This is a genomic window from Streptomyces sp. NPDC002623 (assembly GCF_053592635.1).
This window is the reverse complement of sequence record NZ_JBSFWB010000015.1, coordinates 114,420-228,474: the sequence shown is the minus strand read 5'-3', so window position 1 is coordinate 228,474 and position 114,055 is coordinate 114,420. Positions and strand designations below refer to the sequence as shown.

Below are 114,055 nucleotides of genomic sequence, written 5' to 3'. Positions count from 1 at the left end.
GCCGTGGAGGCGCGGGCCGCCCGGGCGCCGGAGTCGCTAGCCGGCGCCACCCGGTCCGGAGCCGGCGGTCTGCCCCAGCCAGTGGGCGACCCGGCGCAGAGTGGTCTCGTCGACATGGTCGACCAGGGCCTGGACGGCCGCCTCGTCGTCCGGGGTGAGGTCGTAGAGGCCTGCCTTGCCCAGGCCCGCCATGAGGACCTGCTGGCGGCGGTCCTCCATGCGTTCCGCGAGCTTGGCGTGGCCCTGGGCGGCGCTCGGGGAGGCGCTCTGGAGGGCGGAGTCGGCGGCGGGTGGCGGCGGGGGTGCGGTCTCCGGCCCTGAGACGGCCTCCGAAACGGCCGGGTCGAAGCGCTCCCACTCCCCTCCCTTCCCGGCCTCCCCGTCTTTCCCAGCCTCCCCGGCCTCGCCGCCCTTCGGGCCCCACAGGGTGACGATCGCCTCGTCGCCCCGGGCCCGTTTGACCTGGGTCATCTCGCCGATCGCGTACAGCACCGGTGTGCGGTCCGGGGAATCGGCGGCCTGCCGCCAGGACGCCGAGGGCGGGTCGTAGAACATCGCCACCCAGCGGGGAGCCCCCGGCGGCTGCGGACTCGGAGAAGGACGGGTCGAACCGGTCGAACGGGTCTCCATGGCGCTCACCCCTTCTGCGTCGGTGCCACCGACGATATCTGACGGACCGTCAGCTATCCAGGGGCGGTGTGCCCGCAACAACCCGCAACAACCCGCAACGAGGGATCGGCGGTCTACTTGGCCGCCGCCGCGATCGCCGCACGCGCCCGGGCCCGGAAGGCCTCCAGCTTGTCCACCGGCTCGATCAGCTGCCGGCTGCGCGGCCGGATGCCGACGTCGTGCCCCGCGGCGGCCCTGCGCAGTGCGCCCACCGTGGCCTGGTCCCTGGGGACATGGCTGAAGGGGTCGAAGGAGTACCAGCGCATCGCGTTCTCGTGGCTCATCTTCGCGATGTCCGAGTCCGGGACGGCGCAGTCCACCAGCACCTCGTGGAGCTGCTCCGGGGCGTCCGGCCACAGGGAGTCGCTGTGCGGGTAGTCGCCCTCCCAGGCGATGTTGTCGATCCCGATGTCGTGCCGGAGCCGGACGCCCAGCTTGTCGGTGATGAAGCAGGTCAGGAAGTGCTCGCGGAAGACCTCGGAGGGCAGCTTGCCGCCGAAGTCCTGGAGGGTCCAGGCCGCGTGCATCTCGAAGGTGCGGTCCACGCGCTCGAGGAAGTACGGGATCCAGCCGGTGCCGCCCTCCGACAGGGCGATCTTCAGATCCGGGAACTCCTTGAGCGTGCGGGACCACAGCAGGTCGGCCGCGGCCTGGACGAGATTGATCGGCTGCAGCGTGATCATGACGTCGGGCGGCGAGTCGACGGCCGGGATGGCCAGGCGGCCCGAGGAACCGATGTGCACGGACAGCACGGTGCCGGTGTCACAGGCCGCCTGCCACACCGGGTTCCAGTACGGGTCGTGGAAGCTCGGGTAGCCGAGCACCGCCGGGTTCTCCGGGAACGTCATCGAGTGGCAGCCCTTGGCGGCGACCCGCCGCATCTCGCCCGCGCACAGTTCGGCGTCCCAGATGGCGGGCAGGGCCATCGGGATGAAGCGCCCGGGGTAGGCACCGCACCACTCGTCGATGTGCCAGTCGTTGTAGGCGCGCACGAGGGCGAGCGAGAAGTCGGAGTCCTCGGTGGCGAACAGCCTGGCCGAGAAGCCGGGGAAGGACGGGAAGTTCATCTGGGCGAGGATCCCGCCGGCGTTCATGTCCTTGACGCGCTCGTGGACGTCGTAGCAGCCGGGCCGGATCTCGTCCATGCCCTGGGGGTCGAGGCCGTACTCCTCCTTGGGCCGCCCGGCCACGGCGTTGAGCGCGGCGTTGCCCACCGTGCTGTCGCGGAACTGCCATACGTCGCTGCCGTCCTCGCGGTGCACGAGGCGCGGGGCGTCGTCGCGGTACCGCTTCGGGAGGTGGTTCACGAAGATGTCCGGCGGCTCGATGATGTGGTCGTCCACGCTGATCAGGATCAGGTCGTCCCGTTCCATGCCGGTTCCTTTCGAGCGTTCGGAGCAATCGAGCAGGAGCCTCTCTGTAAACGTAAATTACATTCTCACCAGAGGAGACTCAACCTCCGGAACGTGACCAACCCTGAGAGAAAAAGGGGTTCAGACGCCGCCGGCGCCGTCGCGGGCGAGCGCCGCTTCCCGGTGGTCGTTGCACACCGGGAGGGGGGCGTCGCCGGCGACCGGGTACCGCTGATGGGCCTGGAGGGCGGCGCTGACCAGCGTCATGAGCAGGTCGATGTCCGTCTCGCACTCCAGATGGACGGTCACCCACGGCGAGCCGGGCAGCAGCCGGATGGCGCTGGAGTGCCGCAGATCCTTCTCGAACCGACGGATCGCCTTGGCGGTGAGATGCAGGTCGACACTCCGGTCGGAGTGGAAGTGCGCGATCTCGACCCCGCCCGAGCGCAACGCCCGACCGGTGCCGCAGCTGGGCCGGCCCTCTGCGAGGTCCGGCCAGATCGCCAGTCGTGTCAAGGCACGCGAGGCCGCCGTCATGACCCCATCATGGGCCGATCACCGCCCGGCCACCAGAGGTTGAGGAAGGCTTAACCGGGCTGTATCGCGGAGAGTTCCCCCCTAGTTGTTCCACGACTCGTCGTAAGGGTCACGGGGTGTCTTGGTCGGTCTGGCCTCGGTGACCTTGATGAAGGGGATCGGGCCGTCGTTGACCGGGTCGCGGGAGGTGCGCGGGGTGTACGTGCCGGTCACGGTCAGCCAGGTGTCCGGTTGGAGGACCGGGGGAATCGCGCCGGTCAGGCCGATCTTGACCGGCTGGGCGTCGGCGGCGCAGCAGTTGAGGGCCATGCGGATCAGGTACGGGGTGCCGTCGTGGTCCAGCGCCACGAATCCGGTGAGTTCGACCTCGCGCCCGGTGATCGTGCGGCCGTGGTCGTACACGGCCCGGCCCGCGTAGTCGACGACGCTGAGGGGCAGCGGGTCCGTGGCGGGGAGGGCGGGGTAGGCGAGGGGCTCCTGCAGGGCCGTGCCGGTGCGGGTCGCGCTGTACGAGCCCAGGGCCGGCGGGGCGACCAGGATCAGCGCCAGGAGGGGGAGGATCAGCAGCCAGGAGACCCGGGGTTCGGGGTGCGGGGCGTGGTCCGGGGCATGCCCCTGACCGTGGTGCGGGGCATGCCCCTGACCGTGGTGCGGGGCATGCCCCTGGTCGTCCGCCTGCCGCTGCTCGCGCTGTGATCTCCTGCGTTCGTACCATGCCGTCGCCAGCGCCGTCAGGATCAGGATCGCGCCCGCCGCCAGCAGCAGGGGGCGCAGGCCCGCCTTGACGTAGCGGAGGTAGAGGTCGGTGGTGCCGGCGTGCAGAAGGGCCGCGCCGAGGAGGAAGAGCACGGCCGCCTGGGACTGTCGGTTCACAGGAGTATCCATCCCGTCAGCAGCGCCGACGTGATCGCCAGCGCGAAGGTCGCCGGGGCGAAGCGCAGGGCGAAGCCCCGGCCGAACGTGCCCGCCTGCATCGCGAACAGCTTGAGGTCGATCATCGGGCCGACCACCAGGAAGGCGAGCCGGGCCGTGAGGGAGAACTGGGTCAGGGAGGCGGCGACGAACGCGTCCGCCTCCGAGCAGATGGAGAGGATCACCGCGAGGACCGCGAGGGTCAGCACGGCGACCGCCGGGTTGTCCGCCGCCGTGCGCAGCCAGCTCTCCGGGGCGACGGCCTTCAGGGTCGCCGCCGCCATCGCGCCCACGACGAGGAAGCCGCCCGCGTGCATCACGTCGTGCCGGACGGAGTCCCAGAACGCGGCCCCCTTCGTCTCGCCCTCGTGCGGCGCGTGCTCCGGCAGCCGCAGCCAGTCCGTGCGGCCCAGCCGTTGCCACAGCCAGCCCATCGCGCACGCCGCGAGCAGGCTGGCCACGAAGCGGGCCAGCACCATCTCCGGGTTGCGGGGGAAGGCGACGGCCGTCGCGGTCAGCACGATCGGGTTGATCGCCGGCGCGGAGAGGAGGAAGGCGAGGGCCGCGGCCGGGGTGACGCCCCGGCGGACCAGGGCGCCGGCCACCGGGACCGACGCGCATTCGCAGCCGGGCAGCACCGCGCCGGCCATCCCCGCGACCGGCACCGCGAGCGCCGGACGGGAGGGGAGCGCGCGGGCGAAGAAGGAGGGGGGCACGTAGACGGCTATCGCCGCCGACAGCAGGACGCCGAGGACGAGGAACGGCAGGGCCTGGACCACCACCGCCACGAACACCGTCGTCCAGCTCTGCATCACCGGGGCGGACAGCGAGCGGCGGATCGGGCCCTGGAACAGCACCAGGAGGAGCAGGACGATGGTCAGGACCAGGGGGGAGGTGAGGCGTCGGGGCTCCTCCGGCGTCCGCCCCTCCGGCGGGGTCCGCCCCTCCGGCGGGGTCCGCCCCTCCGGCGTCCGCTCCCCCGACGGGCGCAACTCCGTCGTGCGCGGGGCCGGCGTGCGCGGGGCCGGCGTGCGCGGGGTCGGCTCGGTGATGGCCACGGGTCGCTCCCTGTCGCCTGTTGATCGCATTCGCTCCCTTTCATACGGAAGTTCCGCGCGGGCTGTTCACATCCTCCGCGTCCTCCACGGTCATCCGTGGAACCTTCCGTCCCGGTGAGGCAGTCTTCTCCCTCGTGGGGAGCGTTCCGAATCAGGGTCAGCCGCCGGGCGCCGCCGGCGCGCACATGGTGGTGTGCGGCGACGACGGCCTGGCGCACCGCCTCGCCGCCGAACTGCGCGGCGTCTACGAGGAACAGGTCACCCTCGTCGTGCCGCCCACCGAGCGAACGGTACGGCCGCCGGTCGTCGGGCGGGCCAGGGCCGTGTCGGCGGCGCTGCTCGACCGCGTGGTGAGCGCCGCCGTCAGCCGGGCCGCGGGCACCGGCACGCCCGTCGCCCCGAGCGAACCCGTCGGCGGACAGCGGACGTTGGAGGCCGTCGAGGCCACCGAGGCCGTGCTCGCCGAGGCGGGCGTGGAGCGGGCCGCCGCGCTGGCGCTGGTGTACGACGACGACGAGACCAACATCCGCGCCGCCCTCACCGCCCGCCGGCTCAACCCCCGGCTGCGGCTCGTCCTGCGGCTGTACAACCGGCGGTTGGGTCAGCACATCGAGGAACTCCTCGACCAGGCCGCCGCGTTGGTCGACGCCGGGTACTCCGGCGGCGAGGCCTCGACCACCGTCCTGTCCGACGCCGACACCGCCGCTCCCGCGCTGGCCGCGACCGCCCTCGCCGGCACCACCAGGGTCGTCCAGACGGACGGGCTGCTGCTGCGCGCCGTCGAACGGCCGCCGCCCGGGCCCGGGGAGACCGGGGAGCCGGGGCGCGCCACGCTCGCGCTGCTGTCCGCGACCGGCAGCGACCCGGCGTTCGCGGACGGTTCCGAGGCCAGCGGCGAGCAGGGGCCGCTGCTGCTGCCCGACGCGGCGGCGGTGCGGGAGGCGGCCGCTTCCGGCAGACGCGGTTCCGTCGTCCTGGAGCAGGTCGCCTACTCCGCCGGGCCCGCGTTGCCCGCCGGGCGGGGGGTCGGGGTCGTCGCGCCGTTCGTCTCGCTGTTCTCGCGGCGGCTGCGGTGGTCGCTGGCCGGGTTGGTGGGCTGTGTGTTCGCGCTGGCGGTGGCGTTGTGGCTGGCGACCGGGATCCATCCGCTGGGGGCGCTGTATCTGACCCTGCTGGATCTGTTCGCCATCAACGACCCGGCGGTCGGGGCCACCACCGAACGGCAGGTCCTTCAACTTCTCTCCGGGCTGGTCGGGTTGCTGCTGCTGCCGGTGCTGCTGGCGGCGGTCCTGGAGGCCCTCGGGACGTTCCGCGGGGCCGGGGCGTTGCGTCGGCCGCCCCGGGGGCTCGGCGGGCATGTGGTGCTGCTCGGGCTGGGGAAGATCGGCACGCGGGTGCTGACCCGGCTGCGTGAGCTGAACATCCCGGTGGTGTGCGTCGAGGCCGGGCCCGAGGCGCGCGGGGTCGCGGTGGCACGGCGTCTGCGGGTGCCGGTGGTGCTGGGGGACGTCACACAGGAGGGGGTGCTGGAGGCCGCGAAGATCCACCGCGCGCACGCGCTGCTCGCGGTGACCAGCTCCGACACGACGAATCTGGAGGCCGCGTTGTACGCGCGGTCGCTGCGGCCCGATCTACGGGTGGTGCTGCGGCTGTACGACGACGACTTCGCGACCGCCGTGTACCGCACCCTGCGGGCCGCGCATCCGCAGGCGCTGACCCGCAGCCGGAGCGTGTCGCATCTCGCGGCGCCGTCGTTCGCCGGGGCGATGATGGGGCGGCAGATCCTGGGGGCGATCCCGGTGGAGCGGCGGGTGCTGCTGTTCGCCGCGCTGGAGGTCGGGGGGCATGCGCAGTTGGAGGGGAAGACGGTCGGGGAGGCGTTCCGGGCGGGGTACTGGCGGGTGTTGGCGCTCGACGCGGGCACCGTCCGGCGCAGGGGCGGCGAGGAGACACCCGGGGAGTCGGGACTCGTGTGGGATCTGCCCGACACGTATGTCCTGCGGGGCGAGGACCGGGTGGTGCTGGCCGCGACCCGGCGGGGGCTGGCGGAGCTGTTGCGGCGTCGGCGGCGCGGGGGTTCGGGAGTCTGGGCCGGACACGGCCCAGGCTCCTGAACCCTCGTTCCTCGGACGGAAGCCGGAGGGGCTACGGCTTGAGGTGGCGTTCCGCGAACTCCAGTTCCAGGCGTACCTGCTTGATCCTCTCGTCCACCACCAGCGAGCCGTGGCCCGCGTCGTACCGGTACACCTCGTGCACCGCGCGCCGCTCCTCCAGGCGCTCCACGTAGTTGTCGATCTGGCGGATCGGGCAACGGGGGTCGTTGACCCCGGCCGAGATGTAGACGGGGGCCCGCACCTTGTCGACGTACGTCAGCGGGGACGAGGCCTCGAAGCGGTCCGGGACCTCCTCGGGGGTGCCGCCGAGGAGCGTGCGGTCCATCGCCTTCAGGGCCTCCATCTCGTCGTGGTAGGCCGTGACGTAGTCGGCGACGGGGACGGCCGCGATGCCCACGGTCCACGCGTCGGGCTGGACGCCGAGGCCGAGGAGGGTGAGGTAGCCGCCCCAGGAGCCGCCGGTGAGGATCAGCCGGGAGGGGTCCGAGAGGCCCGAGCTCACCGCCCATTCCCGTACCGCCTCGATGTCCTCCAGCTCGATGAGGCCCACCCGGTGCTTCAGGGCGTCCGTCCAGGCGCGGCCGTAGCCCGTGGAGCCGCGGTAGTTGACGCGGACCACCGCGTACCCGTGGTCCACCCAGGCGGCCGGGGCGGCGGCGAAGGAGTCGCTGTCGTGCCAGGTCGGGCCGCCGTGGATGTCGAAGACGGTGGGGAGCGGGCCGGTGGCGCCCGCGGGCTTCTGCACCAGGGCGTGGATGCGGCCGCCCGGGCCCTCGACCCACACGTCCTGCACCGGGACCGAGCCCGGGGACTTCATGCCGGGCGGGTCCAGGACCACCTCACCGGTCGTCGAGCGGACCGCCGGCGGCTGCTCCGAGGACGACCACAGGTACTCCACGCTGCCGTCCGGCCGGGCCGTCGCCCCGGAGACCGTGCCCGGCGGGGTCGGGATGCTCTCCAGCTTCCCGCTCGCCAGGTCGTAGCGGAACAGTTCGCTGCGCGCCTCGAAGCTGTGCACGACGAGCAGGCCCGAGCCGTCCGGGTACCACTCGGCGCTGACGTCGCCCGGCAGGTCCAGCAACAGGTCCGTCTGCGAGCCCGTGACCACGTCCCACACCAGGGGCTCCCAGCGGCCGCGGCGCTGGTGGCCGATGAGCAGCCGGGCGTCGCCGTCGACCGGGGCGAAGCCGAGCACCTCCAGTCCCAGTTCCTTCGTGCCGCCCAGGGTGTCGTCCAGCTCGGCGACCGTGGTGCCGTCCGGGCGCAGGACACGCAGCGCGGAGTGCATCGCGTCGCCGTGCTCGGTGTGTTCGACGGCGATCAGCGAGCCGTCGTGGGAGAGGTCGCCCACGCCCGCCGACTCGCGGTGCCGGTACAGCTCGAAGGGGGGTTCGCCGGCCCGCGCCACATGGATCGTGGTGCCCTCGTCGTCCGTCGAGCGGCCGACCACCGCCGTGCGGCCGTCGCGGCCGAGGGCCAGGCCGGCCGGGTAGGAGGGGTCGAGGCCGGGGGTGGCCGGCTCGTTCTCGCCGCCGTCGAAGGGCTGGCGGCGCCAGATGCCGAACTCGTCGCCGTCCTTGTCGTCGAACCACCAGATCCATGCGCCGTCCGGGGAGAGCACGCCGTCCGTCGTGCCGTTGGCCCGGTCGGTCGCCTGGCGCCGGACGCCCGTGGAGCGGTCCCAGGCGTACAGCTCGTACGTTCCCGTCGCGTTGGACACGAACAGGGAGCGGTCCGGCGCGTCCTCCGCCCAGTCGGGCAGCGACACCCTCGGCGCCCGGAAGCGCTTCTCCCAGTCCGGCATGTCCTCGTACTGCTCGGGTGCGGCCGACCCGTTGCTCTCAGTCATGACCCCATACTGCCCGCCCACGCCCCCATTGGGACGCCAAGGCCCCCAGGCTGTGGATAACTTCCCACCACCTTCGCACCGACTTCCCACCGATGAGCCGCACGACCGCCGGCGTCCGGTGCCTCACCCCGCGGGTCGGCGGCCGCCGCCCGCCCCGTACCGTGGGGGGCGTGTACCGGTTCCTGCTGACGCCCCGCTGGTGGGGGATCAACGTCTTCGTGCTGCTGGCCATCCCCTTCTGCCTGTTCATGGGGTCCTGGCAGCTGAGCCGGTTCGAGTCGCGGGTGGACGACCATCGCTACGCGAAGGAACAGGCCGAGTCCGCCCGTACCGACCCCGCGCGACCGCTGGCCGAGCTGCTGCCCGTGGACAAGGCGACCTCCGGCAAGCAGGCCGTCGCCACCGGGCGCTACGGCAAGCAGCTGCTCGTGCCGGACCGGGAGATCGACGGCCGGGACGGCTACTACGTGCTGACCCTGCTGCGCACGGACGGCGGCAAGGCGCTGCCCGTCGTGCGCGGCTGGCTGCCCGGCGCCGCCGACTCCGCGAAGGCCCCGGCGCCGCCCGCCGGCGAGGTCACCGTCACCGGCGCGCTCCAGGCCTCCGAGCAGCCCGGCGACAACGGGGTGAGCGCCCAGGGCGGCCTGCCGACCGGACAGACCGCGGCGATCAGCGCCGCGTCGCTGGTCAACCTGGTGCCGGACGACCTCTACGACGCCTGGGTCACGCTCGACACCGCCGACTCGGGAATGACGACGGTGCCCGCGAAGGCCGCGGCCGACACCGGCCTCGACCTGAAGGCGTTCCAGAACCTGGGCTACACCGGCGAGTGGTTCGTCTTCGCCGGGTTCGTGGTGTTCATGTGGTTCCGGCTGCTGCGCCGCGAGGTGGAGTTCGCGCGCGACGCGGAGCTCGGCATCCTCCCGGAAGCGGACGACGAGAGCGCCGTGGTGGCTCAGGACGAGGCCAGCACGCCCGTCCGGTAGATCGTTCCCGCGCACGCGTCGGACACCGTCGCGCTCTCCGTCGGGGAGCCGCCGTCGGCCGTGTACGTCACCACGACGCTGCCGTCGGCCGTGCCGTCCTCGGTGACCAGCTGGGTCGAGGTGCCGGAGGTGGTCTCGCCGGAGGCGCCGGACTGATCGGTCGGGGTCGGCGAGGGGGAGGCCGTACCGCCGCTGTCGCCGCCGGTGCCGCCGGTGGCGGTGCAGCCCTCGGGCGAGGGCACCCAGGCGAACTTCACCTCGTAGGCGGAGCCCGGGGCGAGCAGGTGCTGGGAGACGTAGAGGGACGGGTCGGGCAGGCCGGCCGCCGCGTCCCCCGAGACGTGTTCCAGCACGGTGATCTTCGTGGCGTCGGCCGCGCCCTGCGCGTCGTACGTCACGGAGGCGGCGCCGCCGACGGTACAGGTGGCGCTGGAGGAGTTCTGGACGCGGAAGGCGCCGTAGACGATGCCCGCCGAGTCGGCGACGTCGACCGTGGGGTCGCCGGCGGTGAGCTGGGCCGCCAGGCAGGCGGCGGCGCTCGCCGCGGACGCGGAGGTGGGGCCGGCGCCGCTGGAGGCGGTACCCGCGGACTCCTTGTCCTGGCCGGGGTCGGTGGCGCCGCCCTTGCCCTGGTCACCGGTCTTGCCGGAGGAGTCGCCGACCTTGCCCGAGGAGCCGCCGTCGGGGTTCTTGCCCTGATCCACGCCTCCCTGCGCCTGTGAGGCCTGGCCGGCGATGGAAGGGTTGGCTTCGGAGCCGCCCGCGTTCGAGACATGGAGCACGGCGGGGACGGCGGTGCCGAGGAAGAGGGCCGCGGCCGCCATGCCGACGGCCGCCTGCCGCTTGCGGGCCCGCCGGACGGGGACGGCCCGGCGCAGATGGTCCAGCGTGCCGTCGCGCGGCTCCATCTCCTGGACGACGTCGTGCAGCATCCGGCGCAGTGCCAGCTCGTCCGAGTCGAGCCCTTCGGGGCCCTGGTCGTCGAGGTGGTGGTTCACGGTTGAGTTCCCAGCGTGCGATTCGTGACTGTCGTGGCTCCGGCTGGAGCCCTGCCCGGCTTCTTCGCTCACGCCTGCGCCTCCATGGCTATGCGCAGGGCGGCGATGCCGCGTGAGCCGTACGCCTTGACCGAGCCCAGCGAGACGCCGAGGGTCTCGGCGACCTGGGCCTCGGTCATGTCCGCGAAGTAGCGCAGCACGAGCACCTCGCGCTGACGGCGCTGCAGGCCCTTCATCGCCTTGATGAGGGAGTCCCGCTCGAGCTGGTCGTAGGCGCCCTCCTCCGCGCTGGCCATGTCCGGCATCGGCTTGGAGAGCAGCTTCAGGCCGAGGATGCGGCGGCGCAGCGCGGAACGGGAGAGGTTGACGACCGTCTGGCGCAGATAGGCCAGGGTCTTCTCCGGGTCGCGGACGCGCTTGCGGGCGGAGTGGACGCGGATGAACGCCTCCTGGACGACGTCCTCGCAGGAGGCGGTGTCGTCGAGGAGGAGGGCGGCGAGGCCGAGGAGCGAGCGGTAGTGGGCCCGGTAGGTCTCGGTGAGGTGATCGACGGTGGTTCCGGCCGCCACGGCTTCTTCGACGCCGTCACGCTGACTGGGGATGCGGGCGGGCCGCGCTGCAGGCATCGGCGCAATCACCGGCATGCCGCCGGACGCGCCGGCCGCACGGGGCCGGAGGGTGCCGCGCGGCGGCCGGAGAGCCGCGCCGCGGGGCGCCACAGTGAGTTCGAGTACCTCTGCCACGCCAGTTGGACACACTTCCCCCCGTGGGGGTTGTACGCGTCCGGCAGCACTTTTGCGTCGACCAAGGTCACGCGCACCCGTCTCATGTGTCCCGCTCTTCCCCTGTATCCCATATGAAGGGCGTCCCCACGCCCCCACACGTCTGCGGTCACCCCCGAGGGGTGACAGCAAAGACGCTCCCCGCCCTGCGCACGGTTGCGTAGAGCGGGGAGGAAAATCTTCGGATGCCAAAGGTGTCCGATACAAGTGTTTCGGACCGTCGACCGGCTCACATTGCTCAGATAATTCTACTGGCCTGCCACGCTCTGGCCAGCACTTTTTCCTGTGGAAGACCCTGTGGAAGACCCTGGGAAGACCCTGGGAAGACGCCGAAGAGCCTTCAGTGCGACAGCTCCGCCGCCACCAGCTCCGCGATCTGGGCCGTGTTCAGCGCGGCCCCCTTGCGCAGATTGTCCCCGCACACGAACAGTTCGAGCGCCGTCGGGTCGTCCAGGGCCCGCCGTACCCGGCCCACCCAGGTCGGGTCGGTGCCGACCACGTCGGCGGGCGTGGGGAACTCCCCCGCCGCCGGATTGTCGAAGAGGACGACCCCGGGCGCCGTCGCGAGGATCTCGCGGGCGCCGTCGACGGTGACCACGTCCTGGAAGCGGGCGTGGACGGTGAGGGAGTGCGTGGTGACCACCGGGACCCGTACGCAGGTCACGGCCACCGGCAGCTTGGGCAGCCCGAGGATCTTGCGGGACTCGTCCCGCACCTTCATCTCCTCCGACGACCAGCCGTCCTCGCGCAGCGACCCGGCCCACGGGACGACGTTCAGCGCGACCGGCTCCGGGAACGGCCCGGTGTTGTCGCCGACGGCCCGCCGCACATCACCCGGGCTGGTGCCCAGCTCGGTGCCGGCGACCAGCGCGATCTGCTGCCGCAGCGTCTCCACCCCGGCCCGCCCGGCCCCGCTCACCGCCTGGTACGAGGAGACCACCAGCTCGCGCAGCCCGTACTCGGCGTGCAGCGCGCCCAGGGCGACGATCATCGACAGGGTCGTGCAGTTGGGGTTGGCGACGATGCCGCGCGGCCGGGTCCGCACCGCGTGCGCATTGACCTCGGGGACGACCAGCGGCACCTGCGGGTCCATCCGGAAGGCGCCGGAGTTGTCCACGACGACCACGCCCTTGGCGGCGGCGATCGGCGCCCACTGCGCGGCGACCTCGTCGGGCACGTCGAACATCGCGACGTCGACCCCGTCGAAGGCCTCCTCCGACAGGGCGACGACCTCGACCTCCTCGCCGCGCACGGCCAGCTTGCGGCCGGCCGAGCGCGCCGAGGCGACAAGCCGTATCTCGCCCCAGACGTCGGCCCGCTGGGACAGGATCCGCAGCATGACCGTGCCGACCGCCCCGGTCGCTCCCACGACCGCGAGCGTCGGTCGGCGCGTCCCCGAGATCAACGCCCGGTGCCCCCGTAGACGACCGCTTCGTCGCTGTCGGAGTCCAGCCCGAAGGCGCTGTGCACGGCGCGCACGGCCTCGTTGACGTCGTCGGCGCGGGTCACGACCGAGATGCGGATCTCGGAGGTCGAGATGAGCTCGATGTTGACGCCCGCGTCGGCCAGGGCCTTGAAGAAGTCGGCCGTGACGCCCGGGTTGGTCTTCATCCCGGCGCCGACCAGGGAGATCTTGCCGATCTGGTCGTCGTAGCGCAGCGAGTCGAAGCCGATGCCGGACTTGTTCTTCTCCAGGGCGTCGATGGCCTTGCGGCCCTCGGCCTTGGGGAGGGTGAAGGAGATGTCCGTCAGACCGGTGGACGCGGCGGACACGTTCTGCACGATCATGTCGATGTTGATCTCGGCGTCGGCGATCGTGCGGAAGATCACGGCGGCCTCGCCCGGCTTGTCCGGCACGCCGACGACCGTGACCTTGGCCTCGGAGGTGTCGTGCGCGACACCGGAGATGATGGCCTGCTCCACCGGCTTGTCCCCTTGCTGAATCTGTCGGGTCGGCTCACTGCTGACCCAGGTGCCCTGGAGCCCGCTGAAGCTGGACCGGACATGGATCGGGATGTTGTAGCGGCGGGCGTACTCCACACAGCGGTGGAGCAGGACCTTGGAGCCGGAGGCCGCGAGCTCCAGCATGTCCTCGAAGGAGATCCAGTCGATCTTCTTCGCCTTCTTCACCACGCGCGGGTCGGCGGTGAACACGCCGTCCACGTCGGTGTAGATCTCGCAGACCTCGGCGTCGAGCGCGGCGGCCAGGGCGACGGCCGTCGTGTCCGATCCGCCGCGGCCCAGCGTGGTGATGTCCTTCTTGTCCTGGCTGACACCCTGGAACCCGGCGACGATGGCGATGTTGCCCTCGTCCAGCGCGGTCCGGATGCGGCCCGGCGTGACATCGATGATCCGCGCTTTGTTGTGGACCGAGTCGGTGATGACGCCTGCCTGGCTGCCGGTGAACGACTGGGCGCTGTGGCCCAGGTTCTTGATCGCCATCGCCAGCAGGGCCATGGAGATCCGCTCCCCGGCGGTCAGCAGCATGTCGAATTCCCGGCCGCTGGGCATCGGTGACACCTGCTCGGCGAGATCGATCAGCTCGTCCGTCGTGTCGCCCATCGCGGAAACGACGACGACCACCTGGTGGCCGTTCTTCTTCGCTTCCACGATCCGCTTGGCGACGCGCTTGATGCCCTCGGCATCGGCTACGGAGGAACCTCCGTACTTCTGCACGACAAGGCCCACGTGCGCTCCTCGCTCAGTTTGTCTCTTTCCGCACATACGCCCTTGTACTGCGGTCGGCTCAGTCTAACGAGCGCCCGCATTCCACCCCCCGAGTACCGCATCGTGAGATGTGCTGGACGCCCGCTCGGGATCTCCCTTCCCACTGAACCGGAAGTGATAGCTGTGAATTAAGTTTCAAGCACTATCGTGCGCTTGTGCACGTACTCCTGGTGGAAGACGACGAGCCGGTCGCCGAGTCGCTGAGGCGCGGACTGAAGCGCTACGGCTTCGAGGTCGACTGGGTCACCACGGGGGCCGCCGCCCTCGCCCACGCAGACCCCTACGACGTCGTGCTCCTGGACCTCGGCCTGCCCGACACCGACGGCCTCGACGTCTGCAAGGCCCTGCGCGAGCGCGGCAGCGTGCCGATCATCGTGATCAGCGCCCGCAGCGACGAGACGGACCGGGTGGTCGGCCTGGAGCTGGGCGCCGACGACTACGTGTCCAAGCCGTTCGGGGTGCGGGAGGTCATCGCCCGGATACGGGCCGTGATGCGGCGCGTGCAGCCGCCGCTCGCCGCCGCGGAGAGCGGCGCGGACCGCTACGGGACCCGGCTGACCATCGACCGCAAGGCCGCCCGCGTCCACGTCGACGGCCAGGAGATCGCGCTCGCGCCCAAGGAGTACGACCTGCTGTCGTTCCTCACCGAGGAGCCGGGCGCGCTGATGTCGCGCGAACAGATCATGGAAGCGGTCTGGGACGCGAACTGGTTCGGGCCGACCAAGACGCTGGACGTGCACGTCGCGGCGCTGCGCCGGAAGTTCGCCGGCGTGATCACGATCGAGGCGGTGCGGGGCGTCGGCTTCCGCCTGGAGATCGTCAAACGGGCCGAGCCCACATGAACCGGCAGCTCATCCAGAGCTACATCCTGCTCGTCGCCGTCGCCATCCTGCTGTTCACCGTGCCGGTGGCCTTCACGCTCACCAAGCAGCTGCGGGACGACACCGAGCTGTCCGTCCAGCGCGAGGCCAACACCATGGCGCTGCTGCTGGGCAACGGCGACGCCATCTCGTGCGAGGCGCTGACCGAGGTGGCCAAGGCGTACGGCGACCGCAACCCCGGCGAAGTGCAGGTGACCCCCACCGACCGCTGCGTCCCGGACCTGCCGAGGCCCACCGCCGACGCGGCGCTGACCCGGGCCGTGCAGCGCAACGACCCGACGACCGACTGGGGCTCGGACTTCATCTGGGGCGAGCGTCTGACGATCACCGTGCCCGCCCAGGGGGACGCGGCCGTACGGATCGTCTACTCGACCTCGGACATGACCAGACGGCTGTGGCAGATCTGGGGCTTCCGGGCCGGGCTCGCCGTGTTCGTCCTGGCGGCGGCGGCCGCGATCGGCGCGGTCGTCGCCCGCCGCATCACCCGCCCGCTGCGCCAGCTCAACGACATGGCGACCAAGTTCAGCGACGGCGACCTGACCGCCCGCACCCCGGTGACGGGCCCCCCGGAGACCCAGACCCTGGCCCGCACCCTCAACGCGGCGGGCGAGCGCCTCGACACCCTGATCGCCTCGCAGCGCATCTTCGTCGCGGACGCCTCCCACCAACTGCGCACCCCGCTCACGGCGCTGCGCCTCTCCCTGGACAACATCGCGGACGGCGTCGACGACGAGTTCGTCCGGGAGGACGTGGAGCAGGCGACCGCCGAGGTGGTGCGGATGAGCCGCCTGGTCAACGGGCTGCTCGTGCTGGCGCGGGCCGAGGCCAAGGTCACCGCGGCGGAGCCGTTGTCGCTGTACGACATCGTGGCCGAACGCCTCTCGGTGTGGAGACCGGCCGCCGACGAGCGCGGAGTCACCATCGCGCTCAGGGGGAGTGCCGACGACCGGCCGTCCGTGCTGGCCAGCCCCGGTCATCTGGACCAGGTGCTGGACAACGTGCTCTCGAACGCCCTGGAGGTGTCACCGGACGGCGCGACGATCACCGTCCGGGCGGTGTCGAAGGGCGACAAGGTGGTGCTGTCGGTCCTCGACGAGGGTCCGGGCATGTCGGACGCGGAGAAGTCCCGCGCCTTCGACCGCTTCTGGCGCGGTCAGGGCCTCACCGGGCGCTCCGGTTCCGGTCTCGGCCTCGCCGTCGTCAAACAGCTGGTGACGGACGACGGCGGGACGGTGACCCTCACGGACGCTCCCGGGGGCGGGCTGTGCGTGGCGATCAGCCTTCGGGCATCACCGAGGAGTGGTGGTTGACGATCTTCCACTCGCCGTTCCGCTTCTCCCACTCGTAGGTGTAGCGGGCCTTGACGACGCTCTTCTTGCCGGTGTCGTGGTCGGTCAGCGTGAACTGGTAGAGGCCGGCGTCCAGCACCGAGTCGGAGTCCAGGACGTTGATGTGGGTCTCGATCTTCTTGCCGACCGGCTTGTTCGCCAGGAAGTGCTCGAAGTAGTCGATCAGACCGGCGCGGTCGGTGCGCGGCTTGTTGGACAGGGTGGGCAGCAGGACCGAGTCGTCGGCGTAGAGGTCGGCGACCTTCTCCGGGTCACCGGTCCGGATCGCCGCGTTCCAGGTGTCGAAGAGGGCGGCGACCTGCTTCTTGGAGGGCTTCGAGGGCTTGCCGTCGCCTGCCGCACTGACCCCGACCGTCACCGTGGCGGCGGTGACGACGGCGGTGGCGGTGACGAGGGCGGCGCGTATGCGGGTCTTGCGGGTCATCGCAACTCCTGTGCGGCTTGTGCCTGTTGGGATGACTCAAGACTCGCGTCCGGCCGGTTAGGGCCCGTGCAGCCGCCGTACAGGGGACGTACAACGCCCCTCCAATTCCTCCGGCGGACCCTCAGGCGGACGGCTGCCTGCCCCGGTCCCGGACCAGGCTGACGCCGGCCCCGAGGGAGACGACCCCCATGCCGACGGCCGTCAGCACGCCCTGCGATCCGTCGACCACGAAGGGGGCGGCGGCGGCGACCACGAGGTTGAAGAGGAAGAGGAACCACAGAACGGGGCGGGAGGAGAGCAGGGACTTCATGGCGTCGCGTTCCTTAGCGTCGGAAAGTTTCGGCGGGTTTCGCCGGCGAGATCAACGATCCCGTCTCCGACCTGCGCAAACGAGGGAGCGCACTCCCGATCCGAGGGTGTAGACAGGTACACCATGACGTTGCTGGCGGGGATCGTGCTGCTGGGCTCGTGCGTGCAGTGGCTGACCGGGATGGGCTTCGCGCTGGTGGCCGTGCCGGCGCTGATCCTGCTGCTGGGCCCCTCCGAGGGCGTCGTGCTGGCGAACTGCGCGGCGGGCGCGATCAGCGTGGTGGGCCTGGCGGGCGGCTGGCGCCGGGTGCGCCCGGCCGCGATGGTCCCGCTGTGCGCGGCGGCCGCCTGCACGGTCCCCGCCGGAACCTGGGTGACCCGCCGACTCCCCGAGCCCGCCCTGCTGTTGGGCATGGGCCTACTGGTGACCGCTGCGGTCCTGCTGATCATGCGGGGCGCCCGCGTCCCCGCGCTGCGCGGCACCCGGGGCGCGCTCGTGGCCGGCGCCGCGGGCGGCTTCATGAACTCGGCGGCGGGCGTCGGCGGCCCCCCGGTCTCCCTGTACGCCGTCAACGCGGGTTGGACGGTACGGGAGTTCGTGCCGAACGCGCAGTTCTACGGCGTCGTCGTGAACGCCTTCTCGGTGGCCGCGAACGGGGTGCCGAGACTGGCCGCTCCCCAGTGGGCGTCGGTGGCGGTGGCGATGACCGCAGGCGCGCTGATCGGCCACGCGCTCGCGGGCCGGCTGCCCGAGAAGCGGGCCCGACTGCTGGTGCTGGGACTGGCGTTGGCGGGCGGGCTGACGGCGATGGCCAAGGGGCTCACCGCGATCGTGTGAGCGCCTTTGAGCGCCCTGCGCTACGGTCGCCGGATGGACGTTCTGCGCTATGTCGCCTTCTCCACCGACCCGGCCGGGGGCAACCCCGCGGGGGTGGTGCTCGACGCCTCCGGCGTCGACGACGCGACCATGCTGGCCACCGCGGCGGAGCTCGGCTACTCGGAGACGGCGTTCGTGGTGCCGTCCGACGACGGTCTCGCCGTCCGGTACTTCAGCCCGCTCGCCGAGGTGCCGTTCTGCGGCCACGCGACGATCGCCACGGCCGTCGCCCACGCCGACCGGTACGGCGCCGGGGCGCTGAGCCTGCGCACCGGCGTGGGCGTCGTCCCCGTCACCACGGCGGTGACCGACGACGGGACCACGGTGGCGACCCTGGTGAGCGTCCCGCCGCGCACGGCGGCCCTCCCGGAGGCGGAGCTGGCCGAGCTGCTGTCGGCGCTGCGCTGGTCCGCCGACGAGCTCGACCCGGCGCTGCCGCCCCGCGCCGCCTACGCGGGCGCCTGGCATCCGGTGATCGCCGCGGCCGGCCGGGGCCGGCTGGCCGACCTCGACTACGACCTGCCCGCACTCACCGCGCTCATGGCCCGGCACGCCTGGACCACGGTCGACCTGGTCTGGCGGGAGTCCCCGACGGTCTTCCACGCCCGCAACCCGTTCCCGCCCGGCGGGGTCGTCGAGGACCCGGCCACCGGCGCGGCGGCCGCGGCCTTCGGCGGCTACCTCAGGGAACTCGAACTCGTCGCCGCCCCGGCGACCTTGACGATCCGCCAGGGCGAGGACATGGGCCGCCCGAGCGTCATCACGGTGACCGTGCCCGACGGGCGGGACACCGGCATCGCGGTCACGGGCGCGGCCGTGCCGATCTGACGCGGGGAGGGGCCGGGAGCGGGGAGCAGGCTCAGTTGGCCGGGCGTACGCCGAGGCGCTCGCCGATCTCCTCCGCCATCACCCGGCCCGCCTCGAACTCGAGGGTCTCGTCGCCGAGCGGGCTCTGGTCGGTGTCGAGGCCGTCCAGCTCCTCCAGGGGCTGGTTCAGGCGCACGTGCGCGAGCACCGAGTGCAGGGCGCGCAGGGTCGCCGAGGCCGTGGAGCCCCAGTTGGAGAAGTAGGAGAACTGCCACCACCACAGGGCCTCGGTGGTGCGGCCCGCGCGGTAGTGGACCATGCCGTGGCGCAGATCGGCGATGACGTCGGCGAGGTCGTCGGAGATCCGGGCCGGCACGGGCGCCTTGCGCGGCTCGTACGGGTCGAAGACCTCCGAGTAGACGTCCACCGGCTCCAGCAGGCGGGCCAGGTTCTCCCGGAGTTCGTCCGCGTCCGGCTCGAAGCCCGGGTCGGGCTCGTAGCGCTCGTCCGGGAGGATGTCCTCGTGGGCGCCCAGGCGGCCGCCGGCCAGGAGCAGCTGGGAGACCTCCAGGAGGAGGAAGGGGACCGCCGAGCCCGGCTCGTCGCCCTTCGCCACCTCCGTGACGGCTACCAGGAAGCTCTCGACCTGGTCCGCGATCTGGACCGCGAAGTCGTCCGGGCTCAGGCCGGTCGCGTGCAGCGTGGCGTCAGACATCTAGGAGTCGTCTCCCCTCGAAGGCGCGGCCGAGGGTGACCTCGTCCGCGTATTCCAGGTCGCCACCCACCGGGAGGCCGCTGGCCAGGCGGGTGACCTTCAGGCCCATGGGCTTGATCATGCGGGCGAGGTAGGTGGCGGTCGCCTCGCCCTCCAGGTTGGGATCGGTGGCCAGGATCAGCTCCGTGACCGAACCGTCGGCCAACCGCGCGAGAAGTTCTCGTATACGCAGGTCGTCGGGACCGACTCCCTCGATGGGGCTGATCGCGCCGCCGAGGACGTGGTACCGGCCGCGGAACTCGCGCGTGCGCTCGACCGCGACGACGTCCTTCGGCTCCTCCACGACGCAGATGACGGAAGGGTCCCGGCGGGCGTCACGGCAGATGCCGCACAGTTCCTCCTGCGCCACGTTGCCGCAGGTCGCACAGAAGCGGACCTTCGCCTTGACCTCCATCAGGCACTGCGCGAGCCGCCGTACGTCCGTCGGTTCCGCCTGCAGGATGTGGAAGGCGATCCGCTGCGCGCTCTTGGGACCGACGCCGGGCAGCCGCCCGAGCTCGTCGATGAGGTCCTGGACCACGCCTTCGTACAACGGACTGCCGTCCTTCCTGAGGGTTCCTTGCAGTACGTACGGTAGTTGGCCGGGGCCGGTCTTAGAAAGGCAGTCCCGGGATACCGCTGCCGCCGCCCAGGCCCTGGGCCAGCGGGCCGAGCTTCTGCTGCTGGAGCGTCTGCGCGTTCTCGTTGGCCGCGTGGACGGCCGCGACGATCAGGTCGGCCAGGGTCTCGGTGTCATCGGGGTCCACCGCCTTCGGGTCGATCTGCAGGGCGCGCAGTTCGCCGGATCCGGTCACCGTGGCCTTGACCAGGCCGCCGCCCGCCTGTCCGTCGACCTCCGTGTTCGCCAGCTCCTCCTGGGCACGGGCCAGGTCCTGCTGCATCTTCTGGGCCTGCTGAAGCAGCTGCTGCATATTGGGCTGGCCGCCACCGGGAATCACGAATCGGCTCCTGTCTGCCTTCTTGTCGCTGTCTGCCACTGAGCCTACGTGCTCCATGAGCCCGTCGCCCTGTCACTCTTTCGAGTGAGCCACTTCGCTGTCCTATACCTGATCAAGGCATCATTCCGGGCGGAAAAGCAGCGAAAGCTGCCTCTTCGCCACCCATTGGGCGGTAGTAAGGGTCCGGCACATCAGCATCACGCGTTACGCGGAGTGACCGAGTCAGTAGGGAGTGCGGGTGGGTCAGCAGCCGGAGATGCAGCCCGAGGGTCCGCCTCAGGACGGGCGGGGCGAGGGCGCGGCCGGGCTGCGGCCGGGCGACCTGACCGGGCGGGCGTTCCCGCTCGGGGACTGGGGCGAGCCCGCCGAGCGGCTCGACGAGCTGTACCGGTGGGTGGAGCGCGGGGCGCTGGAGACCGCCGCCTGGTACCTCGCCGACCGGGTGTGGAAGCGGCGCGGCGCGCGCGTGCTGCGCACCGGGGCGGCGGCGGGTGCGGTGTGCGCGGCCGCGCTGCCGTTGCTGGACCTCACCCGGGTGCTGGGCGGGGTGGCCCCCTGGGGGTATCTGGCGCTGCTGCTGGCGGTGGCCTGTGTGGCGGTGGACCGGTTCTTCGGGGTGACGTCCGGCTGGATAAGGGACGTGGCCACCGCGCAGGCCGTGCAGCGCCGGCTCCAGGTGCTCCAGTTCGACTGGGCGTCGGAGAGCGTCCGGGAGGTGCTGGGCCCGGCCGACGGCACGGCGAGCGAGGCGGCCGAGCGGTGCCTGGCGGTGCTGCGGCGGTTCTCGGAGGACGTCACCGACCTGGTGCGCACGGAGACGGCCGACTGGATGGTGGAGTTCCGGACCGGGCCCGCGCCCATGGGGATCCAGGCGGCGGTCGCCTCCGGCGGACGCTCGGACGGTTCCGGATCGGGCCGTTTCCCGATGCCCCCCGGAGTGAACGCCCGCCCGAACATGCCCAGGCAGCGGCCGCCGGAGCCCCGCTGACCCCCGCCGCCTGCGCCCACCCGTCACGAGCGCGCCTCGTCGGCGCACAGCCGTAGTCCCTCCGGCGTCCAGCACGGCACGTGGCCGTGGGTGCGGATCACGTCCTGGCCGTTGCCCCGGGTGAGATAGGTCAGGAAGCTGGAGGCCAGGGAGTCGGCCGGGGGGCGGCCGTAGGTGTAGGCGTACTCGATCTCGCGGTACGGGTAGGCGCTCGTGCCGTGTTCGATGGCGTCCACGGAGGGCGTCTCGCCGTCGAGGTCGACCGGGTGCAGTCCCTTGGCGTCGTCGGCCAGGTTGAGCTCGCTGTAGCCGATCGCGCCCGGGGTGGCGGCGACCGTCGACAGCACCTGGTCGGTGGAGTCGAGCTCGCAGCGCACGACGGGGGCCGTCGGGTCGTCCTTGTGGAGGCAGTCGACGGACGAGTTCGCGATCTCGCCGCGGCCGCCCAGCACCCGCCGCTGGAACACCTGCCGGGTCCCGGAGTTGGCGTCCCGGCTGACCAGGGTCACCGCCAGGTGCGGCCCTCCCACCTCGTCCCAGTTGGCGATCTCCCCGCGGTACAGCCGCCGCACGTCGGCCGTCGAGAGGTTCTTCAGCGTCACGTCGTCATGGACGACCAGCGCGAACACGGACACCGCGACGCGGTTCTCGCTCAGCTCGTCGACCCCGGCCGGCCTGGGGCCGTCGGAGAGGGCGACGACCGGCGGCGAGCCCTTCTTCTGCGCGGCGCCGGCGGCGACGAGTTCGCGGATGCCGGCCGTCGAGCCGTGCGGGTCCACGGTGAGGTGCGCGCCCTCGCAGTCGCGTTCGTACTTGGCCGCCGCCTCCCGGATCACCGGGGCGAACGCGGTCGAGCCGGTGACCGTGAGCGTGCCGCGCGCGCAGCCGATCGGCGGCGGGTCGTCCCGGACGACGACGATCGCCGCGAGGGTGACCACGCAGACGGTGAGCAGGATGGAGATCAGCCGGGACGCCCGGCTGAACAGGGGCGGGGTGTCGTCCGGGGTCGCGCTCCGGTTGGGGTGCACCTCGCCGTCGCGCAGCCCGCCGTAGAGCCGGATCCCGCGGCCCACATCGCCGCCGGACAGCAGCACCAGCAGCTTGAAGTGGTCGCGGGGGTTGAGCGGGACGCGCGGGATGCGCAGGGTGTCGCCGTCGTAGCCGAAGCCGCGCTCCGCGATGAAGTGGTCCATCAGGTGGCCGAACTCGGTCGGCTGGGTGACCGACACCCCGCGGATGGTGCGGTCGGTGAACACGGCGGTCAGGCCGTGGAGTTCGGGGCCGGTGTAGTCGTCGCGGGCGATGCCCTGCGAGCCGTCGTTCTCGATGCGCAGCAGGACGAGCGTCGCGTCCGACATGCCCGGCGCCTCGTCGAAGAGGCCGAGCCGGCGGTTGGGCCGGCCGGATCTGACGTCGTCGCCCACCGGGTTGTCCATCTGCACGCGGTAGCCGACCCGCTTGCGACGCGGTGTCCGGCGCTCGAACCAGACCATGATCCCGGACGCGACGATGCCGACGAAGGCCGTACCCACGGCCACGATGTTCTCGGCGTTCAGCCAGTCCACTGTGGGTGCCCCCGCAACTCCCGACAGTCGGTCGTGAGTTCACCGTACGGGCGTTCCGATGCGGAGATCGGCGAGGTCGTCGGACGTTCGCGGAACGTTCATCCGCGGCTGTACGTCAGCTTCTCCCCCGTGCCGGTGTTGACGCGTTGCAGTCGGCCGTCGGCGAGCAGGGTGACCTCCGAGGCTGCGCCGGGGCTGCACGAGGAGAGGGGCTCGCCGGCGGTGACCTTGGAGGGGCCGATCTTCAACGGGCCCTCGCCGCCGGGCCGCCCGGACAGGTCGGCGCTGAACTCGCAGTGGTAGGCGTCCCCGTCGGCCACGAGCACGAGCACCGCGTCGCCGACCTGGCCCTGCGAGATGGTCAGCCGACGGGTGTTCGTACCGCTCTCGTTCTCGATGGTGGTCGTCCAGGCGCCGAGGTAGCGCGCCGGGACCACACCGTCCGTCGGGGAGGCGGAGGCGGACGTGGAGGGCGAGGCGGACGCGGACCCGGACCCGCCCGGGGTGGGCAGCTCCGAGGCCTTCGGCGAGGAGGACGTCGAGGCGCCGGACGCCGGGTTCGCGGTGGTGTCGTCGTCGCCGTTCATGAACGCGTACACCGAGCCGCCGGCGGCGATCGCGACCACCAGGGCGACCAGGACCAGCAGGGCGGTCGCCCGGCCGCTGCGGCGCTGCGGCTCCTCGGGGTCGACCGGACCGGCGGGTCCGGCGGGCCCCCCGTACGGGTCGTAGGGCGGGGTGGCGCCCGCCGCGTACGGGTTGTAGGGCGGCGGCCCGCCCGACGGCTGGTGCGGGTAGCCGTAGCCCGGGGCCGGGGCCGCAACCGGATGCGGCCGGGGGTGGCCGTACGCCGGGTGGGCCGGGCCGGCGTCCGCGCCCGGCCCGGGCGGCTGCGCCGGGATGCGGTCGAATCCGGCGACCAGCGTGGGGCGGTGGTCCGGCGCGAGCGCGTCGCCGCGCGGGCCGGAGTGCTCCGGCGCGGCCTCGTGGGAGGCCGCCGGGTACCCGGCGGGGTAGCGCTCCGCGCCCTCGGGGTCCTCCACCTCCAGCAGCCGCACGGCGTGCCGGCCGAGTTGGGCCACCAGGGTGCCGGGCAGCCAGGGGTCTCGGGAGCGGCCGTCGGAGACGGTGTCGTCGACGCCCGTCAGCTCCAGGACCCGGTCGAGGGAGGGGCGGGCGGCCGGGTCCTTGCGCAGGCATGCGCGGACCAGGTCGGCGATGCCCTCGGGGACGCCCGACAGCTCGGGCTCCTCCTCCGCGATGCGGAACATCAGGGCGTGCACCCCGCTGTCGGCGGAGCCGAAGGGCAGGGCGCCGGTGGCGGCGTAGGCGATGACCGAGCCGAGGCAGAAGACATCGCTGGCCGGGGTGACTCCGTCGCCGCGCAGCTGCTCGGGGGCCATGAAGCCGGGCGAGCCGACCACCGCGCCGGCCTGGGTCAGCGGTCCCTCGCCGGTGACGCTCTCCAGGGCCCGCGCGACGCCGAAGTCGATCACCCGGGGTCCCTCGATGGTGACCATCACATTGGACGGCTTGAGGTCGCGGTGGACGATCCCGGCCGCGTGGATGTTGGTGAGCGCGTGCGCGAGCCCGGCGGCGAGGATGCGCACCGACCGCTCGGGCAGCGGGCCGTGGTCCTGGCTCACCACCTGCTGGAGGCTCGGCCCGGCGACATATCCGGTGGCGACCCAGGGCACGGCGGCCTCGGTGTCGGCGTCCAGGACGGGCGCGGTCCAGAAACCGCCGACCCGCTGCGCGTTGCGCACCTCCTGCCGGAACCGCGCCCGGAACTCCTCGCGCGCGGCCAGCTCCCGCCGGACCAGCTTCACGGCGACCGTCCGCCCCCGGTCCGAGCGGGCGAGGTAGACCTGTCCCATGCCGCCCGCCCCCAGTCGCGCGAGCAGCCGGTAGCCGCCGATGCGCTGCGGGTCCTCCGGGCCCAGCTTCTCCATCGCAGCGCCGCCTTTCCCGCACATGTGTGATCGAGACATGTGCATTCCAGCCGAGAATAATCCGGCCGTTCGGGGAGTAGGGGCGCGCGGTGTCTACGGTTCCGTAACGGGCGCGTCCGCGGCGGGCGATTCCGGGACGGTCGATTCCGCGGCGGGCGATTCCGGGGCGGTCGATTCTGCGGCGGGAGCCGCCAGGCCGTCCAGGACCTTGGACAGGCGTTCCAGCAGGCGGACGGCCTCGGCGAGCTCCGCCTCGCCGAACTCCTGCGCGAGCCGTTCGGCGAAGGCCGTGTGCCCGGGGTCGATACGGGCGATCGCGGCCCGCCCCTGCGCCGTGGGCGCGAGCAGCTTGGCGCGCCGGTGGGCGGGGTTGGGCCGGTACTCGGCGAGACCGCGCTCCACCAGCAGATCGGCTATGCGCTGCACGCTCTGCCGGGTGATGCCCATGACGCGGGCGATGCCGGACACCGGCAGCGGGTCGCCCAGCACCGCGCCGAGCACCTGCCACCGGGCGGCGGTGAGCCCGGCGGGCCCGGCCAGCTCCTCCGCGACGGCGAGGAACTGGCCGTTCAGCCGGAAGACCCCGAGGGCGCTGCGGCTGAGCAGTTCCTGACGTTCCCGGCTCACTGGACCCCGGCCTTCGCCAGCACCGCGTACGCCTCGGCGTCGGAGTCGTGGAACAGCCGGTACCAGGCGTCCAGCACCTCGCCCTCGTACACGCCGAGGAGCCGGAGGATCTCGCGCGCGAAGGCGACCGGCTCGGTCGGGCCCGCGGTGATCAGGCCCCGGTCGATGACGGCGTCCGCGTCGACGTACCGGTCGCCGCCTCCGTAGCCGGTGGCGGCCAGGTAGAAGGAGACGGCACTGGTGTGGTCGCGGTCGTCCAGCAGGCCCTCGCGGGCGAGGCCGGCGGTGGCCCCGCAGATCGCGGCGACGGGCGTCCCGGCGGCGAGGAAGGCCCGTGCGGTGCGGGCGAAGGGGGCCAGGTCGTCGGAGGTGTCCCAGAGGTCCCCGCCCGGCAGGATCAGCAGCCGGGCGTCCTCGGGTCGGACGTCGGCCAGGGCCAGGTCGGGCTGGATGCGCAGGCCGCCGACGCTGACGACGGGCTCGCGGGTGGGTCCCACGGTCCGGATCTCGTGTCCGGCGCGGGCGAGGTACGCCGTGGCGTGGCCGGTCTCCCAGTCGGCGAGGGCGTCGTACACGGCCAGGTACACCGGTTCGCGATCGCCGTGGTCGCTGTGGTCGCTGTGGTCGCTGTTCATGGTTCCTCCTCGGCCGACAATCTCTAAGGTCTCTATGACAGGATGCTGTCACTTGGGCAGCATGCTGTCAATGCCCTTCCGTCTCCTCCCACGCCCGACAACCTGTCGCGGAATCGCCCCCGGCACGGCACAGGACGCCGATACCGCTTCCGCATCGCGGACTTCTAGGCTTGCGGGCATGACCCCTCAGACCGACCCCCGGACCGGCGCCGCCGTGAAGGCCGCGGACCGCGCGCATGTCTTCCACTCCTGGTCCGCCCAGGAGCTCATCGACCCGCTCGCCGTGGCCGGCGCGGAGGGGTCCTACTTCTGGGACTACGACGGCAACCGCTACCTCGACCTGACCAGCGGGCTCGTCTACGCGAACATCGGCTACCAGCACCCGAAGGTCGTCGCCGCGATCCAGGAGCAGGCGGCCCACCTGACCACCTTCGCGCCCGCCTTCGCGATCGAGGCCCGCGCGGAAGCGGCCCGGCTGATCGCCGAGCGGACCCCCGGCGACCTGGACAAGATCTTCTTCACCAACGGCGGGGCGGACGCCGTCGAGCACGCCGTGCGCATGGCCCGGCTGCACACCGGGCGCGCCAAGGTGCTCGCCGCCTACCGCTCGTACCACGGCGGCACCCAGCAGGCCGTGAACATCACCGGCGACCCGCGCCGCTGGGCCTCCGACACCGCGACGGCCGGGGTCGTGCACTTCTGGGCCCCGTACCTGTACCGCTCCCGTTTCTACGCGGAGACCGAGGAGCAGGAGTGCGCACGCGCGCTCGAGCACCTGGAGACGACGATCGCGTTCGAGGGCCCGGGGACGATCGCCGCGATCATCCTGGAGACCGTTCCGGGCACCGCCGGGATCATGGTCCCGCCGCCCGGCTACCTCGCCGGGGTCCGCGAGCTCTGCGACAAGCACGGCATCGTCTTCATCCTGGACGAGGTCATGGCCGGGTTCGGCCGCACCGGCGAGTGGTTCGCGGCCGACCTCTTCGACGTGACGCCCGACCTGATGACCTTCGCCAAGGGCGTGAACTCCGGATATGTGCCGCTGGGCGGCGTCGCGATCTCCGGCGCGATCGCGGACACCTTCGGCAAGCGGCCCTACCCGGGCGGTCTGACGTACTCCGGGCACCCGCTGGCCTGCGCGGCCGCCGTCGCGACGATCAACGTCATGGCCGAGGAGGGCATCGTCGACAACGCGAAGCACCTCGGCGCGTCCGTCGTCGGACCGGGGCTGCGGGAGCTGGCCGAGCGGCACGCATGCGTCGGCGAGGTGCGCGGGGTCGGCATGTTCTGGGCCCTCGAGCTGGTGAGGAACCGGGAGACGCGCGAGCCGCTGGTCCCCTACAACGCGGCCGGCGAGGCCAACGCGGCCATGGCCGCCTTCGGCGCGGCCGCCAAGCGGGCCGGGGTGTGGCCGTTCGTCAACATGAACCGCACCCACTTCGTGCCGCCGCTGAACGCCTCCGAGTCCGAGGTGAAGGAAGGCCTCGCGGCCCTGGACACGGCACTCTCGGCAGCCGACGCGTACACGGAGTAGCGGTACGTCAGGGACTGATCAGGGACAGATCAGGGACGAGTCCGGGCCGTTACGCGCATAAGGCCTTGATTTCGTCGAACGCGTAAGGTGGCGTGCTCGTACATACCGACGAGCACGCCATTTTTCTCGCCCCTGACGATGGAGACGCCCCGACGATGCCAGGCAGCACCGGCAACGGAGCCGTGACGCGCAGCACCCTGCGACAGCAGATAGCCGACGCGCTGCGCGACGAGGTGCTGGCGGGGCGGCTGCAACCGGGGCAGGAGTTCACGGTGAAGGAGATCGCCGAGCAGTACGGCGTCTCCGCGACCCCCGTCCGCGAGGCCCTCGTCGACCTCTCCGCCCAGGGCCTCCTGGAGGCCGACCAGCACCGGGGCTTCCGCGTCCACGAGTACTCCGTCGAGGACTACAAGGGCATGATCGAGGCGCGCAGCCTGATCATCGAGGGGATGTTCCTCGCCCTGGAGGACGGCCGCCATCAGCAACGCAACTTCTCGGAGCCGCGGACGGCGGCCGCCATCGCGGGGGTGCGCCGACGCGGCGACGAGGCGCAGCGGGCCGCGGCCGCCGGCGACCTCACCGTCCTGATCGGCTACGACCTGCGGTTCTGGCGCGAGCTGAGCGCCCTGTTCGGCAACCCCTATCTCGCCGACTTCCTGCACCGGCTGCGGGTGCAGTCCTGGGTGTGCACGGTGCAGCACCTGCGCCGGCTGACGGATCTGCGCGGCAGCCTGTGGTCCGGCCACAGCGAACTGGCCGACGCCCTGTACGCCCGCGACACCGTCACCGCCCGGGTGATCCTCGCCGCGTACAACGACGACTCCATAGCCCTGATCGAACGACTGGCGGCGGAATGAGGGCGGACGCCCCCAGCACACCTGTGGAACTGTCCGTCGTGATCCCCGCCTACAACGAGGAACGCCGGCTCGGCCCCACCCTGGACGCGGTCGGCCGCCACCTCGACGCGACCGGGAGCCACTGGGGGACCTGGGAGATCCTGGTCGCCGACGACGGCTCCACCGACGCCACCCGCGAACTCGTCACCGTCCGCCGCGACCCCCGCATCCGGCTCGTCACCGGTTCCGGCTCGGGCAACCGGGGCAAGGGCCACGCCCTGCGCCTGGGCGTCGCCGCCAGCCGGGGCCGCCACGTCCTGGTCATGGACGCCGATCTCGCCACCCCCGTCGAGGAGCTGGAGCACCTGGAGAAGGCGCTCGCCGACGGACACACGGCGGCGATCGGATCGCGGGCCGTGCCGGGCGCGACCCTCGGAAGCCGTCAGCACCGGATCCGCGAACTCCTCGGCACCGCAGGCAACTTACTGATACGCCGGACGACCCTGCGCGGGATACGCGACACCCAGTGCGGGTTCAAGCTGTTCGAAGGCGACAAGGCCCGCGCCGCGTTCGCCGCCTCCCGCCTCAACGGCTGGGCCATCGACGTCGAGGTGCTGCGCCACTTCCAGCGCGTCGGCTGGCCGGTCGCCGAGGTGCCCGTGCACTGGTCGCACCAGCCCGGCTCGAAGATCCGCCCGGGGGACTACCCACGGATGCTGCGCGATCTGGTCCGGTTGCGGATACCGGTGCCGAGACCCGCGGACGTCCTCGTCGTCGTCCTCTTCCTCGCGATGGCCGTGACCCTCTACTCCGGCCGCTTCTTCGACCCGGACCACCGCTACCTCACCGACTCCCTCCAGGACCAGAACCAGTGGGAGTGGTTCTTCGCGGTGACCGCCGACAACGTCGCCCATCTGCGCAATCCGCTGTTCACCGACCTCCAGGGCTTCCCCGACGGCGTGAACCTGATGGCCAACACGACGATGCTCGGCCTGTCGGTCCCGCTCACGCCGTTGACCCTGCTCCTCGGCCCGGCCCTCGTCCTCAGCCTGGTGATGACGCTCGGCCTGGCCGCCACGGCGGTCGCCTGGTACCGGCTGATCGTGCGGCGGCTGGTCCGGCAGCGCGGGGCCGCCTTCGCCGGGGCCGCGCTCGCCGCGTTCGCGCCGCCGATGGTCAGCCACGCCAACGCCCACCCGAACTTCGTCGTGCTGTTCATGATCCCGCCGATCATCGAGCGCGCCCTGCGGCTCACGACCGGCGCGCGGGTCACCCGGGACGCGGTCGTCCTCGGCCTGATGGCGGCCTACCAGTTCTTCCTCGGCGAGGAGCCGCTGCTGCTGGCCGCGATGGGCATGGTCCTGTTCGCCGTCGCCTACGCCGCCGTACGCCCCGACGTCGCGCGCACGGCGGCCCGCCCGCTGCTGAACGGGACGGCGATCGCCGCCGCCGTCTGTCTCCCGATCGTCGTCTACCCGCTGGCCTGGCAGTTCTCCGGCCCGCAGAGCTACACCGGCATCGACCACGGCACCGCGCCCGGCGTCGCCAACTCCCTGCGCGCGCTGTTCTCCTTCGCCGAGCGCTCGGCGATCGCGGGCGACGCCGACAGCGCCGACGCGCTCTCCCTCAACCCGACCGAACAGAACGCCTTCTACGGCTGGCCGCTGGCCCTGCTCGCCTTCGCGATCACGGTCCGGCTGTGGCGGCAGCCGGCGGTCAAGGCGCTGGCCTGCACGGCGGCGGCCGCCGCGGTGCTGTCCCTGGGCCCGCGCATCCCGCTCCCCCTCACCGGCACGACCTTCCCCGGCCCCTGGTCCCTGCTCGCCGACCTCCCGCTCTTCGAGTCGGTCATCGAGAGCCGGATCGCGCTGGTCTGCGCCCCGCCCCTGGGCATGCTGCTGGCCCTGGCGATCGGCGGGCTGGCGCAGGCCCGCCGGCTCCTGACCCAGTACGCCGGACTGCTGGCCGTCTGCCTGGGGCTCCTCCCCCTCCTCCCGGCCCCCCTGAAGTCCGAGCCGCGCGCCGCGCCGCCCGCCTTCTTCACCGACGACGTCTGGAAGACGTACGTGCGCGACGGCGAGACGCTGGTCCCGGTCCCCCTGGCCGAACCCGAGGACGCCGAGGCCCTGCACTGGCAGACGGCGACCGGCCTCGGCTTCCGGATGCCCGGCGGCTACTTCAACGGCCCCCTGGGCGAGGGCGACCGCACCGGCGTCTACGGCGTCCCGCTGCGCTTCACGGCCGGTCTGCTGCGGGACGTGCGGCAGACGGGCGTCGTCCCGGTCGTCGACGCCGCCGCCCGGGCCGAGGCCCGCGAGGACCTCGCGTACTGGCGGGCGGGCGTACTGGTACTGGCCCCGCAGCGGTACGACGACCGGCTGCGTGAGACCGTGGACAAGCTCGTGGGCCTACCGGGTAGGCGGGTGGCCGGAGTATGGGTATGGGACCTGCACCAGGGGACGCAGAAGGGGAGCTGACGTGAGCCACACCGATTACCCTTCCCCTTACCCTGCCCCACGGGACCGAGCAACGCGCTGAGTGAGGAGCTCTCTTTGGCCTGTGACCTGTGGCTGGTGCCGCTCGTCGACGTGTTGTGCCACACCCCCGACAACCCCTTCGCCGACGAACTCGCCCAGTACAACAAGGTGCTGGCCGAGGCGGGGCTCCCGCCCGTGCCGGTGTACCAGTACATGCCCGGACTGTCCGGCGAGGTCGCCCCGGTGGCGGGCTTCGACTACGACGCCCTGCATTTCCTGCGCCGGGCCTACCTGCTCCAGGTGTGCCAGCTGCCGGTGACTCCGGTGGACGAACTGGGCGGCGACTACGAGCAGCTCCTGGAGATGTTCGAGGCGACGGCCCAGCAGTCGCACCTGGTCTGGCACTACGACCACGCGGGTGCTTACGTCCCCGTGGACTTCCCGCAGCCGCTCTCCAACGACGACCTGCTGGCGGGCGGCGGACCGCTCGGCTCCTCCCAGTCCCTCCTGCGGGAACTGGAGTTCGTGGCCCCGTCCCTCGGCATCGATCCGGCCAATCCGCCGACGGCTCCGCAACCGCCCGCCGGTCCCACGGAGTTGGAGGAACCGGCCAATCCCGCGCCGTACGATCCCAGCCCCTTCGCACGCGAACGGCACGTCTGGCTCGGACTGCACGCGGCGGCGACGCGGAGCCTGGCGCAGGGGTCGATGATCGTGTTCAGCTAACGCCCGAGGCGGGACAGCCCCTTCTGGACGTCTTCCCTGTTCATCACGGGTGTGTAGCTGATGTCGGCACCCAGTTCGAGGAAGAACGGTTCGCTGATCACCGGCATGTCGGAGGGATCCGCCATGTCGAAGAATATGAAGGCGGTCCGTCGGCCGCCGTCCGCGGTGAAGTAGGCCGCCTCGGGCTTGATCTGCTCCATCGACTCCTGGATCAGCTTCCCGAGGGTCCCGTTCCGGATGAGCTCGTTGGCCCTCTCCGTGTCCATGGACGCCTTCAGCATCATGCGCATCGCGGTCACCTTCTTCGGATCGACGCACACAGCTAGACTTTTTCATGATATGCCCGTAATGCCGGGTAGGACGCGATGAGCGCCCTACCCGGCACCGGGGTTCTAGAACACCGCCGTGCCCGCCTGCGTCAGCTTCCAGTTGGCGGCCGCGAAGTCGGCCGGGTTCAGCGTGCCCTTGCCGACGACGTAGTCGATCATCAGCTGACGGATCTCGTTCGTCGAGCTGTACGCGATGTCGGCGGCGGCGATGTGCGGGTAGCCGCTGCCGCCGTTGGCGCGGTAGTTGTTCACCGCGACGACGAAGACCTGGTCGTCCGCCACCGCCGCGCCGCCGTAGGTGAGGTTCCTGATCCGGGACCCTTCCGCCTGCGCGATGTCGATCTCGTAGTCGACGCCCGCCGCCGTGTCGTACATGTAGTCCCAGAAGCTGTTGGCGTTGGTGAGGGTCGCGGTGTCGACGGCCGTCCCGCTCGGCACCTGGTGGTAGTACTTCGCCGCGTACTCCAGGTAGTCCTTGAGCTGGGCCCCGGTGAGCTTCTTGCCGTAGAGGGTGTTGTCGTAGATGTAGAGGCCGGCGATGTCCTTGATGGTGACGCTGCCCGCCGGGATGTCGGCGGTACGGCTGAAGGGCGCGGCGACCGAGATCAGCGGGAGGGCCGCGTCGGCGGTCGACAGACCCGCCTTGACCGTCTGCATCTGCACCTCGTGGATGAAGTCCATGATGGGGACGTCCTTCCAGCAGGACTCCGCCGCCGAGAGGTCGGCCGTGCAGGTGCCGACGGACGTGTTGACGTACTTCACGACGAGTTCGTGATCGGCTTCGAGGAGCTTCTTGATCTCCGGGTCCTCGTCCACGGTGTTGGGGTTGAGGGTCTGCGCCGTCTTGCCGACGACCTTCCAACGCCCGCGCTCCAGCTCGACCTCGAAGTCGAAGACGCTGAGCCGGTAGCCCCAGCAGTAGGGCTCGGACAGCAGCACCTCCTCCCCCGTCTCGGCGTTCTTCACGGTGTACGACGGCACTTCCACATGCGTGTGGCCGACGAGGATCGCGTCGATGCCGGGGACCTGCTCGGCGACGAGGTTGGACGCGTTCTCGACGTACGGCAGCTCGTCGCCGTACGAGGACGAGCCGTCCAGGCCGGAGTGGTCGGTGAGGAAGACGACGTCACAGCCCAGCGCGCGCAGCCGGGGCACGTACTTCTTCGCCTGCTCGACGAGCCCCGGGAAGACCATCTTCCCGCTGACGTTGTCCTTGTCCCAGAGCGCGATGCCGGGGTTGGTGAGGCCGAGGATGCCGACCTTGATGTCCGGGGCGCCGGGGACGCAGATCCTCTTCACGGTGTACGGCGGGAAGGCGGGCTTGAGCGTCTTCGCGTCCAGGGCGTTCGCGCCGAGCAGCGGAAAACGGCACTGCTGCTCGAACTTGCGCAGCACCTCGATGCCGTAGTTGAACTCGTGGTTGCCGAGGGCGGCGGCGTCGTAGCGCAGATGGTTCATGGCGACGGCCATCGGGTGCTTCACGCCGCCGGTGATGGGGTCGACCCGGGCAAAGTAGTAGGCCAGTGACGTGCCCTGGATGATGTCGCCGGCGTCGACGAGCAGGACGCGCTCCTCGCCCTTCGCCGCCCGCTGCTGCTTGATGAGCGTGGCGACCCGGGCGACCCCGACCGAGTTGCCCTTGCTGTCCTTGTAGGCGGCGTCGGTGTAGTAGTCCCAGTCGAAGACATGGCTGTGCAGGTCGGTGGTGCCGAGGATGGAGAACGACCAGGTGCGCGGCGTCTTCGCGGGCCTGCGGCCCGCGGCCTCGGCGGTACCGGAACCGACCGCTCCGGCGACGGCGACGGCCGCCCCGGTGACGGCCGAACGCTGCACGAAGTCACGGCGGTTCATGGGGTTGACGGGCATTCGGAACTCCCGGAACTGAGCGAACTGGCGAGGAAGGGAACGGCAACTACCCGCGTAGATGCTTGCCTTCGCCAGTTACGGGCGTAACCGTGAACAGCCCATGGGCCGGTCAAGGATGTCCAAGACCGGCCCAAGCCGACGTGCTGTCGGGCGACTTGCTCTGCCGGTACGGGCTGCTGTGCCGGTACCGGCTCGCTGTGTCCGTGCGGCTTACAGGAACGAGTTGATCTCGATCGTCTCGTCCCGGCCCGGGCCCACGCCGATCGCGGAGATCGGGGCGCCGGACATGTCCTCCAGGGCCTTCACATACGCCTGGGCGTTCTTCGGGAGGTCGGAGAACGACTTCGCCTTGGTGATGTCCTCGGACCAGCCGGGGAGGGTCTCGTAGACGGGCTTCGCGTGGTGGAAGTCCGACTGCGAGTACGGGAGTTCCTCGACGCGCTTGCCGTCGATCTCGTAGGCCACGCAGACCGGGATCTCCTCCCAGCCGGTCAGGACGTCCAGCTTGGTGAGGAAGAAGTCCGTGAGGCCGTTGACCCTGGTCGCGTAGCGCGCGATGACCGCGTCGAACCAGCCGCAGCGACGGTCGCGGCCGGTGGTGACGCCCCGCTCGCCGCCGATGCGGCGCAGCGCCTCGCCGTCCGCGTCGAAGAGTTCGGTCGGGAAGGGGCCCGAGCCGACCCGGGTCGTGTAGGCCTTCAGGATGCCGATGACCCGGCTGATCTTCGTCGGGCCCACGCCCGCACCCGTGCAGGCGCCGCCCGCGGTCGGGTTCGAGGAGGTGACGAAGGGGTACGTGCCGTGGTCGATGTCGAGGAGGGTGCCCTGACCGCCCTCGAAGAGGACGACCTTGTTCTCCTCCAGGGCCTGGTTGAGGACCAGGACGGTGTCGGTGACGTACGGAGCGAGCTTCTCCGCGTAGCCGAGCAGTTCCTCGACGACCTGGTCGACCGCGATCGCGCGGCGGTTGTACAGCTTGGTGAGCAGCTGGTTCTTGGCGTCGAGCGCCGCCTCGACCTTCTGGGTGAGGATCGACTCGTCGTAGAGATCCTGGACGCGGATGCCGACGCGGTTGATCTTGTCCGCATATGTCGGACCGATGCCCCGGCCGGTGGTGCCGATCTTGCGCTTTCCGAGGAAGCGTTCCGTCACCTTGTCGACAGTCACGTTGTAGGGCGTGATGATGTGCGCGTTGCCGCTGATCAGCAGCTTCGACGTATCGACGCCGCGCTCGTTCAGACCGCTCAGCTCGGAGAGCAGGACCGACGGGTCGACGACGACACCGTTACCGATGACCGGCGTACAGCCGGGGGACAGGATTCCGGAAGGGAGCAGGTGGAGTGCGTACTTCTGGTCGCCCACGACGACCGTGTGACCGGCGTTGTTGCCGCCCTGATAGCGCACTACGTAGTCCACCGAGCCACCGAGCAGGTCGGTGGCCTTTCCCTTGCCTTCGTCACCCCACTGAGCACCGAGCAGCACAAGTGCGGGCACGCGCGTACACCCCTTCCGGGTGGGGCATGTCCAAGGTCAGGGGCGTACACGGTGGCTCTTTCCACCGCGTGCACCACCGCACGCACCGCGACCGCCGTTGGTCGCCGCTTGTCGGACCCGGATGCCCCGGAATAGACCAAGCCCCTGGCGCAATAGCGCAAGGGGCTCTTGCACAAAGATGCTACCCGAGGAAGCGAGGCAGGACCGAGGTGGCGACTTCTCCGACGTCCGATCAGCTGCTGGTGATCATCGATCCGGTCGCCCTGCGCACGGACGGGGAGTCCGTGCGAATCGCGAAAGACGTGCTCAGCGCGGGTGCGGCGAGTACCAAGGTGTGTCTGCCGCAGGACCCGGAGGAATTCGCCCGGGTCCTGGCCCGGCGGGGCTCCCGGCGGCCGGTGGTGATCGGCGACGACCGTGCGCTGACCCGGGCGGTGGCCCTGCTGCACCGGCAGCGGGCCCTGGCCGAATGTGTGCTGTCGGTGGTGCCGGTGGGCTCCATGCTGGGCGTCGCACAGGCCCTGGGGGTGCCCACGGGGGCCGTGGCGGCGGCCCGTGCGGTCCTGGACGGCGCCGAGCGCCGGCTGGACGTCCTGGTGGACGACAGCGACGGGGTGGTGCTGGGCGCGCTCCGGATCCCGCCCGTGCCGCTCGCCCCGCAGGACCCGCAGGACGCGCGGGACGAGGCGAACGGGGTGGACGGGGCGGAGGCCGGCGGCCGGCTCTGGCTGCGGACGTGCCAGTCGCTGGTGCGGACCCTGGTGCCCGCGCGGCCGTCCCGGATCTCCCCCGTCCCCGCCCCGACCGGGCCCGCGCGGCTGCGGATCGAGGTCGACGGCGTGACGCTGATCGATCTCGACCAGCCGGTGGAGGCGGTGTCGGTGATCCCGGGCACGGGCGCGTCCGGCACCGCGGCCGTCGAGGTGCGGCCGCTGTCCCTGGGCGCGGAGGCGGCTCCCCTTCAGGCCCGGGGGCGGACGGTGACCGTCTCGGGCGCGGACTTCCGCTACCGGTCGGACACGGCGATCGCGGGGCCGGTGCGGCGGCGGACGTGGACGGTGCGGGAGGGGGCGCTGGGGCTGATGCTGCCGGGGCGGTGAGCGGAAATTCCGGCCTGTCAGGGGCACGTCCCGCATAGGCTGCCCGGCCGGTGATCGTCGTTCGGGGAGGGGCCGTCATGAGCCAGTACTACGAGGTGGACGGGGAGTCGGTGTGGAACCCGGCGACACGGGCGTCCGAGCTGTTCCTGGCGCATGTGCGCGTGTACGAGGAATGGGTGGGCGTTCCGTCGGGCTTCGGGCCGATGCGCAACGACGAGTGCCCGATCGACGTGCCCGTCTTCGAGGCGTTCGCGAACGCTCTGCTGGACCGGCACAACCACACCGGTCATGCGATCGTCAACGCGCTGGCCGACGGCTTCGTCGCGACGGTGCTGGCGCTCGCCGCGCGGATCGGCCTCGATGTGCGCCTGCCGGAGCGGCCCGCCTCGCTCGACGGGTTCATGGCCGTGCAGGTGCCGTCGTCCGTGGACCCGGGCCGGGCGGCCCGGCTGCGCGCACAGGTCCTGGAGCTGCAGCGCGCCATGCCTCGCTGAGCCGTTGCCGTAGCCGTAGCCGCTTGCGCTTCCGTGGCCGTGGCCGTGGCCGTCGCCGTCGCCGTCGCCCGGGCGTTCTAAAGGTCTGGTTGACAAATATTTAACCGGTCCGGCCCCTTGAACGACTCATTGGGGCTACAGCATCCTCCTGCATCAGGGCGTCGATCCGGCGCGCGCGGCGGCAACGGAAGGGGCCACCCGATGGCAGTGCAGGAGGACGTCGCCCCCGAGGCGAGGACCGGCGGCGACGAGACCGTTCACCGGCTCAAACCCAACGCCATCGGTTTGCTCGGCGTGGTCTTCATGGCCGTCGCGACGGCCGCGCCGATCACCGCGATGACGGGCAACGTGCCCTTCATGGTGTCGGCGGGCAACGGCATCGGGGCCCCGGCGAGCTACCTCGTCGCAATGGTCGTCCTGGCGATCTTTTCCGTCGGCTTCACCTCGATGGCGAAGCACATCACCTCGACGGGCGCCTTCTACGGCTTCATCTCCTACGGTCTCGGCCGGTCCGTCGGCCTCGCGTCGGGCCTGCTCGCGACCTTCGCGTACGTCGTGTTCGAGCCGGCGCTGATCGGCATCTTCTCGTCGTTCGCCACCACGACCCTCCAGGACCAGACCGGCCTGGACATCCCGTGGTGGGCGTTCGCGGTGCTGATGCTCGCCGTCAACGCGACGGGCACCTGGTTCGGTGTGTCCGTCGCCGAGAAGCTGCTGGTCGTGCTGCTCGCGACCGAGGTGACGGTCCTCGCGGCGATGGCGATCTCGGTCGCCATCCACGGCGGCGGCCCGGACGGCTTCAGCCTCGACCCGGTCAACCCGGTCAACGCGTTCAAGGGGACCAGCGCCGGACTCGGGCTGTTCTTCGCCTTCTGGTCGTGGGTCGGCTTCGAGTCGACGGCGATGTACGGCGAGGAGTCCCGCAACCCCAAGAAGATCATCCCCAAGGCGACGATGATCTCGGTCCTGGGCGTCGGCGTCTTCTACGTGTTCGTCTCCTGGATGGCCATCTCGGGCACCGGCCAGTCGGACGCCGTGAAGATCGCCACCGACGACCCGCTGGGCCTGTTCTTCGGCCCCACCGAGCGGTACGTCGGTCACTGGGCGGTCGACGTCATGCAGTGGCTGATGATCACCGGGTCGCTGGCCTGCGGCATGGCCTTCCACAACTGCGCCGCCCGCTACATGTACGCCCTGGGCCGCGAGGGCGTCCTGCCGTCCCTGAAGACCACCATCGGCCGCACCCACGCCCGGCACGGCTCCCCGCACATCGCGGGCCTGGTCCAGACGGTCATCTCGGCCGTCCTGATCGGCGCGTTCTGGGCGGCCGGCAAGGATCCGTACACCGGGACGTACGTGCTGCTGGCGATCCTCGGCACGATGGCGATCCTGGTGGTGCAGGCGGTGTGCTCGTTCGCGGTGCTGGTGTACTTCCGCTCCCACCACCCCGAGAGCCGGCACTGGTTCCGGACCTTCACCGCACCGCTCCTCGGCGGGGTCGCGATGCTCGCCGTGGTGGCGCTGCTGGTGTCCAACATGGCCGTCGCGGCGGGTCCGGAGTCGGGCTCGCTGGTCCTGAAGGCCACCCCGTGGCTCGTCGCACTGATCGCGGCGGCGGGCCTCGGCTACGCCCAGTACCTCAAGCGACGGTCACCGCAGCGGTATCTGCTGCTGGGGCGGACGGTGCTGGAGGAGACGAAGGAGCGCTGACCCGCGTCAGGGGCCGAAGGTCTTGTCGCGGTGCTCCCGCCAGCGTTCCATCAGCCGGTTCAGTTCGCCGTCGAAGAACTCGAAGAAGGCGAGCGTCTCGGCGAGCCGCCGGCCGCCGGGAGTCTCCGTGCCAAGGCTTTCGACGCCCTCTCGCAGGGTCAGGCCCCACCGCTTCAGGATGGCGTCCCGACTGGTCAGCGTCTCGTACCACTGATCGCTGTGCACCCGGTAGCGCTCGCGCCGCGAGCCGGGTGCACGCTCGCGCGAGACCATGTGCACCTGCGAGAGATAGCGCACCGCCCCGGAGACCGCGGCCGGGCTGACCTGGAGTTGTTCGCCGAGTTCGGCGGAGGTCATGGCCCCGGAGTCGGACGCGAGCAGCGCGGCGAACACGCGGGCCGCCATCCGCTGCATCCCGGCCTCCACGAGCTGCGCCGCGAACGCCTCGACAAACCTCGACAGGGCCTCGGCGTCGCGCCCTGCCTCCTCGGTGTCCCGGCCGACCTCGGGTGATTCCGTCATGCGTGCCATCCTATCTGAGCTTCATACGCTTCCTTAACTTCACAATTTCCTGAAAGAAGCGTACGTTCTGAAACATGACGAAGGCCATCACGGTGTCCGGACTGCACAAGTCCTTCGGCCGCACCCAAGCACTCGACGGCCTCGACCTGGAGGTCGAGACCGGTGAGGTGCACGGATTCCTCGGCCCCAACGGCGCCGGCAAGTCCACGACCATCCGCATCCTGCTCGGCCTGCAGCGCGCCGACTCGGGCGCCGCCCAGATCCTCGGCCGCGACCCGTGGACCGAAGCGGTCGAGGCCCACCGCCGCATCGCCTACGTACCGGGCGACGTGACCCTCTGGCGCAACCTCTCCGGCGGCGAGGTCATCGACCTGTACGGGCGACTGCGCGGCGGTCTGGACAAGGCCCGCCGGGCCGCGCTCATCGAACGCTTCGAGCTGGACCCGACGAACAAGGGCCGCACGTACTCCAAGGGCAACCGGCAGAAGGTCGCCCTGGTCGCCGCGTTCGCCTCGGACGTCGACCTCCTCATCCTCGACGAGCCGACCTCGGGCCTGGACCCCCTGATGGAGGAGGTCTTCCAGACCTGCGTGGAGGAGGAACGCGACAGGGGCCGGACAATCCTGCTGTCCTCCCACATCCTCAGCGAGGTCGAGGAACTGTGCGACCGCGTCAGCATCGTCCGCAACGGCCGCACCGTGGAGACGGGCTCGCTGGCCGACCTGCGCCACCTGACCCGGACCAGCGTCACGGCCGAACTGGCGAGCGCTCCCAACGGGTTGGCGCACCTGCCGGGCGTCCACGACCTCGACGTACGGGGCCGGCGCGTCCGGCTCCAGGTCGACACGGACAAACTCGACGCCGTGCTGCGGTCGTTGACCGGGTCGGGGGTGCGGTCGCTGACCTCGACGCCGCCCACGCTGGAGGAACTGTTCCTGCGCCACTACCAGGAGGCGTGATGATGACGTCCCTCGTGGGCACGGGAGTGCTGCTGCGCTTCAACCTCCGCCGCGACCGGGTCGCGACCCCGATGTGGGTGGCGGTGAACACCCTCATGGTGATCTCCATTCCGGGCACCCTCAAAGGCCTGTACAGCACCGAGGCCGAGCGCGCCGACCTGCTGCACCAGGTCGCCGCCAACTCCTCCTTCCGCGCCCTGATCGGGCCCGTCTTCGACGACTCCCTCGGCGCCCTCACCGCCTGGCGCGTCGGCGTCTACGCGGGCCTCCTCGCCGCCGTCACCGGCCTCCTGGTCGTCGTACGGCACACCCGGGACGAGGAGGAGAGCGGCCGCCACGAGCTGATCGTGTCCGGCATGGTCGGGCGCCGCGCCTCCCTCACGGCGGCCCTGCTGGCGGCCGGGGTCGCGAACGGCGTGCTGGCGCTGCTGGTCACGGCGGGCCTGGCGGGACAGGGGACGGCCGGGGCGCTGGCCCTGGGCCTCGGCCTCGCCGGGGTGGGAATGCTGTTCGCCACCATGGCGGCGGTCGTCGCACAGCTCACGGAGAGCGCACGGCTGGCCCGGGGTCTGACGGCCGCCGCGCTGGGAGCCGCGTTCGTGCTCCGGGCGGCGGGCGACTCGTCGAGCGACGGGGGCTCCTCCGTGCTGACCTGGCTGTCCCCGCTCGGCTGGCTGGAGAACCTGCGGCCGTACGCGGACGAACGATGGTGGGTGCTGCTGCTGTTCGCGGCGGCGATCACGGCGCAGGGCGCGCTGGCCTACGCGCTGACCGGCCGCCGGGATCTGGGGCTGAGCTTCCTGCCGACCCGGCCGGGACCGCCGACCGGCCGGCTGGGCAGCGCCTTCGCCCTGGCCTGGCGGCTGCAGCAGGGCAGCGTGCTGGGCTGGAGCATCGGCTTCTTCCTCGCGGGGGTCGTCTACGGCGGCCTCACGGCGGGCGCGGCCGACCTGGTCGGCGACAACGACCGGGCCCGCGAGATCTTCGAGCGGATGGGCGGCCAGACGGGTCTGACGGACGCGTTCCTCGCCTCGATGATCGGCATGCTCGGCCTGATCGCCGCGCTCTACGTCGTCGCCTCCGTCCTGCGGCTGCGCGGCGAGGAGGCCTCCGGGGGCGCGGAACCGGTGCTGGCGAACGCCGTGGGCCGACTGCGCTGGGCCGCCGGGCATCTGGCGATCGCCTTCGGCGGATCCGTGCTGATCATGCTGCTCGCCGGACTGGGTTTCGCCGTCGGCTACGGCCGGGAGGTCGGCCCGATCCTGGGCGCCTGTCTGGTGCAGGTGGCCGGCGTCTGGGTCGTCGGCGGGCTGACGGTGCTGCTGCACGGACTCGTCCCCCGGGCGGCGACGGCGGCCTGGGCGGTGGCCGGGGCCGTGCTGCTGATCGGCTGGATCGGCCCCGTGCTGAACGCTCCGCAGGCGGTCCTGGACCTCTCCCCCTTCGGCCACCTCCCGAAGCTGCCCGGCGGCGGGATGGAGTGGGGACCTGTGCTGGTCCTTCTGCTGGTGGCCACAGGGCTGGTGGGGGCGGGGCTGGCCGGGTTGCGACGGCGTGACGTGATGACGTGATGTGACGACGTGATGTGACGACGTGATGTGACGGGGGCGGGTGTGTGAGCGAACCGGGTGCGGGCGGGACTCGTCTCCCACAGCATGAACCGGAATCGGAATGCGGTGGCGTGCGGTGGCTGTGTGCTGTCGATGGCGGGCGCGTTGACGGCCACGTCCGTGTGGCTCGCCCGGAGGCCCACGCGGATCCGACTGGGCCGCGGCTTCGAGAACGAGGGCATGGACCTCACCGTCCTGTTCACCCAACTGCCGCTGGTGTTCCTCGCCGGAGCCGCCCTCCCGGCCCTCGCCTACGTATCCCTCGCCCGCCTGCTGGGCGGCAGACGGGCGAGGGACGACACATGACGCCTCGAACGACGCCTCAGGCGGTTCAGGCGGTTCAGGCGGTTCAAACTGTGACGCTGAGGCCCTCCAGCCCCCGGATCACGAAGTTCGGCTTCCGCCGGGGCTCGGCCGCCAACGCCAGGGTCGGGGCCTTCTCCAGCAGCGCCGTCATGGAGGCCGCCAGCTCGATCCGGGCCAGGGGCGCGCCGATGCAGTAGTGGATGCCCGCGCTGAAGGAGATGTGCGGGTTGTCCTGACGGGTCAGGTCGAGCCGCTCGGGGTCCCGGAAGACCTCCCCGTCGTGGTTGGCCGACCCGAAGAGCAGCGCGATCTCCGCCCCCCTCGGGATCGTCGTCCCGGCGATCTCGATCTCGTCCAGCACCCACCGCTCGAAGAGCTGGAGCGGGGTGTCGTAGCGCATCAGCTCCTCCACGGCGGACGGCACCAGCGTGCGGTCGGCGCGCAGCGCCGCCAGCTGGTCCGGGTTGCGGAACAGCGCCTGCCAGCCGTTGACCGTGGCGTTCACCGTCGCCTCGTGACCCGCGTTCAGCAGCAGCACACAGGTCGAGATCATCTCCTGCTCGGTGAGCCGGTCGCCCTCGTCGTGCGCGGCGATCAGACCCGAGATCAGGTCCTCCCCCGGCTCCTTGCGCCGCGCGGCGATCAGCTCCCGCAGATACTCCGAGAACTCCACCGACGCCCGCACCGCCCGCGCCGCCACCTCCTCGGCGGGGTTCAGCTCGTACATCCCGCAGATGTCCGCGGACCAGGGCCGCAGCGGCGCCCGGTCCGACTCCGGGATCCCCAGCATCTCCGCGATGACCGCGACGGGCAGCGGCTCGGCGACATCGCTCAGCAGATCGCCCCCGCCCGCCTCCACCAGCCCGTCCACCAGCTCCCCGGCCAGCCGCCGCACATACGGCTTCAGCTGCTCCACGGTGCGCGGGGTGAACGCCTTCGACACCAGCCGCCGGATCCGGGTGTGGTCCGGGGGCTCCAGGTCGAGCATCCCGTGATCGTTGAGCGTGTGGAACGGCTCCTGCTCGGCCGGCGGCGCAGTCCGCCCGAAGTCCTCGTGCGTGAACCGGTGCTGATACGTCCGCCCCAGCCGCCGCTCCCGCAACAGCGCCGAGACATCCGCATGCCGTGGCACGAGCCACTGGTCGGTCGGCTCGTAGTAGATCACCCGCCCCCGAGCCCGAAGCTCGGCGTACGCCGGGTACGGGTCCGACACGAACGCGGGATCCCAAGGATCGAAGGAGAGGTCGTCGACTACTGCCATGAACGGACGCTAGCCCGCCGCACGGGGTGCTGACCAGGGGGGTCCTGCGAACGCCTCGGCCGGCGGCCCCTGGACGGCGACATCGAGGCCGAGCAGCCCGACGGCCCGGTCACCATGCCGCTGCGCCACATGTGGACCCCACTCGCCGAAGACGCCGGTGGAGCCGCCGGCGGATCCGCCGGATGGCCACCCCACCCGAGACAGGGCTCAGAGGGTCGGGAAGATCAGCGCGAAGAACAGCCACAGCAGTACGGCCCAGAAGGTCGCCGCCGCGAGCGACACCAGCAGGGAGCTGCGCCACTTCAGCACCAGGAACGGGAAGAGCGCCAGAACCGCCCAGTGCCCGGCCACATCGATCGTCATGCCGGCCGCCTCGGTGAGGGTTCCCGCGCGCCCTGTGGCGATGCGCCGCAGCAGCCGCTGGGAGACGAACCCGTACAGGCCGAAGACGATCGGGAAGAACCACACCGGTGTGATCGTGACCAGCTCGGACTCCGAGAACTCGTCGAACATCACCAGGTAGACGAGCCCGGCACCCATGAGACCGCCGACCAGCGCGATCACATAGAGGGCGGTCAGCGCGACCGGATCCGCCGCACCGGCCGGCGCGGGGACGGGCGAGGCATACGGAACGTCGGGCGGCGGCACCCGGACCACCTGGTGGCAGTGCGGGCAACGGACGTCCTGACCGGCACGGTCTGCCGAAGCCGATATCAAGTGCCCGCACGAGGCGTGGAATTCCATCTGCTGAACCGGGTTCATGCCCTGCTCCTCCCTCTTCCGAGCCGGCGCCGCCCGACACTGACGGCACGTCGGCGGCCCGCATCGGATCCGATCAGAGACAAGGACGTGGCCGGAGAACAGTCGGTTTCCGCTTTCCGCCTTTCCGCCGACGACCCATTTCCGCCTTTCCGCCGACGACCCACGCGCAGGTCGGCCTGGCCGCGCTCGGCCGGGCGGGCGGATGGACGGGCAGTCGGACGGCCGGGCAGTCGGGCAGTCGGGCAGTCGGGCAGTCGGGGTCAGCCCGGGGTCACCAGCCGTGCCTCGTAGGCGAATACCGCTGCCTGGGTGCGGTCCCGCAGGCCCAGTTTCACCAGGATCCGGCTCACATGGGTCTTGATGGTCGACTCCGCCACCACCAGCCGCTCGGCTATCTCCGCGTTCGACAGGCCGTGGGCGATCAGGACCAGTACCTCCGTCTCCCGTTCGGTCAGGTCGCCGTAGGACGCCTGGGCGGCCGTGCGGGACAGGCTCGGGGTGTCCGTCAGCTTGGAGAACTCCGTGATCAGACGCTTTGTGACGGAAGGCGCCAACAGAGCCTCGCCCGCCGCCACCACGCGTACCCCGTCAGCCAGTTGGCGGGCCGAGGCGTCCTTCAGCAGGAACCCCGAGGCTCCCGCGCGCAGCGCCTGGTAGACGTATTCGTCCAGGTCGAACGTGGTGAGCACCAGCACCTTCGCCGTGCCGTCCGCCGCCACGATCTCCCTGGTCGCCTCGATGCCGTTCAGCTCCGGCATACGGATGTCCATCAGGACGACGTCGGGGGTCAGTTCGCGGACCCGGTTCACCGCCTCCCGGCCGTTGACCGCCTCGCCCACGACCTCGATGTCCGGCATCGCGTTCAGCAGGACCGAGAAGCCCTCGCGCACCATCATCTGGTCGTCGGCGATCAGTACCTTGATCGTCATGCCCCACCCTCTTCGGCAGCACGCACGGGAGCGGACGGGCTCGTGGAGGGCTCGGCGGCCATCGGGACCGGCAGGAACACCGTCACCTCGTAGCCCCCCTCCCGTGTCGGTTCCGCCGTCATCTCGCCGTTCAGCATCGTGACCCGTTCCCGCATTCCGGTGATGCCGTGGCCGGCGCCGGGTGAGGGCTTGATCAGGGTCGGGTTGGGCGGGGCGCCGTTGACTATGCGCAGGCCCAGACCGCCGAGGACGTACCCGATCTCCACTCGCGCGCTCGCCCCGGGCGCGTGGCGGAGCGTGTTGCTCAGCGCCTCCTGGACTATTCGGTAGGCCGACAGCTCCACGCCCTGCGGCAGTTCGCGCACCGCGCCGGTGACCCCCTTCTCCACGTCCAGGCCGGCCTCCCGCACGTTGGCGAGCAGCCCGTCCAGCTCGGCGAGCGTGGGCTGCGGGGCGTCCGGGACCTCGTAGTCCTCGGCACGGACCACGCCCAGGACCCGGCGCAGCTCCGTGAGGGCCGCCACCGCGTTCTCCCGGATGGTCGCGAAGGCCTTCTCCAGTTCCGGCGGCGGGTTCTCCACCCGGTAGGGGGCGGCCTCCGCCTGGATGGCGACCACCGACATGTGGTGCGCGACCACGTCGTGCAGCTCGCGGGCGATCGTGGTGCGCTCCTCCAGCAGGGTGCGTCGGGACCGCTCGTGCGCCGTCACCGTCTCCTGGGCCGTCACCTTCTCCTCGGCCTGCCGACGGATGTGCCAGACCGTGATGGTGAGCAGGATGATCGCGGAGAAGACGAGCATGGGCGCGGTGTTCGTGGCGTAGTGGTCCCACCCGAAGGCCGTCTCGGCGACGAAGCCGTAGGCCGCCGTCATCAGCCACATCCACGCCGCCGTGCGGGGACGGGTGCGTATCGCCACGACCGTCAGGACGATCAGATGGGAGGCGAAACTGCCCGGGAGCCAGGGCCAGTCGCCGTAGGTCGAACCGACCAGGGCCACCGCCGTGGTCGAGGCGAGGGACAGCCAGAACGCGCCGATCGGCCGCACCAACGTCATCAGCACCGGCACCAGGGCCAGCAGGCCGAGTACAGCGCCCAGACTCCCTCCGCCGTTGTCTGCCGAGGCGATCATCATCGCCAGGACGCCGCCCGCCCCGACCACCGCGTGCCGGTACCAGGTCGCGTACTCCCGCCTGCGGCCCTTCAGCCGGCCCAGGACGGGGCCGGTGGGCTCCTTGCGGGGCAGCGGGCGGTAGGCGAAGGCGTCGTGGATCAGGTCCTGTCGCAGGCCGCGCAGGGCTTCCACGGCCGCCCGGAACTCCGGGCTGCGCGGCCGATAGGCCTCGAAGGAGTCGTCCGGCTCATCCGGGTGTGCGGTGTGCGTCTGCGTCGTCTCGGTCACGTTCAAAACGGTAGGCGTAGCCGGGGGTCGCGGTCGTCACCAGTGAGAGGGGTTCCTGTCCGTCCCTCTCAAGTACTACGGGTTCGACAGGGGACCGCCGGAGCGGTGCAGCTCGGTACCGCGACCCTAGGTGCCCCGACCCTCGGTACCGCGCCCTTCAGTACCCGGCCGGTCTCACCAGCCCCGACTCGTAGGCGAACACCGCCGCCTGGGTGCGGTCCCGCAGGCCCAGTTTCACCAGGATGCGGCCCACATGCGTCTTCACGGTCTGCTCGGCGACGAAGAGGTGGCTCGCGATCTCCGTGTTGGACAGCCCCTGGGCGATGAGGGTGAGCACCTCCGTCTCGCGTTCCGTGAGGTCGCCGACCCGTTCCTTCAGCGGAGCTCTGGGCTTGCCGTCGAGACGGGAGAACTCGGCGATCAGCTTGCGGGTGATGCCGGGGGCGAGCAGGGCGTCGCCGGCCGCGACCACCCGGACCGCCTCGGCCAGCTGGTCCGCGGAGGCGTCCTTCAGCAGGAACCCGGACGCACCGGCCCGCAGCGCGTCGTACACGTACTCGTCGAGGTCGAAGGTGGTGAGCACCAGCACCTTGATGTGGGGGTGGTCGAGGGTGATGCGGTGCGTGGCGTCGATGCCGCCGAGCTCGGGCATGCGGATGTCCATCAGGACGACGTCCGGGGTGAGTTCGGCGACCTTCGCGATCGCGTCCCGGCCGTCCACCGCATCCCCGATCACCTCGATGCCGGGGTGGGCGTTGAGGAGCACGGTGAAGCCCTGCCGGACCATCTGCTGGTCGTCGGCGATCAGTACGCGGATGGTGCCGCCGGTCGTCATCGGTTTCCTTCGCGAGTCGGGGACGGCCGGGTCGGGTCGTCCGGGCCGTCGGGGCCGTGCGGATCTTCGGGGCCGTGCGGGCCACCGGGGCCGTCGGGGCCGTCCGGGAAGAGGAGTTCCAGGCCCTCCGGCGTTCCGAGGTCGTCGGAGTCGTCGGAGTCGTCGGGAAGCGGCGCCGTGCCGTCCCTCGGCAGGAACGCCGTGACGGCGAAGCCGCCGTGCAGGGTCGGGTACGCGTTGACGTGGCCGCCCAGCATCACCGCCCGCTCCCGCATGCCGAGCAGACCGTGTCCCGCTCCCGGGGAAGGCCGTACGGGCACGCTCGGGCGGGAGTTGATGACCTCCAGATGCAGACCCCGAGGGTCGTGGGTGACCTCGACGCGCACCCGGGAACCCGGCGCGTGCCGCAGGGCGTTGCTCAGCGCCTCCTGGACTATCCGGTACGCCGACAGCTGCACGCCCGGCGGGTACACGGGCGCCTCGCCCTCGACGACCGCGACCACGTCCAGTCCCGCGGCGCGGGTGTTCTCCATCAGGGCGTCGAGTCGGTCGAGCGTGGGCTGCGGGGCGTCCGGGGCGGTACCGGCGCCGGCCGCGCCGAGGCCGTAGGGGTCGTCGGGGTTCTCCGAGCGCAGGACACCGAGCACCCGGCGCAGTTCGGCGAGCGCGTCGAGGGCGTTCTGCCGGATGCCGGCGAGGTTCTCCTTGAGTTCCTCGGACGGGTTCTCCACCAGGTGCGGGGCGACCTGCGCCTGGATGGAGATCACCGACATGTGGTGGGCGACCACGTCGTGCAGCTCGCGGGCGATCCGGTTGCGCTCCTCCAGCACGGTGCGGCGGGCGCGTTCCTCCGCGGTGATCGTCTCCTGTTCGACGAGCTGGGTGCGGGCCTCGCCGAGGCCGCGGAAGGCCGTGCCCAGGAGGACGACGGCCCCGAAGATCGCGACTGCCGTGACCCCCGTGGAGGTGTACGTCGCGCCGCCGACGAGGCCCTGGATCACCCAGGTCGTCACGGCGGTGGCCGTCAGTGCCGCCAAGGAGACCCGGGTACGCACCCGCAGCGCCATGAGCAGGAGCACGAGGGTGTGGGCCAGGATCTGGGGAACGGTCCAGGGCCAGTCCGGTCCCGGCCACGGGTGACCCACCAGGGCCGGTCGCGCGGCCACCGCGGCGACGACGACTCCGGCCAGGGACAACGCCCACGCGGGCACCGGCCGCCGCAGCGCGAGGACGACGGCCACGCCTTGCGCGAATCCGGTCAGCACACCGAGTTCCACGCCCAGGCCGTAGCGATCCAGCTGGTCCGTGCCGGCCAGCGCGATACCGAGGGCGCTACAGCACACCACCACGTACCCGAGCACCCGCAGCCAGCGGCGTCCACGCCGGGCGAAGGCTTTGCGGCGGGCCGCGCCGCCGGTGGGGGCGAGCGCCGCGCCGTCGAGCGGGGTGCGGCCCTCAGCGGAGCTCTCCTCGCCGGTCACGGGCTCAACCCTAGGCACTGCGCGCCGCCTTCGTCTCCGGCCGGCCGGAACGGTGGTGGACGCGGATCACCCGGGACCCCCGGCCGTCGGCACGGCGTGCCCCCCGATCCTGCCCCCGCTCGTAGGAGTGGAACGCCGCCCAGCACACCCCCAGCACCAGCGCGAAGACCGGCAGCCACAGCAGCCTGACCGCCACCCAGTCCAGCCCGTCGGGGACGGTGTGCAGGCCGGGCAGCCGGCCGGCCAGGAGGCCCGTCGCGGTGGTCGCCATCATCGCCGTCTGATGCCAGAGGAACACGGTCATCGCGGAGAGGTTGACCAGCGCCACTCCCGCCCAGACCACAGGGCGGGCCATGGCCCGGCGCAGTCGGTCGCGCAGCAGCAGGGCCAGTCCGCACTGGGCGAGTCCGAAGGTGACGGCGGCCAGGGTCGGCGGGTTCAGGTTGGACACCGCCGCGCCGGGCACGCCCACCATCGACGCCGGGTAGCCGGCGAAGCCGACCAGCAGGGCCGTCATCGCCGCGCCGCCGACCAGCAGTGTCCGGCCCGCCCGAGGACGCTCCAGTTCGCCGCGGGTCCAGGCCGCGCCCAGGGTGTACGGCACCAGCCAGCCCGCCGCCAGGTTCACCCAGCCGAGCCCGTCCGGGCCGCCCAGGCCGAAGCGCACCACGTCCACGTGGAGGACGACGGCCAGCGGCCACAGTGGGTTGAGCCGGGCCAGCAGCGGGGTCGCCGCCGTCAACGCGGCGAAGACCAGCAGGAACCACAGCGGGGACAGCGCGAGCTTGACCACGGTGTGCAGGGTGACGAAGGACGCGCCGCCGAGCAGCAGCCCCAGCCCGGCCGCCGTCCACACCGCCAGGACGGCCATGACCGGCTTGAACAGCCGGGCCAGGCGTGCCCGTAGCCAGTCCCGGTAGGTTCCGCCGCGCGCGCGGGTCGAGGCGAGGCTCCGGGTCGCCACATGGCCGCCCACCATGAAGAACACGGCGAGGGTCTGGAACACCCAGGAGACCGGCGCCAGCCAGGGCATCGGACCGAGCGGGCTCGCGGCGCGCAGGGTGCCGCCGTCGGCGACCAGGGCGGTCACCAGCCAGTGGCCCAGCACCACGCCGAGGATCGCGAAGGCGCGCAGGGCGTCGACGGCGCGGTCGCGCTGCGGGGGCGTCGCGGCGTCGATGCGGGCCGCCGCCCGCCGTGTCCCGGGCAGTCGGCGTGCCTGATGTGTCTCACGCATCGGTGACCTCCGAGGTCTCGCCGAGGACGATCCGGGCGATGTTGGCCAGCGCGGCCGAGCCCGGCCGGAAGTAGTCGCTGTGGCCGCCGGCGCCCGCCGCGAAGACATGGGCGCCGAACGACGCGGACATCGGGTCGGCACCGAGGCCGACCGTCGTGCCGAACAGGTCGACGCTGACGTGCGGGACGTCCGCCACCCAGTCGTCGGCGCCCCGGGCCGCCCAGACCCGCGCGCGGGTGCGCAGGTCTGCCGCGGTGTCCACGCCCGTGCCGGGGCTGCCGAGCAGCACGAGGTCGGAGACGTCCAGGCCGGGGGCCGCCCGGCCGCACACGACCGTGCCGTACGAGTGGCAGAGGAGGGAGACCTGGGTGTCCGGGCCGGTGAGGGTGCGCAGCCCGCGCAGGAACTCCCGCAGCTCGGGGGCCGCTTCGTCGGCGCGGGCCGGCGTGATCACCGTCGCGCTGACCGTGCCCGGCGTGGTGTAGCCGAACCACGCGACAACGGCCGTGCGCGCACCCGAAGCCCGGCGCGTGCCCGACTCCTGGCCCGCACCTGACTCCCGAACCGTGCCCGACGCCCGACCCGTACCCGACTCCCGAACCGTGTCGGACTCCCCCCGCGCGCCCGACTCCTCCTCAAGTCGCTCGTACAGCGCGGCCGCTCCCGCTCTGAAGCGGGCGTAGGTGTCCAGTGAGGTGTCGGAGCCCGGTATCAGGATCGCGACGCGGTCGGCGTGGGTGAGGTCCCCGAACACCTCGGTCGCGCGCCCTTGGCCACGCGCGTCGAAGGCGAGCAGAGTGCGGGACGGGGACGCGAACCCCTCGTCGGCGGCGGCGCGGTGGCGGTCGCCGTGGGCGGCGGCCATCCGGGCGGCCAGTGCGGCGTTGGCCCGGTTGGCGGCGTACGCCTTCTCCAGCGTCGCGGCCGTCACCGGGGCGAGGTCGGCAGGCGCCGGGGCCGGGATCTGCGGACCGGCCGCGGCAGCCGTGAGCGGGACGACGACCGCGGCGGTGATGAGGACGGCCAGCAGAGCGCGGAACCAACGCCGTGCCGGGGACGTTCCCCCTCGGCCGCCCCGCTGCACGCGAATGCGCCGCGCCCGAGGCGTCGCCCCCTCGCCACCCCACCGCACGCGAAAGCGCCGTGCCCTGGACGTTCCCCCTCGGCCGCCCCGCTGCACGCGAATGCGCCACGCCCGAGGCGTTACCCCCTCGCCACCCCACCGCACGCGAAAGCGCCGTGCCCTGGACGTTCCCCCATCGCCGCGCCATCGCCCGCGAAAACGAAGCTCCGCCATCCCGCCACTCCCCCGCCCGTTCGCCCGGCCATCGGGCGTTTCTGGCTTGGAAGTTACGGATCGGCGCTCGTCGTTCGCGTCCCGCCTGGGAGCTCTTCTGCGACGTAGCTCTCAGGTATTACGGGTACGACAGGTCCGCACACCTACGGGAGGCACGGGCCCCCAGCAGGGGGCTACCCAATGACCAGCCTCACCACGCCAGCTGCGCAATCTCCTCGGCGACCACCGCGCACGCGTCCGCCGCCGGGTCGATCAGCGGGAAGTGGCCGACGTCCTCCAGGAGGGTCAGGCCCACCACCTCGCCCGCCTTGGCCGCCGCGTCCGCGTACGCCTCGGCGACGGCCTGCGGGACGACCAAGTCGCTGCGGCCCTGGACCAGCGTCGTCGCGATGCCGGTCGGCAGCAGGAGCGCGGGGTCGGCGTACGGCCGTCGCTCGTCGAACTGCTCCTCCCCGCCCAGGAGTTGGCGGGACGCCCCGCCGCACACGTCCAGCTTCTCGGCGACCGCGAAGTCGGCGATCGGGGCGAGCGCGACGACGCCCCGCAGCGGGACGGGACCGCCGGTGCGCCAGGGTGCGTCGGCGGGCAGTACATGCCGGGCCGCCGCCCACAGGGCCAGGTGGCCGCCGGCCGAGTGGCCGACGAGCACCGTGCGGCGCGCGTCGGCCTGCGGCACGGCCTCCCGGGCGAGGGCGGGAAGCGCGTCGAGGGCCGCGGCGACGTCGTCGAAGGTGTCGGGCCAGCGGCCCGCGACCGGGGACGTCCCCTCCGAGGCCGGGCTCTCGGCGCCGCGCCGGTACTCCACGTTGGCCACGGCGAACCCCCGCCCCGCCAGGTACTCCGCGAACGGCGTGACGTGCCGCCGGTCGTACGGCGCCCGCCAGGCCCCGCCGTGCAGCACGACCACGAGCGGGACGGGACCGCCCGGACCCACCTCCACTCGCGGAACGTAGAAGTCGATCACCTGGTCGGGGTGGTCTCCGTACGCCGCGGTGACGTCTGGGTCGACGGGCGGATGCCCGAAGGCCGACTCTTCCTCGGCGACGGCCCGGGCTGCGACAACGTCGTCCGGCATGCTCCAACCTCTCAGCGGCGAAACAGATTTGGCGGACCAGGAGAGAATCAGGCCGTTGGCCGGGACGGTATCAGGCCCGTGACGTGCGCGGACACGCGGATATCACGCTCGGTGAGGGGAAAAACGGTTCTGCCGGGTGAACTACCGGGCGAACCCGGCAGCCCCACACCTGCCCACACCTGCCCGCGACTGCCCTGCGACAGGCCGGCACCGGACCCTGAAACAGGCCGGCACCGGACCCTGACCCAGCCCCGCACCAGGCCCCGCACCGGACCCTGACCCAGCCCCCGCACCGGGCCCCGAACCAGGCCCGGCACGAGTCCCGCACCGGGTCCGCACCGCCAGGTCCTACGCCAGCACCTACGCCAGCACCTCCGCCAGTACCCGGGCCGCCCGCTCCACCTCCGCGAACCCGACGTACAGCGGGGTGAAGCCGAAGCGCAGGACGTCCGGGTGGCGGAAGTCACCGACGATCCCGCGCTCGATCAGCCGCTTCATGACGTCGCCGGCGTCCTCGCAGCGCAGCGCCACCTGGCTGCCGCGCTCCTCGTGACGCACCGGAGTCAGCGACTCGACCCGTCCCTCGGGGACGTACGCGCCCACGCACTCCAGGAAGAAGTCCGTAAGGGCCAACGACTTCGCCCGGACCGCCTCGACCGGGACGCCGTCCCAGACCTCGAGCGCCGCCTCCAGGGCGAGCATCGACAGGATGTCCGGGGTGCCGACCCGACCGCGCAGGGCGCCCCGCGCCGGCTCGTACGCCTCCCGCATGCCGAAGGGCTCGGCGTGCGAGTTCCAGCCGGGCAGCGGGGAGTCGAAGCGGTCCTGCAGCCCCTGGCGCACATACAGATACGCCGGTGAGCCCGGGCCGCCGTTCAGGTACTTGTAGGTGCAGCCGACCGCGAGGTCGACGCCGTGCTCGTCGAGGCCCACCGGCAGGGCGCCCGCGCTGTGGCACAGGTCCCAGACGGCGACCGCGCCCGCCGCGTGCACGGCGGCGGTGAGCGAGGGCAGGTCGTGCAGCCGCCCGGTGCGGTAGTCGACGTGGTTGAGCAGCACGGCGGCCGTCCGTTCCGACAGCGCGGCCGGCACCTCGCCGGGCGCCACCGGGCGCAGCGTGCAGCCGGTCAGCCGGGCCGCGGACCCGGCGATGTAGCCGTCCGTGGGGAAGGTCGTCGCGTCGACGAGGATCTCGTCCCGGCCGCCGCCACCGTCGCCGTCCGCGGCGATCCGCACCGCGCCCACGAGGGCCTTGAAGACGTTGACGCTGGTCGAGTCGCCGACCACGATCTGGCCGGCCGCCGCGCCCACCAGCGGGGCGATCCGGTCGCCGATCCGCTCGGGGGCGGTCCACCAGCCGCTCTCGTCCCAGGAGCGGATGCGCAGCTCGCCCCACTGGCGGCGGACGACGTCCGCCACCCGGTCGGGGACGGCGGCGGGCAGCGCGCCCAGCGAGTTGCCGTCGAGGTAGACGCCGTCGTCGAGCACGAACCGGGCCCGCAGGCCGGCCAGTTCGTCGGCGGCGTCCAGTTCCTTCGCCGCGGTGGCCTTGCCGGTGAGGTCGGTGAGGTCGGTGAGGTCAGACATGGGACCTCGCCGTCCACAGCTCGGGGAACACGTTCTTCTGCGCGCGCTTCTCCAGCCAGGCCACGCCGGCCGAGCCGCCCGTGCCCGCCTTGGCGCCCATCGCGCGGCGGGTGGCCACGAGGTGGTCGTTGCGCCAGCGCCAGACCAGTTCGGCGACGTCCGTCAACGCCTCGCCGAGGCGCGCGATGTCGTCGGAGGCGTCCGCCGAGTACACGGCCGTCCACACCGACTCGACGTCCGCCGAGGGCTCGTAGCGCTGCGAGACGTCGCGTTCCAGGACGGCGGCGGGGATCGGGTGGCCGCGGCGGGCCAGCAGGCCCAGCACCTCGTCGTACAGGCTCGGCTCGTGCAGCGCCTTCTCCAGCTCCGCGTGGACGCGGGGCGCGCCGCGGTGCGGGACCAGCATGGACGCGGACTTCTCGCCGAGCAGGAACTCCATGCGCCGGTACATCGCCGACTGGAAGCCGGAGCCCTCGCCGAGCGCGGAGCGGTAGGAGTTGAACTGGCCCGGGGTCAGCTGCCCGAGCGGCCTCCAGGAGGCGTTGAGCGCCTCCAGCTCGCGGACGGAACGCTTCAGCGCGTCGATCGCCACCGGGACCCGGTCCTCGCGCAGGGCCTGCGCGGCGGTCTCCCATTCGTGCACGATGACGGTGAACCACAGCTCCATGACCTGGGTCGTGACCAGGAAGACCATCTCTCCGGGGTCGTCGGAGAGGGTGTGCTGGAGGTGGGTGAGCACGTCTGCTCTGACGTAGTCCTCGTAAGGCGTCGTGCCGGCGAAGTCGAGATGCGGAGTCTCGGGCTCCGAAGCCTCGTGAGGCTGAGCCTGCTGGGACATCGCTGTCTCCTGTTATGTACTCCGGGTAGCGGTCCGCCCCTGCCGTTACCGACACGGGGGCCCCGGTCCCCACCGGCATCCTGCGCAATCGGACACCGAAAACGCAAGGCCCGTCCGGTCACACCAGGACCGGACGGGCCATCCGCACCACCCTTACGGGCCGACCCGGGTCTAGCCCAGGGTCTGGGCGGCCGTGGGCGAGGAGTCCTTCAGGAACTGCGTGCAGCGCTCGTACTCGGCCTGCTCGCCGATCGCCTGCGCGGCGCGGGCGAGGCCGTGCAGGGCGCGCAGGAAGCCGCGGTTCGGCTCGTGCTCCCAGGGCACCGGGCCGTGGCCCTTCCAGCCGCCCCGGCGCAGGCTGTCCAGGCCGCGGTGGTAGCCCGTACGGGCGTAGGCGTACGACTCCACCACGCTGCCCCGCTCGAACGCGTCGTCGGCGAGCTGGGCCCAGGCCAGGGAGGACGTCGGGTACTTCGCGGCGACGTCGGCGGGCGCGGTGCCGCTCGCCAGGAGCTCGCGCGGCTCGGGGTCGTCGGGGAGGTGGGTCGGGGGCGGGCCCCCGAGGAGGTTTTCGTGAATGGACATGGGTCCAGTCTGCGCCACCGCCCGCCCGCCGTTCCACGCGCGCCGGCCGACCGCCGGCAGCCCGGCGCACCCCACCCCACCGCCCGCCGTTCCACGCGCGCTAGCCCAGGCGCTTGTGCGCCTGTTCGCCCTCCAGCGGAGGCGCCAGCACACTGCCGTGCCGCAGGCACTCCGGATGCGTACAGTCCGGCGCCGGACGACGAACCGTCGCAAAGGCCACCACAGCACCGGCGGCCGGCAGCCCGGCGCACCTCACCCCAGCGCCCGCCGTTCCACGCGCGCTAGCCCAGGCGCTTGTGCGCCTGTTCGCCCTCCAGCGGAGGCGCCAGCACACTGCCGTGCCGCAGGCACTCCGGATGCGTACAGTCCGGCGCCGGACGACGAACCGTCGCAAAGGCCACCACGGCACCGACCACCAGCAGCCCGGCGCACCATCCCATCGCCTGCTGGAACGCGTCGTCGAAGGCGGTCGCCGAGCGGTACGCCTCCGGGCCCATGCCGGTGAGCAGCGGCAGCGCGGCCACCGCGACCAAGCCGGCCGCCCGCGCCGCCGCGTTGTTGATGCCGCTGGCCAGGCCGGCCCGGCCGACGTCCACCGAGGCCAGGACGGTCGCGGTCAGCGGGGCGACCAGGGTGACCAGGCCGAAGCCGAGGACCAGCACGGCGGGCAGCACATCGGCGAAGTAGGAGGCGTCGGGACCGACCCGCAGCATCAGCAGCATGCCGGCGGCGCACAGCAGCGGTCCGACGGTCAGCGGGATGCGCGGGCCGATGTGCTCCGCGAGCTCGCCGGAGCGGGCCGACAGCAGCAGCATCAGCACGGTCGTCGGCAGCAGCGCCGTGCCGGCGGCCAGCGCCGACCAGCCGGACACCACCTGGAGCTGGAGGGCCGCGAGGAAGAAGAACCCGCCGAGGGCCGCGTACACGCACAGCGTGACCAGGTTGACGGCCGTGAACTGGCGGGAGGCGAAGATGTCCGGCGGCATCATGGGGTCCGGCCGCCGCCGCTCCACCATCACGAAGGCCACCCCGGCCACGATCCCCGCGACGGCCGCGGGCGCGACCAGGACCGACCCGCCCGGGGCCTCGATCAGCGCGTAGGTGACGAGCGCGAGCGCCAGCGCGCCCAGCGCCGCGCCCAGGACGTCGAAGCGGCCGTGCGTCAGCTTGTCCCGCGACTCCGGGACGTGCCGCAGCGCGACCGGCACGCACACCGCCGCCAGCGGCACGTTCAGCAGGAACACCCACCGCCAGCCCGGCCCGTCCACCAGCCAGCCGCCGAGGAAGGGGCCGACCGCGGCTCCGATGCCGCCGAAACCCGACCACAGGCCGACGGCCCGCGAGCGGTCGTCGGGGTGGAAGGAGGCCTGGATCAGCGCCAACGAGCCGGGGGTCAGCAGCGCGCCCCCGATGCCCTGGAGGGCGCGGGCCGCGATCAGCACCCCCGCGTTCGGCGCGAGCCCGCACAGCAGGGAGGCGGCGGCGAACCACACCACGCCGATCACGAAGACCTTGCGGCGCCCGTAGCGGTCGCCGAGGGAGCCGCCGAGCAGGATCAGCCCGGCCAGCGTCAGCATGTACGCGTTGACCGTCCACTGGAGCACGGCCAGGTCCGCGTCCAGGTCACGGCCGATGCGCGGCAGCGCCACGTTGACGACCGTCGAGTCGAGCAGAACCATGCTGGAGCCGAGCACGGTGGTGAGCAGAATCCATCTGCCCTGGGCCGAGGCCATCCGGATGTCCGCCATGACCCCAGGTATACAGCGAGCCCGACGCCGTCGACAGACGGACGCCGGGCTCACCGCAAAAGCGACTACGGCACGACTACGGCACGACCACCGGGCTACTTGATCTTCTGGCCCGCCGAGCGCAGGTGCTGCGTGGCCTCGACGACGCGCGCGGCCATGCCCGCCTCGGCCAGCTTGCCCCAGGTCCGCGGGTCGTAGGTCTTCTTGGAGCCGACCTCGCCGTCGACCTTCAGGACGCCGTCGTAGTTCTTGAACATGTGGTCGGCGACGGGACGAGTGAAGGCGTACTGGGTGTCCGTGTCGAGGTTCATCTTGACGACGCCGTTGTCCAGCGCGGTCGCGATCTCCTCGGCCGTGGAGCCGGAGCCGCCGTGGAAGACGAAGTCGAACGGCTGCGAGCCGGCCGGCTTGCCGTACTTGGCGGCGATGCCCTCGTTGAGCTCCTTGAGGAGGTCGGGGCGCAGGACGACGTTGCCCGGCTTGTACACGCCGTGGACGTTGCCGAAGGACGCGGCCAGCAGGTAGCGGCCCTTCTCGCCGAGGCCGAGCGCCTCGACCGTGCGGATCGCGTCGTCGACCGTGGTGTAGAGGGAGTCGTTGATCTCGTGCGAGACGCCGTCCTCCTCGCCGCCGGTCGGGGTGATCTCCACCTCGAGGATGATCTTCGCGGCGACCGCGCGGGCGAGCAGCTCCTGCCCGATCGCGAGGTTGTCGGCGAGGGTCTCGGCGGAGCCGTCCCACATGTGCGACTGGAACAGCGGGTTGCGGCCGGCCTTCACGCGCTCCTCGGAGACCGCGAGCAGCGGACGCACATACCCGTCGAGCTTGTCCTTCGGGCAGTGGTCGGTGTGCAGGGCGACGGTGACCGGGTACTTCTCGGCGACGATGTGCGCGAACTCGGCGAGGGCCACGGAGCCCGTCACCATGTCCTTGCTGTACTGGCCGCCCAGGAACTCGGCGCCACCCGTGGAGATCTGGACGATACCGTCGCTCTCCGCCTCGGCGAAGCCGCGCAGAGCCGCGTGCAGGGTCTGGGTCGAGGTGACGTTGATGGCCGGGTAGGCGAACTTGCCTGCCTTCGCCCGGTCGAGCATCTCGTTGTAGACCTCGGGGGTTGCGATGGGCATCTGTCCGCTCCTTGGTATCTGCGGGTTGGCGATCTGGCGCGTGCTACGGCCCTGACCTAGACCTTGGGGTGCGACGTCATCGTCGTCCCCATCTTTCCAGACATGCGCCGTTACTCCACGCGCTGCCCAAGTCCAGGTCAAAGCGGCCGGTCAGTCCAGTCCCAGTTCATCCTTCGAGAAGGCGAACAGGTAGGGCACCCCCGCGCCCTCGCGGATCTTCTGGTCGGCGCCGGTGGCCCGGTCCACGATGGTCGCCACGGCCACCACCTCGGCGCCCGCCTCGCGCACGGCCTCGACGGCGGCCAGCGGCGAGCCGCCGGTGGTGGAGGTGTCCTCGACGACCAGCACCCGCCGGCCGGCGATCTCCGGACCCTCGACCCGGCGCTGCAGCCCGTGCGCCTTCGCCGCCTTGCGCACGACGAAGGCGTCCAGCCTGCGCCCGCGCGCGGCGGCCGCGTGCAGCATGCTCGCGGCGACCGGGTCGGCGCCCATGGTCAGCCCGCCGACGGCGTCGAACTCCAGGCCGTCGGTCAGGTCGAGCAGCACCTGCCCGACCAGCGGAGCGGCCTCCCCGTCGAGGGTGACGCGGCGGAGGTCGACGTAGTAGTCCGCCTCCAGACCCGACGACAGGGTCACCTTGCCGTGCACCACGGCCTTGTCCTTGATCTGCTGCAGCAGCGCGCCGCGTACATCCACGTCCGTCATGCCCCTCAGCTTAGAGGCGGGTCCAGGACCAGGTCGTGGTGGCCTCCAGCGGCTCCAGCATCGTGACCAGGCGCGGGAGGGTGTTCAGACCGTCCGGCGGGCCGGTCTGCGGCTCCACGCACACGGCCGCCTCCTGCTCGTCGTAGACGACGACCCACTCCTCGGGGCTGGTCACCTTCAGCGCGAGCTGCCCGGGCCAGGTGAGGGTGACGTCGACGCCGCCGGGCATGCCGAAGCAGTCGTCCCAGGGGCCGGGCTCGGGCCCGATGCGGTTGCCGGTCGGCAGATGGTCGTCGCCGCGCTCCTCCTGCCAGGCGGGGTCGAAGGCGACCCGCACGTCCTGGCCGTCCTGGCCGCCCAGGTTGCGGTTGAACCAGGGGTGCCAGCCGAGCTGCGCCGGGAAGGACGAGTCCCAGGTCTCGACCGCCAGCTGGATCGTCAGGGTGTCCTCGGTCAGCGCGATCTCCTGGGTGACGCGGCCGGCGTAGGGCCAGGGCTCCACCAGTTCGTACGTCAGCGCGACGCCGTCCGCCGTGCGCCGCGCGACCTTCCAGGCGCCGTCGCGGGCGGTGCCGTGGATGGCGTTCGGCGCGGCGTTGAGCGGCATCTGGTGGACGGCCCCGCCGTCCCGGAACCGGCCGTCGCGGATCCGCCCGCACCAGGGGACCATCGGGAAACAGCCGAACCGCTCGCCCTGGCGCAGCAGTTCGAGGCCGCCGACGCGCAGCCCACCCACCCGGCCGCCGTTGCCCGGCTGCACGGTCACCTCCGCGTCACCCGCGGTCAGCGTGATGTCTTCGTCACTCACGGGACGACCCTACTGGGGCGATCGGCGCGAGGCCGCCACAGCTGCGCTGCGGGGCCGCCGGACACGGCCTAGCCGCGTCGGCGCAGTGCCCTGCCCACCACGATCGCCGACGCCACGACCAGCGCGGCCGCCGGAGCCGCCCAGCGCAGTGCGCTGTTGGGGACGACGGTCTGCGGGGCGGGGACCGGTGCGTAGCGTCCGCGCGGCGGGGCGTGGTCCACCTCCTCCGCGCTGCGTCCGATCATCGTGCGGCGCGCGTGCGCGGCCTCGGCGGGCGGCTCCGAGGGGCCGGTGAGGTCCTCGAAGACGGTCTCGGGGACGGCGGGCAGATCAACCCCGTCGACCTCGTCGGCGTCATCGGCTCCGTCGACGTCATCGACGTCATCGACCGCGTCCTCCTCGGACTCGGACTCGGACGCGGATGCGGACTCGGACTCGAACTCCTCGGGTTCCTCGGGCGCGGGTTCCTCCGCGGCTCCCGTTCCCAGGTTGTCCGCGAAGCGGTTCAGCAGTCGGGCGATCGCCGAGCCGACCGCTTCCGGCGGCAGCTCCGCGACCCGGCCGTCCGCCGTCGCCGTCCCCTCGAAGCCGAGGGTCGTGCCGGCGTCGGCCTCGCGCAGCCGCAGGGTGAGGGCCAGTTTCACCGAGCCGCTGCCGCGGGCCTCGGTCGCGTCGCCCGTCAGGGCGTACGTGCCGTCCTCGCGCGGTGAGACGCGTACCGCGCCCCGGTAGGTGATGGTGTGGCCGCCGATCCGCACCTTCAGCCGCCCGGCGACGGGCTCGGTGCCGACGTCCTGCTGGAGCCCGGGGACCGCCCGGGCCACCTGCGCGGGGTCGGCGAGGGCCGCCCTCAGCCGATCGGCCGGAACCGGAACGAACACCTCTTGCTCCATGAGTGCGGAGCCTACCCAGCGAGTGCCGGAAAGCACCTGCCGAAACCGGGATTCGGGTCCCCCGGCCGCCGCCCGGTGGTACGGGCCGTCACCCCTCAGCACGGCGTCGGTATCGCCTCGCCACCGCCTCAGTACCGCGGATGCACCAGGGTGGAGGGCCGGACTCCGGTCACCCGGGTCTCCTCCGCCGCTCGGGCGTCCGCCGCCAGGGCCGCCTGGGTCAGGGTGTGCAGCCGGTGTTCATGGCGGTCGAGGCTCAGGAGCGGGCGGGTGCCGGCGGTGGCCAGGACGAAGCCCCAGTCGCGGGGCTCCCGGGCGGCGTCGGCGGTGCGGTCGGGGCCCGCGGTGAAGCCGGTCGCGCGGCCGTCCACGCGGTAGGGGGCGGTGTGCAGGCCCGCCGCGCGCATCGTCGCCTCGACCGTCCAGAACACGCACGGCCGGGTCGCGACCGGGCCGGCGTGCACGACCAGGCGGCCGCCGGGGGCGAGGGCGCGCCGGGCGAGGCCGTAGAACTCCTCGGAGTAGAGCTTGGTGCTCGCCGTGATGCCGGGGTCCGGCAGGTCCGCGACGACCACGTCGTACGTCGCCGCACGCGCCCCGCGCAGCCAGTGGAAGGCGTCCTCCGCGGTGACGTGGACGCTTCGGTCGCCGTAGGCGTGCTCGTTCAGCCGGGACAGGGCCGGGTCGGTGCGGGCCAGCCGGACCAGGCCGGGGTCGAGTTCGACGATGTCGACGCTATGGACGTCGGGGTGGGTGAGGACCTCGCGGGCGGCCAGGCCGTCGCCGCCGCCGAGGATCAGCACGCGCGTGTGCGGGCCGTTCATCGCGGGGTGGACGAGGGCCTCGTGGTAGCGCCGTTCGTCGCGGCCGCCGACGCGGAGGCGGCCGTCGAGGTAGAGGTCGAGGGGGCGGCCGTCGTCGCCGCCGGTGAGGACGATCTCCTGCACGCCGGTCTTCACCGCCACCCGCACGTCGTCGCCGTACACCGCCTGGCGCGCCGCCCGTTCGAAGTCGTCGACGAGGACGGCGGCGGAGGCGAGGACGCCGAGGACGGTGAGGTTGGCGACGAGCAGCAGGCAGCGGGCCCGGCAGGTGAGGTCGCGGCGGAAGAGGCCGAGCACCAGGGCGGCCCCGGCCACCACGTTGACCGCGCCGGTCAGCAGGGAGCTGGTGAGCTGGCCCAGGAACGGCAGCAGCAGGAAGGGGAAGGCGAGGCCGCCCACCAGTGCGCCCACGTAGTCCGCGGCGAAGAGGTCGGCCACCGCGCCGCCCGCGTCCTGGCGGCGGATGCGCTGGATGAGCTCCATGAGGAGGGGGACCTCGGCGCCGATGAGCAGGCCGATGGCGAGCGAGAACCCGACGAGCAGGACGCGGGAGCCGCCCGCCCACAGGCCGCCCCAGGCGCCCGTCCAGGCGAACATCGCGTAGAGCGCCATGGCGCTGCAGCCGCCGACCAGGGCGAGGGTCGCCTCCAGGGCGCCGAAGCCGGCCGCGGCGAACCGGCGCAGCCGTTTGGCGGCGAGGGAGCCGATGCCCATCGCGAAGACCATGACGGACAGCACGACGGAGGCCTGGGTGACGGAGTCGCCCATCAAGTAGGACGCGAGGGCGACGAGTTCCAGTTCGTAGACGAGACCGCAGGCGGCGCAGACGAACACGCAGGCGAGGACCAGGAGCCGCCCGGTGTCCGGGCGGACGGGCAGCCGCGCGGGCCCGCGCCAGGGCGGCTCCCCGTCCGGCCGGACACCGGGCGGGGCCGGCGCGTGCGGTTCGATCACGACTGCGACGTTACGTCACGGCCCTCACACGCTTCGTCACCCACACGTGTGGAACCTGGGCGTCAAACCCTTGACTCCGCGCCGGTTCGCGCGCGAACGCCGACCCGGGTTCTGGTCGCCACCAACTGGCCGTCCTGGGGGTAGGCGTGCCAGGTGCGCCAGCGCACCTGGCCCTCGTGGTGGTGGGCGAGGAGGGCGGTGAAGGCGTGCGGGCTGCCGGGGAAGACGCCGGCGAGGCCGTGCGGATGCTCGGAGACGAGGGCCAGGAGTTCCTGGGCGCGGCCCGCGAACTGGCCCGGCGAGAGCACCTCGACGCGCGCCGCGAACTCGTACTCCCAGTCGCCGACCCGCTTGGCGACGCCCAGCGGGAGCGGGGTGCTGCTGCCGGGGATGCAGGCCACCGTCTCCGAACAACAGCCCTGCTCCTCCTCCAGCAGCACCTGGTGCGATGCGCCGAGCAGTCTCAACTGCAGTTTGGCACCGGACAGTTCGAGGTCGAGGGTGGCGAGGGCGGGCAGCGGTTCGCGCCCCAGTGCCCAGGCGAGATCGGCCGCGCGCGTATCGGTGTAGGAGGTGTTCAGGGTCGTGAGCATGGGTCGGCTCCGCGGAGACGCAAAGAAAAGAGGTTAGGTACGGCGCACCCCGGTCGACACCGGGGAAACGGCCCCGGTCAGCCCGGTCTGGGAAGGTCGTCCGCTCGGGACGTCCGAAGGGGTCCGAGGGGCTGCGTTGATGTTTTAGAGGGAATCATGAACTGTGGTGCCGCCACAGCGTTTTTACCCAACTTCGTGGGGTTTCCATCCCTCGGGGGGCTCCACAGCTCAACTGTTCAACCACGGCGTGCGCCGGGCGGGCCGGCACGCCCCCTTCGCGCCCGCCACGTGCACATGCCGCGCGCATGGTGCGACCGCGGAGCCCGTGGTCGGTCGGGCCCCGCGGTCCGGATACGGCTCCCCCCGCGGGAGCTCAGCTGCCCCGTGTCAGCTGCCTCCGCCGCATCCGCCGCCTCCGCCGCAGGAAGACCCACCGCCGCAGGAGTGGCCTCCGCCGTGCCCGCCGCCGGAGTCGCCGGAGCCGCCGTCGCCCCCGCCGGTCCACCAGCTGCCGCCGTCGCTGCCGGTCGCACCGGCCGCGCCGCTGCTGCTGCTGCCGCTGCCGCGGCCGCGCGAGCGGCCGCCGCGGTAGGAGCTCGTGGCGCTGTGCCTGCGGACATTCGCGAACAAGGCCGCCACGAGCAGGATTCCGATCACCGCCAGGATGATGCCGAAGATCATGGCGTCACCCTCCTTCCGTGTCCCCCGAAGCGACCCCCCGTGGGCGCCTCGCGTGGTGCGTCGGCGCCCACGTGAACGGGGGATGCCCGCCCGTCTCGACTGCCAAAGCAGAGTTGAGGAAGTCCAGAGCTTCGGCGCAGGATGGCGGGCATGACCTCCACCGCACGCCCCTTCCTCAACCGCCGTCTCGCCGAGTTCGGGACGACGATCTTCGCCGAGATGTCCGCCCTCGCGCTGACGACCGGCTCGATCAACCTGGGCCAGGGCTTCCCCGACACGGACGGCCCCGAGGAGGTCCGCGAGGCGGCCGTGCGGGCGCTGCGCGACGGCCGCGGCAACCAGTACCCGCCGGGCCCGGGCGTGCCCGAGCTGCGCACGGCGATCGCCGATCACCAGCGCCGCCGTTACGGCCTCTCCTTCGACCCGGACACGGAGGTCCTGGTCACCGCGGGCGCCACGGAGGCCATCGCGGCCACCCTGCTGGCCCTGCTGGAGCCCGGTGACGAGGTCGTCGCCCTGGAGCCCTACTACGACTCCTACGCGGCCTGCATCGCGATGGCGGGCGCCACGCGCGTGCCGGTCACCCTGCGCCCGGACCCCGAGCACGCCCGGTTCCGCCTCGACCTGGACGAGCTGCGCGACGCGGTCACCGACCGCACCCGGCTGCTGCTCGTCAACACCCCGCACAACCCGACCGGGACGGTCCTCACCCGGGCGGAGCTGACGGCGATCGCCGAGCTGGCGGTGGAGCGGGACCTGCTGGTCGTCACCGACGAGGTGTACGAGCACCTGGTCTTCGACGAGGCCGAGCACGTGCCGCTGGCGACGCTGCCCGGCATGCGGGAGCGCACGGTCACGATCGGCTCGGCCGGCAAGACGTTCTCGTTCACCGGCTGGAAGGTCGGCTGGGTCACGGCGACGCCCGGTCTGGTCACGGCGGTGCGCTCGGCGAAGCAGTTCCTGACGTATGTGTCGTCCGGCCCGTTCCAGTACGCGGTCGCCGAGGCGCTCGCGCTGCCCGACAGCTACTTCGACGCCTTCCGCGCGGACATGCTGGCCAAGCGCGATCTGCTGGCCACGGGGCTCACGGAGGCCGGCTTCGCGGTCTTCCGGCCGGCCGGCACCTACTTCATCACCACCGACATCCGCCCCCTCGGCGAGAGCGACGGCTTCGCGTTCTGCCGCTCGCTGCCCGAGCGGGCGGGCGTGGTCGCCATCCCCAACGCCGTCTTCTACGACCACCGCGAGGCGGGCGCGCCGTTCGTGCGGTTCGCGTTCTGCAAGAAGGCGAGCGTGCTGGAGGAGGCGGTGACCCGGCTGAAGGCGCTGGCCGGCTGAGCCACGGCGGCAGAAAGCGGGCGCCCGTCCACAGGCTGTGGACGGGCGCCCGCTCTTTCGGCACTCGGGCCGGGTCGTGCGACCTACTCGTCGCCGTCCTCCGGCTGCTCGTCGGACTTCGCCTCGGCGTCGTCGACGTCCTTCTCCAGGCCCAGCTGCTCCACCAGCCACTTGTCGAACTCGATGGCCGCCCGCACCCAGCTCACCGTCGAGGAGACGAACAGCTCGATGTTGACACCGGCACCGATCAGCAGCTGCGCCTCGCCGATGAGGCGGACGGTGCCGTCGTCGTGGGTGTGGGTGTAGACCTTGGGCCACAGGGTGCGCCGGTTCCAGTCGTCGATCGACTCGAGGAGCTGCGCCTTGTCGTCGATCTGGTGGGGCCGGTCGTAGAACGTCCGCACCGAGTAGACCGACTGGTCACCCTCGCCGCGGAACATGAAGTACGTACGGAACTCCTCCCACGGCGCCGCGAGGTCACCCTCGTCGTCGACGACGTACTTCAGCTCCATCTGGTCGAGGAGCTGCTTCACGAGATCCTGATCCGGGACGACGGGGCCCGCCGGTCCACCCTGGGGCTGCGGCTCGGGCTGGCCCCCGAAGTTCGGAATCGAGGACGGGTCGATGCTCACCGTGTTTTTCCCTTCGTACGGATCCCGCCATCCTCCCCCATGCGGGGAGGGGGGTGGCAAGCCCGGCCGGGACCTGTCAGCCGTGAGCTGACATGATCCGGCCTGTTGCGCGAAGCTGCGGTGACAGGGGGAGGGGATTCACATGGCGAACGAGCGAAGCGGGGCCGGTGTGCCGCCGGCTTTGGAGCCGGTGCCGGAGCCGGTGCCGCGGGGGCGGACCAGGTGGGGCGTGGTGGCGGCGATCCTGGCCCTGCCGGTGCTGCTGGTGGCCGGCCTGGTGGTGCTGTTCGCGGTCTGGGTGCTGACCGACGACGAGGAGCTGGACGGGGCCCGGATCGAGAAGGTGCCCTGCGCCGAGGCGCTGGCGTTCGGCGGGGCGAAGCTGCCGACCGGTGCCAAGGACGCCGAGTGCACGAGGGAGTCCTGGCTGGACACGAACTACCAGGCGGACTTCCGGATGCCGCGCGCGGGCGTCGACGCCTGGCTGACGGACGCCTATCCGGAGGCCCCCGAGCCGGGCGGCCCGGGGACCGAGGCCTGCGCGCACGGCACGGACTACTGCTTCCAGCTCGACGTCACCGAGCACCCCGGGGCGGACGCGTACTACGTCAACGTGAACGTGACGTACGAGAACGCCGAGACCGCGCGGGTGCGGTACTCGGCGTTCACGACGTGACGTGACGGGACGGGGGCGGCGGCAGGGGCGCTACAGCGTCTTGCCGGTCGCCGGGCCCACGATCAGGCCCTCGCCGAAGGCGTCGACGCGGACCGTGTCGCCGTCCTTCACCTCGCCCGCCAGGATCTCCTTGGCCAGCCGGTCGCCGATGGCCGTCTGGACCAGGCGGCGCAGCGGTCGGGCGCCGTACGCCGGGTCGTTGCCCTCCTCGGCGAGCCAGGCCAGGGCCGCGTCGGTGACCTCCAGGGTGAGGCGGCGCTCGGCGAGCCGCTTGGCGAGGCGGTCGATCTGGAGGCGGGCGATCCGGCCGAGCTCCTCCTTGTTCAGGGCCGAGAAGACGACCAGGTCGTCGAGCCGGTTGAGGAACTCCGGCTTGAAGGACGCCCTCACCACCTCCAGGACCCGCTGCTTCTTCTCCGCCTCGGTGGGTACCGGGTCGACCAGGTACTGGCTGCCCAGGTTGGAGGTCAGCACCAGGATCGCGTTGCGGAAGTCGACCGTGCGGCCCTGGCCGTCGGTGAGCCGGACGTCGTCCAGGACCTGGAGCAGGACGTCGAAGACCTCCGGGTGCGCCTTCTCCACCTCGTCCAGCAGGACCACGGAGTACGGGCGCCTGCGGACCGCCTCGGTGAGCTGGCCGCCCTCCTCGTAGCCGACGTAGCCGGGGGGCGCGCCGACCAGGCGGGCGACGCTGTGCTTCTCGCCGTACTCCGACATGTCGATGCGGATCATGGCCCGCTCGTCGTCGAAGAGGAAGTCGGCGAGGGCCTTGGCCAGCTCGGTCTTGCCCACGCCCGTCGGGCCCAGGAAGAGGAAGGAGCCGGTGGGGCGGTCGGGGTCGGAGATGCCGGCGCGGGAGCGGCGCACGGCGTCCGAGACGGCCTGGACGGCCTCGCTCTGGCCGATCAGCCGGCGGCCCAGTTCGTCCTCCATGCGCAGCAGCTTCTGCGTCTCGCCCTCCAGCAGGCGGCCGGCCGGGATGCCGGTCCAGGAGGCGACGACGTCGGCGATGTCGTCGGAGCCGACCTCCTCCTTGACCATGGTGTCGCCGGCGGCCTCCTCCTCGGCCTCGGAGGCCTCCTCCAGGTCGCGTTCCACGGCCGGGATCTCGCCGTAGAGCAGCTTGCTGGCGGTGTCGAAGTCGCCGTCGCGCTGGGCGCGCTCGGCCTGGCCGCGCAGCTCGTCCAGCTTCTCCTTGAGCTCGCCGACCCGGTTGAGGGACTCCTTCTCCTTCTCCCAGCGGGCGTTGAGGCCGCGCAGCTCCTCCTCCTTGTCGGCGAGGTCGCGGCGCAGCTTCTCCAGACGCTCGCGGGAGGCGGCGTCGGTCTCCTTGCTGAGGGCCAGCTCCTCCATCTTCAGCCGGTCCACGGACCGCTGCAGCTCGTCGATCTCGACCGGGGACGAGTCGATCTCCATACGGAGGCGGGAGGCCGCCTCGTCGACGAGGTCGATGGCCTTGTCGGGCAGGAAGCGGGAGGTGATGTACCGGTCGGAGAGGGTCGCGGCGGCGACCAGGGCCGCGTCGGCGATCTGCACCTTGTGGTGGGCCTCGTAGCGGCCCTTCAGACCGCGCAGGATCGCGATGGAGTCCTCGACCGACGGCTCGGCCACCAGCACCTGCTGGAAGCGGCGCTCCAGCGCCGGGTCCTTCTCGATCCGCTCCCGGTACTCGTCGAGCGTGGTCGCGCCGACCATGCGCAGCTCGCCGCGCGCGAGCATCGGCTTGAGCATGTTGCCGGCGTCCATCGCGGAGTCGCCGCCGGCGCCCGCGCCGACGACCGTGTGCAGCTCGTCGATGAACGTGATGATCTGCCCGTCGGAGTCCTTGATCTCGGCGAGGACGGTCTTCAGCCGCTCCTCGAACTCGCCGCGGTACTTGGCGCCGGCGACCATCGCGCCCAGGTCGAGCGCGACGAGCCGCTTGTTCTTGAGGGACTCGGGCACATCGCCCTTGACGATCCGCTGCGCGAGCCCCTCGACGACGGCGGTCTTGCCGACGCCGGGCTCGCCGATCAGGACGGGGTTGTTCTTCGTACGGCGGGAGAGGACCTGGACGACCCGCCGGATCTCCTGGTCCCGCCCGATGACCGGGTCGAGCTTGCCCTCGCGGGCGGCTGCGGTGAAGTCGGTGCCGAACTTCTCCAGGGCCTTGTACTGCCCCTCGGGGTCGGCGCTGGTCACCCGGCGCGCGCCGCGGGCCTTCTGGAAGGCCTCCTGGAGCTTCCTGGCGGTGGCGCCCTGCTGGGTGAGCACCTCTCCGGCCGGTCCGCCCTTGGCGGCGATGCCGAGGAGCAGATGCTCGGTCGACAGGTACTCGTCCCCCAGCTCGCGGGCGCGGCTCTGCGCGTCGGCGACGACGGCCAGCAGCTCGCGGTTGGGCTGCGGGGGCGCGACGGTGGACCCGGTCACGCTGGGTAGCGAGCCGAGCACCTTCTCGGCCCCGGCGCGCACGGCGGCCTGGTCGGCGTCGACGGCGGCCAGAAGGTCGACGATGTTCTCGTTGTCCTGCCCCTGGAGCAGTGCGAGCAGCAGGTGGGCAGGGGTGAGGTCGGCGTGTCCCTGGGACACGGCTCTGCTGCTGGCCGCGTTGATCGCGTCCCGGCTCCGGTTGGTCAGCTCGGCGTCCACGTTCGCTGTTCTCCTCCTTGCGTCAGCGCTCTCCCGTACTACTTCAGTACTGACTCAGTCAGCGTACACAAAGTTGAGTCTATTCCGCTCAAGGTTCGCGAAGATCGTCGAGCGGCGCATGCGCCGGGCGTCCGCGAAGGACTAGGTTCCGAAGCATGGCCGTACATCCCCAGGATCCGGGCGCCCCGGACGATCCGTATCTCACCTTCTGGCGCGAACGACATCTGTGCACGCTGACCACACCACGCCCGGACGGCAGTCCGCACGTGGTTCCGGTCGGAGTGACGTACGACCCCGAGAGCCGCCTCGCCCGGGTCATCGCCCTCAAGACCAGCGCGAAGGTCGGCAACGTCCTGGCGGCGGGCCCGGCCGGCGCGCGGGTCGCGGTGTGCCAGGTGGACGGGAGGCGCTGGGCGACGCTGGAGGGCCGGGCACGCGTGCGTACGGAACCGGACCGGGTCGCTGACGCGGAGCGCCGGTACGCGCAGCGCTACGGGCGCACGCCGAGCCCCAACCCCGCGCGCGTGGTGATCGAGATCGAACTGACGCGGGCGATGGGACGCGGATGACGGGGCGGCGGGGCACGGGTGACGCGGGCGGCGGGGCGCGGGTGACACGGGCGCAGGGGCGCGGGCGACGCGGGCGCAGGGGCGCGGGCGAGAAGGGCGACGTGACCGGATCCGTCCCCGTCGATTTCCGGCCAAGGCTCAACCGGGCGCATAGCGGGAAATGTCCCCGGAAACTGCAGCGGCGTCACCGTGTTCAGGTCACGGTGACGCCGCTGCGGGGGGAAGTACCTGAGCGATCTGTTACGACGGGGGAATCGCGTCAGGCACTGCGGGGGGTGGCTGAGATGGTCTTCAGGGGCGGGACCTCGGGCTCGACGAGCCTGTGGTCCCGCTGGTCCAGGTTCACAAAGATCATTCCGTATCGAATGGCACACCGCACGGGCTGCGGCGCTCCCCGGGGCTTGCGCAGGCACCGGTAGGCCCGTACGTCCTCGTCCTCGTCGCGCGTCACGACCACCGGCTCGCCGAACACGGTCACCATCAACGAGTCACCACTGTGGGGGATGGCGGTGACCAGGTCGATGAAGTGCCAGCCGGAGCGGTAGGCGGTTGCCATTTCGCGGCGGAAGGAGCGGTCGTCGGGTGGCGTGGTCATGACTCGGCGGCCCACGTACTGTCGCCTTCGCCCGCGGGAGCGACCCAGGTGCTGTCGCCGAGGGCGTCGGACGCCGTCACGACCCACGTGCTGTCCGTGGGAGTGGACCACGTGCTGTCGAGCGCCGAGACGGTCCCGGTGCCCGGGCTCCACGTACTGTCTCGCGCCGTGTCACCCGTCGTCCCCGTCAGGCCGCTCAGCGCCGCGAAGGCCAGGGCGGCGGAGAAGGCGGCGGCAAGCGCCGAGCGAAGCATTCTCTTATGCATAGTCGGCTTCGTCCTCATTTGAAGGTCACCTCTCCCCCGTCGACTACGACGATGGCCCATTCGGGCACGTCATGGCCACACAATCGATGCATCATGTTCCTGCACGTTCAGGACCCTGGGGGGTGGAGATTTGACGAAAAATGAGACAAAGCAGACACATCCTCATGCGTCGACTGAGCTGTGCGAGGAAGGTCGCCGTCTCTATGGGAACGCTCTTCGGACGGGACGCATCGCCCGTGCGGACGTGGAGCCTGCTCCGTGTTTGATGGAGTTCGCCCTGCTTCATGCCGACCCGGACGACGCGAACTGGCTGCGCCCGGTGCCCCCGTCGATCGCGCTTTCCCAACTGCTCAACCCGATCGAACGCGAGATAACCCAGCGCAGACGGCTGTCGGTGGAGCTCGCCGACGCTTTCGAGCCGTTCATGACCCTCAGCGCCCAGCCGACGCCGACGACCCACTCGATCACGGTGCTGGAGGGCATCGACCGGATCAACGCGGCGCTCGATCTGGCCACGTCCCAGTGCCAGACCGAGATGCTCACCGTCCAGCCGAGCCGCCGCCGCCTGGAGCACACCCTCGCCCAAGGGCTCGAACGCGACCGGCCGCTGATCGAACGCGGCTGCCGCATCCGGACCCTCTACCAGCACACGGCCCGCTACAGCCCCGAGACCATCGCCTACGTCTCCCAGTTCACCGACGGCAAGGTGGAGTACCGCACCATCGACGAACTCGTGGAGCGGCTGATCATCTGCGACGAGACCGTGGCCTTCATCCCCACCCGCGACGACGGCCAGGTCGCCCTCGAACTCCGGCACCCGGGGCTCGTCCGCTACCTCATCAAGGTCTTCGAGTTCATGTGGGGCCGCGCGGTCCCGCTCGCCACCGGCGCCCCCTACGAGACCGCGCCCGACGGCATCACGGACATCCAGCACTCCATCGCCAAGCTCCTCGTCGAGGGGCACGTCGACGAGGCGATAGCCCGCCGGCTCGGCATGAACGTACGCACCTGCAGAGCCCACATCGCCAAACTCGCCACCGCCCTGGGCAGTGGCAGCCGCGCGCAACTCGGCTTCCTGATAGCCCAGTCGGGGATTCTCAAACAGGAGCCCTGAGCGCGGCCTTCCGCACGTCCTCGAAGATCCGCACATCGCGAAGGGGAGGGAGAACCGCAGTGAACGCGCCGCCGCACCCCCACCACGGCGTGGAGAACCTCTGCGCCGCGGGCACGAGACTCTATGAGCAGGCCCTGCGCTTCGGCCGCGTCAAGACCGAGGAGGCCGAGGCGACGGCCCCGTGCCTGCTCGCCCTGGGCCTCGTGCACCCGGCCGTGGACGACGCGGCCCAGCTCGAACCCGTCGCCCCGGCCCTCGCCCTGCACCGGCTGCTGCGCGCCTCGGGCACCCGCATCGCCGAGGAACGGCGGCGCGAGGAGCAGCTGACGACGCTGTTCGAACCCCTCATGCGGATCACCGGCGGCCGCACCGCCCCCACGGACCCCGCCTCCCTGCGGCTCCTCAGCGGCACCGACCGGATCAACGAGGCCATCACCGAGGCGACGGCCGAGGCGACGAGCGAAGTCCTCTGCGTCCAGCCCCACGTCCACTACAGCGGGCCGCGCGGCGAGACGGCCCAGGGCGTCGCCATGGCCCGCGACCAGGCCCTGCTCGACCGGGGCTGCCGCATCCGCACCCTCTACCAGCACACCCAGCGCCATATGCCGCTCGTCCTGGCCCGCTACGAGCAGCTCCGGGGCGACGCGGAGGCCCGCACCCTGGACGAGGTCACCGACCGCCTCATCGTCATCGACGGCGCGGTCGCCTTCATCCCCGCCGGCGAGGACGGCCGGCTCGCCCTGGAGGTGCGCCACCCCGCCCTGCTGACCTACTTCACGACCACCTTCGACCGGCTCTGGCGGCTGGCCACGCCGATGTACCCGCAGGCGGTCCAGCGGCTCTCCAGGGACGGCGTCACGCCCCGCCAGCAGGCCATCGCCGCCCTGCTCGTCGAGGGCTGCACCGATGCCGTCATCGCCGACCGCCTCGGCATGAACATCCGCACCGCGCGCGTGCACATCGCCAAACTCGCCACCACCCTCGGCAGCGAGAGCCGCGCCCAGCTCGGCTACCTCATCGGGCAGTCGGGGATCCTTGACCGGGAACAGCACCAGGGACAGCACCAGGAGCAGCGCCGGGCGCGGGGTCAGGAGCCTGAGCAGGGGCCAGGTCCGGGTCCGGGGCCAGGTCCGGGTCCGGGGCCAGGTCCGGGTCCGGGGCCGGAGCCGGCACGCTGACGGGCGCGGCCGCCGGGTCCGCCGTCTGCGTCTGCGTCTGCGCCTCCCCCGACGGGCGGTCGAGGCCGACCTGGGCTATCCGCACCCCCAGCTGGGTCCGGCTGGCCGCGCCCAGGGTCTCCGAGAGACGGGCGATGTGCGCGCGGCAGGTGCGGACGCTGATGCCCAGGCGCTCGGCGATCACCGCGTCCTGGTGGCCCTCCGCCAGCAGGGCGGCGATGGACTGCTCGCGGTGCGAGATGCCCTCGATCCGGGTGTCGGGGAGCGGCGCGGTGAGCGGGACCGCCAGCCGCCACAGCCGTTCGAAGACCGTCACCAGGTAGGAGATCAGGGCCGGGTGGCGCAGCTCCAGGGCCATCGTGCGGTCGGCGTTCGCCGGGATGAAGGCGACCGTGCGGTCGAAGAGGATCAGCCGGTCGATGACCTCGTCCAGGGTGCGGGCCTCCACCGCGTCGCCCATCAGCTCCAGATAGTTGAGCAGCCCCTGGCCGTGCCGGGCGACATGGTTGTAGAGGTCCCGCATGCGCACGCCCCGGCCGCGCAGCTCGAGCGCGCGGTGCAGGCCCTCCGACAGCTCGTGCTCGCGCCGGATGCCGCCGGGCTGCACGGTGAGGACCTCGGTCGTACACGCCTCGGTCGCCGCGTCCAGGGCGGCCTGGATGCGGGAGGGGCCGTCCAGGACCCGGATCGCCGCGCCCTCACCGGCCGTCGCGGCCCGTGTCGGACCGCCCAGTCCCGCGTACCACTCGAAGGCGGCGACCGCCGAGCCCATCCGCCGCTGGCTCGCGCTCACCTCTTCGTAGAGGCCGCGCAGCAGCCGGGTCATGACCTCCTGCGGGGAGGTCGGCACCAGCCAGTCCATGTCGTCGGGGTCAGGGTGCAGCAGCGCCAGTTCCAGCAGGCACGGGACCGGCTCGGCGTCGGTCCGCGCCACCCGACCGCGCCGCACGGCCCGGGAATACACGCGATCCCCGGCCTCGCACAGTCGGTCGGCACCGTGTGGATGGTCCTCCGTCCCGTGCCCGGCCATCGTCCATCCCACCCCCGCCGTACGCCTGTTCCGGAGCGCAACTATGCGCGGCCGAGAGCGGCTCCGCAACACGGCTCCTCCGGCCAACGTCGAAGAAAACCACCCGTCTGGGTGAGTTTCTACCGGCCTCCTCCCCTCGCACTGCAACAAGCTGACGGTGGTGCAGGGTGTGGACGGCGGTGCATCGTTGAGTCCGGGGCTTTCCCCCGGGTGCTCCCCACTCGGGGGGGAAGCAGAACCAACCCGGCCGGACCACGGGGGAGTCCGGCCGGGCCAGGGGTTTCTCCGGCACATCCCGTGCACCGTCCCGCCTCGTGCGCCGTCCCGCGCCCACCCCGTGCACCGTCCCGCCCCGGCCGCGCAGCCGCACCGGGCCCACGCACCCGCACCCCCTCCGCCCCCCCTCGCACACGCGTGCACTTCCGGAAATGCCCGAGTGATCGCCGTGTTACCTGCCGCACTTACCGTCGGGCCATGGCGGACATATTTGACGCGTACGCGTTGGCCGACGCGTGGGACGAGATGTTCGAGCGGCCGGGTGAGGTCAGGACCGCCTACGAGCCGGTGCTGGCGGCACTTCAGCCGATCGAACCAGGTGAACTGCGCTTCAGGGCCGACCAGATGGCCCGCGCCTTCACCGACCGTGGCGTGACCTACGCCTTCGCGGGCGAGGAGCGGCCCTGGCCGCTGGACCTCGTGCCCAGGATCCTCGACGCACTGGAATGGGATTTCATACAACGGGGCGTCGGTCAGCGGGTCAGGGCCCTGGAGGCCTACCTCGCCGACGCCTACGGGCCCTGCCGCGCCTTCGAGGACGGGGTCGTCCCCTGGCGGCTGCTGCTGGGCTCCCCGCACTTCCACCGCGCGGCCCACGGGGTCGAACCGCCCGGCGGGGTGCGCATCCACGTCGCCGGCATCGACCTCGTCCGGGACGAGGCCGGGGACTTCCGGGTGCTGGAGGACAACGTGCGGGTGCCCAGCGGGGTGTCGTACGTCATCGAGAACAGACGGGCCATGACCCGGGTGTTCCCCTCCCTCTTCGACGGACAGCACGTCGTCCCGGTGGACGGCTACCCGGCGCGGCTGCTGGCCGCCCTGCGCGCCGCCGCACCCGAGGGGACCGCCGACCCCCGGGTCGTGGTCCTCACCCCCGGCCCCAGCAACGCCGCGTACTTCGAGCACGCCCTGCTGGCCCGGCTGATGGGCGTGCAGCTGGTCGAGGGGCACGACCTCGTGTGCCGCAACCACCGGGTGTGGATGCGGACCACCAAGGGCGAGGTGCCGGTCCATGTCGTCTACCGGCGGCTCGACGACGACTTCCTCGATCCGCTCCACTTCCGGCCCGACTCGGTGATCGGCTGCCCGGGGATCATGACCGCGGCCGTGGCCGGAAAGGTCACCCTCGCCAACGCCGTCGGCAACGGCATCGCCGACGACAAGCTCCTCTACACGTATGTCCCGGACCTGATCCGGTACTACCTCGGCGAAGAACCGATTCTCCCCAACGTCGAGTCGTACCGCCCGGACGAGCCCGGACAACTCGACGCCGTCCTCGACCAGCTGGACCGGCTGGTCATCAAGCCCGTGGACGGCGCGGGCGGACAGGGCATCGTGATCGGCCCGAAGGCCGACGCCAGGACCCTGGAGAAGACGCGCAAGGCCGTCGCCGCCGACCCGCGCGGCTTCATCGCCCAGCGGCCCGTCGCCCTGTCCACCTCGCCCACCCTCTCCGGCGAACGCATGGCGCCGCGCCACATCGACCTGCGGCCGTTCGCCGTGAACGACGGCAACGAGGTCTGGGTGCTGCCCGGCGGACTGACGCGCGTGGCGCTCCAGGAGGGCAACCTGATCGTCAACTCCAGCCAGGGCGGCGGCTCCAAGGACACCTGGGTGCTCGCCGAGGGCCCGGTCGAGGGCCCGTCCCGCACCGCCGACGACGGCCCGCTGCCGTCCGTCGTCCCCCGCCAGCTCGGCCCCGACCAGAACCCCGTCGGAGCACAGGAAGGGGCGCAGCAGTGAACGACGTGATCCTCTCCCGCATCGCCGAGGCGCTGACCTGGACCGGCCGCTACGTCGAACGGGCCGACGCCACCGCGCGCATCCTCGACGCCTACCTCCACCGCATGCTGGAGGACCCCTGGCGCGACGAGGACGTGGCCTGCCGGTCGCTGTACGCGATCCTCGGCGTCGACGCGGGCGGCCCCGCCGTGGACATGCAGCAGGTCCTCGACCAGCTCGCCTTCGACGCCCGCTCCACCTGTTCCATCGAGGGCGCGCTCGGCGCGGCCCGGCTCAACGCCCGCAGCGCCCGGGAGGCCGTCTCCTCCGCGATGTGGGAGTGCCTCAACGCCACCTGGCACGCCCTCGCCGACCAGCGGCGCGCGGCCCGCCGTACCGGCCCCTACGGCTATCTGGAGCTCGTGCGCAGCCGCGCGGCCCTGTTCTTCGGTCTCGCCGACTCCACGATGAGCCGCGACGACAGCTGGCGGTTCGTCGTGCTGGGCCGCAGCCTGGAGCGGGTGGACATGACCGTACGGCTGCTGTCGGTGCGGGTGCTGGACGCCGCGCACGCGCCCGACTGGCCGACCCTGCTGAGCGCGTCCGGCGCCGACGAGGCGTACGCGCGCGTGTACGGCGGCTTCGGCGACACTCCGCGGGTGGCCGAATTCCTCCTCCTGGACCGGGACTTCCCGCGCTCCGCCCTGCACGCCCTGACGACGGCCGAGGAGTGCCTGACCGCGCTCGGCCGGCCCCGCCACGACCCGGCGCGCCGTCCCATCGGCCGGCTGCGCACCCGTCTCGAATACCTCGACTCGCACGCCCTGGAAGAACAACTCCCCTTGCTGCTCCGTGATCTGCAGACGGCCTGCATGGCCTCGGCGGAGGCGGTCGCGGAGCGGTTCTTCCCGTACCAGGGGCCCGTCGTATGGGCCCAGGAAGGAGCGTGAGCACGATGACCACCGCGGCTGCCACCCGCCGGCTGCGCATCCGGCACACGACCCGTGTCGCCTACGCGCAGGCCGCCGTCCTCTCGCACAACGAGGTCCGGATGACCCCGCTCACCCTGCCGGGCCAGACGACGCTGGACTCCCGGGTGACCATCCGCCCGGCGGCCTCCACCTGGTCGTACTGGGACTACTGGGGAACCCAGGTCACGGCCTTCGAGCTGATGGACCCGCACGCGGACCTCACCATCACGGCGTCCAGCCTGGTGGAGACGGCCCCGCCGGACGCCCTGCCGCCGGCCCCCGCCTGGGCCGAGATCGCCGAACGCGTCGCCGACTCCCGCCTGTTGGAGTTCGCGGGCCCCACGGTCCGTACGACGGTCCCGCCGAAGCTGGTGAAGAAGGCGCGGAAGGCGGCCGCGGGCCTGGATCCGCACGGGACGGCCGTGGCCGTGTCCGCGCTGGTCGCCGACCGGGTGACCTATCTCCCGGGCGCCACCGGCGTGAACACCTCGGCCGCCGAGGCCTGGGAGCAGGGCGCCGGCGTCTGCCAGGACATCGCCCACCTCACGATCGCCCTGCTGCGCGGCCTGGGCCTGCCCACGCGCTACGTCTCCGGGTATCTCCACCCCGAGCGCGACGCGGAGCTGCACCGCCCGGTGGCCGGGCAGAGCCACGCCTGGGTCGAGTACTGGGCGGGCGACTGGCACGGCTACGACCCCACGAACCGGACCCGGGCCGACGAGTCCCACGTCGTGGTCGGCCGGGGCCGCGACTACGACGACGTCACACCGCACAAGGGGATCTACCGGGGGGTCGCCGGCGGACCGCCGGAGGTGACCGTGGAGTTCACCCGGGTGGCCTGACCGGGGGCCCGCACGGACCGGCTGACGCGAAGCCGGTGCCGCAGAGAAGCCGGTGAGGCAGAGGAGCCGGTGACGCAAATAAGCCGGTGACGCAAAAGCCCCGCCCGGCGCCGTACGCGCCGGGCGGGGTCCGCATCGGTTTCGACTACTTCAGGTCCATGGCGTCGCAGAGGGCCTTGTACTTGGCGGTGCAGATGTCGGCGACGGTGTAGATGCCGTCGGCGACGACGGTCTGCTTGATGTTCTTCTTCGTCAGCGCGACGACGGGCACCAGCTTGGCCGGAATGTCCTTGTTCGTCGGGCTGTCGACCCGGTCCCGGGTGAGGGCGTCGAACTGGATGTTGCGGCCCTGGACCCTGGCGACGGCCGCCTCGGCGGCGGCCTCGGCCTCGCCCGGGTACGGCTTGTAGACGCTCATGTACTGCTCGCCGCTGATGATCCGCTGCACGGCCGGCAGCTCCGCGTCCTGACCGGTGATCGGGGGCAGGTCGCTGTCGCTGACGCCCGCCGCCTTCAGGGCCTTGATGATGCCGCCGGCCATGGCGTCGTTGGCGGAGTAGACGCCGTCGATGTTGTCCTTGCCGATCGCGTCGATCGCCTTCGTCATGCTGGCCTGGGCGATCTCCGGGCTCCACTTGTCGGTGTCGTACGTCTTCGCGATCGTGACCCGGCCGTTGAGCTCGTTGAGCGCGCCCTCCTTGAACTGCCCGGCGTTCGGGTCGGTGGGCGAGCCGTTCACCATGACGATCTTGTCGCTGAGCTGGGCGTTGCCGATGGCCTCGACCAGGGTGCGGCCCTGCACCTCGCCGACCAGCTCGTTGTCGAAGGAGACGTACGCGTCGATCGGGCCCTCGGCGAGACGGTCGTAGGCGATGACCGGAATGTTCGCTTCTTTGGCCTTCTTCACCATGGGGGCGATTTTGTGCGAGTCGACGGCGTCCAGCAGGATGACGTCGACCTTCTTGTCGATCATCTGCTGCATCTGGTTGCTCTGCGTCTTGTCGGACGCGGCGGCGTTCGCGTACTCCGTCTTGCCCTTGTTCTGCGTGAGCTCGGCGACCTTCTTCTTGATGATGGGGTAGTCGAACTCCACGTACCGGGTGTTCGTCTCCTCCGGCATCAGGACGCCCACGGTGATGTCGTTGCTCCGGGTCGGTGTCGCACTGCCGGCGCTCTCCGAAGCACCCAGCCCGCACCCGGCGAGCGAGACGGACATCGTGGAGGCGACCACAGCTATGGCGATACGACGCATTCGGGGGCTCACTTCAGGTGCGTTCGGGGCGGTGCGGACATGGGTGCGACATGGTGACCCACGTGTCTGAAAGACAACGCGGCGCTCACCGCCGGCGTCAAGCAAAACCACTTAACGAAGTAGCAACATCACACTCCGCTTAGCGGGCGTGGGATGCGTGAAGACCGGGCGGAGACGGCGCGGAGGCGACGCACAGACACTGAAAAGACCGTACAGCCAATGCGCGAGGGGCCCGAAGGCGACTGCCTCCGGGCCCCTCTCCGTTCGACGGGTCTCAACGCGCCCCGGGGTCGTACTTCTTCAGCGAGGCCTGGACCTCGGCCGCGTACGCGCCCTCCCACCACGGGACCGTCTCGACCAGCACCGGCTTGGTGCCGGAGGCGAGGACGAGGGCCCGGCCGGGGGGCATCGCGCCGAGGTCGGAGACCTGGAGCACCCGCTCGCGGCGCGTGGACTCGCTGATCGCGCGGTTGCCGGACCAGCCGCCGAACTCCGACTCACGGCTCGTCTGGTACTCGCGCAGCTCGAACTCACCGGCCAGTTCGCTCAGGTCGCCCAGGAAGCGGGTGTCGGAGACGCCGCCGCCGTAGACGCGGACGTTCGCCGCGGACCACAGCTTCTCCATGCCGCGCTCGCCCCACACCTCGATGCCCTGCGCCCAGGACTGCAGGATCGTCATCAGGATGATGCCGCGCGAACCGTAGTGGGAGTACAGGTCGGGAAGGTTGCGCCAGCGGCACACGTTGGCCGCCTCGTCGAGCACACCGACCAGCGGCAGCGGCAGCCGTCCGCCGCGCTGCGTGGTGGCGAACTCCTCGGCGGCCTCGACGACGGCGACGGTGAGCGCGGTCACCAGCGGCCCGGCGGAGTCGCGCCCTTCCCGGCTCAGGGAGTACAGGGTGCCACCGCCGCGGACGAACTCATGCGGGTCGAACTCGCCCGCGTACTCGTCGGCGGGCGGCGTCACCCACCGGTTGACCTCGGGGTTGACCAGGCAGGACGCCATCTGCTGGGCGACGCCGTAGATGCCGCTGCGCTGCTTGTCGGGGGCGTTGATCACACCGGCCAGACCGTCCGCGGACATGGCGTGCCCGGCGCCGCGCAGGATCCGCTCCGGGGCGTCGTCCTTGGGGTTGGAGAGCCAGGTGTAGATCTGCGTGATGGGCGCCTTGGCGCAGGCGGCGGCGAGCAGCAGATTGGCGAGCAGGTCCTGGCCGGCCGGGTCGAAGAAGGCGTCGGTGGAGGCGCTCGCGTCCCGCGAACCGCTGGCGAAGTGATCGGCCATCTTGCGGGCCTTGGCGACGTCGGTGACGTACGACAGCGGGTTCCACCACCAGGTCGGCTCCTCCTGGGCGACCTGCTGCGGGTCGAACACCCACACCGGCCCGCGCGCGGTCCGCGGCCCCCGGGTGGCGTCCACGATGTCCCGCTTGTTGGAGGTGACGAGGACGGCGCCGGGCCCGTCGAGGATGGCCGGAATGGCACGCCGGGTCGTCTTGCCGGTCCGCGGCCCCCAGATGTCCACATGCATGTCCTCGTACGACCCGTACAGCGGCTGGCGCCCCTTGACGGACCGTCCGATGAACACGCCGGGCGTGGCGGACTGCACCCCGAGCCGCTCGGCGGTGGCGGCGGCGCCCTTCATCGTCAGCTTGCCGAGCTCCTCGCCCTTCGCGAGGTGCTTGGCGGCGCCGTCCACCTTGGGCTTGTTCCTGAACCGCTCGCGCACCCGGTAGGCGGCCAGGCCGAGCAGCCCGACGACCACCGCCTCCCCGGCCGCGACGGCACTGGCCGGCGAACCGGGCCAGCTGTAGTCGCCCTTGACCACCTCGACGAGGAACGTCAACGGATTCGACGCCGGCGCGGGCTTGTCGGCATACCCGGCCCCGACCTTCGCGGCGAGCCAGGCACCGGCGCCGACGAGGAGCACGACCGCGACGGCGATGACGATCTCAAAGGTCCAGTCGTCCTCGGCGCGGGGCTTCTTCTGCTGTTCTGCGGTCACCCGCGGGTCCGTCCTTTCTGGACTGTATGGACTGTCTGGATTCCATGGACTGGCTGGACTCTTTGGACGGTCGGGGGGGCTTGGCGGCCTCGGTCAGGCGCCCTTCGCCTTGCCCGTGCCGTCGCCCTCGACCGCGTTCGTGCCCTGGGGGATCGGGACGCGGTAGACGCCGGTGATCTCGTCCTGGTAGTCCCACTTGCTGAACTCGACCGACTTGCCCGGACGCGGCGCATGGATGATCTTGTGGCCCTTGGGGTCCCAGACCAGGCCGACGTGGCCCGAGTGGTTGCCCTCCGGCCGGAAGAAGATGACGTCGCCGGGCTGGGCCTCGGACAGCGGCACCTCGTACTTCTTGAGGTAGGGCTCCTGGGTGTACGTCGTCGTGCCGATGTTGATCTTCCCGTCGCTGGCCATGTAATAGGCCCACTGCGTGAAGCTGGAGCAGTCGAAGCTCGTCGGGTTCTCGCCCTGCAGCCGGGGCGCGCCGAACACGTACGGGGTGCCGATGCCTCGCTGCGCCCAGCCGAGGACCGCGCGGATCACGGGGTCGTCGGAGTCGGGGAGAACACCGGAGGCGCCGGCGCCGTCCGGGGCGACGGCCGCGCTGCCGTTCTCCTCCGCGCAGTCGGCGTACTGGGCGTCCTTGCCCTGGTCGTCGGAGTCCGCGGAGCCCGGGACCGTGCCGTAGTCGGGGTTGGCGGTGATCCGGCCCTTCATCCACTCCTGGGGGTCGACCATGCCGGGGCCCGCGTCCTGGCCGCCGACGAACGGGTTGTCGACACCCGGGACCCGCACCTCCCAGTGCAGGTGGGGTCCGGTGACATTGCCGGTCGCGCCGACCGTGCCGATCTGCTGACCGCGCTTGACCGTCTGGCCGACGGACACCTTGATGGTGGTCTGGTGCGCGTAGAGCGTGATGACGCCGTCCGCGTGCTGGATCTCGGTCATGTTGCCGTACGAGCCACCGGGGCCCGCGTGGACGATCTTGCCGTCGGCCGGTGCGTAGATCGGAGTGCCGGAGGTCGCCACGAGGTCGAGGCCGGTGTGGTAGCCGAGGCTCCACATGCTGCCGTTCTCGTGGTACCTGGTGCCGAGCGTGTAGGTGCCTTCCTTCAGCGGCCACTGCCACCCGGCCCCACCGGTGGGCTGCTTGGCGGCCGGGAAGGCGACCGTGGTGACGCCGGTCGACAGGAGGGTGTTCGCCGTGTACGCGGCCGGCTCCATGGCCGTGGTGGTCGTCTCCTCATCGCCGCCGTCCAGCGGCGGGGTGGACCACGAGCGGGGCGAGGTCGCAGCGATGCTGAGCGCCGAGCCGGGTTCGGCATTGTTGCCGACCGGCTCCGGAATGTCCGACTGCTGCCCGAGCGTGGGGAAGTCGGGGTTCTTGTCGACAGTCGCCTTCAGATGGGCGTACCAGCGCTTGATCAGGTCCTGATCGCCCGTGAGCACGCCGTGGTAGCGGGTGGCCTGGGTGATGACGACCCGCGGGTAGATCGTGTTGGACGCCGTGGAACCGGAATAGATCTGCAGCGCCTTGAAGGCCTGGGTCTCGGCCTTCTTGGCGTGCAGGAAGTTGGCAGCGGCCCAGGCCGCGTCGTCGATGTTGTAGAGGTCCTTCTTGCCGTCGCCGTTGCCGTCGGCGCCGTAGTCCGTCCAGGCGGGCGTGCCGAACTGCAGGATGCCCATGTAGCCGAGGGAGTTCTTGCCGCCGGGCGCGGCCGACTTGTCCTGGCCGTACTTGGTCTCCTGGTACATCTGCCCGGCTATGAGCGCCCAGTCGAGGCCCTCGTAGCGAGCGGCGGCGCGCATCGCGGCGAGGATCATCTTCGGCGGTATCTCGTTGCGCGCCGTCTCGCTCGGCATGTACATCTTGCCGGCCGGCAGGATCGGGTTGGTGGCTGCGGCGTCACCGGTGTTGCCGGCGTCGGCGTTGTCGGCGTAGTCGCCGCAGGCAGCCGCGACGGCGCCGTTTCCGGTCCCGCCGATCATGCCCATGAGGACGACGATCGCCAGGGACATGCCGCCGAAGGTCAGCAGCCCTCCGCTGCCGCCGAGGATGAGCCAGAGCTTGAGGTTGCTCTTGTCCTTGCCCTTGCCCTCTCCCTGACCGCCTCCCCCCGACGCGGCCTGTCGGGCCTTCTTGGCGGTCTTGGCGATCTTCGCGGCCTTCTGCGCGGCCGCGAGTACGGCGGGTGCCACCATGCCGGCTCACTCCCCCGATTCGTCAGAGGCGCCCACGTCGCCGAGGCCGAAGATGTCGAAGCCGGAGACGACCCACGCGCCGCTCTCCTCCTTGACGGTCACCAGCCACTCGTTGGACTCCGTGGTGGTCTTGCCGTTCGCGGTCAGGGCGGCGGTCACGTCCACGACGCTGGAGATCGAACGACCGCTGTCCCGCACCAGGTCGTCCGAGATCATCGCGTCCCGTACGACGGTCGCCGTGCCCTTCGACGAGCACCGGTCGGCCTCGCACTGGGCCCACGCCTTGTCGGTGGGCAGGGTGGTCGCCTGCTCCATCTGCGTCTCGCCGGTGGTCAGTCGCAGCAGCGGGGCGCTCCAGGTCGCCGGCTTGCTGGTGTGGTCGTAGGTGCTGAGGCCGGCCATGTACTTCGCCATGACCTCGTGCGCCTGCGCCACCTCGTCGAGCGCGACGATGGGAGTGGCAGCGCCGCTCGGCGCCTGCGTGTCGTCCGATCCCTGGTCCGCGTTCGCGGCGTCCTGCCCGCCGGGCGTCGCGGCGGGAGTCGCCGAACCGCCGTCGCTGCTCCCGTCCCCGTCGTCCCCGTCGAAGACGGTGAACACCGTGAGCACGGCGACCAGAAGAACTCCGAGCACCGCCAGGGCGAGCAGCCCCGAGCGCTTGCCCTCCGCAGGCAATTCCACGTTCCCGCGCCTCCCTTGTGCTGAGCCGGTACGGCGGGTGACCGGGACACGGTAGGTGGCGGAGGAGGCGGGGAGTCGGGGGAATTCCCGGCGAGGAAAGACAGGAGCCGGGTGTCGGGAAACGGGAGGAAAGCCGGGGCCGGGCTCACCTCACGGCGGTGCCGTCCACGGCACGCGGATCCGACGGCCCGCCACGGGCGGTCACTCGGGCCGCGGGTCCACCGGCAGCGGGTCGAACGGGTAGGCCGTGTGCCCGTCCTTGGGCGAACAGGCCGCGAACGGGCCCGCGTCGGCGTCCATCAGCACGCGCAGATGCGGGTCCGCGTGATGCAGCCACCACGTCGACATGCCGAGCGCGGGGTCCTGACGCAGGTGCTCCCAGGCCAGCCAGAGCGCGGAGAGGCGGGCGCCGGCCTCGGGGTGCTCCCACCACCTCGGGCACCAGGTGGCCGAAGAGCCGTTGAGACGGCGGCGGATCACCTGGGCGAGGTAGTCGGAGACGAAGACGAAGACGTCCGCGAAGTAGAACTCGGGCTCCTCGGCGGCGGGTTCGGCACCGGTCATCGTTCGACTCCTGCGGGCTGCTGCTGAGGTACCGGGGGCGGCAAGGTCAGGGCCACGGCGGGATTGAGGACCCCATGGCCCGCGGTCGGCCCGCGCGGGGCAGCGGGACGGGCGACGGGGCGTACATCGACGCCGGGGAGGAACTCGTTGCCGGCCGCACGCTGCACCGGCTTCGCCCTGGCGTTCAACTCCTCGTACGAATCCGCCAGTTGGAGTCGCCACAGGGCCGCTTCGTGGCCGTCGCGCAGCTTCTCGGGTACGTCGACGCCGCCGAGCTTCCGGGCGAACTCCTTCGGGGACTTCGCCGGGTCGAAGTCGTCCATGCACACCTGTGCCCGCATGGCGTCGTTCGTGATCAACTCGTCGATCTCCGGCGGCAGATGACCGTGCCGCGGTGCGGGCAAGGGGAACTTGATGTTGTCCTTGCCGACGTTGTCGTGGGCGAGCAGCCGAGGCAGTTCGTCCTTGCCGAGGACGGACGACCTCACGATGTCGGTGGCGAAGGCGACGACGGGTCCCTGGGCGGCTTCGGCATAACGCTGCGAGACCGTCGACCAGACCTCGGGGGCGAGATCCGCCACCTCGGCGGAGTCCAGCTCGTAGTCCCTGACGAGCGCGCTCTGCACATGCTTGTTCCACAGCTGGTACGAGTCGAGCCGACTGCCCGCCGGGGAGTCCTCCAGCACCTGGAGGTCCCTCGACTTCCCGCACGCCTGCGCCAGGAAACGGTGCCCCACCGGTTCCGGCGCGCCCTCGGGCTGCGACATGAACGACCAGAACGCCCGTACGGCGCCGCGGCCCTCGTGGGTGACGGACTCGTTCTGCGCCACGTCACGAACGAAGGAGGCCAGGTCCGGTACCTGACGGCCCTGCTCGTGGGCCGCGCGCCAGTCCGCGTAGATCCGCTCGGCCACCGCCGCCCCCTCCTCCCGCGACTGCGGCTGCGCCTGTCGGGAGGAACTCTGCAGCGCCAGCGCGTCCGCGATCTCGGCCTGCGTCGGAGGAGCGTCGAAACTCACCCGGCCTCCCGCACGGCCGGGTACACGGACAGGCTGATCATCGATCCGCCCGGCCGATCCTGAGTCCACGTGGGGAACGACACCGACTGCTCCAGGACGAACGCCGCGCCGCCCTCGCCCGGGGTCGTCCAGTGGGCGAGCCGGTACGGGCTGCGGCGCCGCAGCCGGGACTCCCGCGCCTCCCAGAACGTGGGGGCCGGCGGTTCCGGGAAGTCCTCGGCGTCCCAGGCGCCCGTCCATACCGGAGCGCCCAGCACACCCGCGGCCGCGTCCAGGCAGACGGGCCAGTGCTGGTCCGCGGCGGCCAGCACGGCGCTGTTGGCGCCCGCCTCGTCGGCCTTCACATGCCAGGCGTCGTATCCCACGCCGGAGACGGGGGCCCACTGGCCGTCCGAGTAGAACGTCAGCTTCCCCCCGCTCGGGCCGCGCACGGCCAGCTGCCGGTCGAACGTCAGGGGCTCCCACCCGTACCGCCCGCACCACTCCCGCAGCACGCTCTCCGGGCCCCACGGCGGACCCGGCCACACCGAAGCCCAGTCAACTCCCCGCAGCACCGTCAGCTCGGCGGCGAGGTCCTGTGCCGTGCGGCCGGTCGTCTCCGTCAGCATGGCTACCCCTCTCAATCAGGCCATCAGGTCAGGACGATACCGAGCAGCAACAGCAGCACCACGATCGCGCCCATCACGATGCGCGCCGTCGGGTCCTCGCGTTCCCACAGGTCGTGGACGACGGTCCAGCCGGTCATACGGGCGGCACGGCCGCTCTGCAGCCGCGCGCCCACGGGCTGCTGTTCCTCGCTGTCGTCGTCCCCGTCGGACGTCGACGGCTCGTCGCCGTCGATCCCGACCGGCAGACCCTGCTGCTCCTGGGCCACCAGGACCATCTGCTCGAGGAGTTCGGGAATCGTGTTCGGCGTGAGGGGATAGGCGAAGGTGCCGTACGGCGTCTCCACACAGAGTCGGGCCTGCCACGGGTTGCCGGGCTCATAGCCGTCGACCCACGCGCGGTCGGACTGGAAGAACTGCGGGGTCTGCAGGGCCGGGGGCAGCTGTCCGCCCGCCTGCACCTGGTGGGGCACGCCCGGGATACGGGGATCGGGCTGCTGCGAAAGCCCGTGGTCGTCGCTCAACTCTCGTCCTTCGCCAGGTCCGTCGGGTCCAGGGGTGGTGCCGGGTACGTCGATGCGTCGGGCAGACGCGCCCCGGGCATTGTGGGCCGAGGACCTTCGGCGCGCCGACGCCTCTTCCCGACCTGCCCCTGCCAGTTTTCCCGGCGGCTTTCCCGAAGGAGACCGGCCGGGAATCCTCCGACTCCCGACGAGGAAAGCGACACCGATCCCGTGACGCGTCTTTGTCACACTGCCAGCGCACCTGGCTGGGCCAGGGCCCGTCGTGCGGTGCGGCCGTGACCCGCCCCGGCGGACGGACGGGGAATCGACTCGCTGGAGTAACCGACTCGATGACAGACCACAACAGCCCTGCTGGCGCGGTCGGCGGAGGCCAGCCTTCCGGGCAGCCCGGGTCCTTCGGTCCTTCCCAGCAGCCTCAGCAGCAGGCGTGGCAGGGGCAAGGGCAGGGTCAGGGGCAGCACGGTGCCGCCCCCCAGCAGCCACAGGCATCCCAGCCCCAGCCGCAGCAGCTCCCCTCCGACGCGGCCCGCGCTCAGGTCGCGGCCGCCTGGGTGCGCAACACGCCCCGGGCCGGCCAGGCCGCCGTACCGTCGCTGCCGCCGCGTGAGACGCGTCCCCCGGGCGAGTCGAAGCAGGAGAAGCGCGAGCGGGAGCGGGCCGCGCGCAAGGCGGCGTACGAGCAGAAGAAGGCGGAGAAGGAGCAGCGCAAGAGGGGCGGTGCGGCTACGGCCGCCGCTGCTCCCGCAGCCGCACCCGCGCCTGCCGTGACCGCGGGAGCCCGGTCCGCGCCCCAGGCCCCCGCGGCCGCCAACCAGACGCTCTCCCTCAAGGCAGCCCCGGCCCGGGCCACCACCGCGGCCGGTGCGGCCGGCCCCGCCCAGGCCACGGCCCCCCACCGCGACTTCGTCGTCCCCAAGCCCGGTGGCCGTATCTCCGCAGGTGGCCGCCGTACGCACGTCGCGCTCCGCGCCACCCTGCTGATCACCACCTGTGTGTTCGCGCTGGGCTCCTGCGGCGTGATGGGACTGGTGGTCGGCAAGTCGTCCGGGCCCTCGACCGCCGGGCTGGACACCGCCGATGTGAACAAGTACCGCCTCACCGACTTCCCGACCCAGCAGGCGGCGACCTTCGCGGAGCAGTACGCCCTGCTGTGCATGACGTTCTCCCCGGAGACCGCGTCCGCGCGCCGGGTGAACCTCGCTCGCTACGCGTCCTCCGGCGTCGACGCCGAGTGCGGCTGGAGCGGCGAGGGAACCTCCACCGCCGTCTCCGCCACCTGGGACGGAACCGCCGAGAAGCTTCCCGAGTACGGTGACAACGGCCGCTACATCGGGGTCCAGGTCCGCACCGACGACGGCACGCTCACCACGCTCACCGTCCCGGTGTACGTGAAGAACCTCACGACGGGCGAGGGCATGCGCGTCGCCGGCGACGTCGGCCAGATGCCGTTGCCGGCCCGCGCGGACGTGCCGGAGATCGACCAGGACGACGAGGTCGTGGACGACGCCCTGGCACAGCAGCTCCAGCAGAAGGTGCTGCCGGGCTACTTCGCGGCCTGGGGCGCCTCCGACGCGACGGCCATGGCCCGCTTCACCACGCCCGACGCCTCGCAGTCGGCCACGTCGGGCCTGTCCGGCCGGCTGGCGACCCCGACGATCAACGACGTCGTCGCGCTCGTCCCGACGAGTCTGCAGAAGACCGACCCCTACACCTACCCCGTCGGACAGGCCGTCGAGGTTCGCGTGGTCGTCGACTGGGGCGATCCGAAGAGCGAGACGGTGCGTCGCGCCTATCGGATGACGGTGGTGAACACGGCCCAGGGCTGGTTCATCAAGGACATCCGCGGCGGTGTGCTCGACTCACAGGGCGGACGGGCCGACAACGGCGGGGACGCGGACGCCGCCACAGGCACCGCCTCCCCCTCGGCCGGTCCCTCGTCCTCCGCTTCCGCGTCCGCCCCCACGACCGTCCAGTCGCCCAAGGGCCAGTAGTCCGACGCGTCCTGACCCGCACTCGCTCACCTACCGCTTCACCACCTGAGAGGAAACACCGTGTACCTGGCCGCCACCACGATGGAGGACATGTTCGGAGAGATCGAGACGATCCTCCGCAACGCCGGCACGATGGTCGCCGTCATCGCCCTCCTGATCCTCGGCATCCGCATGCTTCTGTCGATGAAGCGCGGCGACGGCATGCGCGAGGCCTTCCAGGGCTTCGGCATGATCGCGCTCGCCGCGCTCATCATCGGCGGCGCCACCGGCCTCGCCGGTCTGCTCATCGACCTCGGCGGCCAGATCGGCGGCGGCAACGGCTGACGTCCGTCTTCGGAAGGACCGTCAGTAGCCGTCCCAACCAGGGGAGTTCGCAGACATGAGCCAGGAGGCACCACCGGAGCCGCTGGTCGCGTACGACCACACCGATCTGGTCAACCGTCCCAAGCGGATCTGGAACTGGGGCAACATCCCGCTGCCGGGCCTGCTGCTGCCCGCGCTGGGCGCGGCCTTCGGCTTCGGGCTGCTCTGGCTCATCACGCTGTTCACGATGTCGGCGTTCCTGCCGTTCCTCGGCATGTCGATGTGGACGTCGATCCTCTACTTCGGACCGCCGTTCGCCGTCTACTTCGTCTGGGGACGGCCGCTGCCCTCGGCGCTCACGCTGAGCCAGCAGATCGTGGTGTGGACCGACTGGTGGTTCCAGCCCAAACGCCTGCAAGGCCTCGCCGCGGACCAGGAACCCGAGCAACTGCACTGGCAGGTCATCCTCTTCACGCCCGGTTCGCCGCGCTGGCAGGCCCGCTACGACGCCGCTCGCCGGGCCGCCGCAGAGCGCGGCAGCGCCTTCTCCACCTATCGATGAGCCACACCACTGATCCACTTGAGCCACTCACCGAGCCACCGCTGACCTCTTACACGCCAACTACCGCAGGATGACTCCCCCATGTTCATGCTGATCCTTCTGGGCGGGGCGGCCGCCTTCTTCGTGGTCGCCATGATCATGGCCGCCACGTCGAGCAAGAAGAACGGCCAGGGCGGCCAGGGCGGCTCGAACCGGTCGTCCTCGGCCCGCTCCAAGCCGTCCGGCTCCTCGGCGGGCGCCCGCCGCGAGGACCTCCGCCTCCCCTACCGCTACGCCGACGACATGATCTTCGTGCACGGCGACTCGGTGTGGACGGGCATGGTCCTGCCCAACGCCATCGACGAGTACCTGAACGCCGGCGAGCTCCAGGCGATGGCCGAGGGCCCGGCCCGCGGTCTGCTCAACCTGGCCCGCGGCGACCGCAACGTCGAGTGCCACTACCGCAAGGTCTACCAGCCGATCACCGCGCTGACCTGGGCGGAGGAGCTGAACGCGATCGCCTGGGAGCCGACCGACAACTACAAGGCGTACAACCTGCGCAAGGCCGAGTACCAGGAGCGCATCGGCGCCAAGCGGGAGCGCAACATCCTGCTGGTGAAGCTGGGCTCGCTGAAGCGCACCAGCGGCGGCTCCGGTGTCGTCGCCCAGGACGACGAGCCGTACGACGAGCCCGGTCTCCTGCAGGGCGTCCGCGGCGCCGCCGACCAGGCCGCCGCCACCGCGACCGGCGTCGCGGACGAGTACCTCTCCCCGCACGTCCTCGCCGAGTGGACGCAGACGGCCGTCGAGGTCCACGAGAGCCTGGAGGGCCTCAAGGGCACCCCGCTCAGCCGCGAGGAGCTCGTCTGGCTGATCCGCAAGCCGCTCCACGGCGACCTCCCGGTCCCGCCGGAGCCGGTGCTCGGCTCGCGCGCGTGGGGCCCCAACCAGTTCGACCTGGTCGTCGACTTCTCCGGCGAGAACCGCAAGACGCACATCGTGCTGAACCAGTACGACGAGGTCACCGGCGAGCAGCAGACCAGCTACACCACCACCCTCGTCGCCGCCAACTGGCCCGCCGAGACCCGCTTCCGCCAGTCGACCGCCTGGGCCCGCTACGCCGCCCAGCACGTGGAGTTCCCGGTCGAGATCGACATGCGGTTCACGCTCATCCCGTACCTGAAGTTCAAGGACCGCGCCGACAAGATCCGCGGCAACCTGGTCGACGAGATGAACGACATGGCCAACTCGGGCCGCAGCCCCGACACCAAGCTGGCCACGCAGGTCACCCGCGCGCAGGAGCTCGTCGACGACATCGACGAGCACAAGATGCCGGGCATGGAGGCGCAGATCCGCTTCACGATCTCGGCGCACGACGTGAAGGAGCTGGAGCGCCGCCGCCGCGTTCTGGAGATGCAGTTCAAGCAGGACCTGAAGGTCACGCTGCTGCGCCCGACCCGTCAGCAGTGGCGCCTGCTCCAGTCCCAACTTCCGGGTGATGCACCCAAGTTGCCGATCGCTCCTTACCTGCGGTTGCAGGAGGTCGAGCAGCTGGGCGCCGGACTCCCGACCGCCGGAACCGAACTGGGCGACAACCCCGAGCAGCGGTCCGGCAAGCGGCTGGGCTGGGTCGGCAACCTGGTCGGCTGGGCGGGCAAGATGCCGGTCCACTACTCGCTGCACGTCGGCCCGGCCCGCAACGACGGCGGTGGCCTCGCGATCGTCGGCGCGTCGGGTGGTGGAAAGTCGTCCCTCGCCCTCCAGAAGTTCTACGAGGAATCGGAGTCGGGCGTCCGCTGCCTGGTCATCGACCCGAAGACCGACTTCGCCCAGATGTGCTACTACCTGGCCTACGGCTCCCAGGTGAACGACCCGGCCTTCGCGAGCGACGCGGAGCAGGGTCTGCTGGGCACCCAGCAGAGCCGCTTCCAGCCGGTGAACCCCGAGTTCTGGGCGGAGACGGAGGTCGTCGACCTCCTCAAGGGCCAGGCCGGCGTCCTGGACCCGTGGGTCATCGCCCGGGACGTCCCCGCGGGCCGGCTGCTCGCCGAGTCCATGCTCCGCGGCTTCCTCGGCGACGACGACTACCAGCGCGTGCGCCTCCCCGTCATCGAGGGCATGGCGACGGTCATCGGCCGCTACAACTCCGCGATCCGCCAGGCGGTCGAGCAGGGCTACACGGCCCGCGACGCCGAACTCGCCGTCCCCCGCCCGACGTTGTGGCAGGTCGTCGACGAGGTCGTGGCGGCGTACGACCAGGCGGTCGCGTCCGGCGACCGGGAGGCGATCAAGGACCTGAAGCTCGCGCAGATGCTCCTCACGGAACTGCGCACGCTGCCGTACGCCCGCCTCTCCTTCGCCGAGCGCCCGCAGCCGCTGTCCAGCATGCGCAAGCGCCGCACGGTCATCACCCTGCGCGGTTTCCAGTCCCCCGCGGCCTCCGACCCGCGCAGCTGGAACCCGGCGGAACGCCTCGCCGCGACGGCCCTGATGGCGGTCGTGGAACTGGGCAGCCAGATGCTCGACGTCGGCTACGAGAAGAACCCGGTGACCGGCGAGATCGGTCTGCGCCCCAAGGCGCTGTTCGTCGACGAGGCGTACGTCGTCACCGCGACCGAGTCCGGCCGCGACCTGATGCGCCGCGCGCTCAAGCAGGGCCGTTCCTATCTCGCGGTCACCGTCCTGATCACCCAGCAGGCCATCGACCTGGTCCAGATCGAGGACTCCGAGGCCCGCAGCGGCGGCGCCAACCAGATCCACACGGTCTTCGCCTTCAAGCAGAAGTCGGCGCAGGAGGCGTCCCTGGTGGCCCCGCTCCTGGGCCGCCCGGAGAACGACCCGAAGGTCATCGCCGCGCTGCAGGAACTCCGCACGGGTGTCTGCCTCCAGCGTGACGCCGACAAGCGCGTCGGCACGGTCGCCGTCGACCTGGTCTTCAAGGAGATCCTGGCCGCCACGGACACCAACGGCACCACCCGCCCGGCCCGGCAGGGCATCAACCCGCCCCTGAGCGTGTGGGACTGGACGTTCCTCCAGGAGGTCGAGGAGGACCCGGCCACGGCGCAACGCTCCGACCAGAACGCAGCCGCCCAGCCGGCATGACCGCGCGCGAACCCGCCGCCGACCAACCCCCATCAGCACTGAGGACGGACACCATGCGAATCAAGCGAGCGCTCGCGATCGGCGCCACCCTCGTCGCGTTGACGGCGGTGGGGGCGTGCGGGGGCGGTGACGACAAGGACAAGAGCGGCGGCGACGAGAAGAGTTCGGCCTCGGCCGGCAGCACCGAGCAGGCCGCGGGCAGTTCGCTGCCCAAGGCGTCGGACATGGCGTCCATCGCGTACTACCTGAACAAGTACACCCCCTGCCTGGACCTGTCGACGGGCAAGGAGTACGACGCCAACCACGACAGCGAGAACAGCGCCTGGGGCGCCGACGAGGCCGCGGACCCGTCCTGGGGCATCAAGGAGCGCGGTGTCTGCACGGACGAGTCCGGACACCCCATCGCGTTGCTGTCCGTCGAGGACATGGAGAAGTTCCAGACGGCCGTCAAGAAGGACGGCTCCGAGTTCCTGGTCGGTCAGGACTTCGCGGTCGTCCCGGTGGGCGACACGGCACGCCAGGGCCTGCAGAAGTCCGAGCTCAGGTTCCTCACCTGCGACGCGGACTTCTCGGCGCCCAGCGGCTTCACCAAGGAGGCCGCAGCCGTCGACGGCTGCGTGCTGAGCGACTACTTCCCCAGCTGACCCGAACCCCGACCCTCCCCCATCCCGCCCCCGCGTTCCCCGAAGGACTACAGATGCCCTCGCGCACAGCGCTGCGCCGCGCCCTCACCAGGGCAGGCACAGCCGTCCGCGCCCTCCTCTTCGTGGCGCTGACCCTGACGGCCCTCACCCTGGCCATGCCGACCCCGGCGTACGCGGGCTTCTCCTGCGACTTCACCGGCGACGACAGCTACCAGATGGACACGCCGGGCAACAACGGCGAGTCGATGTTCGCCGCGGTGATCCAGTGGGACAAGGACACCAAGCAGTCGACGACGCTCCTGGACGACTCCGGGACGACGACCGGCGCGGTGAAGATGCCGAAGAGCCCCGACAAGTACACGATGTACGAACTCGACGGCATGCGCGGCATGAACTGGTCCCAGACCTTCAAGGGCCGCGGTGACGCCTCCGAGGACAACGGGAACCTGGGCAGCGGCGCCGACGACTGCTCGGTGATGTCGATGGTCAACAACGGCATCGCCGACTCCATCCTCAACGGCACCAAGATCTTCACCCGGGCCGCCATCTCCATCAAGGAGTCCGCGTCCAACCCCAGCCCGCTCGCCGGTCTCTACGAGGGCCGCGACAGCGTCGTGACCACGCTGAAGGAGAACGTGCTGCGTCCGGCCGTGCCGGTCATGATCGTGCTGGTCGGGCTGTGGGTGTTCACCAAGTGGCGCAAGGGCGACATGCGTGAGGTGTGGGCCGGCATCTCGTGGTCGGCGTTGACGATCATCGCCGTCACCGCGTTCCTGACGGGCGGCAACTACGACAAGTTCGTGAGCACGGCCGACTCCTACATCGCCCGGGCCAACTCGGCGCTGACGGAGACCGTCCTGGCCGGCGTGTCCGGTGAGACACAGGCGCCCTGCGACCTCGACAAGGGCGAGTACAACCGTGGCCTGCGCATATCCAGCTGCGCCATGTACGACACGCTCGTCTTCCGACCGTGGGCGCTCGGACAGTTCGGCGACCCGGGCAAGAACTGCATCTTCAAGAAGGACGGCGGCGGCGAGATCACGAACGGCGTCTGCGTTCCCGCCGACAAGAACGAGACGTGCGACTGGGGCAAGGGGGCCCGCTGCGAGGACCTTCGGGTGATCCAGCTCGTGGCCCAGTCCAAGACCAACGTCGACGCGTTCAGCGGCAAGAAGCTCGACAAGTTCGAGGACTCGTGGGTGCCCATCCGCCAGCAGATCGCCGGCGGCAAGGACGACGGCGACGACGTGGACGACATGCACATCTACCCGGTCGCCTTCGACGACTGGGCGGGCAAGCACGCCGGCAACCGGGTGGGGCTCGCCTTCTACTCCATCATCGCCGCGCTCATCGTCGGGCTGATGGTCATCGTGCTCAGCGCCCTGACCCTGCTGTGGCACGCGGTCACCCTGATCCTGGTCATCCTGCTGCCGCTGGTGGCCACGCTCGGCATCCACCCGTCCCAGCAGAAGCTGCTGCGGAGCTGGCTGGAGACGTTCATCCACAGCTTTGTGCTGCGGGCGGGCTTCGGCGTGATCCTGACCGTGCTGCTGGTGCTGTACCAGATGATCCTGCCGGCCAAGGTCGCCCTGGGCACCCAGCTGCTGATGCTGCTCCTGGTGACCATCGCCATCGTGATGATGCTGAAGAAACTCCTCGGCGGGAACTTCACCCCGCAGGTCGCGGGCGGCGAGGACGTACTCGGCATCCGTGACACCGCCGGCAAGGTGACCGCCATGGCACCGGGTCTCGCCGCGTCCGCCGCCAAGACCTCGGGTCGCGTCGCGGGCGGAACGGCCAAGGGAATCGACAGGGTCGTCGCCGGCGGCAGGGGCCGGGACAAGATGCAGCAGTGGGGCTGGATCGGTCAGTCCAAGCGCGAGCAGCGCAAGACCCAGCACCAGTCGGCCGACACGACGCGCATGAAGCACGAGATGACCCGGGAGGAATTCGAAGCGCGGAAGGCAGCGGAGCCGGAGCCGTCCCCCGCCCCGACGCGCGGTCGCCGGGTCAGCGGCGGCGGCCAGTCCGCCGCGCAGTCACCGCCCCCGTCCGAGCCTCGCCCGATGCCCGCCGCCCCTGCTCCCGCTCCTGCGCCTTCGCCTGTTCCGCAGCAGTCACAGCACCAGCCCCAACCGCCCGCCCCCCGTCCCCGCCCCAACCCCACCACACCGCCGCCCGCAACCCCGGCCCCGCCCCCGCCGCCGCCCCGGGACCCCCGCGGTCCCAGCGGCCGCGTCTGACCCGCGGCCACTGCCCCAGCTCACCCGCCTGCAAAGCCTCCGAGGAGCCTCCGATGCCCGCCGTGACCGCCGACCGCACCCCCGGCCAACTGGTCGTGGAGCTGGAGCGGCTCATCGGCGTGGACTGGCCCACGGTGTGGGCGGGTGTTCCTGAGGACGAGGAGAAGCAGGCGGGTGGAACAGCCGAGGACGACGGCCCCGGCGGGCGGCCGGCTCCCAAAGCCGAGGCGTCCGCGGCGCCCGACCTACAGAAACAAACGACAGGACCGGGGCTGGGATGAGCTCAAAGACGAGCAAGCAGGCGAAGTCGAAGTCGAGCCCGAAGCCGGGCCAGAAGCCGAAGCCGCCCCTCGAACCCAAACGGAGCACCCGCCCAGCACAAAGCCCCACGGGCCCCACTAGCTCCACGGACCCCACCGGTTCCACCGGCTCCACGGGAGGCCCGCTCCCCCACCTCCGCCGTCTCCTCCACCAGGACGAGAACGACCCCTGGGCGGTCAAGCTCCTCCCCCGCGTCGTCTTCGGCCTTGCCGCCGCCTACACGCTTTTCGCCATCGCCTCCGAGAGCGGCTCCAGCTTCATCACGGTCTGTGCCCTGGTCGTCCTCGGCGCGGTGGTCTGGCTGCTCCGCCGCCGAGGCCAGCTTCTCCTGGGCCTCGGGTCGACGATCCTCTCGGCCGCGTTCACCGGACTGTTCTCCGCGGTGGGCGACTCGGCCCGTATGTCCACAAGTGCGACCGTCACCGGCCAAGCCGCCTTCGGCTACTGGGCGCTCGCCGGCATGGCGCTTCTCGGCGCGTGGATGGTGAAGGAACACCCGGGCCGACGCGGCGTCACCGTCGTGCTCGCGGATGTGATCCTCGTCATCGCGTCGGTCGTCGGGATGTTCCTGCCCGAAGCGGGCGTACCACTCGGTTTCCTGGGAGTGATCGGCGTACTCGCCTTGCGCGGAAACAGCGCGAAGGCCGTGGTAGCCCGTACCCGGCGGGTACTTGGCCGACTGCGGCCGCGCAAAGCCAGTGACCCGGCGGACAGTTGAGGCCCGTGTGAACTTTTCGTCTCGTCACTGTGCCAGAACGGCACATGCTTTGCAGATGCGTTGCACCGGGTTGACGGGTCGTTCTAGAGTCCCCTCCGATCACGGATCATCACGGGGGATTACAAACATGCGTATGGCCAGCCATACGGTGCTGCACGCGCGGCCGCCGCGCGGACCGGTACATGGGCCCGGAGCTCATATACCGGACGCCGCCCTGCCCTGCCAGCGCCGACCGGACGTCTTCCAGCACCCGCTGCTGGAGGCGTCGACCGACATCCCGGACATCTCTCCCGAACAGCGCCATCAGCACCTCGTCCTGCTGCGCACCGCCCGCGACCTGTGCGCTTCCTGTCCGTTGTGGCAGGAGTGCCTCCAGGACGCGATCGCACACGCGGAGCCGTCCGGCTACACGGCCGCCACCACGCTCGAGGACCGTCGCTGGATCCGCCGATCGCTCGGCATCGGCGACGGCAACGGCAACCTCCCGACCCACACCAGCGACGGCCTCGGCGGCACGGGCAGCGGCACCGGCGGTGCCGGAGGTACCGGTGACACCTCCCGTCGCCTACTGCGCCTGCGCTCCCGCACCACCGACGCGGCCGCCCTGCACGCCGCCGAGCGCGGACTGCCCGAGCTGGAGCGGATCCTCGACGCGTTCGACGCCCGCCAGGAGCAACTTGCCAGCCTGCGCCGCGAGTTGCCCGCGATACCCAGGCAATTGCACGAGCACACCGCCACGCGGCCCGCACAGCCCACGCACAGCCAGGGCCCCGGACACCACCCCCAGCCGCACCCCCACCCACACCCCCACCCGGAAAGCAGGAGCGAGGACATGCCATCGGCCGAGTCCGGGCAGCGGATCGCCTTCTCGTACGAGGATCCCGCCCAGGCCGTACGACAGGCCCTGCTGGTCCCGCTGATCCGCTCCGCCCTGCCCACGCTCGACAGCCTGGAGCAGCTGGTCACGATGCTGGCGAGCGTGCCCGGCGGCGACATCGCACCGGAGCTGCCGGACCACCTCCGCGCCGTGCGGAAGGCCGTGGAGGCGGTGGCCCCGGAGGGCTGCTGCGACGACCCCGCCGAGGCCGCCGCCGACACCGGCGCCCCGCTCCGCGCCCTGACCGGCTCGGTCTCCGTCGAGCTCGCCACCACCGACCCGGTGGCGGCCCTGCGCCGCGACTTCCTGGAACCGCTGCTGCGCGAACTGGCCTCCGGCCTCGCCAACATAGAGAAGGTGGCGACGATGCTCGCCGCGACCTCGGCCGGCGACGAGGGCCGTCTGGAGCCGATCCGCACCGCGCTGCAGGGCGTCCGCGCATGCCTCCCGCACCCGGCCCCGGCCGGCAAGGCGTCGCCCGCCGCCACGGGCCAGGCCCCCCACACCACGCCGCCCGACACCCCCAGCATCCGCGCGGCCGTCGAGACCGCCGTGGCCACGTTCCCGGGCCCGTTCTCCTCCCGCGACGTCCTGCGCGCGCTGCCGCCCGGCGTCTACGGCGACCCCTCGAAGACGATCAGCAACGTCCTGTCCGCCCTGGTCAAGTCGGGCCGCCTACAACGCCTCGCCCGTGGCACGTACGCTCGCACCGTGGACGTCCCCGACGTCCCCGTCCTGCCCGGCCGACCCGAGCAGGACGCGGCGAAGAGCGCCTGAGCCGGAAGGAACCCACCGCCCCGATGACCGAACCGACGCCCACACCCCCGCCCCCGGCCACGGCGGACGCCCAGGTGCACGTCTTCTCCCCCAACGCGGGCCTGATCGACGGTGTCCCGGTCACGGCTCCGCCCTACGGCGACATCCAGGACGTCGTCCTGTCGATCCTCCAGCAGCGCGCCCAGCAACTCGGCGCGCCCACCCCGGCCACCATCACCGACAACCGCTACGGCGGCGCGATCCGCCTCCTCATCCACCCGGACGGCACGACGGAACAGCTGGGCTGAAGCCCGACGACGCCCCCTGCCAGCTCTGATGTGTGAGTGAGCCGAGCCGATGGCCGCCGAGTTGCACACACGAGGCCGACCGGGCTGACCGGGCTGAAGTGATTCACGGACATCGCCCGGCAGGTCGATCAGGTGGCCCCGGCCTCGGCCTCGGGTCGCTCGCCGCCGTGTACAACTCGCCCGTCCCGCCGTCTAGTTCGCGGGCACGGCGACGACCGTCCATCTGCCGCCCGGGAAGTGCTCGATCTCCGTCAGCCTCCAGGACTCCCCGTCCACGACGAAGGTGTCGTTCAGATGCAGGGTCACATCCCGTTCCGCGCCGTCCGCTTCGAGAACGGTCAATGTGACCTGAGCCGGCTCTGAAGCGGTGGCCCGAGCGCTGCTCACCCCGCCGATTCTCCCGGCTCCGGTCGTGGTGACCTGACCCGAGCGGATCACCAGTTTTTCGCGCGCCATATCGACCTGCTCCTCTCTAGGTGAGCGTGGCATAATAGCCCGCCTTCTTTCCGCTCACGTCGTCGACTTTATGACTGAAGTAATCGATGAATTCATCGGTCGGAATCGGATCCGGGTGACGGAAGCCCCAAGGATTCTTCAAGTGGACCATGCCGTCCTCCGCTCCGACCACTTCGTACGCATGCCCCTCAACCAGCCTGTACGGCAGTTCCTTCTCGCCTGCCTCATGGTCTGCCTGACGGGTACCGGCCAGGATCGGCTTGTTGTCCGCGAGTTGGCTCTGAAGGTGACCCTCGAGTGCCTGGCCGCCACCCGGACCGTCCGGAAAGGCATACACAGCGCTGTCGTCGCCCGTCAGCTGGGTGAGCATTTCGGCCTGATCCCACTGGGACGAACCCTGGTTGAGCCGTTCATATCCAACCGGCGTCGGACCATCGGGATGCTTCTCATCGTCTTTGGCGTACTGCCAGCGCGATTCCCAGTTGTCCTGGCGATCGGAGTCCCAGGTCTGGTCGACTCCGGCCATCGCCTTCTCGAGCACCGCCCCCCAGGCACTCGACCCCATCTGCGCGAACGCCGGCGTGTCCGGGGCATCCTCGCGAACAGGCAACTCCGGTGTGACGGACAGTTCGACCTTCTGCGCGGTAGAACGGTAGACACCGTCCTCGCCACGCTTCGTTTCGTAGAGGCTGACCGCGTAGGTACCGTCGGGATTCTCGTGGACGCTGTTCTCGATGGCGTCCGGGCGATGGCCCGCAACAGCTCGGATCGAACAGACGACACCGCAGTCCCCCAGACCCCCCTGACTCATCTGTTCACGCGTGGGCGGACCGTCGAACAGGGGGACCTTGTCCTCCTGGCCTTCGTTGATCGGATCCCCGTAGGTCAGGTTTCGGGGTTCGCTGCCCTCGTCGTCGTACATGTGCTCGATGCGGGGTCGATCGACGGTCTCGTGCAGCGCGTCCGCCTCATCCAGTGCCTCCGGCTCCGCGGACTCGTGGTTCTCTTCCGCTTCCACGTCTTCCACGACGTCCGAATCAGGCACCTCCGCCTCGGCCTCGGCCTCCGACTCGGCCTCCGACTCCTCGGCCTCCGACTCCTCGACCTCCGACTCCTCGACCTCCGACTCCTCGACCTCGGGCTCCTCGACCTCGGGCTCCTCCGGCTCCTCGACCTCTGGTTCCTCCGGCTCTTCTGCATCCTCGACCGCCAGCGGGCTCTCGCTGCCCTCCGAAGCGTCAACCCCTTGCTCGGCGACCTCCTCGACAACCTCCTCGGCATCCCCGGGCTCTTCGGGCTCTTCGGGCTCCTCCGATTCCGCGGGTTCCTCCGACTTCGCAGGCTCCTCCGGCTCCGCCCACGCGTCCGCAGACTCGACCGCGGAAAGAGTCGCCCGTGTCTCCGCCTCACGGGCGGCGGCGTCTGCGGCGGCGGTCGCCCCCTGCTCCGTCGCGTGCAACTCGCTCATTCCGACCCCCCGCTACGCGACGCCTCCGCGACCACCGCGACCGGCTTCCGAATCTTGCGGTCGAGGCATGACAAAGCGGCAGCGAACCGCCGCCCCCACTCCTCCGACGGGTCCACGCACCCGACGATCCGTTCCAGCGTCGACGGCGCGTACCGTCCGTGGTAGTACTCCCGGGTCTTCGTGCCCTTGCGGGCCTTCCAGCGCGATTCGCCCACCGGGCAGGGGTCATGCCCGGCCAACTGGGCGCGCATCATCGTCGCCACGTGTTCGCTCAGTGCCCCCGGGTCCGCCGGAGCGCCCACGCGGCTGTGTACCGCCGCGTCGACGGCCTGACCGATCGCGCAGTCCAGGAGGCGGCCCCGGTAGGGGTCCAGGTCGCGGCGCATCTCCTCGCCCGGCAGCGGGGTCGTCCAGCCCAGCAGGTGGGCGGCCACCGCCATCTCCGCCCACAGGGTGATCCGGAGTTCGGTCCGGGCCGTGAGGCGTTGCGCCCTGCGCAGGTCTCGGAGCGTGCAGGGGGTCGTCGTCGAGCAGTCCGCCGCGCAGGCCCGGCTGCGCGGGCCCGTCAGTCCCGCCGCCGTCGACGGACGGATCGCGCCCGCGTCCTCGCGGGACGTTCCGTCGCGCATGCGCACCAGCAGCGGGTAGTCCATGCCGTCCGTGAAGACGGCGGCCTCGCCCGGCCGCAGGGTGACCAGGTACTCGGACTGCGCCGGCGTGATGTTCATCGTCGCGCCGACTGCCTCCCGGTCGTCCTGTGCCGGGAGCCGGTGGACGACCTTCGCCGCCGTGTTCTTGATGACGTCGGGCAGGAGTTTGCTCGGGATCTGGTCGGCGATGACCAGGCCTTCGCCATACGCCCGGATCTCCGCCAGCAGGCCGGCGAACATCTCCACCGCGTGGGCGCTCGCGCCGCCCTCCTCCGCGCGGCGCAGCAGCCGGTGGGCTTCCTCGAAGACCGTCAAGTGACGCAGGGGAAAGGAGAGTTGACGGGTCACCCGCTGTTCCATGCGCAGGTACTCGACGAGCCTGATGAGGATCGTGCCCATCAGGAACGCCTTGTCCTTGTCGTCGCCCACGTCCTCGATCTCGAAGACGACGTTACGGCGCAGCAGTTCGCCGAAGTCGATCGGACGTCCGCCCTCCAGGAACCGGCCGGTCGTGCCGAGGCGCAGGCCGGCCAGGCGGATCTTGATGAAGCCCTGGACGTTGTCGGCGACCTCCTTGCCGTAGCCGATGTCCCGCACCACCTTGAGCGCCGTGTGCTCCAGGTCCTCCAGGGTCGGGTAGCGCGGCTCGGTGCCCGGGATCGTCGGCTCGCCCAGCGCCAGGTCCCAGCCGAGGTCCTCGTAGCAGCGGGTCAGCGCGGCGCTCAGGACCTGCGGGAACGGCTCCTGCGGGTCGAAGGACGCCAGGAACAGCGCGCGCACCATGTCGAGGTGGGTCTGGAGCGGGAAGCGCTCGCCGCTCGCGTAGGCGGACGGCTCCAGGGGGTTCAGGCCCGCCGGCAGCGACTCCGGGTCCCCCGGCTTGATGACGACCACCTCGGCGTCGTCCCCGAGCCGCGCCGACATGAAGCGGTACTCGGCCTTGGCGGGCTCCACGACCAGCCACGGAATGCCCGCGTGCGTGGCCGACTCCAGCAGCCCGCGCACGGTCTGCGACTTGCCGCCGCCGGTCGCCCCGCACACGAAGGTGTGCCGGTTGAGGGTGGAGCGGGTCAGTTCGAGGTCGCCGACGGGACTGCGGTTGCGGTCGAGGACCGAGCCCAGCCGGACGGGCCCGGCTCCGGGCGGCGCCGGACGGCCCGCGGTCTCGGGGGTGACGTCGAACTCCGGGCGCAGGGCGAACCGTACGCCGGGGATCTCCTGGGCCGGGGGCCGGGCGAGGGCCGCGAGCAGGTCCGAACCGGCGTGGAAGGGGTACTCCTCGGGGGCCGGCAGGACTCCGCCGAGGGCGGTGGGCAGATCGCCGACCCGCCCGGTCGGACGCAGCGCGTACGGCAGTCCCTCCAGGTCGGCCGACGCGCACAGCAGAGCGGCCACCCGGGTCGCCTCCTCGGGCGTGCGGCCGCCGGCCAGCAGCCGGATGCGCCACAGCCCGGTGGCGGAGGCCCTGGCCAGCTCCTTGTGCCGGCGCTCCAGCCGGGCGACGGCGATGGCGTACTCGGGCGAGCCCTCCGCCTTGGTCTGTGCCCTGCGTCGTTCGTCGGCCACGTCGCCGGTGAGTTCGTCGAGTTCCGCGGGCGGCGCCGGCTCGGCGAACACCAGCCAGGCGAACGGTTCCTGCCAGACCCCGAGGAGACAGTCCTCCAGGGTGGGCCGCCGGCGGGGCGCTCCCGGGTTCGCGTACCTCGGCTCGTCGTCGACCAGCAGTCCGTCGGTCACCCCGGCGACCGCGCTCCAGCAGGGGAAGGAGGCCATCAGCGCGGCGGCCGTCCCCGTCGGCTGACGCTGTCCGCGCGCGCCCGCGGGCAGCCGCAGCAGGGACGCCGTCGGGTCGGATTCCTCGGCCCGGCCGCCCAGCAGGGAGCTGCCGCCGATCACGACGTCCAGCGGGCCGTCGGCCGCCCGGCGCGCCCAGCCGACCAGCACCGCGCCGCCCGCCGGATCGTGCGGGTGCGGTGCGTGGTGGGCGGAGACCAGGGCGGCGAGGCGCTGCGCCCGCAGCTCGTCCTCGCTGCCGACGGGCCGGTCCGCGGACGGCCGCTGCCTAGGAACCTCGCGCAGCAGCGCGGCCTCGGCACTCGCGAACCGCTGCCAGGCGCCGCCGACAGGACTGTCCGTCATATGAGGTCCGTCCGCGTGGCGGGTTCCGTCCGCGTGGCCGGTTCCCTCCGCGCAACGAGTTCGCTTCGGAGAACGCACACAGACCCGGATTCCATCTGGGCATGCACATGCGCAGGCAGTGTGGTTGGCAACGTGTCCCCCGTCGATCCCCAGCTGTCGATCTTTCCTTGCAACTGTAACGTCACTTTCCAGGAATCCCGGTGGACTTGGGAAGTCCCGTCAGGCACCATGTGTCGGCTTGCAGATCAATGACTGACATCCGCTTCGGCGGACACGGGGGCGAGTTCAATCATCAGAGGCGTGCTTTGTGCTGCCCTCGGGACGGTCATTTCTCACCTGTCCACATTTGAGCGCCTTCTGGCGTCCATGTCTCTCAGGGCGATCCCATATGACCCATCCCGTTGACCCTCGCCGGCCCCAGAATCCGTACGGACACGGCGGCCCAGGCGATCCCGACGAGCAGGCGACCCCACCCGGCCAGCCGCAGCAGCAGCAGCCCTATCCGGCTGCTCCGCCGCAGCAGCCGCCGTACCCGCAGACGCCCTACCAGGCAGCTCCGCCGTCCCAGCCGCCGTACCCGCAGCAGCCGCAGCAGCCGCAGCAGCCACAGCAGCCACAGCCTGGTTACCAACCTCCGGCGCAGCCACCGCAGTTCGCGCCCGGCCAGCCGCCCCAGTACGCGCCGCAGCAGCCGCCGTACGGTCAGCCCCAGCAGCCGCAGCCGCAGCCGCAGCCGCAGCCACCGTACGGCCAGCCGCAGCCGCCCTACGCACCGCCGCAGCAACACCCGCAGCACCCGCAGCAACACCCGCCGTATCAACAGCCGTACCAGCAGTCGTTCGCACCGCCGCAGTATCCGCACCCTCAGCAGACGCCGTACCAGGTACCGCACCAAGCGCCCCAGCAGGCACCGCAGTTGGCGTATCCGCCGCAACAGCAGCAGCCGCCGCAGTACGCGCCGAACGGGGCCCCGACCGGCGTCCCGCAGGTGCGGCGCGGCGCCGATGCGTCCTCGGTGGCCGTGCTGCTGCTCAACGTGCCGCTCTTCCTGGGCAGTCTGCTGGTGATCTGGCTGATCTCGCGCGCCCTGCCGAGCGGCCTCGACACCGCCCTCATCCTCGCCTGGCTCGCCTCGGGCGCACTGGTGTTCCACCGGCCGACCGAACGCAGCCTCGCCAGGATGCTGTTCCGGATGCGTCAGCCCACCGGTGCCGAACTGGCCGCGCTCCAGCCGCTCTGGGACGACGTCACCCGGCGGGCCGGGATCGACGGCTCGCAGTACACGCTGTGGATGGAGGACACCGACGAGCTCAACGCGTCGGCCGCCGCCGGGCACATCGTCGGTGTGACGCGCGGGGCGATGCGGCAGCCGCCGCACCAGCTGTCGGCGATTCTCGCCCACGAGCTGGGACATCATGTGGGCGGTCACTCCTGGGCGCTCCTGCTCGGGATCTGGTACGCCGTCCCGGTCCGGATGTTCATGACGGTCGTGAAGTTCGTGACGCGCTTCCTGTTCTACTTCACCGCCCATCTCTCCTGCCTGGCGGCCGCCGTCTTCGTGCTGGTCTTCGGCGCCCTCGCCGTCGCGACCTTCCTCACCTTCCCGCCCGCCGTCGCGCTCTACGCGCTCCCGTTCCTGCTCGCCTGGGCCGGACGGCAGGGCGAACTGCGGGCCGACCGGTTCGCCGGCCAGCTCGGCTACGGGCCCGTGCTGATGTCCGTGTTCGCGGGCTGGCAGGCGGAGGGCCACGACGACGCCGCGCGCAAGGAGGGCCCGGTCGCCCGGCTCATGTCCTCGCATCCGCCGCTGCACCAGCGCATTCGCGCGCTCGAGACCTTCGTCTCCTGACCGGCCGGGAGCCCTGACCCATGACTGTCGAGAACACCGAGGCCGGACGGCTCGGCCGCTATCTGCGCCTCTTCGACGCCGGCCAGCGCCTCGGCTGGATCTACCGTGACCCCGAATCGCTGCGCCACCCGTTCGTCGAGCCCGAACCGCAGCGGGAGCAGGTGGCGGCCGGGTACGAGAACCAGGCGACGGCCGCCCGGCTCGACCACCAGGACCGACGCGGCTCCGCCCTCAAGATCGGCGGCGGTGTCGCGGCGGCCTGCTTCGTCCTGAGCTTCTACTTCGGCCCCGCGATGGCGATCATCGGCGTCGTGGTCCTCGTCCTCGGACTGGCCCGGCTCGCCCTCGCCCAGCAGAAGCTGTCCTCGGCCACCGGGGCGCTCACGGCCCAGCACGGCGCGCTGGAGCAGCGGTTCCAGTCCTCCTGGCAGGTGTGGCAGCAGCGCCGGCAGTACCACGAGAGCCAGCAGGAGCAGTGGGTCCGCAGCCTCGACGCCTGGGGTACGCGGCCGATCGGCCCCGACACCCGGCGGCTGGACGTCTTCGGCGGCAGCCAGCGCGGCCGCGAGGGCTTCCTCACCGTCTTCGGCACGTCCACGCTCCAGGAGCGGCCGGTCATCGTCGTCGACCTGACCCAGGCGCTGGTGTGCCGGGAGCTGTCGATGCTCGCGGAGGCCGCGGGGGTGCCGGTCGACGTGCAGCTGCTGCCCGGCCGGATGGCGGAGAGCAGCATCGTCGGCGGGCTCGCGCCGCACGAGCTGGTGCACGCACTGGTCGAGGCCGTCCACGGGGACAACCCCGAGGCGGGACGCGCCGAGCGGGCCGTCGACACGCGCATCCTGACCCAGCTGTGCGGGGCGCTCGGCGCCGACGTCTCCCTGGCCCGGCTGGGCGCGGGGCTGCGCGTCCTGATGGGCGAGACCGACGACACCAAGTGCCTCGGCCGCGACGAGCGCAACCGCATCGCGGACGACCTGCTGAACGACAAGAACAAGGACCAGGTGCGGGACAGCCTGTTCCGCCTGGTGTCCTTCGTCCACCCGCTGGAGCAGCTGGGCACCGCCCGGGGCGGACGCGGCCCCGGCTATCTCACCTGCCTCGCCCTGGACTTCGGCGCGGGCTCGGCGAGCACCGAGCTGCTGGCGGACCTGGCCGTGCAGAGCGTGATGCGACGGCTGTCCACCTTCGAGGAGACGGCCCCGTCGGTCGTCGTGGCCCTCGGCGAACAGGGTCTGCAACGCCGCCACTTGGAACAGCTGGCGCAGGTCTGCGAGCGCAGAGGCGCGCAACTGGTGCTGTCCCACCCGCACTTGAGGGACGCGGCGGAGCAGATGATAGGCGGCGGCACGGTCGCGTTCATGAAGCTCGGCAACCACCAGGAGGCCAATGTCGCGGCGGACTTCATCGGCCGCGAGCACTCCTTCGTCCTGCACTCGCTGACGGACACCGAGGGGCGCACGGTCAACACCTCCGTCGCCAGGACGATCGGCTCGTCGGTCAGCCGGGGCACGACGCACAGCGAGTCCGTCACCCGAGGAAGCAACTGGGGCAGCAGCAGCTCCACCAGCTACCAGGCCGGGGCCAGCCCCTTCTCGGCGTCGACGTCGACCTCCACCAGCTCCGGCGGCAGCTACAGCGAGACGACCGGCATCTCGACCAGCGTCACGCACTCCACCAACGAGTCCACGACCCGCACCACCGGCGACAGCGACAGCACCAGCCTGGCGACGGGACGACAGCGCGTCTACGAGTACGTCCTCGAGCCCACCCAGCTCCAGGCCCTCGCCGAGTTCAGCCTCCTGGTCGTGGAACGCCGGGCGGGCGGCGCGGTCCAGGTGCACCCGGTGGACTGCAACCCCAACATCGTCTTCCTGGACCGGGTGAGCATGTCCCCACTCCCGCAGTTCACCCCGCCACCGCCACCGTCGCCGGCGGCGGCGGCGGCGGCAACAACGCAGATCGCAGCCCCCCAGCAGCCGTACGGCCGGCCGCCGTACCCGACCACACCCCAACAGCCCTACGCCCCGGGCTTCCAGCAGCCACAGTGGCCGAACCAGGGCCGGCCCCAGCAACCGGGCGGCTGGACCCAGGGCCCACCCCCGAACTGGCCGGGCCAGCAGCCGGGGGGCTATCGGTAGGGGCGGTCGGTCGGTCAGTCGGTCAGTCGGTGGGGGCGGTGCCCGGGGGCGGGGTGCCGGCCTCATCGATGTCGGCGAGCACAGCTCGAGAGTTCCTGATGCTCAGTTCGAGCACTTCACGACGGAAGTTGCCCGGCTCCCGCCGGTAGCGGCTTTTACCCACCTCGGAGGTGAAAGCACTGGCGGGAACCGCATCCTGCCCCGGCGGGATGAACTTGATGACCTCTTCATAAGCGGCGAGCGCATAGGCCACGGCATCGCGATGCTTGTAATGCTCGGATTCAGGTGTGTTGAGCAGCTGAACCCCGGTGGATTCCGCGATCCGGAAAGCGACGTCGAGGAATTCTCCCGGGTCGATGATCTGCGACGGCTCGGGTCCACCGAATGCAGGCGGAGGCGGCGGAACCTCCTCCGCCATCCGGAAGACGAAACGACAAGTCGTGCCGCACTGCCGGCACGCACCCTCGTACACCGCCACGAGATCATCCCCGTGCTGCTCCAGCCGATGCTGCCGATCGAAGTCGCCGGAACCGCACTCACAGGGATGCAGATCCATGTAGAGGTGGGCTTCGAAGGCTGAGCGCGCAGTCAACATGACATGATCCTACGGGCCGTTGATGAACATGTAGACGGAAGGTACGGGGGACGTGCTGCTACCGGAATCCGAAGAGGCCACTGACGCACAGCTGCGTGCCCGGCAGGCGACGCTGGTCGCGGCGGCGGAACGCGATCTGGGAGCCGTGGCGTCCATCGTCCTGGGGGAACGTTTCGGCGCATTTCATAAAGTAGAGGGTACAAGGGAAGAAAGGGAGCACTTCCTTCTGGAGGACTCCCAGGGCGGTTCCGCCAAGATCTGCGTGGATGCCATTCCGATGGAAACGGGCACTCTCGCATACACGGTGACGAACACGACGTCGGGCTATTACCTCCTGCAGATATCCGACCGGCTGCCGAGCGAACACCTGTCCCGCGTCCTCGCCCACGAGGTCGGAGAACTCGTCGCCGTACGCGACCGTTCCGGTGAAGGGCTTGCGCCGGTACGCGAGAATCTCCTGAACCAGGGGACCGAAATCGGTGACCGGCCCGAACTGTCGAGCCAGGATCATGGGCGCGTCGGCCAGTTGAACTGGCTCGCGGATCGCAACGCCGGGGCTGACCTGTCGGAGCAAGAACGAATACAGGCTCGGGCCGACTTCTCGGCGCTGCTCGACGACACAGGCCTTCGGCCGGTGGCCGCCGTGGCCGACGAGGAGGCGTTCCAGGCGCAGAACGCCGCCGCCCGGAAGCGATTCTTCGCATCGACGCCGCACCTCTCGCCTGATGCCCGCCTCCTGGTCGACACCCTCGCCCACCCCATAGAACACCTCTCCCCCGCCGACGCCACCGCCCTACAGGCCTCCCGGGACGCAGCCCTCCGTGCCGACCGCCAGGTCGACGCGTTCATCGGGCGCCGGGACGTCACCATGCCCCTCCCCGGCTACGACCAGAACGGCCTCCCCCTCCCCCGCGACGAGTTGGAAGCCTCTGCCACGGCGTGGGCGGGCTACCGCGCCCAGGTCAGCGAGCGCACCGTGCAGAACCTGGAGGGGCAGCTCGCCGCCGGGCAGTTCCCCCTGCGGCAGGTGGTGATCGGCGGCGGAGCGAGCCTCACGGGACGCGACCCGGACGCCCTCTTGATCGACGGCGTCGGCCGCTGGCACCTGGACCCCGGCGACGGAATCGTCCAGTCCGCAGACCAGGACCGGGATCTCGCCGAATGGATGGGCGTCGACCCGTACTCGGCGGTCCAGGATCCCCGGAACCGCATCTCCATCCACGCCGTCCGCGTCTGGGAGGACCAACTGGCCACCCAGGGCGACCTGGTGAACGGCCATGCCCGGCTGCGGCTCGGCCGGAACGGCGAACTCCTCGCCGAGGTCCGGCCGTTGGGCGACGACGGCAAGGAGAGCGCGGACCCGCTCTGGGTCGCCTGCGACGGAACCCCCGGCATCGCCACCGGTCTGACGCCGGAACTCGTGCCCGGAACGCCGCGCGGAGCCTCCGGAGTGGAGAGCCGCGGCGAGGCCGTACGCCTGATCAGCGACCGTCTGCGGGAGCTGGAGGGCCAGGGGCTCGCCGAAGCAAGCGACATACGCGCCTGGCTGACCCAGGCCGAGCGGGGAGGCGCGGACACCCGCACCGTCCTCGACGCCCTGAACTCCTTCCCGTCGCTGCGGGAGTCCCTCACCTCCGGCCTGGGCACCGCGGACGCCGCCCGCATGGGCAACTGCTTCACCGCCCTCGAATCGACGCAGAAGTGGGAGTCGGCACGCGAGGCGGCGCCGGGTCGGGCGCTGCTGGGCGACGAGGTCGCCGAGAGCCGTTTCGACCCCCATGCCGCCAAGGAGTGGATCGTCGTGGGCACGGGCGGAACCGCCGTCGCCAACGCGGAGATCATCCTGATCCAGAATCCCGACGCCCACGTCACGATCGTCGGCACGGGAACGCCGCCCGCGCTGAAGCACCAGGTCCAGTTCCCGGCGATGATGGAGACGTACGGACAGGACAAGGAAGGTCAGAAAAAGCGTCTGACCTTCATCCAGGCCCGCGTCGGAGCCATCGAGACCTACCAGGACGCAGAGGGAGAGACCCACTTCCAGGTCCCCTACATCGACCAGGAGACCAAGGAACCCCGGGTGGCCAAGGCCGACGGCTACGTCACCAGCCTCGGCCGCACCAACCCGCTCCCGCCCGCCCTCCAGGTCCTCGCGAACGAGGTCCGCGACCGGGGCGGCGAGATCTCCGGCGACCTGCTGTTCGACAGGGACGACCAGTACATCGGCTACGGCCTCACCTTCGCCGTCGACGGCCATGAACACCGCGTCGACGTGGACGGCGCCGCCTCCTGGCAGTTGCCGCGCGAGATATTCGCCCCCGAGACGGGGATCCAGGCCGAGCTGAACCAGATGGGCCTCCGCGGACTGCCGTCCGAGACCGGCAACGCCGCCCCCGGCTTCTCCCCGATCGCCCGCCAGAGCGCCCTGCGCGCACGCGCCGTCGCGGCGGCGGCAGCGGGCGACGAGAACGCCGTCCGGCGCACGCACGAGATCCCGGAACGCTGGCGCCGCCCGGATCAAAGCCAGAACATGGCAGCCCCCGCGCCGGCCGCCCCCGCGCCGGCCACCCCGAAACCGGCCGCCGCCCCCACCCCCCGCGTCCCCGGCGCACACCTCTGGCAGGCGGGCCGCCCCCAGGGCGTCACCGCCCGTCCGCCCACCGCCCCCGCCCAACAGCCGCAGCAGCAACCCCCCGGCTACGAACCGCCGACGCCGAACATGGGCATCGGCGACTGACCCACAGCAACGAGCGAGCAACCAAGCAAGCACGGGAAAGGGGCGGCACCAGGCCGCCCCTCCCTCATATGCACGCGTATGCCTCAGTCGGACGACTAGTCGGACGACTGCTGCCGCTTGGGTCGCCACACCACCAGCGCGCTCGTCTGCTGGACCTCCTGGTACGGCACCAGGTCCCGGCGGTACGAGGCGTGCACCGCCGCTTCGCGTTGCTGCATGGCCGCAGCCGCGCCGTCCAGCGCCGATTCCATTTCCGCGACGCGGGACTGGAGCGCGGCGACCTGGTTCTCCAGTTCGATGATCCGCTTGATGCCAGCCAGGTTGATGCCCTCGTCCTGGGACAGCGCCTGCACCGTGCGGAGCAGTTCGATGTCCCGGGCCGAGTAGCGTCGGCCCCGGCCGGCGGTGCGGTCGGGGGAGACGAGGCCCAGGCGGTCGTACTGACGCAGGGTCTGCGGGTGCAGGCCGGAGAGCTGGGCCGCCACCGAGATGACGTAGACCGGGGTCTCCTCGGTCAGTTCATACGGGTTACGTCGACGGCCGTCCATCACTCTCAGGCTCCCTTCGCGGCCTCGAACAGCTCCGCCCGCGGGTCCTCGCCCACGGTCGCCTCGCGATACGCCTCCAGCGCGTCACGAGCCTTCCCCGACAGGTCCTTGGGCACACTCACCTCGACGGTGACCAGGAGGTCGCCGCGCGTGCCGTCCTTGCGGACCGCGCCCTTGCCCCGCGCCCGCATGGTGCGGCCGTTGGGCGTGCCGGGCGGCAGCTTCAGGGTGAGGGACGGTCCACCGAGCGTCGGCACCCTGATCTCGCCGCCGAGCGCCGCCTCGGTGAACGTCACCGGCACGGTCACCGTCAGGTTGTCTTCCTTACGGCCGAAGACGGGGTGCACGCCGACATGGACGACGACGTACAGGTCGCCCGACGGGCCGCCCCGTTCGCCCGGACCGCCCTTGCCGCGCAGGCGGATGCGCTGTCCGTCCGTCACCCCCGCGGGGATGCGGACCTGCATGGTCCGGGACGACTTCGCGCGACCGCTGCCCTTGCAGTCCAGGCACGGATGCTCGGCGATCAGACCGCGGCCCTTGCAGTCGGGGCAGGGGTCGGTGAGGGAGAACCCTCCGCCGGAGCCCCGCGCCACCTGGCCGGTGCCGACGCAGGTCGGGCACACGCGCGGTGTGCCGTTCTTGTCGCCGGTGCCCGAACACGCCTTGCAGGGAGCCTGCGAGGACATGCGCAGCGGAACCGTCGCCCCCTCGATCGCCTCGGTGAAGGTGAGGGTGACCTCGGTGTCGATGTCCTGCCCGCGCCGGGGCTGGGTACGGGTCGGACCGCCCGCGCCGCCTCGGTTGAACAGGCCGCCGAACACGTCCCCGATGCCGCCGCCGAAGCCGCCCTGGGCGCCGCCGCCCTGGGCGCCGCCTCCGAAGAGGTCGCCCAGGTCGAAGTTGAACGAGCCGCCCGCGCCCGGGCCCGGGCGGAAGCCGCCGTTGCCGAAGAGAGCGCGCGCGTCGTCGTACTCCTTGCGCTTCTTGGGGTCTCCCAGGACGTCGTTCGCCTCGGAGATCTCCTTGAAGCGCTCCTCGGCCTTGGCGTTGCCCTTGTTGGCGTCCGGATGGAACTCGCGGGCGAGCTTCCGGTACGCCTTCTTGATCTCGGCCTCGGTGGCGTCCTTGGGGACGCCGAGGACCTTGTAGAAGTCCTTCTCGATGAAGTCCTTGGTGCTCATCCTCGACGTGCCCCCTTTCCGGTGTTCCGCTGGCTGTCTACGTCAGCCCTCCTCAGGGCCGTTGTCCTTGTCCTCGCCTGCCTCGGTGCCGTCCTCGGCCTTCACGGGCTGCGCCCCGGGCTGCGGTTCGGCGACGGCCACCCGCGCGGGGCGGATGGTGCGCTCGCCGAAGCGATACCCCGGCTGCAGAATCGCCACGCACGTCGTCTCGGTGACGTCGGGCGCGTACGAGTGCATGAGGGCTTCGTGGATCGTCGGGTCGAAGGGCTCGCCCTCCTTGCCGAACTGCTGCAGGCCCATCTTCGCCGCGACGACCTCCAGCGACTCGGCCACCGACTTGAAGCCGCCGACGAGTTCGCCGTGGTCCCGCGCGCGACCGATGTCGTCGAGCACGGGCAGGAGCTCGGTCAGGAGGTTCGCGATGGCGATCTCCTTGACCGCGATCCGGTCGCGCTCGACCCGGCGGCGGTAGTTCTGGTACTCGGCCTGGAGCCGCTGGAGGTCCGCGGTGCGCTCGCCGAGGGCGGTGCGCACCTGGTCCAACTGGGCCACCAGACCGGCTGTCTGGTTCGCGTCCCCGGCCGGGGCCGCCCCCTCCGCCGCAGCGGAGGTGGGGGCGGCCTTCGGCTCGGCGTCGTCAGGGGTGGCGCCGGAGGGGACGTCGGGCTTCTCCTCGAAGCCCGGGGTCTCCTCCGTCACGCGGCACCGTCCTTGCGCTCGTCGTCCACGATCTCGGCGTCCACGACGTCGTCGTCAGCTCGCGGGGCGTCGGCCTGGGGGGCCTCGGCGCCCTGCGCGCCGGCCTCGGCGTACATGGCCTGGCCGACCTTCTGCGAGACGGCGGCGACCTTCTCGGTGGCCGTGCGGATCTCGGCGGTGTCCTCGCCCTTGAGCGCGGCCTTCAGCTCCTCGACGGCGGCCTCGACCTCGGTCTTGACCTCGGCCGGGACCTTGTCCTCGTTGTCCTTGAGGAACTTCTCCGTCTGGTAGACGAGCTGCTCGCCCTGGTTGCGGGCCTCGGCGGCCTCGCGGCGACGGTGGTCCTCGTCCGCGTACTGCTCGGCCTCCTGGCGCATGCGGTCGACCTCGTCCTTCGGCAGCGAGGAGCCGCCGGTGACGGTCATCTTCTGCTCCTTGCCCGTGCCCAGGTCCTTCGCGGTCACGTGCATGATGCCGTTGGCGTCGATGTCGAAGGCGACCTCGATCTGCGGGACGCCGCGCGGGGCGGGCGGCAGACCGGTCAGCTCGAACATGCCGAGCTTCTTGTTGTAGGCCGCGATCTCGCGCTCGCCCTGGTAGACCTGGATCTGGACGGACGGCTGGTTGTCCTCGGCCGTCGTGAAGATCTCCGAGCGCTTGGTCGGGATCGTGGTGTTGCGCTCGATGAGCTTGGTCATGATCCCTCCCTTGGTCTCGATGCCGAGGGACAGCGGGGTCACGTCGAGCAGCAGGACGTCCTTGACCTCGCCCTTGAGGACACCGGCCTGGAGCGCGGCGCCGATGGCGACGACCTCGTCCGGGTTCACGCCCTTGTTGGCGTCCTGACCGCCGGTCAGCTCCTTGACGAGCTCGGCGACGGCGGGCATACGGGTGGAGCCGCCCACGAGAACGACGTGGTCGATCTCGGAGAGGTTGATCCCGGCGTCCTTGATGACGTTGTGGAACGGCGTCTTGCAGCGCTCCAGCAGGTCGGCCGTCAGCTGCTGGAACTGGGCGCGGGTGAGCTTCTCGTCCAGGTGCAGCGGGCCCTCGGCGGACGCCGTGATGTAGGGCAGGTTGATCGAGGTCTCGGTGGACGAGGACAGCTCGATCTTCGCCTTCTCGGCGGCCTCGCGCAGACGCTGCAGCGCCATCTTGTCCTTGGCGAGGTCCACGCCGTGGCCGGCCTTGAACTGCTGCACCAGGTAGTCGACGACGCGCTGGTCCCAGTCGTCGCCGCCGAGGTGGTTGTCGCCGTTGGTGGCCTTCACCTCGACGACGCCGTCACCGATCTCCAGGAGGGACACGTCGAACGTGCCGCCGCCGAGGTCGAAGACGAGGATCGTCTGGTCGTCCTTGTCGAGGCCGTACGCGAGCGCGGCCGCGGTGGGCTCGTTGACGATAC

At 71.4% G+C, this 114,055-nt stretch carries 101 protein-coding genes and 1 pseudogene (1 of these 102 running past the window's edge); 38 read left to right on the top strand and 64 right to left on the bottom strand.

Features of this window, described 5'->3' with window-relative positions; all coding sequences use genetic code 11:
• Positions 1-36: 36 nt before the first annotated feature.
• The 5 genes from ACWD4O_RS26990 to ACWD4O_RS26970 form a co-directional block, all read right to left on the bottom strand.
• The gene (locus ACWD4O_RS26990; RefSeq protein ID WP_451283582.1) at positions 37-630 is read right to left on the bottom strand and encodes a hypothetical protein; all 594 of its coding nucleotides are present in this window, start codon (positions 628-630) and stop codon (positions 37-39) included.
• A 113-nt stretch (positions 631-743) separates the two neighbouring features.
• Positions 744-2,042: an amidohydrolase family protein gene (locus ACWD4O_RS26985; RefSeq protein ID WP_451283581.1), complete on the bottom strand. Its 1,299-nt coding sequence runs from the start codon at positions 2,040-2,042 to the stop codon at positions 744-746.
• A gap of 120 nt (positions 2,043-2,162) precedes the next feature.
• Complete coding sequence (locus ACWD4O_RS26980) at positions 2,163-2,558, bottom strand: luciferase domain-containing protein (RefSeq protein ID WP_450951610.1); 396 nt, start codon at positions 2,556-2,558, stop codon at positions 2,163-2,165.
• Between the two features lie 81 nt (positions 2,559-2,639).
• Entirely contained in the window at positions 2,640-3,431 is a 792-nt protein-coding gene (locus tag ACWD4O_RS26975) for a TIGR03943 family putative permease subunit (RefSeq protein ID WP_451283578.1), read from the bottom strand.
• Positions 3,428-4,528 carry a permease gene (locus ACWD4O_RS26970; RefSeq protein ID WP_451283576.1) on the bottom strand — a complete coding sequence of 367 codons (1,101 nt, stop codon included), beginning with the start codon at positions 4,526-4,528 and terminating at the stop codon, positions 3,428-3,430. The genes ACWD4O_RS26975 and ACWD4O_RS26970 overlap by 4 nt, the downstream gene beginning before the upstream one ends.
• A 185-nt stretch (positions 4,529-4,713) precedes the next feature.
• Here ACWD4O_RS26970 and ACWD4O_RS26965 point away from each other — a divergent pair, with 185 nt between their 5' ends.
• Complete coding sequence (locus ACWD4O_RS26965) at positions 4,714-6,642, top strand: NAD-binding protein (RefSeq protein WP_451283619.1); 1,929 nt, start codon at positions 4,714-4,716, stop codon at positions 6,640-6,642.
• A gap of 31 nt (positions 6,643-6,673) precedes the next feature.
• Here the strand turns inward: ACWD4O_RS26965 and ACWD4O_RS26960 are convergent, their stop codons facing one another.
• On the bottom strand, positions 6,674-8,491 hold the full coding sequence (locus ACWD4O_RS26960) for a prolyl oligopeptidase family serine peptidase (RefSeq protein WP_451283575.1): 1,818 nt from the start codon (positions 8,489-8,491) through the stop codon (positions 6,674-6,676).
• Between the two features lie 170 nt (positions 8,492-8,661).
• On the opposite strand from ACWD4O_RS26960, the gene ACWD4O_RS26955 reads away from it, so the two are divergent.
• Complete coding sequence (locus tag ACWD4O_RS26955) at positions 8,662-9,477, top strand: SURF1 family protein (RefSeq protein ID WP_451283618.1); 816 nt, start codon at positions 8,662-8,664, stop codon at positions 9,475-9,477.
• On the opposite strand, the gene ACWD4O_RS26950 is transcribed toward ACWD4O_RS26955, so the two are convergent.
• From ACWD4O_RS26950 to ACWD4O_RS26935, 4 genes are all read right to left on the bottom strand, one after another.
• Positions 9,447-10,475, bottom strand: coding sequence for a hypothetical protein (locus ACWD4O_RS26950; RefSeq protein WP_451283573.1), 1,029 nt, complete (start codon positions 10,473-10,475; stop codon positions 9,447-9,449). The genes ACWD4O_RS26955 and ACWD4O_RS26950 overlap by 31 nt on opposite strands.
• 68 nt (positions 10,476-10,543) lie before the next feature.
• The gene (locus ACWD4O_RS26945) at positions 10,544-11,119 is read right to left on the bottom strand and encodes a SigE family RNA polymerase sigma factor (RefSeq protein ID WP_451283616.1); all 576 of its coding nucleotides are present in this window, start codon (positions 11,117-11,119) and stop codon (positions 10,544-10,546) included.
• Positions 11,120-11,597: 478 nt separating this feature from the next.
• Positions 11,598-12,659 (bottom strand): aspartate-semialdehyde dehydrogenase, encoded by a 1,062-nt coding sequence (locus ACWD4O_RS26940; RefSeq protein ID WP_451283614.1) that lies wholly within the window; start codon positions 12,657-12,659, stop codon positions 11,598-11,600.
• The gene (locus tag ACWD4O_RS26935) at positions 12,659-13,945 is read right to left on the bottom strand and encodes an aspartate kinase (protein WP_351910334.1); all 1,287 of its coding nucleotides are present in this window, start codon (positions 13,943-13,945) and stop codon (positions 12,659-12,661) included. The genes ACWD4O_RS26940 and ACWD4O_RS26935 overlap by 1 nt, the downstream gene beginning before the upstream one ends.
• Before the next feature lie 194 nt (positions 13,946-14,139).
• Between ACWD4O_RS26935 and ACWD4O_RS26930 the strand changes: the two genes are divergently transcribed.
• Both ACWD4O_RS26930 and ACWD4O_RS26925 read left to right on the top strand, forming a co-directional pair.
• Positions 14,140-14,826, top strand: coding sequence for a response regulator transcription factor (locus ACWD4O_RS26930; RefSeq protein WP_351910332.1), 687 nt, complete (start codon positions 14,140-14,142; stop codon positions 14,824-14,826).
• The gene (locus ACWD4O_RS26925) at positions 14,823-16,175 is read left to right on the top strand and encodes a sensor histidine kinase (RefSeq protein WP_451283570.1); all 1,353 of its coding nucleotides are present in this window, start codon (positions 14,823-14,825) and stop codon (positions 16,173-16,175) included. Before ACWD4O_RS26930 ends, ACWD4O_RS26925 begins: the two co-directional genes overlap by 4 nt.
• On the opposite strand, the gene ACWD4O_RS26920 is transcribed toward ACWD4O_RS26925, so the two are convergent.
• Positions 16,141-16,638 (bottom strand): SgcJ/EcaC family oxidoreductase, encoded by a 498-nt coding sequence (locus tag ACWD4O_RS26920; RefSeq protein ID WP_451283569.1) that lies wholly within the window; start codon positions 16,636-16,638, stop codon positions 16,141-16,143. The genes ACWD4O_RS26925 and ACWD4O_RS26920 overlap by 35 nt on opposite strands.
• A 121-nt stretch (positions 16,639-16,759) precedes the next feature.
• Positions 16,760-16,948: a hypothetical protein gene (locus ACWD4O_RS26915; RefSeq protein WP_351910326.1), complete on the bottom strand. Its 189-nt coding sequence runs from the start codon at positions 16,946-16,948 to the stop codon at positions 16,760-16,762.
• A 123-nt stretch (positions 16,949-17,071) separates the two neighbouring features.
• Here ACWD4O_RS26915 and ACWD4O_RS26910 point away from each other — a divergent pair, with 123 nt between their 5' ends.
• Both ACWD4O_RS26910 and ACWD4O_RS26905 read left to right on the top strand, forming a co-directional pair.
• Positions 17,072-17,785: a TSUP family transporter gene (locus ACWD4O_RS26910; RefSeq protein WP_451283564.1), complete on the top strand. Its 714-nt coding sequence runs from the start codon at positions 17,072-17,074 to the stop codon at positions 17,783-17,785.
• A 33-nt stretch (positions 17,786-17,818) separates the two neighbouring features.
• A complete protein-coding gene (locus ACWD4O_RS26905) occupies positions 17,819-18,652 on the top strand; it encodes a PhzF family phenazine biosynthesis protein (protein ID WP_451283562.1) in 834 nt (277 codons plus the stop codon).
• A gap of 31 nt (positions 18,653-18,683) precedes the next feature.
• On the opposite strand, the gene ACWD4O_RS26900 is transcribed toward ACWD4O_RS26905, so the two are convergent.
• From ACWD4O_RS26900 to ACWD4O_RS26890, 3 genes are all read right to left on the bottom strand, one after another.
• Positions 18,684-19,346 (bottom strand): DUF5063 domain-containing protein, encoded by a 663-nt coding sequence (locus tag ACWD4O_RS26900; RefSeq protein ID WP_450951599.1) that lies wholly within the window; start codon positions 19,344-19,346, stop codon positions 18,684-18,686.
• On the bottom strand, positions 19,339-19,938 hold the full coding sequence (gene recR / locus ACWD4O_RS26895) for a recombination mediator RecR (RefSeq protein ID WP_351910317.1): 600 nt from the start codon (positions 19,936-19,938) through the stop codon (positions 19,339-19,341). Before recR ends, ACWD4O_RS26900 begins: the two co-directional genes overlap by 8 nt.
• Before the next feature lie 61 nt (positions 19,939-19,999).
• Positions 20,000-20,344: a YbaB/EbfC family nucleoid-associated protein gene (locus tag ACWD4O_RS26890; RefSeq protein ID WP_451045556.1), complete on the bottom strand. Its 345-nt coding sequence runs from the start codon at positions 20,342-20,344 to the stop codon at positions 20,000-20,002.
• Positions 20,345-20,600: 256 nt separating this feature from the next.
• Here ACWD4O_RS26890 and ACWD4O_RS26885 point away from each other — a divergent pair, with 256 nt between their 5' ends.
• Positions 20,601-21,332, top strand: a complete 732-nt coding sequence (locus tag ACWD4O_RS26885; RefSeq protein WP_398421918.1) for an SLATT domain-containing protein — start codon at positions 20,601-20,603, stop codon at positions 21,330-21,332.
• 23 nt (positions 21,333-21,355) lie between these two features.
• On the opposite strand, the gene ACWD4O_RS26880 is transcribed toward ACWD4O_RS26885, so the two are convergent.
• The 4 genes from ACWD4O_RS26880 to ACWD4O_RS26865 form a co-directional block, all read right to left on the bottom strand.
• Positions 21,356-22,897 (bottom strand): substrate-binding domain-containing protein, encoded by a 1,542-nt coding sequence (locus ACWD4O_RS26880; protein ID WP_451283559.1) that lies wholly within the window; start codon positions 22,895-22,897, stop codon positions 21,356-21,358.
• Positions 22,898-22,995: 98 nt separating this feature from the next.
• A complete protein-coding gene (locus tag ACWD4O_RS26875; RefSeq protein WP_451283557.1) occupies positions 22,996-24,849 on the bottom strand; it encodes a protein kinase domain-containing protein in 1,854 nt (617 codons plus the stop codon).
• Between the two features lie 93 nt (positions 24,850-24,942).
• A complete protein-coding gene (locus tag ACWD4O_RS26870; protein WP_451283555.1) occupies positions 24,943-25,476 on the bottom strand; it encodes a MarR family winged helix-turn-helix transcriptional regulator in 534 nt (177 codons plus the stop codon).
• Entirely contained in the window at positions 25,473-26,111 is a 639-nt protein-coding gene (locus tag ACWD4O_RS26865; RefSeq protein WP_451283554.1) for a type 1 glutamine amidotransferase family protein, read from the bottom strand. Before ACWD4O_RS26865 ends, ACWD4O_RS26870 begins: the two co-directional genes overlap by 4 nt.
• Before the next feature lie 178 nt (positions 26,112-26,289).
• On the opposite strand from ACWD4O_RS26865, the gene ACWD4O_RS26860 reads away from it, so the two are divergent.
• The 4 genes from ACWD4O_RS26860 to ACWD4O_RS26845 all read left to right on the top strand — a co-directional run bounded on the left by ACWD4O_RS26860 (position 26,290) and on the right by ACWD4O_RS26845 (position 31,684).
• Positions 26,290-27,645: an aminotransferase class III-fold pyridoxal phosphate-dependent enzyme gene (locus ACWD4O_RS26860; protein WP_451283552.1), complete on the top strand. Its 1,356-nt coding sequence runs from the start codon at positions 26,290-26,292 to the stop codon at positions 27,643-27,645.
• A 155-nt stretch (positions 27,646-27,800) separates the two neighbouring features.
• Positions 27,801-28,502, top strand: coding sequence for a GntR family transcriptional regulator (locus ACWD4O_RS26855; protein ID WP_451283550.1), 702 nt, complete (start codon positions 27,801-27,803; stop codon positions 28,500-28,502).
• A complete protein-coding gene (locus ACWD4O_RS26850; RefSeq protein ID WP_451283548.1) occupies positions 28,499-30,958 on the top strand; it encodes a glycosyltransferase in 2,460 nt (819 codons plus the stop codon). Before ACWD4O_RS26855 ends, ACWD4O_RS26850 begins: the two co-directional genes overlap by 4 nt.
• A 75-nt stretch (positions 30,959-31,033) precedes the next feature.
• Positions 31,034-31,684, top strand: a complete 651-nt coding sequence (locus ACWD4O_RS26845; protein ID WP_351910298.1) for a hypothetical protein — start codon at positions 31,034-31,036, stop codon at positions 31,682-31,684.
• Here the strand turns inward: ACWD4O_RS26845 and ACWD4O_RS26840 are convergent.
• The 3 genes from ACWD4O_RS26840 to ACWD4O_RS26830 form a co-directional block, all read right to left on the bottom strand.
• A complete protein-coding gene (locus ACWD4O_RS26840) occupies positions 31,681-31,974 on the bottom strand; it encodes a hypothetical protein (RefSeq protein ID WP_451283546.1) in 294 nt (97 codons plus the stop codon). The genes ACWD4O_RS26845 and ACWD4O_RS26840 overlap by 4 nt on opposite strands.
• Positions 31,975-32,076: 102 nt before the next feature.
• Positions 32,077-33,879 (bottom strand): bifunctional metallophosphatase/5'-nucleotidase, encoded by a 1,803-nt coding sequence (locus ACWD4O_RS26835; RefSeq protein WP_451283544.1) that lies wholly within the window; start codon positions 33,877-33,879, stop codon positions 32,077-32,079.
• A gap of 210 nt (positions 33,880-34,089) precedes the next feature.
• Entirely contained in the window at positions 34,090-35,373 is a 1,284-nt protein-coding gene (locus ACWD4O_RS26830) for an adenylosuccinate synthase (RefSeq protein WP_451283542.1), read from the bottom strand.
• 209 nt (positions 35,374-35,582) lie between these two features.
• Between ACWD4O_RS26830 and ACWD4O_RS26825 the strand changes: the two genes are divergently transcribed.
• The 3 genes from ACWD4O_RS26825 (at position 35,583) to ACWD4O_RS26815 (ending at position 38,677) form a co-directional block, all read left to right on the top strand.
• A complete protein-coding gene (locus ACWD4O_RS26825) occupies positions 35,583-36,473 on the top strand; it encodes a diacylglycerol kinase family protein (RefSeq protein ID WP_451283540.1) in 891 nt (296 codons plus the stop codon).
• Between the two features lie 77 nt (positions 36,474-36,550).
• The gene (locus ACWD4O_RS26820) at positions 36,551-36,967 is read left to right on the top strand and encodes a DUF6086 family protein (RefSeq protein ID WP_450951588.1); all 417 of its coding nucleotides are present in this window, start codon (positions 36,551-36,553) and stop codon (positions 36,965-36,967) included.
• Between the two features lie 201 nt (positions 36,968-37,168).
• Positions 37,169-38,677, top strand: a complete 1,509-nt coding sequence (locus tag ACWD4O_RS26815) for an APC family permease (RefSeq protein ID WP_451283539.1) — start codon at positions 37,169-37,171, stop codon at positions 38,675-38,677.
• Between the two features lie 6 nt (positions 38,678-38,683).
• Here ACWD4O_RS26815 and ACWD4O_RS26810 read toward each other — a convergent pair whose 3' ends face one another.
• Positions 38,684-39,199, bottom strand: a complete 516-nt coding sequence (locus ACWD4O_RS26810) for a GbsR/MarR family transcriptional regulator (protein WP_451283537.1) — start codon at positions 39,197-39,199, stop codon at positions 38,684-38,686.
• A 74-nt stretch (positions 39,200-39,273) separates the two neighbouring features.
• Here ACWD4O_RS26810 and ACWD4O_RS26805 point away from each other — a divergent pair, with 74 nt between their 5' ends.
• The 3 genes from ACWD4O_RS26805 (at position 39,274) to ACWD4O_RS26795 (ending at position 42,074) form a co-directional block, all read left to right on the top strand.
• Positions 39,274-40,158, top strand: coding sequence for an ABC transporter ATP-binding protein (locus ACWD4O_RS26805; RefSeq protein WP_451283536.1), 885 nt, complete (start codon positions 39,274-39,276; stop codon positions 40,156-40,158).
• Positions 40,159-40,160: 2 nt separating this feature from the next.
• Entirely contained in the window at positions 40,161-41,729 is a 1,569-nt protein-coding gene (locus ACWD4O_RS26800; RefSeq protein WP_451283611.1) for an ABC transporter permease, read from the top strand.
• An 84-nt stretch (positions 41,730-41,813) separates the two neighbouring features.
• Positions 41,814-42,074 carry a hypothetical protein gene (locus ACWD4O_RS26795; RefSeq protein WP_451283534.1) on the top strand — a complete coding sequence of 87 codons (261 nt, stop codon included), beginning with the start codon at positions 41,814-41,816 and terminating at the stop codon, positions 42,072-42,074.
• A 43-nt stretch (positions 42,075-42,117) separates the two neighbouring features.
• Here ACWD4O_RS26795 and ACWD4O_RS26790 read toward each other — a convergent pair whose 3' ends face one another.
• The 20 genes from ACWD4O_RS26790 to ACWD4O_RS26695 all read right to left on the bottom strand — a co-directional run bounded on the left by ACWD4O_RS26790 (position 42,118) and on the right by ACWD4O_RS26695 (position 63,694).
• Positions 42,118-43,335 carry a cytochrome P450 gene (locus ACWD4O_RS26790; protein ID WP_451283532.1) on the bottom strand — a complete coding sequence of 406 codons (1,218 nt, stop codon included), beginning with the start codon at positions 43,333-43,335 and terminating at the stop codon, positions 42,118-42,120.
• Between the two features lie 207 nt (positions 43,336-43,542).
• A complete protein-coding gene (locus tag ACWD4O_RS26785) occupies positions 43,543-44,097 on the bottom strand; it encodes a hypothetical protein (RefSeq protein WP_451283530.1) in 555 nt (184 codons plus the stop codon).
• A 260-nt stretch (positions 44,098-44,357) separates the two neighbouring features.
• On the bottom strand, positions 44,358-45,026 hold the full coding sequence (locus ACWD4O_RS26780) for a response regulator (protein WP_451283529.1): 669 nt from the start codon (positions 45,024-45,026) through the stop codon (positions 44,358-44,360).
• Positions 45,023-46,426 carry a sensor histidine kinase gene (locus tag ACWD4O_RS26775; protein ID WP_451283527.1) on the bottom strand — a complete coding sequence of 468 codons (1,404 nt, stop codon included), beginning with the start codon at positions 46,424-46,426 and terminating at the stop codon, positions 45,023-45,025. Before ACWD4O_RS26775 ends, ACWD4O_RS26780 begins: the two co-directional genes overlap by 4 nt.
• A 157-nt stretch (positions 46,427-46,583) precedes the next feature.
• Positions 46,584-47,261, bottom strand: a complete 678-nt coding sequence (locus ACWD4O_RS26770) for a response regulator (protein ID WP_451283525.1) — start codon at positions 47,259-47,261, stop codon at positions 46,584-46,586.
• Complete coding sequence (locus ACWD4O_RS26765) at positions 47,258-48,742, bottom strand: sensor histidine kinase (protein WP_451283523.1); 1,485 nt, start codon at positions 48,740-48,742, stop codon at positions 47,258-47,260. The genes ACWD4O_RS26770 and ACWD4O_RS26765 overlap by 4 nt, the downstream gene beginning before the upstream one ends.
• A 10-nt stretch (positions 48,743-48,752) precedes the next feature.
• Positions 48,753-49,979 (bottom strand): acyltransferase family protein, encoded by a 1,227-nt coding sequence (locus ACWD4O_RS26760; protein WP_451283522.1) that lies wholly within the window; start codon positions 49,977-49,979, stop codon positions 48,753-48,755.
• Complete coding sequence (locus ACWD4O_RS26755) at positions 49,972-51,063, bottom strand: alpha/beta hydrolase (RefSeq protein ID WP_451283521.1); 1,092 nt, start codon at positions 51,061-51,063, stop codon at positions 49,972-49,974. Before ACWD4O_RS26755 ends, ACWD4O_RS26760 begins: the two co-directional genes overlap by 8 nt.
• A gap of 403 nt (positions 51,064-51,466) precedes the next feature.
• On the bottom strand, positions 51,467-52,351 hold the full coding sequence (locus ACWD4O_RS26750) for an alpha/beta hydrolase (protein WP_451283519.1): 885 nt from the start codon (positions 52,349-52,351) through the stop codon (positions 51,467-51,469).
• A 360-nt stretch (positions 52,352-52,711) separates the two neighbouring features.
• Positions 52,712-53,938 (bottom strand): kynureninase, encoded by a 1,227-nt coding sequence (gene kynU, locus ACWD4O_RS26745; protein ID WP_451283517.1) that lies wholly within the window; start codon positions 53,936-53,938, stop codon positions 52,712-52,714.
• Positions 53,931-54,776, bottom strand: a complete 846-nt coding sequence (locus tag ACWD4O_RS26740) for a tryptophan 2,3-dioxygenase family protein (RefSeq protein WP_451283516.1) — start codon at positions 54,774-54,776, stop codon at positions 53,931-53,933. The genes kynU and ACWD4O_RS26740 overlap by 8 nt, the downstream gene beginning before the upstream one ends.
• Positions 54,777-54,947: 171 nt before the next feature.
• Entirely contained in the window at positions 54,948-55,361 is a 414-nt protein-coding gene (locus ACWD4O_RS26735) for a DUF3151 domain-containing protein (protein WP_351910245.1), read from the bottom strand.
• 281 nt (positions 55,362-55,642) lie between these two features.
• Positions 55,643-57,109: an MFS transporter gene (locus ACWD4O_RS26730; RefSeq protein WP_451283514.1), complete on the bottom strand. Its 1,467-nt coding sequence runs from the start codon at positions 57,107-57,109 to the stop codon at positions 55,643-55,645.
• Between the two features lie 95 nt (positions 57,110-57,204).
• Positions 57,205-58,236, bottom strand: a complete 1,032-nt coding sequence (fbaA, locus tag ACWD4O_RS26725) for a class II fructose-bisphosphate aldolase (protein ID WP_351910239.1) — start codon at positions 58,234-58,236, stop codon at positions 57,205-57,207.
• 150 nt (positions 58,237-58,386) lie between these two features.
• Positions 58,387-58,941: an orotate phosphoribosyltransferase gene (gene pyrE, locus ACWD4O_RS26720; RefSeq protein ID WP_451283512.1), complete on the bottom strand. Its 555-nt coding sequence runs from the start codon at positions 58,939-58,941 to the stop codon at positions 58,387-58,389.
• A gap of 10 nt (positions 58,942-58,951) precedes the next feature.
• On the bottom strand, positions 58,952-59,749 hold the full coding sequence (locus ACWD4O_RS26715; protein ID WP_451283510.1) for an aldose epimerase family protein: 798 nt from the start codon (positions 59,747-59,749) through the stop codon (positions 58,952-58,954).
• Positions 59,750-59,817: 68 nt separating this feature from the next.
• Positions 59,818-60,642: an SRPBCC domain-containing protein gene (locus ACWD4O_RS26710; RefSeq protein ID WP_451283508.1), complete on the bottom strand. Its 825-nt coding sequence runs from the start codon at positions 60,640-60,642 to the stop codon at positions 59,818-59,820.
• 128 nt (positions 60,643-60,770) lie between these two features.
• Positions 60,771-62,420, bottom strand: a complete 1,650-nt coding sequence (locus tag ACWD4O_RS26705) for a polyamine aminopropyltransferase (protein WP_451283507.1) — start codon at positions 62,418-62,420, stop codon at positions 60,771-60,773.
• Between the two features lie 62 nt (positions 62,421-62,482).
• On the bottom strand, positions 62,483-63,013 hold the full coding sequence (locus ACWD4O_RS26700) for a DUF2617 family protein (RefSeq protein ID WP_451283506.1): 531 nt from the start codon (positions 63,011-63,013) through the stop codon (positions 62,483-62,485).
• A gap of 387 nt (positions 63,014-63,400) precedes the next feature.
• A complete protein-coding gene (locus ACWD4O_RS26695; RefSeq protein WP_451283504.1) occupies positions 63,401-63,694 on the bottom strand; it encodes a hypothetical protein in 294 nt (97 codons plus the stop codon).
• Between the two features lie 141 nt (positions 63,695-63,835).
• On the opposite strand from ACWD4O_RS26695, the gene ACWD4O_RS26690 reads away from it, so the two are divergent.
• Positions 63,836-65,032 (top strand): pyridoxal phosphate-dependent aminotransferase, encoded by a 1,197-nt coding sequence (locus ACWD4O_RS26690; protein WP_451283502.1) that lies wholly within the window; start codon positions 63,836-63,838, stop codon positions 65,030-65,032.
• Between the two features lie 83 nt (positions 65,033-65,115).
• Here the strand turns inward: ACWD4O_RS26690 and ACWD4O_RS26685 are convergent, their stop codons facing one another.
• On the bottom strand, positions 65,116-65,664 hold the full coding sequence (locus ACWD4O_RS26685; protein WP_351919058.1) for a YbjN domain-containing protein: 549 nt from the start codon (positions 65,662-65,664) through the stop codon (positions 65,116-65,118).
• 142 nt (positions 65,665-65,806) lie between these two features.
• Between ACWD4O_RS26685 and ACWD4O_RS26680 the strand changes: the two genes are divergently transcribed.
• Positions 65,807-66,340: a hypothetical protein gene (locus ACWD4O_RS26680; RefSeq protein WP_451283500.1), complete on the top strand. Its 534-nt coding sequence runs from the start codon at positions 65,807-65,809 to the stop codon at positions 66,338-66,340.
• A gap of 30 nt (positions 66,341-66,370) precedes the next feature.
• On the opposite strand, the gene clpB is transcribed toward ACWD4O_RS26680, so the two are convergent.
• Positions 66,371-68,968 (bottom strand): ATP-dependent chaperone ClpB, encoded by a 2,598-nt coding sequence (clpB, locus tag ACWD4O_RS26675; RefSeq protein WP_451283499.1) that lies wholly within the window; start codon positions 68,966-68,968, stop codon positions 66,371-66,373.
• Positions 68,969-69,123: 155 nt separating this feature from the next.
• Between clpB and ACWD4O_RS26670 the strand changes: the two genes are divergently transcribed.
• Positions 69,124-69,537 (top strand): pyridoxamine 5'-phosphate oxidase family protein, encoded by a 414-nt coding sequence (locus ACWD4O_RS26670; RefSeq protein WP_451283497.1) that lies wholly within the window; start codon positions 69,124-69,126, stop codon positions 69,535-69,537.
• Between the two features lie 259 nt (positions 69,538-69,796).
• On the opposite strand, the gene ACWD4O_RS26665 is transcribed toward ACWD4O_RS26670, so the two are convergent.
• Complete coding sequence (locus ACWD4O_RS26665) at positions 69,797-70,132, bottom strand: Rieske (2Fe-2S) protein (protein WP_093773992.1); 336 nt, start codon at positions 70,130-70,132, stop codon at positions 69,797-69,799.
• Positions 70,133-70,663: 531 nt separating this feature from the next.
• Here ACWD4O_RS26665 and ACWD4O_RS26660 point away from each other — a divergent pair.
• Entirely contained in the window at positions 70,664-71,512 is an 849-nt protein-coding gene (locus ACWD4O_RS26660) for a helix-turn-helix transcriptional regulator (RefSeq protein ID WP_351919050.1), read from the top strand.
• Positions 71,513-71,571: 59 nt separating this feature from the next.
• Positions 71,572-72,558 (top strand): annotated as a pseudogene (locus ACWD4O_RS26655) (helix-turn-helix transcriptional regulator); the annotation flags it as partial.
• Here ACWD4O_RS26655 and ACWD4O_RS26650 read toward each other — a convergent pair.
• Positions 72,527-73,720, bottom strand: coding sequence for a LuxR C-terminal-related transcriptional regulator (locus ACWD4O_RS26650; RefSeq protein WP_451283495.1), 1,194 nt, complete (start codon positions 73,718-73,720; stop codon positions 72,527-72,529). The pseudogene ACWD4O_RS26655 and the gene ACWD4O_RS26650 overlap by 32 nt on opposite strands.
• Before the next feature lie 474 nt (positions 73,721-74,194).
• Between ACWD4O_RS26650 and ACWD4O_RS26645 the strand changes: the two genes are divergently transcribed.
• Genes ACWD4O_RS26645 through ACWD4O_RS26635 form a run of 3 tightly spaced genes read left to right on the top strand, consistent with a single transcriptional unit; the run spans position 74,195 to position 77,531 of the window.
• Positions 74,195-75,739 carry a circularly permuted type 2 ATP-grasp protein gene (locus ACWD4O_RS26645; protein ID WP_451283493.1) on the top strand — a complete coding sequence of 515 codons (1,545 nt, stop codon included), beginning with the start codon at positions 74,195-74,197 and terminating at the stop codon, positions 75,737-75,739.
• Complete coding sequence (locus ACWD4O_RS26640; protein ID WP_351919046.1) at positions 75,736-76,668, top strand: alpha-E domain-containing protein; 933 nt, start codon at positions 75,736-75,738, stop codon at positions 76,666-76,668. Before ACWD4O_RS26645 ends, ACWD4O_RS26640 begins: the two co-directional genes overlap by 4 nt.
• Before the next feature lie 5 nt (positions 76,669-76,673).
• Positions 76,674-77,531 (top strand): transglutaminase family protein, encoded by an 858-nt coding sequence (locus tag ACWD4O_RS26635; RefSeq protein ID WP_451283491.1) that lies wholly within the window; start codon positions 76,674-76,676, stop codon positions 77,529-77,531.
• Positions 77,532-77,676: 145 nt separating this feature from the next.
• Here the strand turns inward: ACWD4O_RS26635 and ACWD4O_RS26630 are convergent, their stop codons facing one another.
• From ACWD4O_RS26630 to ACWD4O_RS26595, 8 genes are all read right to left on the bottom strand, one after another.
• Positions 77,677-78,783: a sugar ABC transporter substrate-binding protein gene (locus tag ACWD4O_RS26630; protein WP_451283489.1), complete on the bottom strand. Its 1,107-nt coding sequence runs from the start codon at positions 78,781-78,783 to the stop codon at positions 77,677-77,679.
• A 274-nt stretch (positions 78,784-79,057) separates the two neighbouring features.
• A complete protein-coding gene (locus ACWD4O_RS26625) occupies positions 79,058-80,788 on the bottom strand; it encodes a type IV secretory system conjugative DNA transfer family protein (protein ID WP_451283487.1) in 1,731 nt (576 codons plus the stop codon).
• Between the two features lie 93 nt (positions 80,789-80,881).
• Entirely contained in the window at positions 80,882-82,990 is a 2,109-nt protein-coding gene (locus ACWD4O_RS26620; RefSeq protein WP_451283485.1) for a peptidoglycan DD-metalloendopeptidase family protein, read from the bottom strand.
• 6 nt (positions 82,991-82,996) lie between these two features.
• Positions 82,997-83,671, bottom strand: coding sequence for a hypothetical protein (locus ACWD4O_RS26615; RefSeq protein WP_451283483.1), 675 nt, complete (start codon positions 83,669-83,671; stop codon positions 82,997-82,999).
• A gap of 201 nt (positions 83,672-83,872) precedes the next feature.
• Positions 83,873-84,235, bottom strand: a complete 363-nt coding sequence (locus ACWD4O_RS26610) for a DUF4913 domain-containing protein (RefSeq protein WP_451283481.1) — start codon at positions 84,233-84,235, stop codon at positions 83,873-83,875.
• Positions 84,232-85,254 (bottom strand): hypothetical protein, encoded by a 1,023-nt coding sequence (locus ACWD4O_RS26605; protein WP_451283479.1) that lies wholly within the window; start codon positions 85,252-85,254, stop codon positions 84,232-84,234. The genes ACWD4O_RS26610 and ACWD4O_RS26605 overlap by 4 nt, the downstream gene beginning before the upstream one ends.
• Positions 85,251-85,862 carry a hypothetical protein gene (locus ACWD4O_RS26600; RefSeq protein WP_451283478.1) on the bottom strand — a complete coding sequence of 204 codons (612 nt, stop codon included), beginning with the start codon at positions 85,860-85,862 and terminating at the stop codon, positions 85,251-85,253. The genes ACWD4O_RS26605 and ACWD4O_RS26600 overlap by 4 nt, the downstream gene beginning before the upstream one ends.
• 23 nt (positions 85,863-85,885) lie before the next feature.
• A complete protein-coding gene (locus ACWD4O_RS26595; protein WP_451283476.1) occupies positions 85,886-86,383 on the bottom strand; it encodes a hypothetical protein in 498 nt (165 codons plus the stop codon).
• A gap of 329 nt (positions 86,384-86,712) precedes the next feature.
• Here ACWD4O_RS26595 and ACWD4O_RS26590 point away from each other — a divergent pair, with 329 nt between their 5' ends.
• From ACWD4O_RS26590 to ACWD4O_RS26545, 10 genes are all read left to right on the top strand, one after another.
• Positions 86,713-88,374 carry a conjugal transfer protein gene (locus tag ACWD4O_RS26590; protein WP_451283474.1) on the top strand — a complete coding sequence of 554 codons (1,662 nt, stop codon included), beginning with the start codon at positions 86,713-86,715 and terminating at the stop codon, positions 88,372-88,374.
• Between the two features lie 60 nt (positions 88,375-88,434).
• The gene (locus ACWD4O_RS26585) at positions 88,435-88,698 is read left to right on the top strand and encodes a hypothetical protein (protein WP_307164503.1); all 264 of its coding nucleotides are present in this window, start codon (positions 88,435-88,437) and stop codon (positions 88,696-88,698) included.
• 55 nt (positions 88,699-88,753) lie between these two features.
• Entirely contained in the window at positions 88,754-89,239 is a 486-nt protein-coding gene (locus tag ACWD4O_RS26580) for a hypothetical protein (protein ID WP_451283472.1), read from the top strand.
• Between the two features lie 81 nt (positions 89,240-89,320).
• Positions 89,321-92,320 (top strand): ATP-binding protein, encoded by a 3,000-nt coding sequence (locus ACWD4O_RS26575; protein WP_451283471.1) that lies wholly within the window; start codon positions 89,321-89,323, stop codon positions 92,318-92,320.
• 53 nt (positions 92,321-92,373) lie between these two features.
• Positions 92,374-92,964 carry a hypothetical protein gene (locus ACWD4O_RS26570; RefSeq protein WP_451283469.1) on the top strand — a complete coding sequence of 197 codons (591 nt, stop codon included), beginning with the start codon at positions 92,374-92,376 and terminating at the stop codon, positions 92,962-92,964.
• Between the two features lie 53 nt (positions 92,965-93,017).
• Positions 93,018-95,207, top strand: a complete 2,190-nt coding sequence (locus ACWD4O_RS26565) for a hypothetical protein (protein ID WP_451283467.1) — start codon at positions 93,018-93,020, stop codon at positions 95,205-95,207.
• Positions 95,208-95,260: 53 nt separating this feature from the next.
• Positions 95,261-95,488, top strand: coding sequence for a hypothetical protein (locus tag ACWD4O_RS26560; RefSeq protein WP_451283466.1), 228 nt, complete (start codon positions 95,261-95,263; stop codon positions 95,486-95,488).
• Positions 95,485-96,246: a hypothetical protein gene (locus ACWD4O_RS26555; protein WP_451283464.1), complete on the top strand. Its 762-nt coding sequence runs from the start codon at positions 95,485-95,487 to the stop codon at positions 96,244-96,246. Before ACWD4O_RS26560 ends, ACWD4O_RS26555 begins: the two co-directional genes overlap by 4 nt.
• 133 nt (positions 96,247-96,379) lie before the next feature.
• Positions 96,380-97,900, top strand: a complete 1,521-nt coding sequence (locus tag ACWD4O_RS26550; protein ID WP_451283462.1) for a WhiB family transcriptional regulator — start codon at positions 96,380-96,382, stop codon at positions 97,898-97,900.
• Positions 97,901-97,923: 23 nt separating this feature from the next.
• Complete coding sequence (locus tag ACWD4O_RS26545) at positions 97,924-98,187, top strand: hypothetical protein (protein WP_351919009.1); 264 nt, start codon at positions 97,924-97,926, stop codon at positions 98,185-98,187.
• A 192-nt stretch (positions 98,188-98,379) separates the two neighbouring features.
• Here the strand turns inward: ACWD4O_RS26545 and ACWD4O_RS26540 are convergent, their stop codons facing one another.
• The 4 genes from ACWD4O_RS26540 to ACWD4O_RS26525 all read right to left on the bottom strand — a co-directional run bounded on the left by ACWD4O_RS26540 (position 98,380) and on the right by ACWD4O_RS26525 (position 103,795).
• Positions 98,380-98,643: a DUF6406 domain-containing protein gene (locus ACWD4O_RS26540; protein ID WP_451283460.1), complete on the bottom strand. Its 264-nt coding sequence runs from the start codon at positions 98,641-98,643 to the stop codon at positions 98,380-98,382.
• A gap of 16 nt (positions 98,644-98,659) precedes the next feature.
• Positions 98,660-100,111, bottom strand: a complete 1,452-nt coding sequence (locus ACWD4O_RS26535) for a hypothetical protein (RefSeq protein ID WP_451283458.1) — start codon at positions 100,109-100,111, stop codon at positions 98,660-98,662.
• A complete protein-coding gene (locus tag ACWD4O_RS26530) occupies positions 100,108-102,900 on the bottom strand; it encodes a helicase HerA domain-containing protein (protein ID WP_451283456.1) in 2,793 nt (930 codons plus the stop codon). The genes ACWD4O_RS26535 and ACWD4O_RS26530 overlap by 4 nt, the downstream gene beginning before the upstream one ends.
• A 373-nt stretch (positions 102,901-103,273) precedes the next feature.
• Positions 103,274-103,795, bottom strand: a complete 522-nt coding sequence (locus ACWD4O_RS26525) for a hypothetical protein (RefSeq protein ID WP_451283454.1) — start codon at positions 103,793-103,795, stop codon at positions 103,274-103,276.
• A gap of 21 nt (positions 103,796-103,816) precedes the next feature.
• Here ACWD4O_RS26525 and ACWD4O_RS26520 point away from each other — a divergent pair, with 21 nt between their 5' ends.
• Together ACWD4O_RS26520 and ACWD4O_RS26515 are read left to right on the top strand one after the other, a co-directional pair.
• The gene (locus ACWD4O_RS26520; protein ID WP_451283453.1) at positions 103,817-104,749 is read left to right on the top strand and encodes a M48 family metalloprotease; all 933 of its coding nucleotides are present in this window, start codon (positions 103,817-103,819) and stop codon (positions 104,747-104,749) included.
• A 20-nt stretch (positions 104,750-104,769) separates the two neighbouring features.
• Complete coding sequence (locus ACWD4O_RS26515; RefSeq protein WP_451283451.1) at positions 104,770-106,887, top strand: hypothetical protein; 2,118 nt, start codon at positions 104,770-104,772, stop codon at positions 106,885-106,887.
• A 22-nt stretch (positions 106,888-106,909) separates the two neighbouring features.
• Here the strand turns inward: ACWD4O_RS26515 and ACWD4O_RS26510 are convergent, their stop codons facing one another.
• Positions 106,910-107,482: a hypothetical protein gene (locus tag ACWD4O_RS26510; RefSeq protein ID WP_451283449.1), complete on the bottom strand. Its 573-nt coding sequence runs from the start codon at positions 107,480-107,482 to the stop codon at positions 106,910-106,912.
• A 277-nt stretch (positions 107,483-107,759) separates the two neighbouring features.
• On the opposite strand from ACWD4O_RS26510, the gene ACWD4O_RS26505 reads away from it, so the two are divergent.
• The gene (locus ACWD4O_RS26505) at positions 107,760-110,219 is read left to right on the top strand and encodes a hypothetical protein (protein WP_451283447.1); all 2,460 of its coding nucleotides are present in this window, start codon (positions 107,760-107,762) and stop codon (positions 110,217-110,219) included.
• Positions 110,220-110,314: 95 nt separating this feature from the next.
• Here ACWD4O_RS26505 and ACWD4O_RS26500 read toward each other — a convergent pair whose 3' ends face one another.
• The 4 genes in view from ACWD4O_RS26500 to dnaK are tightly spaced (at most 42 nt apart) and all read right to left on the bottom strand, a layout consistent with a single transcriptional unit that may run on beyond the window.
• Positions 110,315-110,767: a heat shock protein transcriptional repressor HspR gene (locus ACWD4O_RS26500; protein ID WP_351918986.1), complete on the bottom strand. Its 453-nt coding sequence runs from the start codon at positions 110,765-110,767 to the stop codon at positions 110,315-110,317.
• Between the two features lie 5 nt (positions 110,768-110,772).
• Positions 110,773-111,951 carry a molecular chaperone DnaJ gene (dnaJ, locus tag ACWD4O_RS26495; protein WP_451283445.1) on the bottom strand — a complete coding sequence of 393 codons (1,179 nt, stop codon included), beginning with the start codon at positions 111,949-111,951 and terminating at the stop codon, positions 110,773-110,775.
• Between the two features lie 42 nt (positions 111,952-111,993).
• Positions 111,994-112,650, bottom strand: coding sequence for a nucleotide exchange factor GrpE (grpE, locus tag ACWD4O_RS26490; RefSeq protein WP_451283443.1), 657 nt, complete (start codon positions 112,648-112,650; stop codon positions 111,994-111,996).
• Positions 112,647-114,055, bottom strand: the 3' portion of a protein-coding gene (gene dnaK, locus ACWD4O_RS26485; RefSeq protein ID WP_351918980.1) for a molecular chaperone DnaK. 427 nt of this gene lie beyond the right edge of the window; 1,409 of the gene's 1,836 nt are visible here — the last part of the coding sequence; its start codon lies off the right edge, out of view; the stop codon is at positions 112,647-112,649. The genes grpE and dnaK overlap by 4 nt, the downstream gene beginning before the upstream one ends.

Bases quoted from the DNA above. Each gene is read 5' to 3' on its own strand.
- ACWD4O_RS26760 (WP_451283522.1), bottom strand. From the start codon at position 49,979: ATGCGTGAGACACATCAGGCACGCCGACTGCCCGGGACACGGCGGGCG.
- ACWD4O_RS26500 (WP_351918986.1), bottom strand. From the start codon at position 110,767: ATGGACGGCCGTCGACGTAACCCGTATGAACTGACCGAGGAGACCCCG.
- ACWD4O_RS26820 (WP_450951588.1), top strand. From the start codon at position 36,551: ATGAGCCAGTACTACGAGGTGGACGGGGAGTCGGTGTGGAACCCGGCG.
- ACWD4O_RS26650 (WP_451283495.1), bottom strand. From the start codon at position 73,720: ATGGCCGGGCACGGGACGGAGGACCATCCACACGGTGCCGACCGACTG.
- ACWD4O_RS26565 (WP_451283467.1), top strand. From the start codon at position 93,018: ATGCCCTCGCGCACAGCGCTGCGCCGCGCCCTCACCAGGGCAGGCACA.
- ACWD4O_RS26910 (WP_451283564.1), top strand. From the start codon at position 17,072: ATGACGTTGCTGGCGGGGATCGTGCTGCTGGGCTCGTGCGTGCAGTGG.
- ACWD4O_RS26735 (WP_351910245.1), bottom strand. From the start codon at position 55,361: ATGTCCATTCACGAAAACCTCCTCGGGGGCCCGCCCCCGACCCACCTC.
- ACWD4O_RS26905 (WP_451283562.1), top strand. From the start codon at position 17,819: ATGGACGTTCTGCGCTATGTCGCCTTCTCCACCGACCCGGCCGGGGGC.
- ACWD4O_RS26515 (WP_451283451.1), top strand. From the start codon at position 104,770: ATGACTGTCGAGAACACCGAGGCCGGACGGCTCGGCCGCTATCTGCGC.
- ACWD4O_RS26795 (WP_451283534.1), top strand. From the start codon at position 41,814: ATGAACCGGAATCGGAATGCGGTGGCGTGCGGTGGCTGTGTGCTGTCG.
- ACWD4O_RS26555 (WP_451283464.1), top strand. From the start codon at position 95,485: ATGAGCTCAAAGACGAGCAAGCAGGCGAAGTCGAAGTCGAGCCCGAAG.
- ACWD4O_RS26610 (WP_451283481.1), bottom strand. From the start codon at position 84,235: ATGACCGGTGCCGAACCCGCCGCCGAGGAGCCCGAGTTCTACTTCGCG.
- pyrE (WP_451283512.1), bottom strand. From the start codon at position 58,941: ATGACGGACGTGGATGTACGCGGCGCGCTGCTGCAGCAGATCAAGGAC.
- ACWD4O_RS26985 (WP_451283581.1), bottom strand. From the start codon at position 2,042: ATGGAACGGGACGACCTGATCCTGATCAGCGTGGACGACCACATCATC.
- ACWD4O_RS26925 (WP_451283570.1), top strand. From the start codon at position 14,823: ATGAACCGGCAGCTCATCCAGAGCTACATCCTGCTCGTCGCCGTCGCC.
- ACWD4O_RS26560 (WP_451283466.1), top strand. From the start codon at position 95,261: ATGCCCGCCGTGACCGCCGACCGCACCCCCGGCCAACTGGTCGTGGAG.
- ACWD4O_RS26530 (WP_451283456.1), bottom strand. From the start codon at position 102,900: ATGACGGACAGTCCTGTCGGCGGCGCCTGGCAGCGGTTCGCGAGTGCC.
- ACWD4O_RS26865 (WP_451283554.1), bottom strand. From the start codon at position 26,111: ATGAACAGCGACCACAGCGACCACAGCGACCACGGCGATCGCGAACCG.
- ACWD4O_RS26840 (WP_451283546.1), bottom strand. From the start codon at position 31,974: ATGCGCATGATGCTGAAGGCGTCCATGGACACGGAGAGGGCCAACGAG.
- ACWD4O_RS26990 (WP_451283582.1), bottom strand. From the start codon at position 630: ATGGAGACCCGTTCGACCGGTTCGACCCGTCCTTCTCCGAGTCCGCAG.
- ACWD4O_RS26545 (WP_351919009.1), top strand. From the start codon at position 97,924: ATGACCGAACCGACGCCCACACCCCCGCCCCCGGCCACGGCGGACGCC.
- ACWD4O_RS26960 (WP_451283575.1), bottom strand. From the start codon at position 8,491: ATGACTGAGAGCAACGGGTCGGCCGCACCCGAGCAGTACGAGGACATG.
- ACWD4O_RS26580 (WP_451283472.1), top strand. From the start codon at position 88,754: ATGAGCCAGGAGGCACCACCGGAGCCGCTGGTCGCGTACGACCACACC.
- ACWD4O_RS26670 (WP_451283497.1), top strand. From the start codon at position 69,124: ATGGCCGTACATCCCCAGGATCCGGGCGCCCCGGACGATCCGTATCTC.
- ACWD4O_RS26945 (WP_451283616.1), bottom strand. From the start codon at position 11,119: ATGCCGGTGATTGCGCCGATGCCTGCAGCGCGGCCCGCCCGCATCCCC.
- ACWD4O_RS26965 (WP_451283619.1), top strand. From the start codon at position 4,714: ATGGTGGTGTGCGGCGACGACGGCCTGGCGCACCGCCTCGCCGCCGAA.
- ACWD4O_RS26635 (WP_451283491.1), top strand. From the start codon at position 76,674: ATGACCACCGCGGCTGCCACCCGCCGGCTGCGCATCCGGCACACGACC.
- ACWD4O_RS26690 (WP_451283502.1), top strand. From the start codon at position 63,836: ATGGCGGGCATGACCTCCACCGCACGCCCCTTCCTCAACCGCCGTCTC.
- ACWD4O_RS26885 (WP_398421918.1), top strand. From the start codon at position 20,601: ATGCAGCCCGAGGGTCCGCCTCAGGACGGGCGGGGCGAGGGCGCGGCC.
- ACWD4O_RS26815 (WP_451283539.1), top strand. From the start codon at position 37,169: ATGGCAGTGCAGGAGGACGTCGCCCCCGAGGCGAGGACCGGCGGCGAC.
- ACWD4O_RS26740 (WP_451283516.1), bottom strand. From the start codon at position 54,776: ATGTCCCAGCAGGCTCAGCCTCACGAGGCTTCGGAGCCCGAGACTCCG.
- ACWD4O_RS26540 (WP_451283460.1), bottom strand. From the start codon at position 98,643: ATGGCGCGCGAAAAACTGGTGATCCGCTCGGGTCAGGTCACCACGACC.
- fbaA (WP_351910239.1), bottom strand. From the start codon at position 58,236: ATGCCCATCGCAACCCCCGAGGTCTACAACGAGATGCTCGACCGGGCG.
- ACWD4O_RS26620 (WP_451283485.1), bottom strand. From the start codon at position 82,990: ATGGTGGCACCCGCCGTACTCGCGGCCGCGCAGAAGGCCGCGAAGATC.
- ACWD4O_RS26680 (WP_451283500.1), top strand. From the start codon at position 65,807: ATGGCGAACGAGCGAAGCGGGGCCGGTGTGCCGCCGGCTTTGGAGCCG.
- ACWD4O_RS26770 (WP_451283525.1), bottom strand. From the start codon at position 47,261: ATGACGACCGGCGGCACCATCCGCGTACTGATCGCCGACGACCAGCAG.
- ACWD4O_RS26570 (WP_451283469.1), top strand. From the start codon at position 92,374: ATGCGAATCAAGCGAGCGCTCGCGATCGGCGCCACCCTCGTCGCGTTG.
- ACWD4O_RS26805 (WP_451283536.1), top strand. From the start codon at position 39,274: ATGACGAAGGCCATCACGGTGTCCGGACTGCACAAGTCCTTCGGCCGC.
- ACWD4O_RS26915 (WP_351910326.1), bottom strand. From the start codon at position 16,948: ATGAAGTCCCTGCTCTCCTCCCGCCCCGTTCTGTGGTTCCTCTTCCTC.
- ACWD4O_RS26575 (WP_451283471.1), top strand. From the start codon at position 89,321: ATGTTCATGCTGATCCTTCTGGGCGGGGCGGCCGCCTTCTTCGTGGTC.
- ACWD4O_RS26855 (WP_451283550.1), top strand. From the start codon at position 27,801: ATGCCAGGCAGCACCGGCAACGGAGCCGTGACGCGCAGCACCCTGCGA.
- ACWD4O_RS26835 (WP_451283544.1), bottom strand. From the start codon at position 33,879: ATGCCCGTCAACCCCATGAACCGCCGTGACTTCGTGCAGCGTTCGGCC.
- ACWD4O_RS26790 (WP_451283532.1), bottom strand. From the start codon at position 43,335: ATGGCAGTAGTCGACGACCTCTCCTTCGATCCTTGGGATCCCGCGTTC.
- ACWD4O_RS26730 (WP_451283514.1), bottom strand. From the start codon at position 57,109: ATGGCGGACATCCGGATGGCCTCGGCCCAGGGCAGATGGATTCTGCTC.
- ACWD4O_RS26850 (WP_451283548.1), top strand. From the start codon at position 28,499: ATGAGGGCGGACGCCCCCAGCACACCTGTGGAACTGTCCGTCGTGATC.
- ACWD4O_RS26630 (WP_451283489.1), bottom strand. From the start codon at position 78,783: ATGCGTCGTATCGCCATAGCTGTGGTCGCCTCCACGATGTCCGTCTCG.
- ACWD4O_RS26710 (WP_451283508.1), bottom strand. From the start codon at position 60,642: ATGGAGCAAGAGGTGTTCGTTCCGGTTCCGGCCGATCGGCTGAGGGCG.
- ACWD4O_RS26700 (WP_451283506.1), bottom strand. From the start codon at position 63,013: ATGCTCACGACCCTGAACACCTCCTACACCGATACGCGCGCGGCCGAT.
- ACWD4O_RS26665 (WP_093773992.1), bottom strand. From the start codon at position 70,132: ATGACCACGCCACCCGACGACCGCTCCTTCCGCCGCGAAATGGCAACC.
- ACWD4O_RS26980 (WP_450951610.1), bottom strand. From the start codon at position 2,558: ATGACGGCGGCCTCGCGTGCCTTGACACGACTGGCGATCTGGCCGGAC.
- ACWD4O_RS26510 (WP_451283449.1), bottom strand. From the start codon at position 107,482: ATGTTGACTGCGCGCTCAGCCTTCGAAGCCCACCTCTACATGGATCTG.
- ACWD4O_RS26505 (WP_451283447.1), top strand. From the start codon at position 107,760: ATGGAAACGGGCACTCTCGCATACACGGTGACGAACACGACGTCGGGC.
- ACWD4O_RS26535 (WP_451283458.1), bottom strand. From the start codon at position 100,111: ATGAGCGAGTTGCACGCGACGGAGCAGGGGGCGACCGCCGCCGCAGAC.
- ACWD4O_RS26750 (WP_451283519.1), bottom strand. From the start codon at position 52,351: ATGCCGGACGACGTTGTCGCAGCCCGGGCCGTCGCCGAGGAAGAGTCG.
- ACWD4O_RS26785 (WP_451283530.1), bottom strand. From the start codon at position 44,097: ATGAACCCGGTTCAGCAGATGGAATTCCACGCCTCGTGCGGGCACTTG.
- ACWD4O_RS26800 (WP_451283611.1), top strand. From the start codon at position 40,161: ATGACGTCCCTCGTGGGCACGGGAGTGCTGCTGCGCTTCAACCTCCGC.
- ACWD4O_RS26660 (WP_351919050.1), top strand. From the start codon at position 70,664: ATGGAGTTCGCCCTGCTTCATGCCGACCCGGACGACGCGAACTGGCTG.
- dnaJ (WP_451283445.1), bottom strand. From the start codon at position 111,951: ATGAGCACCAAGGACTTCATCGAGAAGGACTTCTACAAGGTCCTCGGC.
- ACWD4O_RS26780 (WP_451283529.1), bottom strand. From the start codon at position 45,026: ATGACGATCAAGGTACTGATCGCCGACGACCAGATGATGGTGCGCGAG.
- kynU (WP_451283517.1), bottom strand. From the start codon at position 53,938: ATGTCTGACCTCACCGACCTCACCGACCTCACCGGCAAGGCCACCGCG.
- ACWD4O_RS26810 (WP_451283537.1), bottom strand. From the start codon at position 39,199: ATGACGGAATCACCCGAGGTCGGCCGGGACACCGAGGAGGCAGGGCGC.
- ACWD4O_RS26900 (WP_450951599.1), bottom strand. From the start codon at position 19,346: ATGTCTGACGCCACGCTGCACGCGACCGGCCTGAGCCCGGACGACTTC.
- ACWD4O_RS26920 (WP_451283569.1), bottom strand. From the start codon at position 16,638: ATGACCCGCAAGACCCGCATACGCGCCGCCCTCGTCACCGCCACCGCC.
- ACWD4O_RS26550 (WP_451283462.1), top strand. From the start codon at position 96,380: ATGGCCAGCCATACGGTGCTGCACGCGCGGCCGCCGCGCGGACCGGTA.
- ACWD4O_RS26875 (WP_451283557.1), bottom strand. From the start codon at position 24,849: ATGGAGAAGCTGGGCCCGGAGGACCCGCAGCGCATCGGCGGCTACCGG.
- ACWD4O_RS26695 (WP_451283504.1), bottom strand. From the start codon at position 63,694: ATGATCTTCGGCATCATCCTGGCGGTGATCGGAATCCTGCTCGTGGCG.
- ACWD4O_RS26590 (WP_451283474.1), top strand. From the start codon at position 86,713: ATGACAGACCACAACAGCCCTGCTGGCGCGGTCGGCGGAGGCCAGCCT.
- ACWD4O_RS26600 (WP_451283478.1), bottom strand. From the start codon at position 85,862: ATGCTGACGGAGACGACCGGCCGCACGGCACAGGACCTCGCCGCCGAG.
- ACWD4O_RS26645 (WP_451283493.1), top strand. From the start codon at position 74,195: ATGGCGGACATATTTGACGCGTACGCGTTGGCCGACGCGTGGGACGAG.
- ACWD4O_RS26860 (WP_451283552.1), top strand. From the start codon at position 26,290: ATGACCCCTCAGACCGACCCCCGGACCGGCGCCGCCGTGAAGGCCGCG.